Raw genomic sequence first — 115,343 nt, 5'->3', positions numbered from 1 at the left:
CTCCTTTACTCTCTTATACATATCCCTTGAAGACTCTCTTTTTCTTTCTATCACACTAAACCACGCACCACTTCTTCTAATAATAAATTCAACCATTCATCCAATTTGTTTTAAAACACTCTAATACACTCAGCTTTCTTTCCATAGTACTATCTCGACATTATACTCATTCTTTAGAAAAGAAAAAGCACTTCTCATTGCTTCATCTACTACAATAAGGCTAGAATAAATTAATCCTCTTTGAGCATCGTCATATCCAATGAAATGTAATACTTCTTTTGTATATAACATGAAATCTTCTAATTCTAATTGCACACCAAAGTCCCAATTTTCATGTGCATACCATACAATAATCTTCTTAGACAATAAACTAGTTAATTCACGTTCAAATTCTTTTATTTCATTGATAACTTGTTCAGCATTTAATTCACTCATAACTTTGATAGGATTCGGTGTTTCATCAATTAAAAAGTTTACTAATGAAGCAATTTTCTTCCCGCTAATAATCTCAAATTCTTTTATAGACGGACATAACATTAAAAACTTTTCTCTAGTAGCCTTTTCCTCTACCTTTTCTCTTAACATTGCAATTTTCTTTAGACGTTCATTCACATTTATCACCTCATACATTCAGTAAATTAACATAATAAAGCCTATCATCCGTTTGAAAATACATAACCGATCCGCGGCTATAATAATTAACAAATTGAATCGGCTCTCCAAAATGTTCATAGTATTTTTTCTGAATGTCACTTAATTTATTTTTTCGAAAAAAATTCATTTATGCTCTACAACCCTCTTTCTACTATACAACCTTGTTATTAAAGATAGATTTCTTCTTTCCAACTACTGGATTTAGATTGAACTACTATTAGATTTTCACTTTCCCATTTTAAGGTACCCAAAAATCTTGCATACACCATTTCATTTCCTACTTCTTCCACCAATAGTTGATCTCGAATCTTTAATCCCTTTTCATCGTACACTTCACATCGTAGTTGGAAACCTTTAACACGATGAATTCCTTTTAATATCGCTATCCTCTTACGGCTTGGGCTTTTCTTAGGTGTCTTCCCAACTAAAAATATTCCTTCATAGTTTTGCTTCACAATTTCATCTAAAGATTCCTCTATATACCCTTTAACAACAGATGATGAAAGAGTAGAGTTTTCTTCAAGTCCAGGGACAACATATTGGCGTACTAATTTGCAAAACTCTTTGTATTTCTCTTCAACTGAATTTAATGCTAAAAAGTCCATAAAATCATATGGAACATATATACGAATTTCACCCAAAGCTCTATTTACTTCATATGAAATATCAGTGTTTTCGTTAGCTAAACAAAAGACAGTTACTTTTTCAATCTCTCTTAATCCCATCTCAAACTCGCTAACTTTCTTTGAGAAAATTAGCTCAAAAATTCTAATTTCATGTACAAGCAAATAATGTTTTTTAGGACGTTTTTTTTTCCAATCGTAAAACTTTACTTCAAGCAATATAATTCACTCCTTTAAATTTATCACCATGGCATCAGGGACCTATGATACCTTTTATTAATTTATTAAACTGTACTCCTTTTTCATTCTACCTTATCTATATTTTTAATATGCTTACTCACAACGCACGCGGTGACATAACAGCCATAAATACATCACTTCTCTCACCTGGTGCTATATACACTCCTTCTGCATCTAAATATTCAATGGAAAAGGCTGCTAGCTCATACGCCATTTCTTGATCGCATTCAAAAAGTGGATTTATAAAAACCTCACTTCCTGTAATCTTTTGTAAATCTTTCAAACAGTTAGACTTACTTCTTGCATAATCAGCCACATTCTCATTAACCCAAGACCACATCCAACTGTTACTCTTTTCAGACCAAGAACCTATAAAAACAACACTAAATTCAAGTAATACTTGACCATTTTTTTTAAACTGTAATATACATTGATCTTGATCATACCAATACTCATCAAAGTTATAGATATTATAATCCGAAATGAATTTTTGCTGTTTACTTTCTAATTTGTCATAACACATAACAAGATAATTCTCGAATTGTTCATCCGTCATTGCCAATTATCACACGCTCCCTTCATTCAAGATCTCCACTACAAACAATATATCTTATATCTTACTCTCTCAAAACCTATATAAAGTGAAACTTTAATTAGCCCTTACCAATCGGGCTTTTACCAATAGCCCCCCGCCCACATATCATATACGTTTCTATCACTAAGATATCTTAATATATACAAAGAAAGAAGAACTTATATAAGCCCTTCTTTCCGTAAATAGTTTCTTTACTCCGTCTAATTTATTTTATCACGATAAATAAATTCAACATTACACAAATGCACCCCAACCATCTGTATATCCACCAAACTCTTCACCCAGTTTATTCAATTCCTTTTGCATCTCTACAATATCCTCATAAATTAAGAACATTTCTTTAGAACAAGTACATGTCCAATCTTCAAATTCTTCATTATAATCTAATTCACAATTTAAGCCCAGCTCTTGTAGTCTGCCAATTATTTTTTCTCCATTACCTTGATCAGGAATTGCAATAAAGAAATCTACTATATGTTTTTTATTAAAATCTATACCTTGTTTATATAACATATTTAATACTTGTCCATCTTCATCTTTTGGGAATTTCATTATTTCTCTCCTTTTTCTACAGCATATAATAAACCTTCATTTGGAACAAAAAATATTCCATTACTTAAAGTCCTCTTTACCCGTTATTTTTAAGTTTTTTCCATTCTGTATACCTAATATCAATCACTTCTTTTAATTTAAAGTAATTTTCCCAAGTATCTTGCACTTGATATAATGTATCACACTCTAAAAATACATCATCATAATCATCTAAATATAAACCTTTTTCAAAATCAAAATAATCTATTGCAAATTGATTCCCTTCATCATTTAACATGTCATCGCTTAAAACCCCATCCCAGAACATATAAACTTGAGTTCCAGTCATTTTTCTAAGCTTAAATTTATTAATTTCCTCTTCAGTCTCTTCTAAGAATTCATCACTAAATAAATTATTATCAATAATCCAACCTAAGAACATTCCAGTATGTACAAATGCTTGCTCCATCGGTAGTTCTTGTGGGAAATCTCCTTCATAATGATATTTAGCTTTATCGTAAATTATCGTTTGGAACAAAATTCTCACTCCTATTTCACATAATATAATTGAACTCAAATAAATTAAATTAATAAAAAGCGTCTCTCTAGCATTTTATAATAATACTTCTTTTTCATAATCGAAATAATGGTTCTTAATCATTTAATTTATAAAAATAAATAATTCTTTGATACACTCTTTAAAAAGGTAAGTTGACTAAACTCTGTGGGGGTTTTGCTATTAAAGGCTAAGTCTATCGCTACTGCTCAAGGTTACAGTGCACCATCATCACTCGCAGGCACTAAAATTCGATATGGACTTTCCAGCATTATAAAACCTGTAAATAAAAACCCCTATAAGTTACATTCGAAGTTTATGTCTAATCATAAAAACGTCGAATGTTTCCTTCTAGGGGCTACTAATATTTATAATTAATAGAAAATCTAGAGTTTAATGTTTTTCCAGCCAGAAAAACCAGATATAAACAATTAACCCCACTATACTCACGAAAATGAATAACTAACCTTGTTTATCCTAGATTCATATTAGAAAGAAAGTTTTCAAATAACTCCAATTCAAATTTATCCCTCGTCTTTAAATACTCTTTCTTTTTCTCAATGATTTGTTCTAACATCTCTTCTTTATTTAATAACAAGGCTAATCCAATAGCATTTTTTGCTCGAGCCTCATCATCATCTCTTACACATAAATCAAATACATTTTCCACATCTACATACTTATCAATATATGGAATGAAGTATTCCTTAACTTCTTTTAAAATATCCATAGTAACAGGTAAAATATCTTCTTCCTTTTCAACACGCCACCTTTTTTGCTCCCTATGGACTAAATTCCCTAACTCAACCCCAATCGTATAGGTTTCCTTTTTCTCTTTAATTGTTAAACCTTCATCCCATTGATTTTTCATATTTTCTAATTCGTCAAACCGAATTCCCACATCCACCGTCACATGAAAATCTTCTGGGTGATTGATAAAGGCTAAATGTATACTGATTTTTCCTTTATCAAATTTTTTCACCAGGTCTTGTTGTGTAGTTCTAGTCTTATAACCGTTTTCTTTTAATGCTTCACCTAGACCTTGCAATAACTTTAATTTTAGTTCTTTTTTATTCATAATAACTATCCTCCTTACTTAGGGGTGACAACAACGGTTCGTATTTTACGAACTTGGTCTTTCAATCTACGAGGGGCATTCTTCCCTATAATCTTTCCTCCCTGTTTCCTCATTAGCTTATCCTTTTTTAACTGCATCGCAGTTCCTCTAGCATTACCAGCTTTAACTTCTACCGCCAGTAATTTGCCACGAGGTGTTCTAACTAAATGATCAACCCTTCTAATACCTTTAGAAGTACGAACACTAACTTGACTTCCTAATACATCATATCCCTTTTTCTTTAATGCCGATTTTGCAAGTTCCTCAGCCCTTGCTCCTGCTCTTTTATTAGCTGCTAATGTAGCTCTTTTTTTCGCTTTTCTTGCTGCTTGTTTTGCTGCTTGTTTTGCTGCATAACGTGCTATATGAGGGGCAGCCATCCTTGCACCCGCTATTACAAGTGGAGCAACAGGTATATTACCATCTGGATCTATCAACATTACTGGATTATTATCACCATACGTATACCCATTCATGGTAATTGGGTCATCTTCATCACCCGGATCAGGATCCACCGATAAGAACACACCATGCTCCGGATTATAATAACGCGCAATCAGATAGTACATCCCAATTTCTTTATCATACATGTATCCCGCATATCCAAATGGATTGTCTGCGGCGATACCTTTTACGTCGCTCTTTAGTACGTTACCCCACGAATCATATTCATACGTTGCTACAACTTCTCTATTTTGATCTGTCATCGCAACGACATCACCACGAGGGTTGTAATGGTAGTATAACGTTTGTCCTTTTGATTTCATCGCTAGACGCGCGCCACTTGTTGAGTATACATATTGACGAAGTACAGTTCCACTTCCATCTGTTTCATACAATGGATTGATACTATCTCCATCATAGAAGTAACGTGTTACTTGACCATTGACATTCTTTTCAATACGACGATTATCCTCATCATATTTATACGTTGCGAATGCATTGCTTTCACCTTGTTTTGTAATCGCTACAATTTGGTCATTTTCATTCCATGTATACTTGTACTTTCCATCAGACGTACGATTGCCATTCGCATCATACGTTAACGATTCGTTTCCGAATTTTACAAGCTGATTTCCTTCATTGAATGTTGCCGCTATAGATTTTGTTTCTTTTCCATTCTCTACAACTTTCACACTTGTACGGTTTCCAAATCCATCATATGTGTATGATTTAGTTGTTCCGTTTGGTAGTGCTTCATTTAATAATTGGTTAATCGGGTCATATACAAAGTTTGTTTCTGTTACTTTTCCGCCCGCACCTTCATGTTTAATCTTCGTATTGAAGTTTAAAGATAAATACATTTAACAATTGATAAAATAAGACAAGGGCTTTTTTGGAATCATCGGTTAAACTTGCAATTTAGTTGAAGAAGGCACAAACTGATGATGCGGAAAAACGTAGTATATAGAAGACTATGTAAGGAGTTTTTCATATGATTGATAACAGAATTTCGAAAGATTATGACCATGAAATAGATGATTCTTTAAAAGAAATTACAGATACAACCATCTTACTTAATTTTCAAAAAGCGATTGTAAGTTTATATCCTCATCTAATACCAATTCATGCTTTTGCCTATGACGCATGGGATGATATTGTAATGCCATTGTTTTATGAAATGGTATATAAAACCTTTGCTTTTAAATACGGGATAGATATTAACTTTAAAGAAACTCATACCTATATGTTTTCGCTTAATAGTTATAAAGGGATACATCACATCGAGTGTGTTCCAAAGTGCACGACATTTAAGATTTATATTAACGAAGAATGGATTGAAATGGATAATAAAAGTTTGAAAGAAAATGTATTTGTATTTAAGTCATTTGGGGATGGATTGCATTTTCTAACTGGTGGAATTGAAATTGCAGATGCTTATCGTGTAGGATTTGACCTTGTTGAGGTTGATATTGTTTCTACCATAACAGGTCTTCCATCTAAAACAAGTATTTTTATTGATAAAGAGCATGTAGACTTTGTGTTTGTTGCAGAAACATATGATACAAATATCCAAAATTAAAAATTTCATGTAAGAAAGTAGGAAGAATATCTTCATTACTACTAGTACCAAATAGTTATTTGAACACGCTCCGCTATTATATATACAAACTTCCTACTACATTTCATATGAGAAAAAGTTATTACGATAAACAAAGAAAAGGTCTCCTAAAATATCTTTTAGGGGACCTTTTCTTCATTACACTTGCATCGCTTTCTCTCTCAATGCTCTTCTTAACAATTTACCCGTCGTATTCTTCGGTAATTCTATTAAAAACTCAATGCTTTTCGGCACTTTATATTTCGCTAAATGTAACGTACAGTAATGCATTAGTTCTTCTTCTGTTACGTTTGCTTGCTTCAAAACGACGTACGCTCGCACAGCTTCTCCTAAGTTTTCATCAGGAACACCGATTACAACAACTTCAGCTACTGATTGGTGCGTATATAATACTTCTTCTACTTCACGAGGATATACGTTATAACCGCCAACTAGGACGATATCTTTTTTACGATCAACGATATAGAAGTAACCTTCTTCATCCATTTTCGCTAAGTCACCTGTATATAGCCAGCCGTCTTTCAATGTCGCAGCTGTATCTTCTGGTGCATTATAGTATCCTTTCATAACGTTAGGTCCGCGAACGATTAATTCGCCGACTGCGCCGACAGGTACTTCTTCCCCAAGTTCATTTACAATTTTATTTTCTACATGCCAAATATTTGTGCCAATTGATCCTGGTTTACGAGGACGATCTAGCGGGTTGAAACAAGTAACTGGTGATGCTTCTGATAAACCGTATCCTTCTGAAACAATAACGTTAAAACGTTTTTCAAAGTTTTGCAGAAGAGCAACAGGCATCGATGCACCACCGGAAATACAAAGGCGAAGCGTCTTCACATCTTCTGCGCTTGCTTCTTCAAATAAATATAAATAATTGTACATCGTCGGTACGCCAGCAAAGATCGTTGGTTCGTACGTACGACAAATACGGAATACTTCTTTCGGACTAAATTTCGGTAACATTAAAATCGTTGCTCCGTTCACAATCGGTGCATTTACCGCAACTGTTAAACAGAATACATGGAACATTGGCAGTGCCGCAACGACGCGATCGTCAGCAGTAAATTGTAAATAAGACGCAACATCATTCGCATTACTATATAAATTTTTATGTGTGAGCATAGCGCCTTTCGGTTTTCCAGTTGTACCTGAAGTGTATAGGATAACCGCTACATCCTCTTCATCTAGTTCAGGGCCTTCGTATTGTAAATCTCCAGCCCCCACAAAACTAGTAAACGTTTTCATTTTTTCGGTTTCTGTATGGTTAAAATCTGATGAGGTTTCGCATATGATGATGTTTTCTAATGAAGGAAGTCTTGTTGTAAGAGATTGTATAACAGGTAGAAGGACGTCGAGTACGATGATTGTTTTTACATCTCCATTTTGTAAAATGTAATGCATTTCGTCTGCTGTATAAATTGGATTAACTGGAATAACAGTTGCTCCGGCTTTCATTGTTCCGTATAAACCGACCAAAAAATGTGGTGAGTTCCCAACAACTAATGCGACATTGTCCCCTTTTCCAATGCCCATTTCTGCTAAATTGCTAGAAAACCTTGTGACCATTTTGTTTAATTGGTCATATGAGACCGACTGATCCATAAATATATAAGCCGGTTTTTCCCCCTTCTTTTTTGCCGTTTCAGCCAAAGATTGAACGAGATTCACAAAAACCCCACCTTTATAAAATTTAGAATATTTAAAAATTCTAAATTAATTATATTAAAAGAAAATTAAAGTGGCAAGTGATATTCTATTAACTGCATATAGACAGATCACCTTCTCTTAGTTTAATTTAGAAAAATAAGGGGATTTTATTTACAAGTAATTTATAACACTAGACCAAAAATCATTTTAGGATAATATGCACTCATCTTTTTTCTAAGATTTTCAAGTTCCTCTTTATTTAAGCTCGTATACTCCCCATACAAATTCAAAACGTCCGCTCCATTTTCATGAAAATACACGGTAACATATAATGCCGGTAACCCTTTGTTGTTTTCATCTATTGATAAGACGACATCTGGCGTTTTATTAACAGTGCTGAATGTTTCATTTCTTTTCCACTTCTTATTTTGAAACATGTCTTGTATATCATGTATCTTTCGTTTGTTATCTGTATGCGTAAAATATATAACATTATCCTCCGCTGGTTTTCCGATAGACAAAATTGTACGACTTGAGGGCGATCCACTGTTACACGCTGTCATTCCGATGACAAAGCTGAGTAATAATACAACGTACATTACCCTTTTCATATCAATCCGCCTCCTTTTGAATATATATATTCCTTTATAAGAGGCAGATGTCCTGTGATTTTATGGTGAATGAAATTATATCCGCGATTTTTCGAATATATCGACTTACCGAAAAAACGCGACAATCTACGCAAAAAAAGAGGCTGCCCGTTATGGCAGCCTCCCTCATTTTTAGAAGAATAAATGTAAGAAATCTTCAGTTGTAATGTTACCGAAGTAGCGTGCGATATCTACGCCTTCTAAAGCTGCAGTGAATGTATCTTTATCGAACTGAACGCCTGTTAGACGCTCTTCGATATCATGAACATCTAGTGAACCGAAGAAGTCGCCGTAAATTTTGCATTCTGTTACTGTTCCTTTTTTCACTTCCAGACGAACGTCAACTTGTCCAACTGGGAAGCGGTGTGAATGTTGTAAGTTGAACTTCGGTGATTTTCCGTAGTTCCAGTCCCAATTGCGGTAGCGCTCTTCAGAAAGTTTATGGATTTCTTTCCAATCCTCTTCTGTTAATTCATACGTTGGGATTTCTGTTTCTCCTTCGAAAATTGTTTCTAGAAGAAGTTGTCTAAACTCTTCTGTCGTCATTTCTTCGTTTAGGAACTCTGTAATGTTCGCAACGCGGCTACGGATTGATTTAATTCCTTTTGATTGGATCTTATCCATTTTTACTTTCAGTGCTGATACGACGTGATCGATTTCAGAGTCAAATAGTAACGTACCGTGACTGAACATACGACCTTTCGTTGAGAACTGCGCGTTACCTGAAATTTTTCTTCCTTCAGCTAAAATGTCGTTACGACCACTTAGTTCTGCATTTACACCTAATTTACCAAGCGCTTTCGTTACAGGCTCTGTGAATTTTTTGAAGTTGCTGAAACTATCTCCATCATCTTTCGTGATAAAGCTGAAGTTTAAGTTTCCTAAATCATGATATACTGCGCCTCCGCCTGATAGACGACGAACGACATGAATACCTTTTTCTTTTACGTAATCTGCATTAATTTCTTCTACTGTGTTTTGGTTTTTACCAATGATAATCGAAGGTTCGTTAATGTAGAACAGTAAATATGTTTCGTTAATATCTAAATTTTTCACACAATATTCTTCAATCGCTAAATTTATTCTAGGATCTGTAATTCCTTTATTATCAATAAATAACATCGTATCACCTCATGAGTTCCATACGTAGCCACTATGCGCTAGCGTAATATGGCCACTGAAAATTTGTTTTGCTTCTGTTACTAAATTAGATGGGTTTCCTGTATGCGGTAAGTGCGTTAATAAAAGTTCTTTTACATTCGCATCTTTTGCAATACTTGCTACTTCTGTACTATTCATATGCCCTGCTTTTGCAGCCTCTTGATGTGCATACATATTACACTCACAAATGAAAAGATCAGCATCTTTCGTGAATGGAATGAATTCAGGAATATAACTTGAATCAGCGCTGTATACTACAGCACCATCTCCAGCTGTAATACGCATCGCAAAGCATGTAACAGGATGAACAGTTTTTAAGAACGAAATCGAGAACGGTCCAACTTGAAGTCTTTCTTCTGGATTGTACGCGATTCCTTTCGTATGTGGTTCATGTGTTAAAGAATGGAATCCATTCTCGTCAAACGTATGACCGTATATTGGTAATTCCGGTAGTTGCCTTGTTGTTGCACTCGTAATTAATCTCGCATATTGCAATACCCCAATGTCCGCAACATGATCGTGATGATAGTGTGACAGTACAACTGCATCTATATGAGATGGTGTTATATATTTTTGAAGCTGTGCTAGTACACCACTACCACAGTCTACAAGTAAACGAAAACCATCGTGTTCAAACAAATACCCCGACGTTGCTTCTCCCGCTTCTGGAAATCCGCCCCAAAAGCCGACAACAGTCATTTTCATATGTATCCATCCTTTCTAAAACCGAGTAGGAATGCATGTTTCACTTACATTCTACATTGTTAACTATAATCCATTTCCTAAACTTTTTCATTAATTTTCAATTTTGTTATAAAACAGTTGTTGACTTTTATTTTTTGTAATAATACAATAATAGTAAGAAATGGAAATGGAGGGATTGACATGATCGATCAACCAATGGAGTTTTTCAGAAATTTACCGACGAAAACTTGTGCGCACTGTGGGAAAGAAATTGATGAGCAACACGAAGCATACCATAACAAATGTGATGACTGCGTTCACGAAGAATAGTAGTTTATGAACATAAAAAAACCTAGCAGACATAGTCTACTAGGCTAATAACATCGTATCCTTCTTCATCGTTGAACCTTTCACCAAGAGCTCCAGTTCAAACTCATACAATTCTTTTTGTCGATAATTTTTCGTATGGATTTTATCCATCATCAGGTCGACAACTTTTCGGGCCATCTCATCGATTGGCTGTTCAATTGTCGTAATACCTGGCTCTGTAATCTGTGATAATATTTGATTATCAAAACCGATAACAGCGAGATCATCTGGAATGCTCCAGTTATGGTGCTTCGCCTCTGAGATAATTCCAGCTGCTACCTCATCGCCTCCTGCCAAAATCGCGGTAGGATTTTTTTTGTCCTTTAATACTTCATGGAATATTCGTTTTCCATCCTCCCAAGAGAAAGCGTTTTCAAGAAAATCAATCGCTTCTACTTGGCGGCTCTTCTCAGTTATTGCACGTAAAAAGCCCATTTTTCGCTGCTGGCTAACTAATTTGGTTTCGTTACCACGGCAAAAAATAAGATTGCGATATCCTTGATCTAACACATGCTTCGCAGCTATATATGCTCCTTGCGCATGATCAAACTTCACTGTTGGAATATTTGCTTCCTCAATATATTCATTACATAACACGATTGGACCGTGCTGTAAGTATGGCTCTACATCTTCCCACGGATTTTCTAGTGAACATAGAATAATCCCATCTACTTGTTTCGTAGATAATAATTGTAAATACTCCATCTCTTTTTCAGGTAAATATCTTGTTTGACAAATAATCAGTTTATATTTATGTTCAGAAGCTGCAATCTCGATTGCTTCAATAAATCTACTGAAAAAAGGATTTGTAATCCTTGGAACTAGCACCGCAATTGTTTCCGTTTTTTGTTTACGAAGCCTTCTCGCCGCAGAATTAGGAACAAAGCCTAAATGCTTCATTGCTAATTGAACCCTTTTTTTCTTCTCATCTGAAACATATGGATGATTATTAATCACCCTAGAAACCGTTGTCCTTGATAACCCCGCTAATTTCGCCACGTCCTCTATAGTCGACACGAAATTCTCCCCCTTTGCATGAAAACGTTTTCTTAAATTGATTATATAGTATATTATTGGAAACTGCAATATCGGTTGTTATGATTTTACTATATTAATATTATACATAGGTAAAAGTCTGTTAATGGAGGGGCAATATACTGCTTTTAGACATTTACGGTAGGTACATTCCTTTTCTTAATACCATATATCCTTTATTCAATATAAAAGCCCATCAATACATCGTCTCCATATGATCCATCTTCATACTTTATTTGCTTTCGTTGTCTCCCTTCTTCTACAAAACCCATACGTTTGTACACTTTAATTGCCCGATCATTAACAGAAACTACACCTAAGCAAATTTTCTCTAAACCTTTCTGCCCTTTAGCCCAACTAATAAGAAATTCAATTAATTTCGTGCCGATGCCTTGATTACAATACGCCTCTTTAATCCCCATTCCCATTGTGCCTGCGTGTTGTAACCGTTCTAGTTCATATCGGTTGAAAAGTAAAAAGCCAACTACCTTCCTATCTACTTCATACACGATATAGAGATTACCTTTCTCATTGCTTTTCCGTATCTTTTCTCTTTCTGCATTACTATCATTCGGTAACTTCTTTGGGGATACTATGAAAAATTTTGTAGTAGTTTCCGATAATATAATTTCTTTTCTAATATTCATAATTGCTTCTGCATCAGTCTCTTTTACTAACCGTATCATTGAATCACCTCGTACTTTTTCTTTTTAAAAATAATATTAAAACTATAAAACGTCCAATATGCAATATTACATATTGAGAATCTTTTTACTCTTGATACAATATTCATAAATCAAAATAAAAGGAATATATGGAATGAACCCTATCTTAACAGATGCAAAACAACTATTACATAAAGAAGAAAAAATTTTATCTACTTTAAAATGTTCACTTACTGGCTATATGATTACGCATAAAGTCCCGTATCCTGGCATGTTACTTGCTACTAATCAAAGACTTCTCTTTTTTAGCCAATATAAAAACACATTCATTGCCGAATTTGATTATGAAAAAATTCTATCCATAGAAACGAAGAGAAGAATCTTTGACAAAAAAATAATATTTTACTATGAAGATGAATATATAACGCTTGGATACATTACAAGTTCGAATGTTGAAGCGTTCATAGACTTACTACAAAGAAACAGCAAGACTAGCACAGGCTTATAATCAGCGGGGATCCCCTCGCTGATTCATTATTTTAACTCCTCCCACTTCGTCCAAACTTCTCTCCCGTTTATACGGTACATACTATCCTCTCTATCCATAAACCTATGTACAATAAATTCACGTCTAATTGTACAAAAATCATCATGATATTGTTTTATAAATGTATTAATTTCTTTTTCTGTATATTGATTTTCAGCATTTAACTTGCTAATTAAATGCTCTAACAATACTAATTTTTTCTTCTTTTGACCTGGAATCGATTTTAAACGATTCTCTTTATCAAAAAAGTTACGAATGGTCGTATCACGGAATTTCATCTCACTTTCAGTCATTTTTTATCCTCCATCGGTTTTTATACAATAAAATTTATCGTTTATCTTTACTATCCTTCTTCATTCTTTCACTTACAACATCCATAAAGTAATATCCACTAATTAGCACATAGTAAAATAAAAGTATCCCTAGTATATCTTTCATACTCGTATATTCTTTTTTCTGAAACAAGATAGGTGAAAGAGAGAAAACGAGAAAGAAGATTAATGGATATAAGATAAAATAGTAAGTAGGATTGCCTTTCATCATATCAACTCCTCTACCCTATGTTTCTCTGTAAATTGTTGTAATTCCTTTTCTTTCGTTTCTATAGCTTTTAGAAAGATTTATAGATGAACCAAGGAAAAGATGCCCTCTATTAAAATAAAAAAGCACCAAAAAGGTGCTTTTTTTACGCTTCAACCGATTGATTTTCAGCAACATTTTTAAATTGTCGTTTGTGCATCAAAGTTAAGGAGGCGATTGTTCCAAGTGATAATACAACGATAAAGATCATGAGCATTCCTATGTTTTGCCACATGAAGTTAAAGTCTCCGCTTGATACGACTGCTTTCAATCCTGATACAGAGTATGTCATCGGTAACCAAGCATTAAATGGTTGTAAAAACTTCGGAATTAACTCTAACGGGAATGTTCCAGCACTTGTTGTAAGCTGAATAATTAATGTGATGATGGCGATGAAACGCCCTGCATCACCGAATGCTGTTACTAAACATTGAATTAATGCAATAAACGCTAAACTTGTAACGATGCTAAAGAGTATGAAGTACGGAATACTTTGTACTTCTACACCTAATCCGAACAGTAATATAACATCTGCTACTATCGCTTGAATAATACCGACTGATAGTAACACGCCGAACTTACTAATAAACCAACTAAATCCTGATTTTGGAACGCCAACTGTATCACGTAATGGATATACGATTGATAATAGTAATGCCCCAACGAATAAACCGAGTGATAAGAAATACGGTGTAAATCCAGTTCCGTAGTTAGGAACTTCCGCCATTTTCTCCGTCTTCACCTTTACAGGACTTGCAAACATATCATACGTTTTATCTGTCCCTTTTACTTCCCCAGTTTTCTCTGCCCCTTCCCCAAGTTTCTCAGCAAGTTCACCTGAACCATCGTTTACTTTCACTAGTCCATCAGTTACTTTTCCTGAGCCGTCTGCTAGTTTATTTACACCGTCGATTAGCTGGGTTGAGCCAGTTGACATTTGGTTTAGACCACCATTTAGAGTACCTAAGCCAGTTGTTACTTGGCTTGAACCGTCTGTTAATTGCGTTATTCCTCCTGACATTTGATTTGCTCCTGCGGATAATGTACCTAAACCACCTGTTACTTTGCTTGAGCCGTCCGCTAATTGAGTTACTCCATCAATTAATTGATCTGACCCCTTATTTAATTTATTTACACCTACTTTGGCATTATTTAATCCTTCACCAAATCCGTGAAACTTACTTACAAATTGGTTTTGCGCATTCATTAATTTCGTAATACCATCCGTTAAAGTATTAATCCCACCTGAATTCGGTAGTTTGTTTTGCATTTCACTTGCCTTTTGATTTATTTCACCTTTTAGTTGATTTACTTCTTCGTTTAGTGTCTTTGTTCCACCCGATACTACAGCAACTTTTTGTTGAACTGTCGCTGTACTTTTTGCCGCATTTGTTATATACGGTTGTAACTGCTCTTGATATTCTTTTGGTAAACTCTCAATTTGCTTTTGTAAATTAGCTACATCTTGCGCTGCATTTTTGGCATCTCCTGCTGTTGATTGAGTAAATCCATTTAACTGATTTACGTTTTTTTCAGCTCCGTCTATTTTCTCATTTACTTTATTTAATATTGTAGGAACTTTCGCCTGCATTTCTTCTAAACCTGCAGCGGAACTTTTCACTTTACTATCTAATTCTTGCAAACCCTTTTCAATTTTTTGAGAAACCCCCTCTAATTGACTTTGTCCTCCAACAAGCTGTTCCATACCAGCTGCTAATTCATTCGTTCCTGTTTTTAATTCACCTGATTTATTTACTAACGTATTCAAACCCGCTGTTACTTTCTGAGATCCATCTTGCAATTTCCCTATACCCGTCTGCATCTCACCTGTTTTGCTATTTAACGTATTTAAACCATTTGTTACTTTGCCTGATCCATCTACTAATTTATTAGATCCATCTGCTAATTTCTGAGCTCCATCCTTCATCTCTCCAGACTTCCCTTGAAGTGTATGAAGGCCATCCGTCACTTTACTGGAACCATCATGCAGCTCACTTGATCCGTCGTGTAGTTTATTTGCTCCTTCCGCCCCATCTGCTAATCCTTTTGAGACGTCTTGAATAGAATCAAACATTTTCTCTGCATATGTTTTCGTTAACGTACTTGATACTTCACCTTTAATTTTTTCAATGGCTGTTCCGCCAATTTGTGAAGATAAGAAGTTTAAGCTTTCGTTTGGAATGTATTCTAAATTTAATGGTTTTGGATCATCTTTTAATAACGTTGTAGCGTTACTTGAGAAGTCATCTGGAATGCGTACTAACATGTAATACTTTCTACCTTCCATTCCTTTTTCCGCTTCTTTTTCACTTACAAATTCCCATTTGAAACTTGTATTATCTTTTAAGTTATCAACGAGCCCTTTTCCGACCTCAATTGGTTTCCCATCAAATACTGCACCTTTATCTAAATTGACTACCGCAACTGGTAAATCATCTAACTGTTTATACGGATCCCAAAAGGCCCATAAAAACATACCTGCATATAAAATTGGCACGAATAAAACCGCGATAATTGGAATTAATATTTTTTTACTTTTTATAATTTCAGTAAACTCTTTACGAAGTAACTGATTCCATTTCATCATTTCTCCCCCTTTTCTAAATGACCACATTGTTCATTTGGTCATTTTCACTCAAACAAAAAGGCTATACTTGTTCATACATATGCCTTATCCCCGAATTTATTACTATGCAACTTTTTCTCATTATAATTATAATTTTTCTATAACTCCTCCTCAAATTAAATATATGACCTCATTATTAATTTGGTCATTTTTTTATAAAATTAAAAGGATCATCTTAGTTTGACAATCCTTTTAGTAAATAAAGTTCAAATAACTCTGCAATTTTTTCTTTTTCTAGCGGTTCATGATTTTTTTCCCAATCAAAAATAAGCGATACATATAGACGAAGCATAATAAATGCTGTAATTTCTGGATCACATTTGCTAATTTCACCTTTTTCAATCGCAATCTTTAAATATGATTGAATAACAGAAACAATTTCCACATCAACTTGTTGCATGACTTCTTGTACTTCTTTCGTTCCCATATCGCGCTCTTCTTGAATTAATTTAATCATGAGCTGATGTTCTTTTCTAAATTCCAAGATGCTATATAATGCTCTATGTACATTTTCAAAAAATGAAACATCTGAACGAATTGCACTTTCTGCAACTTGCTTCATTTCTGTAATTAAATTAGAAATAATTTCACCAAATAGCTCTTCTTTATTTTTGAAAAAAGTATAAATCGTTCCTTTTCCTACATTCGCTAACTTCGCTACTTGATCCATCGTTGTTGCTTTATAACCGAACGCTGAAAAAGACTTTGTTGCAGCTTCAATAATAGAACGTTTTCGATCTATCGCCACATCTCCACCTCCAAAAATGACCAATTGGATAATATAGTCAATCAGTACACCTTTGATATTACCACACGCTTACATTCTAGACAAGTTCTCTTTTTTATTATTTCCAGTATAAAAAAATTCCAGTCAGTGTATATCATACTGTCCATAGTTTATCAGAAGAAAAGAGAAAAGGAAAAGGTGTTCTTAAGATATATGATTAAACCTTACTTCACAACAACAAAATTCCTCTTTTTCAAATAATCAAATAAAAAAACAAGAAAATCTTTACAATTAATAGTAATATAGAAAATAGACAAGTTTATCAAAATAGTGGAGGCTTTTTCAGTCATGATGCGTGCGCTTCGTTTAAATATAAAGCAAGCTTTTTGTAATCGTGTTTCTTTAATTATTATGTTTAGTGGACTAGCTCTTATTTTTATTTACCATTATTATTATGTAATTCGTTACATTGGGGATGGAACGGATGCGTTTGTAACAACAGCTTTTAAATGGATTGGATTTCGCGACAATGAAATGGATGTTTATTTATTATTAATGCCCGTTATTGCTAGTTTCCCCTTTAGTACAAGTTACAATTCGGATAAATCAGATGGTTTTAAACCGTTTGTAAGTAAAGGGATTTCTTTGTTCCCTTATTCAGTAACGAAATATATCGTTACATTCTTTTGTGGCGGACTTCTTTATACATTTCCATTCATCTTATCGTTATTATTTTGCAAATTAACCATTCCAGACGGAGAACCGACGGCTGGTTCAGGCATTATAAATGATAATGGGATGTTTGCAAACTTATATTACGAATCTCCCCTCACTTACATTACTGTATATATCGGAATTAATTTTTTATTTGCAGGTTTAATGGCCCTTTTAGGACTTGCAGCATCTGCGTGGTCACAAAAGGACTATATGGCGATTCTCTTCCCATTTGCAGTTGCCTCCATTCCATACGTCCTGCTAAATACGATATTCCCTACAATAGGCGGAGCGCCTTTTCATTTATATGACCCAAAACAACCGTTGCATGGCATGTCGCCGTATATTTTAACGATGCAATGCACTTTTTTCCTTCTCGTTAGTTTATTCATGTACATACAAGGAGTAAAGCGTGATAGAAAAAAATATAGAAGAAGGTTGCAAAGAAGAGAGCGGTGTAGAAAGGCTTTTCAAGTATAATAAAACCCTAATTTCCTTACTATATTGGAAATTAGGGTTTTATTTACTATTCATTTACGGTGTACCAGCCAATCCCCATAAAATAACAACCGCTACAAAATAAATTGCTTTAATCGCCACTACTAAACATAATGAAGCAATTGCATATTTACTTAATTCTCTTCTTGCACCTATTAAAGTGAAAATAACCGCCAAACTAAATGTTATATAAGAAGTTGCTGTATGTATTAAGTTATACGTAATGTCTAAATTACTTGTAAGTCCTGTTATATCAGCTACAAACTGAAGCATGACGATCGTACTAAAAAAAATTGCAAACTGATTCATTAATTTTCCATTTATTCGTGCTTGCATCGCTGCCCTCCTAACGACTGAATATTCAATTAATTTTATCATCAGATTACAAAAAAAGGAATCATCTCTTTATACTATTGATGCAGAAACAAAAAAGAACGCTCAGTCACCTAAGCGTTCCTTTCTTTAAGAAGCTTTCTTCAAATCAATTTGAGCAAGTACTGGGTCATGATCGCTTACACGTCCGTGCTCTTTCATTATGTTTGAGTTTAAGTGCACTGGATCTACAATTGTGTGCGGTGCGATGTTGTTTGTTACTAAAATATGATCTAACACTTGTGCATTTCCTTCGTGAATGTACGTGTAACGATTCTCTTTCGGCACCGTGTTTAACATATTCTTTAAGTTTGTTCCTTCTAGTGCTTTTAGTGGTTTAGCAAACTCAAAATCGTTCATATCTCCTAACACAACAACTGGTGCATTTGTGTTCTTTTTCTGAATTCCTTGTACAAATTGATTTACTTCTTGTGCTAACTGAATTCGTTTGTCTTCACTTTTTAATACGAGCGGTTGCACTTTTCCAAATGGCGTTGCATCCCCTATTTTTGAGTTTAAGTGATTTGCAACGACAACAACGTTTTGTCCTTGGAACGTAAATTCTGCCGCTAACGGTTTACGTGTACTTTCAAATAATGAACTTTCGTCTCCAATGCGAACCACATTTTTATCAAGTAACTTCGGTACTGCTGCTAATTTCACGCGTGATGGGTTGTAGAAGAAACCGACGCGAATATTCGCTCCTGGTGCTCCTCCGTCTAGATTATTGTTTGGAGCGATTTCTACATACTCATACTTCGGTCCACGAATTTCTAGAACTGCATCAATGATACGTTTTGCGCTCAATGACGCATCTGTTGTACCGTCATTAATTGATCCGTTATTATCTTGCATTTCCTCTACACCGATAATATCTGGCATTTTTAAATTGTATTTAATAGAATACGCTAACGCTTTTACCTTTTCATCTGTTGTTTCTTTTTTATTCGCCGAGAAGTTTTCAATGTTATATGTAGCAACTGTTAACTTATCAAGACGAGGCTGAATATTTGCCCCTACTTGCTTAAATCCACCATCCACTACAGCTGGCAATTCTGTTATTGGCGAAATACGGAAAGAACCGTAATCATATCCTACTACCCCTGTTATATCTCCAGTGAAAGTATCTCCTACTTTTGCTACATAATCGCGAGGCACTTTTACAGAAAGACGCTCTGGGTTTAATTGATTTTCATCTAATAGAGGTGTGCCATATTGTGTTACTATTTTATCTCCACCATTTTTTACTGTTACATATAAATTTCCGTTTTTCTGAGGTGCAATAATTTTTGGTGTTGGCATCGTAACACGCATACCTTCTATACTTTCATAGAAGTCGATTGCATCTTCATTTGGATCAAATAAACCAAATGCATCATTATCAATAATCTGATCCGGGATTTTCACACCGTTTTCCCCAAGTACAATCGGTGCTGGTAAAGATTGATCTTTTGCGATTACAACAACGCGACTCGCCTTAATTTCTGTCGTCGTTAAGTCTGTTTCAAATCGCTCTGCATATCCTGGTCCAACATATTCTTCTACTACTCCATCAACTTGAATAAGATCTCCTACTGCTACATTCGCATCTTTTTTGTATACGTACATACCTTCTGAAGTAGCTGGATCATTATCTAGCTGATTGTCTTCTATATAAAAGCCGTTTTTATCAAGCGCTGTGACAACGCCTTCCACATTGTATACTTTCTTTCCGTTGTAAGGAGACATATGTGATTTTCCTTGAATGTCATGAATACGAACCTGTTCATTATTTACGATAATAAACGAAAACGTCGAAATTGCTGAAGAAGTAAGCCCTTCTTTTTCTGCGATTGCTTTCACTACACTATTTTCATTCACTACAATTTGTCCATTATAACGAACGCTTTTATTAGTAGGATTAGAGCCATCTAACGTATAGTAGATTGTTGCCCCTTCTGTATTCGTCGTTAATGTTACCGCTGTTCCTTTAGCAACTTCTCCACCGTTCGGTGAAGCTACTACATCGCTAACACGGTTTTGGCCTTCACCTTGAAACTTATAAGCTGTTACTGATTTTAAACCTGGGTTACTAAAATATAATTCAAGAGTCCCAGTCAAACTAACTTTCTTCCCGATATTTTCAGGATGATCTTTTACATTCACTGCCGTTCTCACATCACCTTTTGGCAACTGAACAGGCATGATTTTGTCTGGATTCGTTTCGTTTGGCGAATCTGCAATTGCTACGTTTGTATCATCAAACTTAGCTGGATCCTTCGTATATTTAGAAGAACTTTGCGTATATCCAACAATGTACCCTTCCACTATCCCCTTCGTTTTCCCTTGCTGCTTAAATACTTGAATTGCTTTTTCTACTGACATAGAAGCAGTTTCTTCTGCTTGCGCTAAAGTTCCAGTAAATGAAAGCAATAGCAAGAATGATAAAAAGACACTTAACAATTTCTTCACAGCCATTTTCCTCTCCATATTTCATATTTTCTCAGCATTTCTATCATAACAAATGATTCGTTATATAGAACTATTTTTCGACAAATTTTACAAAAGATTTATTTAATTTACAAGCTTTCAACCTATAATACAAAATAATAATTTTACACCTTCTACAAATGCACTCTATAATGTTAGAGAGAGAAAACAGAAAATATCGACATTTGATTGGCATGTAAAATGGATTCATTTGAATAGGAGTGATTGGATGGAAGTGCAAACAGAAACATACCGCGCAGCTATGAATGGAACATTAGAACGTCATTTTTCAGATATGATTGCTGTTATACCAACTAGAATTACAATTGAGCAGTTAAAACAGCGGCTAGAGACTATCGCTACTAAAGTTGATGAGTTAAAAATTGTTTATAGTGATGAGACAAGCCTTATTTTTGAGTTACATATGGATGAAGCAATCATACCGTATGAACTGCATATTGATGAGGCGAATGACCCAGAAGAATACAAAATGTACAATAGACAAGATTCTACAATCGTAGATCGTAATTTTGAAGATGCGGCTTTCGGCACTGAAATTTTCACTCGTACGCTATTTGTAGGCGATGTACTGGACTGCTTTTTCCAGCAGTTACAGTTTTTATGGAATCTCGCCCCAGATTTGTTATTTGTAATCGATTCAAGTGCAGCAATGAAAGTGATATCTAGAAGCTATATTGAATATCACGTTGAAAATGAATTATTACCTGACATTCCTGACTTGTACGTTATTCATTCTGTTTATGAAGACGATAAAGATGATGAGCCTACGCAATATTGGTTTCATACACACGGTCTTTTAAGAGCAGGCGTAACTGAAATAGAGTTAATTATTCCAAATCGCATTTCTTCCTACTACGGCATTAGCGATCTCTTTCAAACATTTGCTAATAATGCGGTTGAAAATGGACAAGTCCCTATGAATGAGCCTATCGTTATCGCGCATAGTCAGCAAGGTTCTATACATACAGTCGCTGTTCCGTGGGAAAAAGGATTATCTTATATAGGGCATAAAACGAGGATGGACCAATTATCTTCAATCGAGGATGAAGAAGTGAAACTACAACCAATAGATGCACAAAATACATTCTTAGGCGGAATGGATGCCCGAGATGAATACCATCAATCTCCATCCGTTCTCTTATTCAAATTTAATACTTCAGAAGAATATATTGAAAGTTTTTTCAAAGAACACGAGGAAGCTACAGGGCTCATGTTCTATAAAACAAATAGTGAAACCAATCGTATGGCTTACAATGCGAAAAATACTTTCGGGTATTTCAGCAACATTTTTCACATTGAACAATCAAATGAAGATTTTCGTTTCCTTGCTAAGTTTGGTGTCTCCTACGAAGAAGGAAAAAGTGAACATATGTGGTTTGAAATGCAAAACATTACGGAAGATTTCATTCAAGGAATACTCATTAATGAACCATATTTTATAGAAGATATGAGTGAAGGAAATAGTTATCATTTAGATTTTGATAACTTAACAGAGTGGGTTATTTATGCAGGAGATGCCGTTATAAAGCCAAATAACTTATATATGTTTATTGGCGAATAAGTATTTTATACAATAAACGAAACGCCTTCAATATAATTGAAGGCGTTTCGTTTATTGTGCGATTAATTCAGCATCTATTACTTTCTCCAAATGAGATAATACACGCTTTGCAGCTTCCTCACCTTGATTAATACAATCTGGAAGTCCAGCACCAGCATAGGAGCTACCTGCCAAGTATATACCAGGCAACTCTTTCTGCATAAATGTTGTGAGCTTTTTCATTCGCTCATTATGGCCTACTGTATATTGAGGCATCGCTTCTTTCCAGCGGCTTACGATTGTAAATTCTGGATCCTCTGTAATATCCATCGTTTTTCTTAAATCTTCTAGTACGAGCTGAACGAGTTCTTCTTCAGTTTGTTCTACAACCGCTTCATCACCAGCACGTCCAACGTAACAGCGAAGGAGTGTTTTTCCTTCTGGCGTTGTATGTGGCCATTTTTTATGCGTCCACGTACATGCTGTAATTGTGTAATCGCTATTTCGTGATACGACAAATCCTGTACCATTAATATCGCGCCGGATTGCTGACTTTTGGAAAGCAAGTGCCACATTCGCAACGGATGTGGCCGGAATATTACGGAAGAAACGAAACTGCTTGTACTGAGCAAACATGGACGGCAATACTTTATGCGAAGTTGCCACTACGATGGCGTCCGCTTCTATTTCTTTTCCATTACTAAGAGTAATTGTATAACCATCACCCTGTTTTGCAACTTTTTCAATGCGAGTTCCCTTTATTATCGTACCTTCATGCATCTTTACTTCGAGAGATTCTACGATAGATTCTAAACCTGTTTTCACTGTTTGGAAGATTCCTTTTTTCGGTTTAGCTTTCTCTTCTTTCGGAGCGAGCGTACGCATACCGAGTGAAATACTGCGATGTTTCTGCTCAATCTGATACATTTGCGGGAATGTTGACATTAAGCTCATTTCATCAATATCCCCTGCATAAATACCCGATAGTAACGGTTCTATTAAGTTTTCAACCACTTCGTTTCCGAGGCGATGTCTGAAAAATTGTCCGAGTGATTGGTCAGATACTGGCTTTGACCTCGGCATTAATAGATCAAAACCAGCTCTTAGTTTACCAATTGGGGAGAACAGCCCGGAAAATAGAAACGGCGTAATTTGCGTTGGAATTCCCATCATTGATCCGCTCGGCATTTTATGTAACCGATTGTTTACGAGGATAAATGATTGACCGGCTTGATTATTTACAAGTTCATCGCCAAGACCTAATTCTTTCACTAATCTAGCTGCACTTTCTTTTCGTGCTAAGAAAGAATCCGGTCCGCGTTCAATTGTAAATCCATCTTTTCGAACGGTTTGAATTTTTCCGCCAAGTTTACCCGATGCTTCTATAAGTAATGTATCAATCGGCAAGTTTTTTTCATGAATATTTTTTTGTAAGTTATACATTGCTGTTAATCCCGTTATGCCTCCGCCGACGATCACAACTTTTTTCCTCAAGCAGGCTCCCCCTTTCTTCTTACAGTACAGATTCTTTTTTCTTTAATACAACATCTGTTAAACAATCAATAAATGCGTCCGATGCATTTGGCATTTCTGGACGATAATATTTCGCACCAATTTCATCCGTTACAACTTTACACTCAAAGTCGTTGTCATATAAAACTTCTAAATGTTCAGCAACAAATCCAACTGGTGCATATACGAATGAAGTATAACCGTGCCTTTCATTTAGTTCTCTCGTTAAATCTTGTACATCTGGACCAATCCAAGGATCTGGTGTGTTTCCTGCACTTTGCCAGCCTACTGCATAGTTTGCTACTTCAGCTCCGCGCGCGATATAATCAGCTGTTTCATTTAATTGATCTGGATATGGATCGCCCATTGCAATAATTTTCTCTGGTAAGCTATGTGCAGATACGATTAATACTGCTTTTTCACGCTCTGCATCTGACATACCGTTATATATACCTTTCACTGCATCAACCCAGTACTGGATGAATTTCGGCTCTTTATACCAGCTATCGATGCCGTGAATTGTTAAGTTCCCAAGTTTCTCAGCTTCTTCTTGTGCTCGTCCAACGTATGATTTCACGCTAAACGTAGAATAGTGAGGTGCAAGAACAAGTGCGATTGCATCTTGTATTCCGTCGTTATGCATATCTTTCACCGCATCTTCAATAAACGGTTCAATATGTTTTAAACCAAGATACATATGGTACTCTACTTCATCTTGCACTTCATTTAAACGCTTCTCTAACTTCTTAGCTTGCTCTAATGTAATAGTAGCTAAAGGAGAAATACCACCAATTGCACGGTAACGCTCTGTTAAATCTTCCAGCATTTCAGGACTTGGCTTTCTTCCTCTGCGAATATGTGTATAGTAACGTTCAATATCTTCTTCTTTATATGGCGTTCCATATGCCATTACAAGCAAACCAATTTTCTTTTTCATACAGCAATTCTCCTTTACTTCGCTAACTGCCCTTTAGAGTATTCATGAATAAATGTAGTTAAACGTTTTAATGTATCTGGATTTACTTCTGGGAATACACCGTGTCCTAAGTTAAAGATATAACCAGGCTCTTTCATCCCTTGATCTAAAATACCTTTTACATGTTCTTCAATAACAGACCATGGCGCAAGTAAGAATGAAGGGTCCATATTTCCTTGTACCGCCTTATGAACGCCGCGTGCACGTGCTTCTTCAATTGGTAAACGCCAGTCTAAGCCGACTACATCAAGCGGTAAATCGTGCCACTCATTCACTAAGTGTGCAGCTCCTACGCCGTGCATAATCATCGGTACACCCATAGGGCGAACTTCTGCAAAAATACGCTCCATTGCTGGTTTAATAAATACGCGGTAATCTGCTACATTTACTGTTCCAACCCAAGAATCGAAAATTTGAACTGCTTTTGCTCCTGCGTTAATTTGCGCTTTTAAATATGTAATAACCATATCTGCTAGCTTATCCATTAAAGCAAACCAAGCTTTTGGCTCTGCATACATGAACGCTTTCGTATTATGGTAGTTACGAGATGGACCGCCTTCAATCATATAGCTCGCTAATGTAAATGGAGCTCCTGAAAAACCGATTAACGGTACGTCTAACATTTCTGTCGTTAATAAACGAATTGTATCTAGTATGTACGGTACATCATCTTCTGGATTGATTTCCCCTAGTTTTTCTACGTCTTGTAAAGAACGGATTGGGTTATCGATAACTGGGCCAATACCTGATTTAATTTCTACATCCACACCAATTGCAGGTAGTGGTGACATAATATCTTTATAAAGAATTGCTGCGTCTACGTTATATTGATCAACCGGCAATTTTGTAACGTAAGCACATAACTCTGGATTGTGTGTAATTTCAAATAAAGAATACTTTTCTTTAATCTTTCTATATTCCGGCTGTGAACGGCCTGCTTGACGCATATACCATGCTGGTACATAATCGGTACGTTCCCCCCTACATGCTTTTAAAAATGTCTCATTTATAGTTCTTACCAAGACCCTTGCTCCCTTCCTTACCAATGCTTCGAATACGTTCGATATTTATCTTTTTTTACTATACAGCTTGTAAAAACAAAATGCATAATATTATGTACGTTGTTCATTAAATTGACACAAACATTCGTAAAAACGCTTACTATTTTCACAACATTCTTATTATAACACAGAGAAAAACTATGGTTTAGCTACTTTTGACTTTTCTCCTTCGCGATTCGTTTGTGAATTATATGGTACAACGTAAAAGCTCGGTTTTGAAAATATGTTAACGAACTTTTCCTCATATTCTCCAGCACCATTTACAGTGCTAACATGCGTATGAATTCCGTTCTCCACTCTATAGATTCGGTACATAATTCTGTTATCTGGAAGTGGCGTCCAACTTAATTTTGCTTTAAATAAACCGAAAGGGCTAAATGATAGTTTCATTTTTACATCTTCAATTTTGCGCAGCCGAATCGGAGCACCGATTGTTTCCACACCTTCAGGCTTCATAAACTTCTCTTTATGTTCTACATTAGCCTTCGTTAAAATTTTCTTAAACAATTTTGTCGCAGATGCACTTTCTCCTTGCAACTGATGTTCCTTATCCGTACGGTCATAACCAATCCAAACAGCGCCTACTAAGTTCGGTGTATAGCCGACGAACCACATATCTCTTGCTCCCTTATCGTCATTTGGCAATGAAGTTGTACCCGTTTTTCCAGCTAGCGCACCGTTATATACACCTGCTCTCGCTGTCCCCTCCTTCACAACTCCTTCTAACATTTTCGTCATATACCATGCCGTCTGTTTCGAAAAAATTTTCGTCTCTACTTTCGGTGATTCCCCAATGACTGCACCGTGTCTATTTAATACTTTATCAATAACGTGCGGCTCGATAATATTTCCATTTGCTAAAAATGAACGATACATTTTTACAAGATCAAATGTTGAAACGCCATTTTTCAATCCGCCAAGCGCTGTACTTAAACCAGCATCTGCAATATGGACATTTCCTTTTTCTAAATATTGCTTTCCTTCTTCTACCCCTAACTCATTTAATAAAGAAACTGCCGGTACGTTTGCCGACTCTAAAATCGCATCATACATCGTCATTTCTTTTGAATACTCATGATTATAATTTCGAGGTTCATACCCTTCAAAAGAATTTCTTTCATTCGTTAATAAAGAATACGGATTATACTTTTTCGTTTCTAGTGCTGGTGCATAAACGATAAGTGGTTTTAAAACAGATCCGGGCTGCCTTTTGGCAAAAACACGATTAAATCCTCTCGGGACGTACTTTCTTCCCCCAATCGCCGCTTTAATCCCTCCCGTATGATTATCCATTAATAAAAATGCACCTTGTGCCCCTTCTTCTTTCCCAGGAAAATTCCTTGCATCTTGAAACTGGTTATACGCTACCTTTTGAATTTTTTCATCCATAGGTACGACAAACGTATATCCTCCGCGAAGTACTTCTTGATGAGACAATCCGTATAAACGAGCTGCTTCATCTATGACCATATCAATATACGGCATATATGCGAGCTCATTTTCGTCTAAGTTTTTATATAAAGCAATCGTCTTTCCTTGATAACGTACGCTATCTTCGGCAGTCAAATAGCCTTGTTTATGCATAAGTGACAATACTAGATCGCGGCGTTCCTTACTCTTCTCTGCAGAATAGTACGGTGAATATCCGTTTGGTGACTTCGGAAGGCCTGCAAGCATTGCCCCTTCCTCTACTGTTAAATCCTCAACATTTTTATTAAAATACAGCTTTGCTGCTGCTTGAATACCGTAAGCCCCATGACCAAAATAAATATGATTCATATACATTTCAAGAATTTGTTGCTTCGTATATTTTTGCTCTAATTGAAGAGAAATTGCGACTTCCTTCAATTTGCGCGTAAATGTTTTTTCACGAGTTAAAAAGACATTTTTAGCGAGTTGCTGCGTAATGGTACTACCGCCCTCTAGCTTTTCTCCAGCTAACGTATCTTTATAAAGAGCACGGAATATAGACGGATAATCAATTCCTTGATGCTCATAAAAACGAGAATCTTCCACCGCAACAAACGCCTGCTGCACATACTTCGGAATTTGCTCGATCGGTACGAGCTCCCTATTTTCTACGTATAATTTCGTAATTTCTTTCCCTTTCTGGTCAACGATACGTGATGAAGAGTGGAAAACGAGCTGCTTTTCATCCATCATATAGCCACCAGCTAACACGATAAGTTTATAGAGTACAATCGCTACTATAAACGTTGCGACGCCACCTAATAAAGTCCACTTTACTTTCTTCATACATCGGCCTTCTTTCCAAATGATGGTACATTTATTATTTGAAAAAGAAGTATCTTTATGTATATAATCTTCGAAGTTTTTTAAGAGAGTTGATATAATAGAAACAAACTATTAAGGGGGCATTAAAATGAAGGCTATTATTTCATACGAAACACCTCTAGAACAAGCACATTTCACTGCAAAAAATGATGAGAAAAATATGTTTTATAAAGAAAATACAGAAGAATCTGTAGAAGGCTCACTTCAGTATGACGTACTAGATGCTGTCGGTGAATTTAAAGGACAACCTGGCTATATCGTTTGTAACAATATTTCTGTAACAGACGAAGGTCGCCCAGTATTTGAAAACCGTTTTAAAAACCGTGCAGGCCTTATTGAAAACGAACCAGGATTCCAAGCGATCCGTGTTCTACGCCCATTAAGTAACGATACATATGTCATCTTAACGATGTGGGAAACGGAGCAAAACTTTAAAGACTGGACAGAATCACGTTCATTCGAAAACGCTCATAAAAAACGTCCTGCACAAGCAGAAGGACAAGCACAGGCACAGGCGCATCCACATGCCGAACAGCAAAAGAGTATTTTCTCTCGTCCGTCGTTCGTGACTACTTTTGATGTGTTAGTTTAATTAAAAAGTAATACAACACTATCAGTACGTGAAATTATATTAACGATTTTTCGAATATATCTATCATATCTTTGAATATATCAACGATTTTTTCAATTTATCTATCACATCTTGAAATATATCAACGATTTTTTCAATTTATCTATCACATCTTGAAATATATCAACGATTCGACTAAAGGTATCCATTTAATAAGAAAAAGGAAACACCACTACACATCGGTGTTTCCTTTTTCTTTGTACCAATTATATATACGAAGCGAATCTTTTTTTCTCATATGCTTTACTTCATAACCGCGCCCGGCTACCGCTACAAGAGTTGTACATAATTCATCTTTTCTTTGAAAATACGATTGATTATAACCTACTGCTTGAACATGTCTTCTTCGCATTATTCCTGTATATTTCGAAAAATTACGATATACAACCGTTAGTTGATTTTCTCTTAATTCATAACCACCACTTTTATATCTAGCATACGCAAGTAACGAAAACACGATAAATAACGGTAAAATAACAAACAACGCAATATATTGTTTAAAATATATACTCACGCTGGCAATTAGAACTGTGAGTATGATACTTATTAACCAGCCCATAATGAAATAACGACGCAACGCTGTTTTTGGTAAGTGAACGATCTCCGCTTCGATTTCATAAGGTAACTCTAAATATGTGAGCAGGTGCTGTACATCTTTTTTCTTCATAAATGGATGCAACATTACTTCGTTACTTGCTGCTCCAATACTTTGAATTGCTTCCACTTCAACAGCACAATAGCCAAACGGCTGGCGAAGCATACCTTCTTTTACAGTAATCGCTTGAATGCGGTGCAATTTTAAGACAAACTCTTTCTTTTCAAATAATCCTTGAACGATACGAATCTCTTCCCCTTTTCGCCCAATTTTAAAGTTTGCATATTTCAACACATATCCAGCCGTGGAAATAATCCATGAAATTGCCATTAAAATTAATGCAATTACAATTAGTTTATAAACACCGTTTCCCATCACATACGCTTCTACTTTACTTGTGAATCCTTCAGGAAGAACAAAATCAAACTTTGTGTAAAGAAGTACTAGTCCAGAGAACACTAGTCCGAACCGACCAGATGTAATCGCTGCGGCTAAAACCTCTTTCGCTGTTAACTGATAAACCGTCTTGCTTTCTTCCTCTTCTATTTCTTCTTTTACAGTAGTTTCTTTCTTATGTAATACAGAGATTAAATGTTTTGCCTCGTCTTCTTTAATACCAGCCAACATCACTTCTGGTTCATTACCACCACCGGCTACTTCTATATTTAACTTCATGAGTCCGAGCATTTGATAAATGAAGTTAGAAGACGTACTAATATTTTGTACACGCTCTTTATTTAAATAGCTTTCCTTCTTTACAAAAACACCGTGCTTTACATGTAACATATTATTCTCAATCCAGTACACTTTAAAATACCATTTAATTGCTGAAAAAATAGCCATGATGAATAAAACAACCAGAAGGAAAAGATAAAATAAATACCAAGGTTCCACTTGTTCATCAGGTTTAAATAAAACAAGAATAATAAGTGGCAACAAACTCGCAACCCTAATACCTAACAATATCGTGATCGGATGTTGCCTCTTATACATCCTCATCACTCACTTTCGCAAGTTCTCCAATTTGTCTTTTCAGCTGTTCTGCTTCTTCTTTCGTTAAACCTGGGATACTATGAGAAGTTGCGGCTGTTGAAATGTGTAATTCTGCTAAATTATACTTTCTCATAATCGGCCCTTGCTCAATCGTTACGTGCTGCACACGGATCATCGGAATAAGTACGCGTTCTACAACAAACATTCCCTTTTGAATCTCAATCTCTTCTTCATTTAATCTGTAACTATAATAGCGCTGACGTAAATTTGGAAACACAAAATAATCAAGTGGAATAAATGTAATGGCTCCTGTTACTAATAGTCCAAACAACCACCCCCACCAGTTAAAGTTAATCATGAAAAAGAAATATGCAATTACGACTGTTAGTATAACTGCCGCCCCAATTAAAGCGTGAATCCTCCACACTTTCAGCATATTAGAATGAATCTCCCTTTCTAACGGCTGCATCTCATCACTCCAATTCTATGAATTTATTACTTATATATTATCAAAAAATAAGGTTTTATATACATTTTTGTAAATTTATAGTCAAATAAATATAAGTGAATCAAAAGCATGTTAAAAAACATATATTATAAATATGAATTATATTAGACCAAATAAACCCTGCATGATTCATGCAAGGTTTATCGTTTTATACACAATATATTTCATCATTGTTGAGATATACTAGCATCGCTTTCAATTCGATTTTCTTTTTGACTCAGTTTTTTATCTTTAGATTTTTTTAATGTTAAAGTCATGCCAATAAAAATAAAAAGAATTCCTGTTATTTGCATTAAAGTTGGACGGAATCCAGTAAGTACAGTATCTAATAATATTGCCACTGCCGGATCTAAAAAAACTAATATTGAGATTGTTTTTGTAGATAAATGGCGTAAACTATCAAAAAACAGATAATACACTATCCCAGTGTGAATAAAACCAGTAGCTATAATATATGTCCAATTACTTTGAGTGAGGCCACTAAAAGCATCTAAATCTATAAATGGTATTAAAAGAAATATCCCCAAGAATGTTTGTAAAAATGTCATTGCATACGCACTCATTTTGTTAATCCCTTTACCAAATAAAGTTGTAAATGCATAAAAGAGAGCTGCAAGAAATCCCCATATCATACCTGAAGACATTAATGAGCCTACAGAGAAGCTTCCATCGATACCAGCAATTAATAAAGCTCCCACAAAACACACAATTATTGAAATGATAGATATTAATGTTAATTTTTCTTTAAAGACGATACTTCCAATTAACAGTACAATTACTGGTGCAAGATGATAAACTGAGATAGCAATTGTAACTGACATATTTTCAAAGGCTTTAAATAAGAAAACCCAATTAAATACTAAGAAAAAGCCACATATTAAAACTTGAATAACTTCTTTTCGTTCCCATTTATCTTGTTTATATTGCCCTGTAAGCAACCAGCATACACTTAAAAATATTGTCGCAAAAATACACCTTACAAACACTAATTCAAACGAAGGCAAGTTTGTTTGAACAGAAAAAAATCCAACTGATCCAAAGATAACCATTGATGCTATCATCTTTAAGGCCGGTACCGTTTTCTCTTGCTTAAAACTTTTTTGAAACAAATTAATCCCCCTCCAATAAAAAAATCTGTTTATAGTGAGAAAAACACCAGCCTAAAAAAGGACAGGTGCTTTTCCTCAAAAACACTCAACTACAAGTTTTTCCCAGCAGTCCAACCACCATCAATTACAAAATTAGAACCAGTAATAAAGCGGGCCTGATCAGAAATCAAGTACTCAATACATGAAACAATATCCTGCGGCAATCCCCAAGTATCTAAAGATTGATTACTTTTTATCATAGACATCAATGCTTTATTACTAAAGTATTCTTCTGTAAGTTCAGTTCTAATAACACCGGGAGAAATGCTATTTACCCTTATATTTTGCTTCCCAAATTCCATAGCCATCTGTTTAGTCAATCCGATTAAGGCATGCTTTGATGCCACATAAGCAGCTCGCTCTGGTTCAGCCATTAATCCAGAAACCGATGCTATATTCACAATACAACCTTTTATTTTCGATTCACACCATCGCTTCGCTACTTCCCTAGAAAGTATAAATGGGGCTACTAAATTTACATCAATTACTTTTTTAAACATGTCATCGGATAAATTTAAAACAGGTGTTATCTCTCGAATACCAGCAGCATTTATTAATATATCAGGAGAAAGCTTTTCTAAATCTAATTGAGTAAAAAGATTACGAATCGCTTCACTATTACTTAAATCAATTTGCACTACTTTCAAAGGCATATCTGTTTTCATATAATCTATTAAGTTATTATTATTAATATCAAGAGCTATTACATGAAAGGATTTTTCTAAAAAGTATTTTATACAAGCATGACCTATACCGCTATTGGCTCCAGAAATCATAATTATTTTATTCTCTCTCATTTTGTCTCCTTATAAGAAAATGTTACTAATAAAATATCACGAAAAGCTTCAGTACTACATTCTGTTCCAAGTGGCGTTACGGCATGGAAAACCTTTTGTCCAAATACTAAAGTTTCTAAAGGCTCCTTCAAACTTATAAACTGATTAATTTCCCTTGGAGAATTAGCTATTAAATTATCTCCGCCAATAGCTGTATTACTTAAATTCATAAGGTGTAAAAACACTACTGGTTCATCATCTTTATGTAACCAAATAGGTGAACTAAAAGATGGTCTTTCTTTAGTAGCTTTATATCTTACTTGATGTAAACCTATAATTAAATCTTTACTTGTATCTATTATATTTGTTTTAAATGCAAATTCAGTATCGAAACGCACGATATTTTGAATTAAAGGATTATATAAAAAACTATCATTTATGCTATGGAACTGTCTAACTTTACCGCCATCATCATAGTTATATTCTTTAGATTGGAAGTAATCATTACTATTATCTAAAATATAATCTGGTGAATCAACATACTTTATATACCTTGAATAAGATCTAGCACGGCATTCACCGTACGCATCATCTTCCAAATTATAATAATCTAACTGTGCTTGTGTTAATAAACGATGATTCTCTTCCTCTTGTAAAAAGATTTCATTTGAGATTTCAAGGAATCCCTTAGATTCAAATTCATGTACCTTTTCTTCTATGCTAAAGCCACTCATTTTACTAAGAACAAACGTCATTATAAAAACCTCCACACTATTGTATTTTTCTTTCTCACCCTATGTTAGAAATGCAATAAGTAACCGAGATTCTTGCTTAATAAAATTAAAAATTATGATATTCAATTAATACACCAAATGAAATATATGTAATCCATTAAAACTATTTCTTAAGCAATATTATATATCCTCTTGGTTATTTTTTCTAATTATCTGAAGATTTTTCAACATTAGTCTTAATATTCAAAATTAAAGAAATGTATTTTTCAGAAAGAGAAAACTGCGAGTATTGCAATTATTTATGTATATAACTTTTTTTAAAATTATATTTTAAATATAACTAGTTTTTTATAATTTTTTTGATATAATTACATACGGGAAACGGGAAGAATTTTGTCTTCCCAAGTGTTTTTATTTGCATCTAGTTCTTTTGCTAGATGCCTTTTTTTATGTTAAAAAAGGTATCCTCAAATACTTTGAGGATACCTTTTCACTTTTATTATCTCTGCTGTTTTCTACCTAATACGAGTAATCCAAAACTCATCATTACAAGAAGTGCTCCCATATATGGTTCCACAGGCATTTTCTGCCCTGTCTTTGGTAATTCTTTTTCCGGTTTTTCTGGACCCGGTGTTCCAGGTTTTTCTGGACCTGGTGTTCCAGGTTTTTCTGGATTCGGTGTTCCAGGTTTCTCTGGATCTGGTGTTCCAGGTTTCTCTGGATCTGGTGTTCCAGGCTTTTCTGGATCTGGTGTTTCTGGAACTGGTGGTGCTAAATGATTCAATTTGTTTAATACTTCTAATTGAACTGCATTTATCATTCCATTTGTAATTTCAAATGGAATTGGATTAGTTAATTTTTCATATCCTTTTGGTGCTTCTACTTCTACTAGTGTGTAGTTACCTACAGATAAATCTGCGATTTTTGCCTTTCCATCTTTATCTGTTGTTACTTTCACTACTACTTTTCCCGCTTCATCATGAACTTCAAACACAGCTCCTGATAAGACTTCCTTGCTTTCAGCAGCCATTTTTGTAATCTCCACTGAACCTTTGTCTAACTGTTCATTCTCTACTTTCAATGATAAGACTTTCGTCATACCTTTTTTAATTTCGAATGATACTGGTTCCGTTAACTTCTTATAACCTGGTAAGCTCTTCGTCTCTACTAATTTATATTTTCCTACTGATAGATCTGAAACGTTTGCTTTTCCTTCTTCATCTGTCGTTATTTCAGTTACTATTTTGCCTTGCTCATCTTGTACTTCGAAGACTACGGCTTCTAATGCTTTTTGGCTATCTTTATCTACTTTTGTTACTTCTACATTTCCCTTGTCTAACATTTCATTTTCTACTGTTAAAGCAAGAGATTTTGTCATACCCTTTTCAATTTGGAAAGTAATTGGATCTACTAATTTTTTATATCCTTTTGGTGCTTTTACTTCTACTAACTTGTATGTGCCAACTGATAAATTAGTGACTTGTGCTTGTCCTTTTTTATCTGTCGTTATTTTAGCGACTACTTGTCCTGCTGCATCTTGAATCTCAAATACTGCATCAGCTAAAGCATCTTTATTTTCTTTATCTACTTTTGTAATTTCTACATTTCCTACATCCACTAATTCATTTTCTACAGTCAATTGTAATGCTGTAACTCTACCTTTTTCAATTTCGAATGAAACTGGCTTTTCTAGTGGTTTGTATCCTACCGGTGTTTCTACTTCTACTAACTCATACTTTCCAATAGATAAATCTGAAACTGTTGCTGTTCCTTCTTTATCTGTCGTTACTTTCGCAACTACTTTTCCTTTTGAGTCACGTACTTCAAATACAACATTTTCTAATGGTGCTTTACTGTCTTTATCTATTTTTGTGATTTCTACATTCCCCGTATCTACCATTTCATTTTCTACAGTGAACGTTAAAGATTTTGTCATACCTTTTGTAATTTCAAATGGTACAGGCTTTTCTAATTTTTTGTAGCCTGGTAAACTATCTACTTCTACTAGCTTGTACTTTCCTACTGATAAATCTGAAACTGTTGCTTTTCCAGCTTTATCTGTCGTTACTTTCGTTACTACCTTGCCTTTGTCGTCTTGAACTTCAAAGACTACCCCTGCTAACGGTGCCTTATTATCTTTATCTATTTTTGTAATTTCTACATTTCCCGTATCTACCATTTCATTTTCTATTTTTAATGATAGAACTTCTGTCATTCCTTTTTTGATTTCAAACGATACTGGTTCTGTTAATTGTTTGTAACCTGGTAAGCTTTCTTTCTCTACTAATTTGTACTTTCCTACAGATAAGTCTGAGATTTTTGCTTTACCATTTTTATCTGTTTTTACTTCCGTTACTACTTTGCCTTTTTCATCTTGCACTTCGAAGACTACATCTTCTAATACTTTTTTACTATCTTTATCTACTTTTGTAATTTCTACTGAACCTTTATCTACTAGTTCATTCTCTACTTTTAATGATAAGACTTCTGTCATACCCTTTTTAATTTCCAATGATACTGGCTCTGTTAGCTTTTTGTAGCCTGGTAAGCTTTCTACTTCTACTAGTTTGTAATTTCCTACAGATAGATTTGAAATTTTCGCTTTTCCTTCTTTATCTGTTGTTACTTTCGTTACTACTTTGCCTTTTTCATCTTGCACTTCGAATGTTACGCCTTCTAATAACGCGCCACTTTCTTTGTCCACTTTTGTAATTTCTACTGAGCCTTTATCTAACTGTTCATTCTCTACTTTTAATGATAAGACTTCTATCATACCTTTTTTGATTTCGAATGATACTGGCTTCGCTAGTTTTTTATATCCTGGTAAGCTTTCTACTTCTACTAGCTTATATTTTCCTACTGATAAATCTGAAATTGTTGCTTTTCCATCTTTATCTGTTTTTACTTTCGTTACTACTTTGCCTTTTTCATCTTGCACTTCGAATGTTACGCCTTCTAATAACGCGCCACTTTCTTTGTCTACTTTTGTAATCTCTACTGAACCTTTATCTAACAGTTCGTTCTCTACTTTCAATGATAAAACTTTCGTCATACCTTTTTTGATTTCGAATAATACTGGTTCTGTTAATTTTTTGTAACCTGGTAAGCTTTCTTTTTCTACTAATTTATACTTTCCTACTGATAAATCTGAAATTGTTGCTTTTCCTTCTTTATCTGTCGTTACTTCTGTTACTACTTTGCCTTTGTCGTCTTGAACTTCGAAGACTACGCCTTCTAATAATTTTTGACTATCTTTATCTACCTTTGTAATTTCTACATTTCCCTTGTCTAATATTTCGTTTTCTACTGTTAAAGCAAGAGATTTTGTCATGCCTTTTTCAATTTGGAAAATAATCGAATCTACTAATTGTTTATATCCTTTTGGTGCTTTTACTTCTACTAACTTGTATGTGCCGACTGATAAATTAGTAACTTGTGCTTGTCCTTTTTTATCTGTCGTTATTTTAGCGACTACTTGTCCTGCTTCATCTTGAATTTCAAAGACTGCATCAGCTAAAACATCTTTATTTTCTTTATCTACTTTTGTAATTTCTACATTTCCTGTATCTACTAATTCATTTTCTACTGTTAGCTTTAATGCTGTTACTCTACCCTTTTCAATGTCGAATGAAATTGGCTTTTCTAGTGGTTTGTATCCTGCCGGTGTTTCTACTTCCACCAACTCATACTTCCCAATAGGTAAATCTGAAACGTTTGCTTTTCCTTCTTTATCCGTCGTTACTTTCGTAACTACTTTTCCTTTTGAATCACGTACTTCAAATACAACATTTTCTAATGGAGCTTTACTATCTTTATCTATTTTTGTTATCTCTACATTCCCTGTATCCACCATTTCATTTTCTACTTTTAATGATAGAACCTCGGTCATGCCTTTTTTGATTTCAAATGATACTGGTTTTTCTAGCTTTTTATAACCAGGTAAACTTTCTACCTCTACTAATTCATACTTTCCTACAGGTAAATCTGAAACATTTGCTTTTCCATCTTTATCTGTCGTTACTTTTGTAACTTCATTACCCTTTTCATCTTGGACGATGAATGTTACTCCCGCTAACGGTGCTTTATTATCTTTATCTATCTTTGTTATCTCTACATTTCCCGTATCTACCATTTCATTTTCTATTTTTAATGATAGAACTTCAGTCATGCCTTTTTTGATTTCAAATAATACTGGATCTGTTAGTTTCTTATAGCCTGGTAAACTTTCTTTCTCTACTAATTTGTACTTTCCTACTGATAGATCTGAGATTTTTGCTTTACCATCTTTATCTGTTTTTACTTCCTTTACTACTGTTCCAGCTTCATCTTGCACTTCAAAGACTACGCCTTTTAATGCTTTTTTGTTGTCTTTATCTACTTTTGTAATTTCTACTGAACCTTTATCTAACTGTTCATTTTCTACTTTCAATGATAGGACTGTTGTCATACCTTTTGTAATTTCGAATGATACTGGTTCTGTTAGCTTTTTGTAGCCAGGTAAACTTTTCGTCTCTACTAATTTGTACTTTCCTACTGATAAATCTGAGATTTTTGCTTTACCATCTTTATCTGTTTTTACTTCTGTTACTACTTTTCCTTGCTCATCTTGCACTTCGAAGACTACGCCTTCTAATACTTTTTGACTATCTTTATCTATTTTTGTAATTTCTACTGAGCCTTTGTCTAACTGCTCATTTTCTACTTTTATTGATAAAGCTTTTGTCATACCTTTTGTAATTTCAAATAGTACTGGTTCTGCTAGATTTTTGTAACCTGGTAAGCTTTTCGTCTCTACTAATTTGTACTTTCCTACTGATAGATCTGAAACGTTTGCTTTTCCATCTTTATCTGTTACTACTTTTCTTACTACGCCATCTTTCTCATCTTGGACTTCAAATTCGACACCGGCTAATACTGCCCCGTTTTCTTTGTCCACTTTTGTAATTTCTATATTCCCTTTGTCTACCATTGCATTTTCCACTTGTATTGGGAATATGCCGTCCCCTGTTACATTTACTTCCAACTCTGTTTCTTTTAATTGGTAGCCTTCAGGTGCTTTTGTTTCTTTTAAAATATATTTTCCTGGTGCTAACGGTTTAGAGATTGCCTTACCATCTTTATCTGTAACAATATGTTCGACTACTACACCGTCTTTTACTATATCAAACTCTGCATTTTCCAATGGTTTTTCACCATTTTCCGAATCAATTTTCTTTACTTCAATTTGACCCTTTTGCATAGTATTTTTAATTTCAATTGTTTTTGTTTCTCCAGCTTGAAGTGTAACCTCTACTGGGCTTGTTAATTTTTGATATCCTTCTGGTGCTACTGTTTCATAAACTTTATACGTCCCAGGAGCTAAAGTTTGAGGTACTGAAAAACCTTTTTCGTCCGTTTTTAGTTTTGCAACAACTTCATTTGCACTATTTCGAACTTCAAATTCGGCACCTTTTAACCCTTTATTCGGATTCTCAGAATCTGTTTTATGAATCAGTACTGTACCATCTTTTGGAGCTTCAGGCGGCGTAATAGTTACTTCTTTTGATGTTAATGTTTTATCATCAAAATGCAATTCCGCTTTATTAGGAATCTTCTTATCTACGTAAGAAGATAAGTCTGCATTATTTTTTATTTTCGCCTTGATACTGAGATTGATTATCTGGTCTTCATATGACTTATAGTCAAAACTCTCACCAAACGTAAATGTTACTTCACTTCTTTGTTTATCTATATTTAACGTTCCTTTAGAAGTAATATCTTGGCCATTTTGATCATACACTTTTGCCTCTAATACTTCTAAAACATCTTCTAAATCATCACTAATTACCATAGATGTGTATTTAGGAGGATCGTTCGGTATATGTGTACCAACTTGGTATTGAATAACTTGATCCATTTGTGTTAACTGCTCATTCTCTACAAGCTTGCCATTCTCATCAACTATATTTTTTTCAATGCTAGGTGGATTATTGTCACCTGAACCGGATCCTCCTCCACCACTTACAAATACTTGTCCTACTTTTTCTTCAGTTTTAATATTTTTACCTTCTAATTTCACAGTATTTTTATGAGGCTTTGCAGCAGGATTTGTAACCTTTGTTTTATATCTTAAAATATAACCTTTTGAACTGTCTGGAAACTCAATTGTAAATCCAGTCTTCGTTGCATTTATTTTAATGTTAGATAAATCTGCTGGCTTAATATTTGTTGGTGCATAACCATCTTCAAATACAGCCTCTTCTAATACTACGCTGTCTGTAATTAACTCATGCCCAGGTCCTAATGTATCTGTTAATTTAAGATCTTGCATTTCTGTTCCAGTTGCATTTACGTATACAAGCCAATCAGCAATTGAAGGATCTTCTTGATTATAAGAACCCCATTTCAATAAATTTTCCGTATTGGGCTGTGGCTTCGGTCTCTCTGTCGTATTATTTACACTTACTTCTTTATTGACGATTTGACCATCAACGTTAAATTCTAATGGAATTTCTTTAACACCATCATATGCTTCTAGACCAAAGTAGAATTCTACGAATAAAGAGCCTTTAATGTTATTCTTTCCTTCTACGTAATCACCCATAGTACACGTTAATAGACCCTTTTTCATCTCACATGTACCAACTGTTTTTCCTTCAGCATCTTTTAAAGGAAAACTCATATTCATAAGGTCTTTTCGAAACTCTTTTGGCATATCAATTGTGAATTGATCTCCACTTTTTATTTTTTCTTTAGCTGACCACTTCACTTCTACTTTCATACCATCTGAGGCTTGATACGGTTCAGATGTCGTGCCATCAGTACGGGAAATATTAATTTCGTCCACTGGACTTTTCATCACAGCAGCTTGAATAACTGGAGCCCACACATTCAGCACTGAAAATAATACTAGAAAAACTAATGAAACCATTGAAATATGCCTTTTAGTACTTTTCATTTGCATAGTTCCCTCCTATTTTTTTATATTTATATAACAAAAAAAGACCGTCCGGTTGCATCAAAAATGTGCAACCAGACGATCTTAGTAACCAATATGTATTACCGTAGACTCTAAGCTTTGCGGCCTATCCTTTCGAATAGTGTGCTAAAAATATCTTTTATTCTTTTTTTGTTTCATTTTCCTCTTAAACCAAATATTACTATACCATCTGGACGGTTATAATTCAATACTCTATAAAATTGTTCTATTTTTCTAATAAAAAAAACAATTCACCACTACATTAAATAAGTAATGGTGAATTGTTTTCGTATTATATAGTTCGTATATTCTATTTATATGAATTATCAATAAGAGCTTGAATCACTTTTTCTCTTAACTCGGGGCTTAGTCTGCCAACCCCTAAATATTCCGAATACCATAATCCATCTGCTGCTAATCTAATAATTGTTGCACAAACTGAATCTATCTCATCGTTTTCTATATTCTTTTGCAGTTGCTGAAATGATTGTTGTAATGGCTCAAGTAATTCAGGTTTTAACATGAATGCTGCCATCATACTACTAGACAACTCTTCTGTTCTTCTCTCATTACTTAATCTTTCCTCTACAAAAGAGCGAACCCATCTCCCTTTCCTCTCTGAGTCTTCCGCTACTTTATTGTAAATAGCGCCCTCATAATCCTCTATCCCTCTGACTATCATACCTTCTATTAAAGCTTCTTTATTTGCAAAGTGATACAATAATCCACCTTTACTTACACCCGCCTCTTTTGCCACTGCTTCTAAGGTTAATTTAGCAACCCCTTTACATTGCACAATTTGAGAAGCGGCCGCCAAAATCTTTTGCCGCGTTATGCTGATACTCATTCCTTTTTAAAACCCCATTTCTACTAAATTTATATAAATACGAATCTTATTTTTAATATTGTTGATTACTACTAAGTATTTTCTTTATACAACAAAAGCTTCATTACCTTTGAATTTTTAGTTACTTATTCTATTAAAAATTTCCATATCATTCAATATGATAACATTAAATACACAAAGTCGACTATACATCTATACTTTTGTATTCATTCCTAATATATCCATCAATAAAATTTACCGATGTAGTCCTTCTTATTACTTTATAAGACGGCAGTAATTCTTTCAGCATTAAATAAAAAATGTTATTACTCCCATCGAATCGAGTAATAACATTTTACTTAACAAATTCGCGGCCAACTAGCATCCTTCACATCTTCACTAGTCGGTTTTCTAACTGATCCAATAAAGTGAAACTTTATATCCGCAACATGGACAGGTGTATTTCATTTTGTCACTCCATTATTAACTTGTTTTCCCATATATTCCGACTCACAAAGAATGTAACAGCACAAATCATAGTTATCCCTATGAAAAATGTATTAGAATCTTCATATGTAGTTGGAATGCCTACCGTTACGAAAACAATACTAAAAGCTAAAAATAGATATAATAATAAAGATATAATATAGCTTAGTTTAAATCGTAAAATGATACCTCTAAACAATAGCTCACCAAGTAGACAGCCACCTAAAATAATAGGTACTCCGAAATACAATGTAAGGACTCCCATTTGCGCAGTAGATTGAATTATCTTTCCAATTATGTTCGGCGAAACCAGCTCACTATCGTTTCCCATCCTATCATATAAATCAAGTGCTGTTGCTGAAATAAAGAAACTTAATATAGAAAATGAATACGGTATTAAAAATTTGCTCACTCTCATTCACCTCGCTTTTTTCTTTACATATATTATTCATTATTTCCTATCATTTTTACATAAAAAAATAACCCTCTATGATAAAACATAGAGGGAAGCATTTCTATATAAAAATCTATACCTTATCCTGAAGTGAATCCCGAAAATAGGACAAATATCAAAACACCTAAACCATCTGCTATCTGCTCCCTACATTCTTTAGGGTAGATAGTTTATATGTTTTATTAGAAAGTAGTGCTCTCTTTTTTATAATATTCTTTTGAAATCTCTTCATAAAATGCTGCCGATGTCGAGTAGAAATAAGGTACTAACCATAAGAAACCGATTCCTATAGTAAGAATACTTAATATGAACCAGCCTAAGAAACTTAAGCATAGTAAAAAGTAATCCATTTTATGTCCATTCATCATATGACGACTCTCAGTAATCGCTTGATTCGCTGTATATTCTGGATGATCATTCAAAATAAAATATGTCATAGAATAAGAAAATGATTTAATAATACCTGGAATAATAAGAAGTAATGTCCATAGAGTCAAGTATACATACATTAGTAAATATGTTAAAAACGACTTCATCAACTTACTTCCATCGCTAAACCATCTAAATATATGACCAATGCGAGCATCAGTCCTACGAATTGCATTTAAAACAAGATAATAGGCACCTATTGTTAATGGACCAATAACAAGCATTACAATAATACTTACTGTGAGTGAATCACTTGCTTCTTCCCAACCCCAAAATATCGAAAAAATACCTGTGGTTAGCATTTCAACAGCTCCAATAAGGATTCCAATTAATAAAGTTGCCCCTACCGCTAATCCCCATCTTCCTTTTAATGCATCAAGTGCTTCTCTTTTCAACTGACTTATCATATATAACCTCCTAATACTATTTATATTTTAGTATACCATTTATATCAAAAATTCCACAGATTCCTCTAAAATAGAAGAATATTACCTTTTTTCATACATATTAATACATGTGTGCTGTAGTTGTACTGCTCTATCACTTAGACCACTCATTTCCTTATAACAAAAAAAGCCTGCCCTTCATAATAGGCAAGCTTTCTCAAATTATTCCTCCCTCATTCTCTTCTTATACCAATCCTGCATTCTCTCCGCGTCTTCTACTCTCGTATGCTCTATTTTATAACTAGATGATGCACTAGAAAACTTATACGTACATAAATCCGCGCGGCGCTGGAAATATGATTGTGTCTTCTCCATTGATTGGACGTGTCTTCTTCTAATAAGTCCTGTGTATTTTCCGACGCTACGATAGACAAGTGTAATTTGTTCTCCGTTAACACTGTAACCATTTGTTTTAAATGTTGCGTATCCAAGTGTAAAGATAAGGATTGCGAGCGGAATTAATGCCCACATGATAAAGTGCTTTTCAGAGTATATACTTATTCCAAGAAGCGGGATTGCTAGCATTGCGAAGAAGATAAAACTATCAATGAGATAGCGGCGCAATGCTGCTTTTGGTAATGCAATAATGTTTGCATTCAGTTCGTATGGTAATTGTAAATGGGCGAGTAACTGTTGCACTCGATTTTTTCGAATGATAGGATGCAGTGTAACTTTTTCTTCTTTTCCCTCACTTTGAATGACTTCTACTTGCACAGCACAATAACCGAATGGTTGGCGTAAAATACTTTCTTTTATCGTAATACCTTGAATACGATGCAATTTTAGTACGAGCTCTTTTTTCTCAAGTAATCCTTGTGAAATGCGAACTTCGTCATTTCTTCGATTCACTGTGAAATCGCCATGTTTTAACGCGTAACCGATTGTAGATATAATCCAAGAAAGAACGAGTAAAATGGCTACCATGAAAATCCAGCCATATATATCATGTTCCATTACATACGACTTTACGCCATTCTCTATCCATTTCGGAATGTACTCATCTACTTGGTGATAAACGAAAAAGATTAAAGAGAATAATAGTCCAAATTGACCAGATGTAACAGATGCTAATAAAATCTCTTTCCAAGTTAATTTATATTCTGTCGTTTGTTTTTCCTCTGTAACAATTGCTTTTTCTACTACATTTTCTGTTGCTTCGTCTAACGTTCCTTCTGCTTTCACTTCTGGAGTTGGCTCATTTAGCAAAGCAATAAGCTCCGCCGCTTCTTCTGCCGTAATACCAGCTAAGCTAACTTCTGCTTCATCGCCCCCACCAGCTGTTTCAATCTGAATTTTTTTCAAACCGAGCATTTGATATAGTACGTTAGAACTTGTATTAATCGTTTGAACACGTTCTTTATTTAAGTAGCTCTCCTTTTTCACGAAGAGACCTTTTTTCACATGTAATACGTTATTTTCAACCCAATATGTTGTGTAATACCATTTTTCAAATGCTGAAAAAACGGTGAGTAAACCAAATGCTGCGGGAATTAAATACCAAAACGGGAATTTTCCGTTTAAGCTAAACATGAAAATAATGAGTGGTATAAAATCTGTTATTTTCAATTCTAATAACATCGTGATTGGATGCTGCCTCTTATACATCCTCATCACTCACTTTCGCTAATTCTGCGATTTTCGTTTTCAACATTTCTGCTTCATACATCGTTAAGCCTGGAATGCTGTGAGAAGTTGCTGCTGTTGAAATGTGTAATTCTGCTAATCCGTATTTTCTCATAATTGGTCCTTGTTCAATCGTAACGTGCTGCACACGAATCATCGGTACTAATACGCGCTTTACGACGAAAAGACCATGCTGAATTTCAAGTTCTTCTTCATTTAGTTGGTAGCTGTAATAACGTTGACGTAGTTTCGGGAATAAGAAGTACGAAAATGGCGCGAACACAACTGTTAGCCCAATCATCACATACAAAATCCACGCCCACCAATCAAACTTTATCATGAGGAAAAGGTAAGCTAAAATGACGAGTATACCGATCCCTTCTTCAATTACAGCACGAATTTTCCACACTTTGACCATGTCAGGGTTAATTTCATTTTTCAATGGATCCATGTAACCACTCCAAATCTAGTAATCTAATATACGAATACTCTTAATCTATATTTTACATAACTTTACAGAAAATTAAAATTTAATCTTCTTTCCTCTCTGGAATAAAATATCCGAACCAAAGTAGCCAAATAAAACCGATTAACTTCATCCAACTTCCATCTGCTTGAAAAGCCTCTATCATGCCTGGAATTTTATAAACTCCAATGAATCCAAGAAAACCGAGCCACCAGTTTTTTTGCATTTTCATTTTTACTCCTCCTTCATGACGCTTTTCACATTTCGAATCCAAATTTCTTTATATTTTAACTGAAATCCCATGAGCATATAATTGCTCATATTATCGATCACAAGCGCTAGCGTATGAGCGTTTTCTTCCGTTGCATGTTGTGACACAACGCCCAGTCTCGCGCCTTGCTTCAATAAATCGTGGAAACCATGTAAGAAATCCTCTTGTATTTCAAATAATCGTTTCTGATACTTTTCATTTCGCGATGCAGTTACGATAAATTCATTGATAACGCGTAGTATTCCTTCTTGCCCTTCATACTCAGAGAGCATATGTAAACCATCTGCGATTAGCTTTTCTGCAAAATTTTCTTTCGTATACTGCTCTTTATCGAAGTAATTTGCAAAATGATAATCAGAAAAAATCTCTTCAAATAAAAAATCGACTAACGCTTCTTTAGAAGAAAAATGATAATAAATAGCCGGTTTTGAAATACCTACCTCTTTCGCAATCATGGAAAGGCTCATCTTCTCAATGCCGTGCTCTGCCATGAGTTTAAATGATGCCTCGACAATGTTTTGCGATGTTTGTAAATTCTTTGTCATACTGTACCTCACTTATTTTTACTTACCGGTCGGTAAATAAATTATAAAATGAAACTGAATAATTTGCAAGTTAATAAGAGTTTACACAGGAAGTTCTTGATAAAGTGAAACTTTAATCAGCCTTCATAAACAGCGGGATAAAGGCGGCGATGAGGCTGGTCACGATAATAAAAGCGGATTTCCATCCATTATTGTGCTCTTTATCATATTGATTGTAGTCGGAGTTGGCTATAGCGAAATTAACTTCTAAAAAAAGCATCCTAAATCACACATTTAGGATGCTTTTTTTTACTTTCTATTTAGCAATCGCATACGATAACAATTCATTGTCACTTCTCCAAGTCTTTGCAGCAATTGATAGTTCGCATATGCGCCTACCGGGGCACCGATTACTGGTACGAGCTGAAGCATTTTCGCTAAATCGATATAGTCTCGGTATTCTGTTTGGAACTTTTCCCAGTCCATATGATTTTCTTTTTCTGTATCCCACGTTTCAATTGCTTTCCATATTTCTTTTCTGTGATTGTCACTTGAAAAGGCGAGTTGGAAAACGTGAAGAATAAAAAGACGCTCTTCTTGTTTACTTGTATCAAATCCATACAACGTTGCTGCATCGAATAAAAATTTAATTTTAATCGTAAGTAAAAGCGGAAAGTCAGCAAGACCGAGTAAAATACCACCAGCCCCCGTCCCTGCTCCTTCTGCCGCAGCTATTTTTTTGTACTCATCCATTTTTTTACGCACTTCGTCATCACGTCTTTGCAGTGACCATGTCGTCTCTTTTAGCTTCGGCTTTATAAAGTTTGATCCGGCGCTGATCGTTTGCACCATCATCCGAATCGTTTCTGTTAAGACTTTTTGCACTTTCGCCGGAATAAGCTGTTGTACTTTCGTCTGCACTTTCTTTGAGAACCGTGTCATCATAGAAGAATCTTTCATGAATGTAGCTTTCCACTGCTCCAGTTCTTTTATAACCTTTTCTTCATATGTAATCATAGGTTCATTCCCTTCAATTTAAACGTTCAATGCGCTTCGCACCGTATTGGTAAACGAAACCGATACTAAATAATATGCTTACGACAAGTAAAATTCCTGTCATCATGAAATCTTTCGTTGCTAGTGCAAATATAACTGTAAAGATTACGCTCCCGATGATTAGAATCACATTTAATAAAGTAAGAAAATCTTTCTTCTTTTCATCTACCTTTACTGGATACAAATCAAGCCAAATTTTCATGCGGTGATGTTTCCATAAAGTTAATAGCTGATAGCCAATTAAGTATAGGAAAATAAAACTTACGATAAATCGCCCGTATAAAAATGGAATGAAGTAAAGAATAACTCCTCCAAGAGCGAGCAGACGCACATATAATCCAAAATAGTTACCTGATCTTAAAAACGTTCTCGTATATAAGTATAAATATGTGCGCTTTTCGCCGATTATCGACAGAATGAAATCCAGCCATTTTCGGCGAGATACTCTTTCTTTTAATGCTGGTACATCAACGAACATATTTGCAATTCGGTACAGCAGCATCATTTTCTTACCTTCTTCAGAAATTAAATACTCCCAGTTTAGCGGCTTTCCTTTTACCATTTGATGCATGATAGCAAGATATAACACCATGAGCAGAACGATTCCGCCAATAACAAGAACTGAAGTACGTTCTACAAGGAAATATACAAATAAACCGTTTAAGATAAAACGAATAAACCAATCAACTCTTTGTATATTTTGATCTGTTAAAAATGATTTTTCCCACGCGACGAATAAATTCCACGCTTTTACAATGACAAATGCGAGGACAATCCATATGTAGCCAGCACCGGTTTGCTTCATTTGTTGGAAGTATAACGGAGCAAGCGCAGCTGCTACGATTGCGATTATGTATAACTGAATCATAAATGTAAAAAGAAATGCCTTGGTGAAGTAAGGTTTTAACTTTTCTTCAACTGGCAGTAAGTAAACGAGATCCGCTTCTTTTAATAACGTTTGAATGGATCCAGCTGTTAACACGAGTCCAATTAATACTGCCATTACGAGCGCAGTTGGAAAGGAAGATGTTAACGTTTGTAACCATTGCTGGTAATAATACGCTCCCGCACCGATGATGAACACGAAAATAAATTTCAAATGATCATTAAATACGTATTTACTATATGTACGAACTTCTTTTAGAAAGTGACGAAATCGTTCTTTCCATAACGCTGTGCTATTCATAATCTTCTTCCTTTGTTAGCGCGATGTAAATATCATCTAACGTTGCACCTGGCATATTAAACTGTGATTGCAGTTCAGCTAATGTTCCCTTCGCTCTTACTTCACCTTGATGCAGAATAATGAACGAATCACAATAACGCTCTGCCGTCGCTAAAATATGTGTGCTCATTAAAATACCGGCTCCACTCTTTTTCATTTGATCCATCATTTGAAGAAGAGATTGAATTGCTAACGGATCTAATCCAACGAAAGGTTCGTCTACTATGTAAAGAGATGGCTCAACTAAAAACGCGCTCATAATCATTACTTTTTGTTTCATCCCTTTTGAGAAATGAGATGGAAACCATTTTAAACGATTTTTCATTCGAAATTCATGTAATAGTTGTCCTACACGTTCTTCATATTGTTTTTCATCGACGCCGTACGCCATCGCTGTTAATTTCAAATGCTCTTCTAACGTTAATTCATCATATAATACCGGCGTTTCTGGAATGAATGAAAAGCTAGAACGGTACGCTGTCATATCATCACGAATTGTTTTCCCATTAATTGTGACAGTTCCTTTTTTCGGTTCCATTAAACCGATAATATGTTTAATCGTCGTACTTTTACCAGCTCCATTTAAACCGATTAAGCCGACAAGTTCGCCTTTATTAACAGAGAACGAAACGTCTTTTAATACAGGTCGTTTCGTATATCCTCCTGTAACATTTTCTACACGCAATAACTCGCTCATACGACACCACTTTCTTCATTAGTATTCATTCTATATTCATCTTACCAAAAATTATGCTGTACTACATAGTATCCATGTACTCAAAAAAAAAATTTAAATTTATTAGCATATATTTTCCCGAAAGCGGACATCATAATTATTGAAGAAGGAACACATTGAAAAAGCAACCACCAATTGATGAGTACAACAACATAGTGAAGTCATCATGAAATGGGGTGTCCATGTTGGACAATGAAATTTACACATAACCAGATTATTTGTTTCATTTTCGAAACGGGGTGTCTCCGAAAGAGCATATACTGTTTTAAAAAATAAACAATTTCCTTTTATGAAAGATTTCAATTCATTTCACTTGAAAATGGGGTGTCTACGGCAGAAACTTTAGCCGATTTACCGTGCATTTCTTAAATAAATGAGGTGTCTGCGAAACGTAAATTACGATAATGCTTTTTCAATCCCTCTTCAGAAAACAGGAAGCTGAGTCAGCTTCCTGTTTTTCGTGTTTGTTCTCTTATGTAATTATGGTAAAATACGGCTAAGGATATTTGAAAGGATGAGATCAATGAATCATACAGCAGACAATTGTATTTTTTGTAAAATCATTGACGGGCAAATCCCTTGCTCAAAAGTATACGAAGATGAACATGTGCTTGCATTTTTAGATATTAGTCAAGTAACAAAAGGACATACTCTTGTTATTCCGAAAGTTCACAAACAAGACATTTTTGCGTTAACGCCAGAAATCGCATCACACATTTTTTCTGTCGTTCCAAAAATCGCAAATGCGATTAAAGCAGAGTTTAATCCAGTTGGCTTTAACCTACTTAACAATAACGGTGAAAAAGCTGGACAAACTGTGTTCCACTTCCACCTTCATTTAATTCCACGCTACGGTGAAAAAGATGGTTTCGGTGCTGTTTGGAAATCACACCAAAATGAATACACTATGGAAAATTTACAAAACATCGCAAGTACAATTGCAAATAGTGTGAAATAATGACACTATAAGAAGGCGTAATACATAACAAGCCACTTCCCTGAAGTCATCAAATTCCGCATGGCTTGTTTCTTCACTTAAAATGCTCAGGGATGATTGTTTGTGCATAGCACATATAAGAAAGATATGCATATTGTTTTACATCATGAATACGAACAAAAAATAAGGAGGTCTCCTTTTATGTCAAAAGCTAAATCCTTTATTACAGGTGTTATTTGCGGGGGAGCAGTTGCTGGACTAGCCGTTCTTTTCTCAACTCCTTCTTCTGGTAAAGACATGCGCGGCAAGTTAAAAGAAAAAGGAAATGATATTAAAAAGACTTTAGCTGATATTACAGCTGATACGAAATTATTAAAGCGTCAAATTGTTGAAACTGCTTCAGAAGGTAAAGAAGTGTTTCAAGAACTAAAAGATGACATGCAAGACACGCTTTCTAACTGGAAACAAGATATTTCTCAAAACAAGCGCCATATTGAGAAAGAAATTTTGGACATCCAAAAGTCAATTGAGAAACTACAAGAAGCTGTTCCAGAAAAAGCGTAAACAAATTCCTGCTTAGTTTTTTGCATATAACAAATATTTTTTATATAAATTGACCTTGACACGGCATATCGTATAGATATGCCGTGTTTTTATGCATTTACAATATATGTTATCAATTAACATGTAAGGACAACGCATGTATTCACGACTCATAAAACGCTTCCATAGTTATGCATGATTTGTATAGAATGTCATTTTGTTAAAAAATTTTCACAATTCTCACAAAAAGACTTTATTAATTTTTATTTTACTGGCATAATAGATAGTAATGAAAAAAGAATGTTAAAGTGGGTGAGTACATGAAAAGTGGAGAAAAAGATTACTCGGTAAAAGAAGCGATGATTTTCAGCCAACGCATTGCTCAATTATCGAAAGCGTTATGGAAATGTGTAGAGAAAGATTGGCAGCAGTGGATTAAACCTTACGATTTAAATATTAATGAACATCATATTTTAACAATCGCTTATCATTTAAAAGGGGCTTCTATTTCTGAGATTGCTAAGTTTGGAGTTATGCACGTATCAACGGCGTTTAACTTCTCTAAAAAGCTTGAAGAACGCGGCTATCTTGTATTCTCAAAAAAGGAAGATGATAAACGAAATACGTACATTGAAATTACAGACAAAGGGGAAGAATTACTACTTCGCTTAATGGAGGAGTATGATCCTGAAAATAATTCAGTGTTTAATGGGGCTCTTGCACTTCGTAATTTTTATGGGAAGTTCCCAGAAAATATCGAACTGATTGCAATCCTGCGTAATATTTACGGACAAGACTTCATCGATATTTTTGAGAAATCATTAGAAGATATTGAAGAGAACTTTACAGAATCCGATCAAAAGTTAGTTAAGAAATAATCTATTTATTTTTTCGCAATCATGCTTAAGAATTCATTCATAAGCGGCTTAAATAAACCTTGTTTTGCTAGCGCTTCCGCAGTTTCGTTTACTTCGAGCTGATGTGGAAGCGCTTTTTCAAATTGATCTAACAGCGCATCGAACAAAAGAAGCCCTTCTGCTTTCTCCACTACATATTGCTCGTTCAGTTTTTCACAAAGATTTAGTATACGTTCAATATCTTTTTTACGAGCTTTTTTCTTTATGATCAAAGAATAAAATGGACACTTCTCTTCATCAATCATTTTAAATAGTAGGTCTACGTAGTATTCAGCTTGTTCTAATCTTCTAACAACGTCCATTTTCTCCCTCACTTTCTAACACAAAGTCTTCTATTTCTGAATTTTGTAACACGAACAAAATATCGTGTGATACAATATATGTATATGTATTTTAGCCAAAAGGAGGTCTCGCCTCATGACACTTATAACAGTTGTTTTTGTCGCATTCGCACTTCTTGTTATATTTTACACGAATTTCATGACACATACACTGTGTGAACGAAAACAAATAGCTGCGAGCCGCCAGCCCGGTGTCTTTCGGGTTATTAATGTATGTATAACAATTTTATTAATTTCTAGTTATATAGAAATTATATTTCATGGAAAGTGAGGAAGGAAAGCCCCTTCCTCACTTTTTTCCTCTATAAGCAAATTATACCTACAATAACCAATAAAATAAACAGTACAAGTAATAAAATAAGTTGAGAATTCATCCCCATCCCCTCCTCTATTCTGTATATGCGGCATACGCCCAATATGGCACACTTTCAAAATCTGACACGTACTGGTTAATTTTTCTTTATCAATATGAAAACGCGTCGAAATATGATATATTAAATTTTGTACATATTGCTTATACTATAGAACAAAACATTCATCAAAACTTTATCCTCAGCCACGGTAAGCCCTGTTAAGCGCGCTTTACCAATACAAAAAAGCAAAAGTATCAGTGAGACTTAATCGGGCTCTTATGAATTTAAAATTCATCGGTGTAGGATAAATTAAAAATACATAATAGTAGGAGTGTTTATCGAATGAAGAAAGCTATGCTTGCCTTAGCCGCAACAAGTGTAATCGCATTATCAGCATGTGGAACATCATCATCAGACAAAATCGTTACATCTAAAGCTGGTGACATTACAAAAGAAGAATTCTACGATCAAATGAAGACACAAGCTGGTAAACAAGTACTAAACAACATGGTTATGGAAAAAGTTCTTATTAAAAACTACAAAGTTGAAGACAAAGATGTAGACAAAAAGTTCGATGAAATGAAAAAACAATACGGTGATCAATTCGATACACTAATGAAACAACAAGGTATTAAAGAAGAAACTATCAAAAATAGTGTGCGTGCTCAATTAGCTCAAGAAAAAGCGGTTGAACAATCGATTACTGATAAAGATGTAAAAGCAAAATTCGAGGATTATAAAAAAGAAATTAAAGCAAGTCATATCCTTGTAAAAGATGAAGAAACTGCTAAAAAAGTGAAAGATGAACTTGCTCAAGGTAAATCTTTCGAAGAATTAGCAAAGCAATACTCTGAAGATACAGGTTCAAAAGAAAAAGGTGGCGACTTAGGATTCTTCGGACCAGGGAAAATGGTAAAAGAATTTGAAGAAGCAGCTCAAAAGTTGAAAAAAGATGAAGTAAGCGAACCTGTAAAAACACAATTCGGTTACCATATTATTAAAGTAACTGATAATCACGCAGATGCAACTTTCGATAAATCAAAAGCTGATATTAAAAAATCACTAGCTCAAGAAAAAACGCAAGATGCTCAATTTATGAATGACTTAATGATGAAAGAAATCAAAAAAGCTGACGTAAAAGTTGACGATAAAGATTTAAAAGATCTTTTCAAAGAGCAAAAAGCTGACGATAAAAAAGAAGAAAAGAAATAATGAAGTAAAAAGCTTGGGCTTCGGCCCGAGCTTTTTTTATATCCTCTTCTCCCGATAGTTATATCCAGATTCGGTAAATGAAATTATATCGGCGATTTTTCAAATATATCGACTTACCGACAAAAAACGACAACAAGTGTGATTCCCTCTTAAAAACACAAAAAAACCTTGATCCACGCTACACGGAACCAAGGTTTATCTTATTATCATTGATTAAATTCAAAAACTATGTTAAATTAGTACAGAAACACGTTTTAAAAAATATAAAGAACGTATTTATCCGTATCTTAATTGTACAACAAAATTTTTCTTCAGTCAACCTCTATTTTTCACTTTTAAAGGAGTGCTTACGTATGAACAAAAAACTTGATCTAGAGCAAAAACGATTGGATACCGTAATCGAAACTATTACGCAGCAAATTGATAAGCTGGAAAACGAAACTGGCAGACGCCGGGCAGAAGTAATCAACATCCGTAAACACTTCTGGGATGACGTTAAAGTGAATACAGATACTTTTGATGATTACCTTGAAACAGTTATCGACTTAAGACAACAAGCTCAATCACTAGCTGTTACACAAATCACCCATAAACACACCTTTAATCGACTTGCCGCGCTGCGACGTATGCAAAAAGCACCTTACTTCGGACGCATCGATTTCACTGAAGAAGGCGAACCTTCCACAGAACAAATCTATATCGGTGTTTCTACCCTTACTGATGCAAGCGGAGAAAACTTTCTTATTTATGACTGGCGCGCCCCAATTTCAAGTGTTTATTACGACTACCCACCAGGACCAGCTGAGTACAACACACCAGGCGGCGTAATTCGCGGTAATGTGGAGAAAAAATTACAATACATTATTCAAAATGGCGAGATTGATTCCATGTTCGATACGAGCCTTACAATTGGCGATGAAATCTTGCAACAAGCACTCGGAAAAGGTACGAACAAACATATGCAAAGTATCGTCGCTACGATTCAGCGTGAGCAAAATGAAATTATCCGTCACGATGAAGGCCGACTCCTTATCGTTCAAGGAGCTGCTGGTAGTGGTAAAACATCTGCTGCCCTTCAGCGAATCGCCTACTTACTATATAAATATCGCGAATGGCTAAAAGCGGATCAAATTATTCTCTTCTCCCCTAACTCTATGTTCAATAGCTACGTATCTAACGTACTACCTGAACTCGGTGAAGAAAATATGCAGCAAGTAACATTCCAAGAATATTTAAACCATAGACTAAGTAAGTCATTTGATGTTGAAGACCCTTATGAGCAATTGGAATATATGTTAACTGAAACGAATAGCCCTACCTATAAAACGAGAAATGCGAGCATCCGATTTAAAGCATCCACTCAATTTTTCGAGATGATTAGAGCGTACAGACAATCTCTTGAATCTTCAGGCATGCTATTTAGAGGAATGAAATTTAGAGGAAAACTGATCGTCTCTGCAAAAGAGATTACAGAGCAATTTTATAATACTGACTCCTCCCTCCGCTTCCATAGTCGAATTGAAAAGTTAACGGATTGGCTAAATAAACAAATAGATGCACTCGAAAAAGCAGAACTGAAAAAGCCTTGGGTAGAAGAAGAAATTGAATTACTTAGTAAAGATGAATACCAAAAGGCTTATAAATATTTACAGAAAAAAGGCGAGTTTGACGACAACTCTTTTAATGACTATGAGAAAGAAACGAAAGTCCTGGGACGTATGATTGTCCGTAAAAAATTGAAGCCACTTCGTAAAGGCGTTCAAACACTGCGCTTCATCAATTTCACAGGAATCTATAAACAACTCTTCACAGACGCATCGTGGGTTACTGGAGAAAAACCGAAAGAATGGGATGACATTTGCTCTTTAACGGTAAACATGCTTGATGAAGGAAAGCTATATTACGAGGATGCGACTCCATTTTTACTTTTAAAAGAATTAATCGAAGGCTTCCAAACGAATAGATCGATTAAACACGTACTCGTAGACGAAGCGCAAGATTATTCGCCGTTCCAGTTCGAGTTTTTAAAACGTCTCTTCCCTGCCGCAAAAATGACGGTACTCGGAGACTTTAATCAAGCGATATTTGCCCATGCAAGTGAAGCAGTGAATTTCAATACACTTACTAGCTTATACGGACCGGATGAAACGAACGGTATTAACTTAACTCGTAGCTATCGCTCAACAAAACCGATTATTGAATTTACACGTGCTCTCGTACCGGAAGGCAAGAACATTCACGCCTTTGAACGTGACGGCGAGAAACCTACAGTGACGAAAGTAGCGAATGAGAGCGAACTGCACGAACATATTACTGCCAAAGTTGCTGAACTACAAAAAGAGCAACACAATACAATCGCAATTATATGTAAATCCGCAGCTGAAAGCGCCGCTGCATACGAAGCACTTAATCATATCGATAATATTAAACTCGTGAAGAGTAACTCAGCCGAGTATGAGCAAGGCATTGTCGTAATCCCTGCTTACTTAGCGAAAGGTATCGAATTTGACGCTGTTATCATTTACAATGCTTCTAAAGATGTGTACAGCGATGAGAGCGTTCGTAGATTGTTCTACACTGCTTGCACACGCGCGATGCATGAGTTGCACCTTTATAGCGTTGGTGAGGTTAGTCCTTTTGTGCTTGGGGCTGATTCGTATAGTTTTGAGCTAATAACTAAAACACCTTGATGATTATCAAGGTGTTTTTCTCATTCTAAAAGGAATATCTTTACGTCGATATACACTTAACACAATTCCCATTATAAATGCATGAAACAGAGTTGGTATCAATCCGTAGCTAATAAATGGTAATGATATAGAAACACGTGGTAATATCCCGAGGGTCATGCCAACATTACAAATAAAATGGATTACAAAAAGAGTCACTCCGCCAACGAGAAGCAATTTACCATAACCATCATTTATTTTATAAGCTATGTTCATTATTCTTACTGCAAAAAGAGAAAGAATCACGACAAGAACTAGCGCAAGTACATATCCATAATAGTAAGTCAAACTTGCAAATACAAAATCAGTATGGGCAGCACGGATAGACTTTATATTTTCATATGTACCAAACCAACCTGCTGAAGACATCGCCTCTTTTAAACGTAAATACCATAGCTCATGCTCTGGATTTAACATTCCTAAAATTCTGGCCATACGGTATTCTTTTACAGCAGACCAGGAAAGTAGATCCCTAATAATCAATGGTACAATAGGTAAAATCGTAATGAGCCATGCCGTTTTCTTTCCTAACTTACTCCACCAAAGCATAACAAATACCATCGTGATATAGATGAACAGTGGTAAAAGAGTTGATGTAGTTAGAAATAAATATAAAGAAAATAAATACAACATGAGAAGATGTATAAACTTTAATCTACTGTTATTGAAAAAAGAAGCCCAGCCTAGAAAAAAGAATGGTATTGTCATTAAACAATCAATTATGACGGAACCAATTTTTAGTAATGGTTCTCCATTCAAAGAAGCAGTCGGAAAACATTTTATCATTAACAAGATAAGTACACCAATTGTATAAAACAGCCACCCAAGTCTCTCTAACTTCCGATAATCAAATAGCATCATCCCAATCGCTGTTGTAACACCGAGAATTACAAATATCACCTTATTCATTAATAAGTCAGCATGTCCAAGCGCTATAACTGGCAAAAAACCTAGCCCCATCGCAGCCACTAATAAACCAATTAAGAACCAATCAACCTTTGGCTTATGTAGTTTATTAAGTTCCTGGCCAAGCTTAATTGGACTTCCCATTTGTTCAACAGCCTTATCTTCAGCAACTTCCTCACTTAAGCCTTTCTCTATCCACATATTCTTCGTCTGTTTCAAGTGAAAATCTAGTTCCGTTGCTACTAAGTCCTTCGCTTCTTTTGATTTAATATGATTCGTAACTTCTTTTAAAAAACGCTCCCCTTTTTGATTCAATTTTTTCTCACTCCTGTACTAATCCTTTTAATATAAATCGTGCCTTCGTAGCATTCTTCTCTGCCTTTCGCAGCATCTTGTTTCCTTTATCATTTAATTGATAATATTTAGCTCCTGCGTGATCCCAGCTAGATTGGATAAAGCGATTCTGTTCTAAACGATGTAATAAAGTGTATAGAGACCCTTCATTGCCTTCAAATTTTCGTATCCCTCTCCCTCTTAGCAACTGCATCAATTCATAACCTGTTTTTTCATTCATAAGAAGTTGTAACACTGCTAAAAGGATATCTTCCTCCTTTTCGGACGATTGCTTAATTTTTTCGCGCACCTGCTTCTGGTGTTGATCAGAAAAACTCAAATGTTTAAACGTTGTGTTCTCCATTGATTTTCGCAAGCCTTTTAATCGATCTTCCATTTGATTATTCCTCCAATCCTTCCTTCAAAAGCTCCTTCGCTTTTTTCAGTCTCGTTTTTATCGTGTTTTCCTTTACTTCTATTACTGTAGCAATCTCTTTAATTGATAATTCCTCATAATAAAATAGATAAATCACTTCTCGATATTTTATCGGTAAACTCATTACTGCAGAAGCCAGTTCACGATCCTCCGCATTTTGAATGACAGTTTGTTCCACACTTTCTTTTTGACTCTCCATATACGTAAAGTCATCCTCTGTCATGATAACTTTTTTGTTATACCAACTTTTTAAATAGTCCTTACATTGATTGATTGCAATTCTCCATAACCATGTTTTCAAATTCGAATTCCCTTTATATGTATGAAGAGATTTATAGCATTTCACGAATATATCTTGCGTTAAATCCTCCGCAACCTCTTTATTATTCACATACGAATACACAAGCTGCAGGACTTCTTGTCCATACTTGTTCATTATTTCGTCGATAAGGTCCTCCTTATCTTCTATTTCAAACGCTTCTATCGTTAATTCATCCACATCATTTCCTCCTTCCCATATATTAGACGACGCACTGTATGGAAAAGTTTTATAAATACATAAAAAAATACGGATGGTAATGTCCATACCGTTTTTTTATGTATATTTATTTGCTTCTTGTCCCTTGATACTTATGCTCTGCTTAAAGATAGGGATTTTTATCCATATGTCTTGTTCCCTATTTTAAAACATAATACAATGGAAATGTAACTTAATAAGCTATAACTAGTAGGTGTGGTAATCATCTCTTCCATTTTGAAAAAAGGGGGGAGGTGATAAAATGATCGCGATGTTTGTAATTAAATTAGTGTATGGTATCCTAACCGGAGCTGGCGTTGTCATCGGTAGAAGATACGTCGGTCCGTGGCTAATTTCTGTATACAAAAAAGCGAGAACCACCCTGCTTCGTGGAAAAGGTAAGGGCGGTTCTCGGCTAAAACGTTAATGTAATTGTCTTATAACCGCACCTACTACCACCACAATAGCAAGTTAGGTTACAAAGGCAGAAGTTTCTCAGGCTTCTGTCTTTTTTATTTTATGCAAAATTCACACTAAATACTCTATCATCATTGTAACACATTTTATTTATTTTTAGTCAAGAGAAAAAATCACCTAAAGGGCTCCCCTTCAGGTAGTTCTCTATTTTACGCTAACGCAGCTGCCTGTTCTTGTTGTTCTAGACTTTTTCTAGTTCAGCTGTGCCGCTCTCATCATTTATAGCACCAATAAAAGACGGATTATGTACCCGTTTCATAACAGGATGAATAAACAACGAACAACACCTATTACGAATATAAAAAATCCTCTCACTATATAGCACCTATGTTTTCAGCAATACTCTATTACCATCAAACTAAATTTGTATAATTTAAACTACAGAATAGCAAGCTAATTTTCAAATATCTTCTTGCGCATTATCCTGAATTTATTATCTATTTGTATCATGCTTATAAATAAAAGATATCCTACCGACGCACCGAGCATATTTATAGCAATCCGCCACACATCAAAAACATCAGACAAAGTTAGTAAATGTAATATCTCCCAAACAAGAAAGGTCATAACATACCACTTACGAGCTTTCTTATAGTTAGTCACTTTATTAATCAGCACTGGAACGAAAAATCCGAATGGAACTACTAATATTATATGTTGTAAAACGCTTAACCAATAAGTTGAGTTTCCCCAAGGACCTGGATGTGCAATAAAATCTTTAACTTGCCAAAGTGTTATTCCAAAAAGTTGTAATAACGTTTCTAAATCAGATATATGTAAAAATTGCTGCCAAAATTCAATGGGATGATAGACAGTCCCACCACCTGTCAAACTGCGAACAGAGTCAAATGTAGAAGTTGAAATAAACGTTCCTAAAAAGACAATAAAACAAATGATTATATAAGGAATACATAAAATTTTTGATAATACCTTTAATGGCCTAGGAACTTCGTATACCGATTTATTAATCTCTACGCCAATAAATTTTGATTCTCCAAAACTTTGAATTGCTTTATAAATCGCTTCTTTTTCATTCATACCTTGTTCCATATATTCTTCTTTCAAGCTGTTCAAGTGATCATACATTTCTAGAAATAACTCATCCTGTTCAATATCACTAAGTTCTGAATAGGCTAAAATAGACTTAATATACCCATCAAATTCACTCATAAATAACTCCTTTCTGACAAGCTTGAATTAATGCTGTTACACTCTCCCAAGAGTTCACTTTCTTCTGCAATTCTTTTTTCCCTTTATCTGTAATAGTATAGAATTTCCTTTTCATCCCATTCTCAGATTCATTCCAATAAGATTCAAGAAACTCCTTTTTCTCTAATCGCTTTAAAGCAGGATACAAAGTTCCCTGTCCCATACTATACAAATCTTCACTTGCATCCTTTAAACTTTGAGCTATTTCGTAGCCGTATGTATCACGTTTTGCAATGATAGAAAGTAATAAAATATCTATACTTCCCTTCAAGATTTCTTTGTCCAACAATACCACCACCTTATATACATAGTATAACAACATATGTCGTTATACAACATAGTTAGAAAAATAACCCATAAAAAAACCACCTAAAGGCTCCCCTTCAGGTGGTTCTCTATTTTATGCTAACGCAGCTGCCTGTTCTTGTTGATCTACAGGAATTACAGCGTCTGTTAATGCTTTTTCTAGTTCAGCTGTATATTTCATTTGTTCTTCTTTGCTCCAGCCTAGTTTCGCAGCCATGTAGTTGATTACTGCTTCTTTCCACTCATATACCCAGTGGATGTTGAAGAATACAGCGCCTCTGCGGCGTACGAAGAAGTCAACTGGTTTTGCTGTCATTTCGTAATCCATTGCGTATACAAGTGGGATTAGAACGTCAAGCGGCATGTTGTATTCTTTCGCTTCGTCTTTATGTTTTTTCGCTAAGCCAAATAGTACATCAACGTTAGAACCATAGAATTTTGCGAATTCTTCTGCTTGTGCTTTCGTTAAACCAGATTTCGTACCTTCGTCTGCTTTTTTCGCAACGAATGCCGGGAATCCGTGTGAACCATCTACATGTCCACCAGAGATCGGCATATGTTTCGTATCACTCTTCGGATATGCACTATGACCTTCTTTTTGTAGTAAGTTCGTTACGTAATCTACTACCATTTCAGCCATTTTGCGGTATCCTGTTAATTTACCACCTGCGATTGTAATTAAACCAGATTCAGAAGTCCAAATTTCATCTTTACGAGAAATTTCAGATGCATTCTTACCTTCTTCATAAATTAACGGACGTACACCAGCCCAGCTTGATTCAATGTCTTTCTCTGTAATTTTCACGCTTGGGAACATGTAGTTAATTGCATTAATGATGTATGTGCGATCTTCTGTTGTCATTTGTGGTACAGCTGCGTCTTTATCATAGAACGTATCTGTTGTACCTACGTATGTTTTTCCTCCGCGAGGAATCGCGAACACCATACGTTTATCTGGTGTATCGAAGTAAATTGCTTGCCCGAGTGGGAAACGTTTTTGATCAATTACTAAGTGAACACCTTTTGATAACTGAAGTACTTTTCCTTTTTTCGAGTTATCTTTTTCACGAAGTGTATCTACCCAAGGACCAGCTGCGTTTACAATTTTCTTACCGTAAACTTCATATACTTCACCGTCTAGTAAATCGATTACACGTACACCGCATACTTTTCCATCTTTATATAAGAAACTGTCTACTTTTGCGTAGTTAACAGCTTTCGCACCATGCTCAATTGCTTCTTTCATTACTTCAATTGTAAGACGCGCATCGTCTGTACGATATTCTACGTAGTAACCGCCGCCTTTTAATCCTTCTTTTTTTACAAGAGGCTCTTTGTTTAGCGTTTCTTCACGGTTAAACATCTTTCTGCGCTCGCTTCGTTTTACACCTGCTAAGAAGTCGTATACACGAAGACCAATTGATGTACTAAATGATCCGAACGTACCGCCTGTATGGAACGGAAGTAACATCCACTCTGGTGTTGTTACATGGGGACCGTTCTCATATACGATCGCACGCTCTTTACCCACCTCTGCTACCATTTTCACTTCAAGTTGTTTTAAATAACGTAGACCACCGTGTACAAGCTTCGTTGAACGACTTGATGTACCTGCTGCAAAGTCCTGCATTTCAAACACAATTGTTGATAACCCGCGTGTTGCTCCATCTAATGCAATACCAGAACCAGTAATACCTCCACCAATTACGATCACATCTAACTCTTGTTTATTTACTCCGTTTAATACGTCTTTACGTTGTTTACTTGAAAATTTCATGGTAATTCCTCCCTTTGATAACGAAAAAAGAGACCACAAACTCCGCTATAGATTTCGCCTCTATAGCGCGTTGTGGTCTCTCCAAATCTCCTACCGAATTATTAACTTGTCACCATTATAACACTGTTTATGATTATTTGAAAGCTTTTGTTGCTTCAATTGCTTTTTTCCATCCAGCATATAGCTCTTCGCTTGTTTCCGCTTCCATCGTTGGTTCAAAGCGTTTGTCCATATGCCACTGTGATTTAATTTCATCTTGGTTTTTCCAATATCCAACCGCAAGACCAGCTAAGTATGCTGCACCTAGAGCCGTTGTTTCGTTAATCACTGGACGCTCTACAGGAACATCTAAAATATCACTTTGGAACTTCATTAAGAAGTTATTTTTAACTGCTCCGCCATCAACGCGTAATGTTTTCAGTTCAATACCTGAATCTGCTTCCATTGCGCATAATACATCTTTCGTTTGGTAAGCTAAAGATTCTAGCGTTGCACGAATGAAGTGCTCTTTCGTCGTACCGCGTGTTACACCAAACATAGCGCCGCGTACTTCACTATCCCAATAAGGTGTTCCTAGTCCAACGAATGCTGGTACAACGTATACACCATCAGTTGATTCAACGCGACTCGCATACACTTCACTCTCACTTGCATCTTTAAACATGCGCATTCCGTCACGTAACCACTGAATTGCAGAACCTGCTACGAAAATACTTCCTTCTAATGCGTAGTTTACTTTACCATCTATTCCCCATGCAATTGTTGTTAATAGACCGTGCTCAGAAGCTACTGCTTTTTCACCTGTGTTCATTAACATGAAGCAACCAGTTCCGTAAGTATTTTTCGCCATACCTTCACCGAAACAAGCTTGTCCAAATAATGCTGCTTGTTGGTCACCAGCTACACCTGCAATCGGTACATTTTGGCCGAAGAAGTGGTAATCAATTGTTTCTCCGTAAATTTCAGATGATGGACGTACTTCTGGAAGCATACTCTTTGGTACTGTTAACATTTCTAGAAGCTCATCATCCCACTGTAAGTCGTGAATATTAAACATTAACGTACGTGATGCGTTTGAATAATCTGTTACGTGTGCTTTACCACCAGATAGTTTCCATACAAGCCACGAATCAATTGTTCCGAATAATAGATCACCGTTTTCTGCTTTCTCTCTTGCACCTTCAACGTTATCTAAAATCCATTTTACTTTCGTACCAGAGAAGTATGCATCAATTAAAAGACCTGTTTTTTCGCGAACCATTTCGCTATAACCTTTTTCTTTTAACTCATCACAAATTTCAGCTGTTTGGCGAGATTGCCATACAATTGCGTTGTAAATTGGTTTACTAGTTGTTTTATCCCAGACAACCGTTGTTTCACGTTGGTTCGTAATACCGATACCTGCGATTTGTTCTGGTTTTACATCTGCTTCGCTTAAGCAAGTTGCGATAACTGCTAAAATAGATCCCCAAATTTCTTGTGCATTATGCTCTACCCAGCCCGGCTTTGGAAAATGTTGTGTAAACTCTTTTTGAGCTGAATGAACAATTTCACCTTTTTTATTGAAAAGAATTGCGCGTGAGCTTGTTGTTCCTTGGTCTAATGAAAGAATATATTTTTTCATATCGGTTTCCCCCTTATGCTACTTTTCTACTATTTGTATTGCTTCCGCTTTTTTTACTTGTCATATAAGAGATTGCTAGTACAATCACAGTTGCGATAATCACATAAATAAGTGCTGAATTTTGCTTTCCTTCAAATACAACTTGATGGAATAAACCTGCAAGTGATCCACCTAAAATTGGACCTACTACTGGAATCCATGCATACTTCCAGTTTGAACCGCCTTTTCCTGCAATCGGAAGGAAGAAGTGTGCGATACGCGGACCTAAATCACGTGCTGGGTTAATTGCGTATCCTGTTGTCCCACCTAATGATAAACCAATACTTACAATTAAGAAACCTACGATAAATGGATTTAATCCATCTGCAAATTTATTTGCACCAATTGCTAATATACCAAATACTAAAACGAATGTTCCAATCATTTCACTTAAAAGGTTTGCAAATGTGTTCGGAATTGCTGGACCTGTTGCAAATACACCTAACTTTGTTCCTGGATCTTCTGTTTCTTTCCAGTGTGGTAAGTAATGTAAATATACGATAACTGCCCCGATAATTGCCCCAATCATTTGTGCTACGATATAACCTGGTACGTCACTCCATGGGAACGCTCCCTTAAATGCTAGTCCTATCGTTAAAGCTGGATTCAAATGTGCCCCACTAATTGATCCAACCGCATACGCTGCAACCGCTACTGCTAAGCCCCAGCCCATTGTAATAACAATCCAACCTGAATCTTTCGCAAACGATTTCTTTAAACTTACACCAGCACAAACGCCGCCACCAAGTACGATTAACAACGCAGTCCCTATTAACTCTCCTAAAAATGCTGACATAGTATCCCTCCACAATCAATTTAAACGCTTCCAAATGTGATAGAGGTAAAATGAATGGCCATTCGTTTTTGTCAAAAGAAAAAGACCCACAGCTTTGCACGCTTCTATATAAATTTATATAGAAACAATGAAATGTGGATCTCTTCTTTTCTCCGTCACGTTTATTAACTTGTCTATAATGTTAACCTCTTATGAAAGCGGTGTCAACAGAATTTTTTCACATTTTCGTCACTTTTTTTGGTAATGTTTCCATAGTTCGCGTTTTGACGTCGTAATCGCTGTCGCACCAGCGTTTAAAGCTCTTTCCACATCTTCTACAGTACGAATAAAACCACCTGCTAAAATCGGTACACCAGTACGCTCTTTCACTTCAGCGATAATATCCGTCATTGCTCCTGGAAGCACCTCAATATAATCCGGTTTCGTCTTATCTAAAAGATTGCAGCTCTTCTCCATCGCACTCGAATCGATTAAAAAGATGCGTTGTATTGCCACAACACCTTTTTGCTTCGCCTTCATAATAACGCTCGCCTTTGTCGAAAGTAACCCGTACGGTCTAAACTCCTGACATAAATATTCCGTCGCATGCCCATCACTCTGCAAGCCATGAATTAAATCCACATGTAAAAACACCTTTTTACAATATTGCTTCGCAAGTGATATAACACTCTTCAATTGGCCGACATGAATATCTAAAATAACGATATATTCATACGAACTATGTAATAGCTTTTCCAAATCTTTAATTTGCCTCACTGCCGGCAAAATCTTCTGTTCATGAAATTCCATTCTCTATATCCCCTTCTTTAGTCATCCTATCCTTTATAGTACACAATTTAAGTGAAAAGAACAGCTAGTGTAGGGGATTTCTTTCAAATCTTTCCTCTATTTATATATTTTCTTCAACTTATCAGAACCTATACCACCTATAATCATGAATACAAGGGGCAAAAGATTCATTACATATGGCGCATCTGCTACAATTGCAATACTTGCTCCAGCAAACTTATTTAGCATCCATACAACGATTTTTGCAATAAACAAAAATACTCCTATCATAAATAGACTATCAAAAAACACCTTCCATTTTGGATACGCCAATTGCTTACTATCTTTAATTATTTTCTGCGTCAATTCTTCATCACTCCTTAGCAGTTCATCAATCGTAATATCGAACAAATCACTTAAATGAATAATAATTTCAATGCTCGGATAGTTCTTTCCCGTCTCCCATTTCGAAACAGATTGCCTACTTACATGAATTTTTTCAGCCAAATCATTTTGCGACCAATTTCTTTTTTCCCTTTCTTCTTTTAAACGCTCACTAAAAATCATACTGTGTTTATCACCTCTCTATGCCCATTATGTTCAAATAAATGATGAAGAGTAAAGCTAGTTATCGTTGCATCGCCTGTGCAACTTATGCGTTACAGCTTATAATAGTGCTATTTTATATGTATCTTCCCTATACTATGCTCCAATAATAATTTCCCGAACAATAATACAAAGAACGGATACTAATAAAGACTAGATTAGGCATAAAAAATACGCCATCCCTTCTTATCAGTCTCCAGAAAGAATAACGCAAATTTTCATTTTTACTCATCATTTTTCGGACTATATGAAAACCCCGGATATTTCACAACAGGCCTCTTCTCCTTACGCAGGGAATCCATTACTTGCGGGCCAACATGTATATTACTCTCCACTATTTCTTTAGGAGTCAGTGCCATCCATTGATTTAACGATACATCTTCAAAACGATTACTTCTGAACATCTCTAAAAACCACAATGTTTCGGTACCTGTATTTTGAATATAATGCCCCGTCGCAAACGGTACATATCCGACATCGCCAGCTCTATAATCAAATGTACGAGCGGTACCATTTCCAAGAAACACAGTCATTCTCGCTTCCCCTGTCAAATAATATTGCCATTCATCATTATTCGGGTGCCAATGAAGTTCTCTCATTCCACCAGGCTCAACCTCAACGAGCGCTGCTGCGATTGTTTTGGAAATAGGGAAATTTGTAGAATCTACAATTCGAACGCTACCACCAGGCGTCTTAATCGGCTTTTGTTTTAACAATTCATGTTTAAATGTTAAAGGAACTTCTCCTTTCGGCGATTGAATTTCCTGACTTTCAAGCGAACCTGGCACCTCTCCTTGATAAATATAAACTTGATCTGAAGGGATAGAACGAAAAGCACTCTCAGGCACTCCGAAATTAGCCGACAACACTTCTTTTGGCGTATGCGCAAACCAATCGGAAATAGCTAAAGTAGATAAATCAGAAAAATGCCCATCATCGAAAACGAGTAGAAATTCACAATGTTCCAATCCTTGAATGGAATGCGGAATACCAGGCGGAAAATACCAAAGATCACCTGGTCCAACATCAGCAATAAAATTCCGTCCATTTTGATCAACAGCCGTTATGCGCGCCCGTCCTAAAAGCATATACGCCCATTCTGCCTCTTTATGCCAATGTAGTTCTCGTACTCCACCGGCCGTTAAACTCATATTTACTCCCGCAATCGTCGTCGAAACCGGTAGTTCCCGAGCAGTAATCTCCCGAGACCACCCGCCTTGTTTCAAAATCATAGAAGTGTCCGAGAATGAAAACTTCAAGTTAGGAACTAACCCTGCATCCGTTATAGGCGGAACAAGCATATTCGGATTTTGAATATCCCGCATAACATTACGAGGTCCAGAATCAATCGCACCTGCTCCGTCGCTGCGGATTGGTTGTGGCACATTCCCTCCCGCTTCATTAACAGTACGTTTCTTCATGATTACACTCCTTTTTCATCCGGTTATGAAGTAAAAAGCCTCCATCATAGTGTATGAATAGGGCTTTGGATGGTTACAGTTACATCATCTGCCTATCATTATCGTTTTGTTCATTTCTCAGCTTATAATAGTATGAACAGCGCCTGGAAAGATAATGAAGAAATTAAATTAAAACTATTAAAAAAACCTGTAAAATTTAGTGCAAACAAGTTAATATACTTAATTAGTAAATTTCCCTCGAATAATTTATTAAAATCTAACATCCGTATACTTCTTACATATTTATAATATTTCCACATGTACTGTTTTACAAATAATCACATATTCGATCAAAGGGATTTATGTAGTCTTTAAAAGGAAATTTACTAAACGAAAAGAAAATTTTAACAACAATGAAAAGAAGCTAACAATAAATTGTTAACTTCTCAACCGAAAGTAAAATACTATCTTTCCTTATCTTCTAATATCTAGGTTGTGATTGAATATTTGTAAGATGAACATCAAACATATCAATGATTTCAAGAAATCTATCAGCTTCACGGAAAACATGGTCTGCTAATAAGGGATGAATGATACTCTTTATTTTACATTGCTCAATTAAATCACGTGCTGTTTTCTTAAAATCCCGAAGAGATGCAACCGACACACGATTTTGATCTAAAAATTGATCTAAAAGAGGGGCTGTTTGGGATTGTGGTTTCATAGATTCTAAGTCAATTGCTTGATACATCAATTCATCAAAATCATTGCTAAAATTCCGCGCTGTATCTACAAGCTTTCTTTCCGATGGATCAAGAAGATGGCCAATAAATTTAGCATGGTCTGCCATAATCCGTAAAAAGAAAACATTTTCTTTAATAATAGCATCAGGAAGCGCATCTAATTTACCTTCATTTAATTGTATTAAACGTTTTCTAAAATAATCAGCTTCCCTACTTGTATGGTCAACTAAAAGTGGAAAGTTATTTTGTCCTGGCAATTTACATGTGAGAATTAATCCTAAAATTTTTCTTTTAAATCCCCAAATATTAGTTGCGGCTTGTTGTACTTCTGCATTAAATCTTTTTATTTGCTCAGGATCTGTTTCATTTGTATAGGAATGCGCTATTTGTTCAATATGTTCAAACAATCGATAAAATTGATTCGCCTCTTCGATTAGTTGAGTATCCTCGCACCTAAATCCTAAACGAAGAAAAAAAGAATGCTCCTTCATGATTCTAGACCAAAAACGAATTTCATTTAATGAACGCTCAACAAACATTACAGATGTAACACCTGTATCCGGATGTAATGAAGTTTCATCCCTATGCATTGTTAATCCCCCCCAGTAAAATCCCCACTAGTTCCATTCTTATGAGTAAAAAAATATATAAATACCATCAATAAAAGTTTATGATGACTCTCTTATACATGTAAAATTAAACTAATATAACCTTAGCTTGATGAACATATACTGCTCCCGCAGAAGAAAAAAAGCTACCACCGAGATGTAAAATCCTACTAGGTGGTAACCTTTCAAAATTTCTATTAAAGCAATACCGAATCTTTATCACTTTCCTGATTACGTTTCTCACGCTCTTCTTCTAAACGCTTCATATATACTTCGCCTTCTTTTTCAATAAACTCATTATCCATATCTTGCTCTTTTTTCGAAGTATATAAAACCATGTAGCCACTTAGTACAATCCCGACAATTACAAGATACACCCACCATGGTAAAGTTTCCAAATCACTTCATTCCTTTCCTTAGACAAGCCTTATTAGTTTCACTCTATGAGGAAAGAAGTGGATTTATACCTAAAATTTTATTGTGGATGCTTCGCGAAAAATGCTTGTACATATTCCATAAACTCAATTGGTTCCTGACGAAACGGTGCGTGGTATCCTTTTTCAATAATATGAAACGTACTATTTGCAAATAGCCCATGATACAGTTCACCATTTTTCCAAGAAACGCTCTTATCGTGTCGTCCCCATATAATTAAAGTCGGCACCTTAATCTTATCGGCTTCCATCGCGATGCGGCGCTCTCTCATTTTCGTAAGCTGATCATAATGCTCTTTATCATCACGACTATTTTTCACTTCATTTTTATTATACTTCGTAATCTCGGTTACAGTTTGTAAGTCCGTCGATAGCGGTGGTACTTCATAACTTTCTTTTTGCTGGAAAGACTCTATCCCTGTAGCATCCGCCAAGATGAGATGCGTTACTGCATCCGGATATAAATACGCTAAATTGAGGGACATCTCTCCGCCCATCGAATGGCCAAGCACCGCAAACTGATCGTATCCGAGCTTCTTCATTAACTTATAATATAAATTCACTTGCGCAGGAAACGAATACTGAAAATCAACTGGCTTAGAAGAACGCCCAAACCCTAAAATATCAACCGCAATAATCGTATGGTCTCGCGCTAGTTCCGGATAAATATCACTAAACCCATCAGAAGAACCACCAAACCCATGCAACATGAGTAACGGCGGTTTTCCCTCACCAATTTGCTTAAAATAAATCGTCTGCCCATCAATTTGCGCCATACTCTCTTTCGTATTCAGCTTCATCATAACAGTATCTTTCACTTCTTCAACCTTCGCAATCGGCTTATCAACGAAGTTACATACGATAAGCAAAACAAGCACAATACCGCTAATCAAATAAAACTTAAACCGTTTCAAAGTTCCCGTCTCCTTCCTCTTGTTGTTATTTAAAGTTTTTACATTTTTTAGTTATTTTATGTTCTCTTTTTAATTGTAACTAAAACAGTTACAATTATACTAAAAAAATATAACTCATTTCTGTTACTAATGGTTATTCTGTAACCATTATAGTTACGTATTTAAAGTAAGTCAATTCTTTTCTCTACATGACCTGAAAATAGAAAAAGGGACTTCATGTTGAAGTCCCTTTCTTTGTTATTATAGTTGGCTTACTCCGCCGTCGCCTCTATTATCTGCTGGTGCTCCTCCTGTGTCTCCAATGTTAACGTAGTCTGGTCTTGCTGGTGCCCCTCCTGTGTCTCCTATATTAACGTAGTCTGGTCTTGCTGGTGCTCCTCCTGTGTCTCCTATATTTACAGCTTGATTTGTAAAAGAACTATTGAACCCAATTGATAATACCCCTACTAATGCAGTCCCAACAATAGCCAAACGAAATTTCTTCATTATTTTAACGCTCCCTTTTCCAATATATTTTTTTGAGCCTTATTATTCATATAAAAATATTTACTTGCCTTAACATGATCATCAAATTCATAAAATTTCAGTGCTAAAATTTCAGTGTATTCTTGAATACAATCCCATAATCTTTCTCTCTCAAAATAAGAAAGTCCTTCTAAAATTACATCTTCAATAATTGATACTGAAGATTTTCCATTGAGTTCTTTCAAAATTTTAAACCGATGTTGAAATTCTTTTTCTCCTAAATCAACACAAATATTTAAACCTTTTTCAACAATTGGATTCGCTAAATTATATTGTCCTAATTTGTAATGTTCATGTGCTTCTACAAACAAGGCTTTAAAGTGTTCTGGGTAATTTTTGGTCACCTCAGATATATGACGAATCGCTAATTCTGAAAGATTTTGACTAGCATAAAGCCAAGCTAAATTATGCCGAACCATTAGCATATATTTTTTTTGATCTGCTTTTTGCAATACTTCCATAGCAGAATTAAAGTTCTCTTCCGCTAATTCATAGTGATCTATGTCTACACAACATAGTCCAAAAGCATTTTCACATAATCCTACTTTTATTTCATAGCCTGGATATTGTAAAAATGCTGTTTTTGCCCTATTCAAGTAATCTATTGCATGAACTTGGTCATATTTTTGATAATAGAAATTCCCCATCCGATAATTAAACTCCGCATGTTCTATCGGATCTGCAATATATTTCAATAACTTCTCAGCGTGCTCATACTGTTCTTTCGCTTCGTTATAATTTGAAATTAATGTGCAATGAAACCCTTTAAAAAAGTGATAGTAATAAGCTAGAACACCTTCTGTTGGAATTTCGAAAGATTCCACTTTATCAAAACTATCTTCTCTAACTGAAATCCAATCAACTAATGCATCATATCTAAAATTCAACAACGCATGATAAAGCAATACATCCTGATCCACGTCCAAACCACTAATCTTACTTTCAATCTCCTCTTTCATTTCCGTAGCTTTCTCTATATTTTGCTGCAACATTACACGATACCAATCATCTAAAGAATGTTTCATTTGCTCCCGCGTTACTACATCTGCTCCCATACACTCGCATCCCCTTTTCTCCAAAATTACAAAATTAGGATTTTTATACAATTATCAAAATTGTATATTACCACTCCTTTTCTATGTATTGAAAAATAATTATCAGAAAATTAAATATTTTAATTGATTATACCAAACTTTTCCTTTTTAATAACTTGAGAAACAATTGTCAGAAAATTTAACAGGACAAATAAAAAGCAAGCAGTTCCAGCACTCCGCTAAAACTACTTGCTCTCCTACTTATTATCTCTATTTTTACTCTTTAATAAATTCCTTCGTACTTCTCACTGTATCAATTGGACGAACTAATTTTTCAATTTCTTCACGTTTTGGCTCTAGGAATGGAGGTAAAGATAATTTTTCGCCAAGCGTTTCGTATGGCTCATCTCCCATAAACCCTGGGCCATCTGTTGCAAATTCAAATAAAATTTGTGGTGCAACTCTTGCATATAATGATTCGAAGAAGTGACGGTTTACATATCCAGATGAAGGAAGTCCTACGCTACTGATTCTCTCAATCCATTCTTCTAATACAGCGCGATCTTCTACGCGGAATGCCGCATGGTGCACTGTACCAAAACCTTGTTGTGCTTCAGGAAGAACTGTATTATGTTCTACAATAACAGATGCACCGTTTCCGCCTTTGTTCACTTCAAATAAATAGAATTCCCCTTCTTGCGCAACCTCTTTAAATAATAGAACTTTTTCTAACACTTCTTTGAAGAAGCTAAAGTTTGCAATACGGATAAATACAGGTCCTAAACCAGTGATTGCATATTCTAATGGTACTGGCCCGTTTTGCCACGGTGTACCTGATTCGATTCCTTTATCAAGTTCATCTGAGATTAATTGATATTGTTGGTCATCAAAGTCAACGAAAGAAAGAGTTTTCTTACCAAATTGCTCTTTAATTCCTGTATGTTCTACTTCAAGACGGTCAAAGCGTTTCACCCAATACTCTAATGCTGCATCAGTCGGAACACGGAATGAAGTTTTTGAAATTTCATTTGTACCGTGTACTCCTTTCGGAACACCTGGGAAGTCAAAGAATGTCATATCTGTTCCTGCACTCCCTTTATCATCTGCAAAGAATAAATGATACGTTTGAATGTCATCTTGGTTTACTGTTTTTTTAACTAAACGCATTCCTAAAACGTGAGTGAAAAACTCATAGTTTTTTTCTGCACTACTTGTAATCGCTGTAACGTGGTGAATTCCTTTTAATTGGTTCATTTTATATTCCTCCAATGGTTTTAAATTTTATATTTTCTCTTCAATAGGTGCTAAATTCGCTTCAATCTCTGCACGCTGATCTTCTAAGAACGGTGGTAAATCAAGTTTTTCTCCTAAATGTTCCACATCTCCATCAACTGTAAATCCTGGTCCATCTGTCGCAATTTCAAAAAGGATTCCGTTTGATTCACGGAAATATAAGCTTTTAAAGTAGAAACGGTCGATGATTCCTGAAGAATGGAAGCCTCTTTGTTTCACCTGTTCTTCCCAATAAGCAAGCTCTGCATCGTTTTTCACGCGAATTGCTAAATGGTGAATGCTACCGCGGCCCGGTTTTTCAGTAGGACCATCTAAATATTTCACAACGATTTCTCCAAAAGCCTCTCCTTTAATGGATTGAAAAATTGCTTCCTCTTCGCTACGGCTAACCGCTGTATAACCGAACATCTCTGTAAGTGTACTCGACATTTTATCAAGTCTACGAACTGTCATTTCCACAGAACCCATTCCTTGAATTTGATGCTTTGCAGGAACTTCTGATTTCTCCCAAGTTTCCCAGTGCTCTACTTTTTCTCCGTTTGAAACGAGTAGTACTAAGCGAAGACCTTCAGCATCCTCAAATTGTAAAGCAGGACGATTTGCATATGTTGTCATTTCACTATGTTTCACATCAAAATTCTCAAATCGTTCTTTCCAGTAATGTAAGCTTTCCTCTGAAGGAACGAGTAATCCAATTCGAGTAATCGCATTCGTACCGCGATATGTTCTTCCTACTAATGGAATTTCAAAAAATGATAATTCCGTACCTGGACTTCCTGTTTTATCTCCATAAAATAAGTGGTACATTGACGGATCATCTTGATTTACTGTCATTTTCACACGACGTAAGCCAAGCACGTTTTTATAAAAGTGATTATTTTCATTTGCATTTTTCGTAACCATTGAAATGTGATGATGCCCTTTAATTTTATACATTGGTTATTCCTCCGTTTCGTTTTACTAGTCAAGTGATAACTAAAAAAATAATATTTCCCACAACTAATATGGTTTTTAGCTTTTCAATTTATTCTTAATTATGTTTTTGTAAATTCATCTTAGTTTTTACTGTATAAGTTACTTTGTTTTTTAATCGAAAACAACTGAGTGTATGTTTTTCATATGACTCAATCGCTTTCGTTACTATCACTTTACACCTCAAGTGATTGAAAAGCAAGAGAAAAATCTCGAATTCGAGATTTTTTTGTTAAATAACATATAGGGTGTAAAATCTGATTATTTACGTAATTGACATTCTATTAAAACGCTCATTTACAGAAGAACATTATTCAAGTGAAGCCCTCTATAATTCAATTACAACTCCTTGAAAGTTTATGATACTATCCTGATCACACTTTTTATATTTAATGTTTTAAGGAAAAAAGCTATACTATAAGCGAAACTAAAAATCAGAAAGGAAATACCAGAACATGGAAAATTATATGCTATTTATCCTTACAGCACTCCTTATTATAATGATGCCTGGTCCCGGTTTTGCTTTAGTTACAAAAAACACTATCTCTCATGGTAGAAATGGTGGGATAAAGACCGTCTTAGGAACGGTATCTGGAATGATGATTCATACAATAATGGCTACACTAGGACTCTCTGCTATCTTAATGAAATTTGCTATGCTATTTACATTAATAAAATATGCTGGGGCATTTTATTTAATTTATTTAGCTGTAAAGTCAATTAAAAGTGCCTTTTCTAAAAAAGAAGATATGTCAGGTTCAGTGGAAATAAACTCTAAGGATATTGGAACGGTTAAAAGTTTTAGACAAGGATTTACCACGGCAATCTTAAACCCAAAAACGGCTGTATTTTTCCTTAGTTTTCTACCCCAATTTATTGTGAGTAATCAAAGTCATTTCTTCCAATTTCTTTTGTTGGGATTCACATTTACGACTTTGACAGCAATATGGTATTTACTTTATATCTCTCTAATACGTCAATTAAGAACTTTTTTAAGAAAAGAAAAGGTGAACCGTACAATAGAGGGTATTACTGGCACAGTATTATTAGTATTTGGAGTTAGGCTATTTTTCCAAAAATAAATATGTAATAGAGAGAGTTTAAAACTTTCTGTTTTTCCAATAAATGAATCAATATAAAAAGTATGGCTTTCAAACAGTAAAAAAGTGAACAAACGGGTGTGTTTGTGGAATAAGCTTCAATAAAATAACCAAACTTTTTATAAAGAAGTGAATCGATTATATTAAAATTGATATAAAGGCGTTATCCTTTCCTATGATTTCTCAGAAAGAATAACGCCTTTCTCTTTTTAGAGGATATTTTGTCTAGTTAGCTTGATAGCGATGTGGTTCTATCCCTTATAAAGTGAAACTTTAATCAGTGGGGGTTTTGTTCATCCCCCACTGATTATTAGTTGAACCAATCGGGCTTTTACGGACAGTTGATCCCCCACCTAACTTCTTTGCTTCCGCTGAATTTTGAGGTGGGGGTCTTACTGCCCGTTAATGCGGGATAAATGTTACAAAAACATTTATAATATCTCTAACTTGCACAATGCTTCCCGTTAATATAATACGCTGATTCTGTGAAAACCGTAAATACAACCTCTACTTCTGGAAGTCCAAAATCCATTACATATGTAGTAATGGCCTTGGCAAATCGATCACGAATTTCCTGTCCACGCTCGAACCATTTCACTTCAATAAGAGGAAACGCTTCTATTTCTTCTCCATTGAATATAAACGTAGAACTTGGTAGTTCCAACGTAAAATTATCCGTACCACACTCACAAATCTCTGCGAGCTCTTCTACTAATGGCTTGCTTATGTGTTTTAATTGTTCAGTAGTAATTCCACGAAACACAATATGCGGCATGTAAATCCCTCCTTTAGATAGTTTTATATTTGCCCACATCATAGCACAATTCTCCCACCTTTTAACAAAAATAGATGCTAAACAAGTTTCAACTCTTATTTTTAGGCCTGTTATACAGGCTGAAGCGATTCTAAGTATCTGCCATATTAAAGTTGATATGCTCCCATTCTAGTGGTGAGATATGTTTTAATCGTTCTTCGTTAATCCCATGCGTACTTCTTAACTATTTCATTTAATTTTTAATAAAGAAAACAGCCTCACTAAGCTTTTAGAACTTAATGAGGCCACTTTATTCACACTTTTAATTATGGAACGTCGGTTTATAGAACGAACGATTATCAAGTGCGAAGACACGCTCTGTGTATTCGCCTGGTTTTGTGCGTCCTAATGCGCGGTCCATCATGTTCATTTTTGCATCTAAGTTGTCGATGTAGTGCAGAATTTCTGCTTCTTTTACTAACGGTGGTTTTGGGCTACCCCATTCTGCTTTTCCGTGGTGAGAAAGGACGATGTGTTGAAGAATTAATACTTCTTCTGCATCGATGTTCAGCTCATCTGCTGCTTTACCAATTTCGTTCACCATGATAGAAATGTGGCCTAGTAAATTTCCTTCTAACGTATACGTTGTAGAAATTGGACCAGATAGTTCAATTACTTTACCAAGGTCATGTAAAATAACGCCTGCATATAGTAAGTCTTTATCTAATGATGGGTATAGATTTGAAATAGCTTTCGCTAAATCTAGCATTGATACAACGTGATAAGCTAGTCCAGATACGAACTCATGATGATTCTTTGTCGCTGCTGGATATTCTAAAAATTCATTTTGATGCTTATTTAATAAATGTCTTGTTAGACGCTGAATGTTCGGGTTTCTCATTTCAAATATGTATTGCGTAATTTTCTCAACCATATCTTCTTTTTTCACTGGTGCTTTTTCTACGAAATCCGAGATATCTGTTACTTCATTTTCATTCGCAACACGGATTTGTTTCACACGTAATTGAATACGTCCTTTGTAGTTTAAAATATCACCAGCTACTTTAACGATTGTTTCTGCTACATATTGTTTCTCAACTTCTGGTGATACGTCCCATAGCTTCGCTTCAATATCTCCACTTGGATCTTGTAAGATTACTGTTAAAAATGGCTTTCCATTACTTGCTAGACCTTTTGTCGCTGTTTTAATTAACAAGAAAACATCGACTTGTTCACCAACTTCATATTCTGCAATTTTCTTTTTCATTCGAATTCCTCCACCAAATCAGTTACTTTTAGTATAGCATATTACAACTCATTTTCTTTACGCTTATGTGTTAATTTTATAATCTGTTTTTCTGTAAAATACGCGAGTAAATGCGCATGACATGTAAAGAAGATGACTTGTCTATCTTTTGCGATTTCCTTTATTAGTTCAATCGTTCGATCCGTCCTTACCGCATCAAAGTGCACGAAACTATCATCAATAATAAATGGGTAATCATGTTCAAATGTTTTCGCAAGTGCAAATCTCAGCGATAAATATAACTGCTCCGCTGTCGCTTGGCTTAGTTCATGACTGTAAAAACGTATACCGTCGTTACGTTCAACAACGAACGGCTCCGCCTCTGACGGTGAAAAGATTTTACTATAGCGTCCGCCCGTTAAATAGACGAAATACTCTTCTGATTTTTGTAAAATACGAGGCAGATGCACTTCATGATAATATTGCTTCGTTTTCGTTAATACTGTCTTTGCGGCCGCATAAGCAGCCCACTTCTTCACTTGTTCACGTACTTGCGCTTTTTTCATTTCCCACTCATGCATTAAATCGCCGTACGTACTACCTTCTTCTAAATTCGCAATTTCCATACGATGTTTCGCGATGCGCTCTGTCAATTCTTTCTCTTGCGCCAGACAGTTTTGTACGACTGTAATTTCTCTCTTTAATTTCTCTTCATAACCGTCAGCTTCGTAATGTTCAGCTAATGATAAACTCTTTAAACGCTGTTCTAACAGATCAATTTGCGGTAATAAACGCACTACTTGTTTCTCAGCATCTTCACGTTTTTCCGCCAGTTTACCCGCTTCTAAAAACATCTCTTCATCTGTAGTCTCTGCAATATTCCATAATGCATTTCGTTCTACTAACAGTTGTTTCAATTGTTCTTGCATAAACTCATATTCTTCTTGCCATTCCGCCAGTTTTTCTTTTAACTGCTTACAAGTTTGGCGCTTCTCTTTCTCATTTTGCATACGACTTTGTGCCCCGTGTAGCTTACTATACTCCGCACTACCGATAACAGCTTCTAGTTTCTGTTCAAAATGCGAAATCATTTCATATAATGAAGATTTTCGCGTGCCTTCTTTTTCTAACTCCCGATATAATTGCTGCATTTTTTCAATACGCTCAAACGCTGGCAATATGTGTGCATACGTATAAAATTCTGGGAACATATAGCGCGTTTTATATGCATCTACTTGTTCTCCCGCCTGGAACGTTTCTCTCTCCCATTCCTCATACGATGAAACGACTTTATCATAAGCTCGCTCCATTTGCTGCAATTTATAAGACTCACGCTCAAATAGCTTCCGAATCTCTTCATCTTTTTCTAACTGATAGCGCACAGACAGCGCTTCTTCACTTTGTCTCCCGCCAGCACTTTGCTGAAGAGTAAGAAGCTCTTCTTGTAATCCACTTGACGGATCTTTATATAAAACAAGGGCAAGAACAATCCCTACAAAAACAATAACACTAATAAATAAGAGCGGGCGGTTATCAATAAATAAACTCGTGAATAAAACAAGCGTGTTAATAAGAAGTAACAGAAGACAAACTCTTTGCCACTGCTTTTTCTTTTGCATAGCTGCTCCTGCTTTTTCCTCATACTTGCGCTTCATTCTCTCTGCGCCCATACCGATAAACGCCGCATCTTGGAACGATTTCTCTTTCTCAACTAACGTATCTCGCTCTTCATCAACTAACATTTGTTTCTGAATCTGTCTTATATTTTCTTCTTGTTCTTCTAATTGCTCTTGCGCTACTTTAAAACGATCATCAAGCTGTGCTTTTTGCGTTTCTAATTCACGCGCTTTTTGTACGGTTTGCGTAATTAATTCTTTCGTTGCCAAACTCATGTCAAACGCAAGAACCGCTTCCTTTTCAAAAGTAGCACCAATTTGCTGTTCTAGTTCTGCAATTTCTTTTTTTATATTCGCAATACTTCCTGTCATATCACGCATTTCTTGGCGTGCATTTTCGTAAGACATATGTTGCATACGAAGTTCTTCTACATAACTTTCTTTTTGTAAAAACTCTTCATCTATTTGAATCGAGGCAATTTCCGATTGCACTGTCTCGATTTTCTTATGGAGCGAATCAACTTGTAACTGAAGCGGCTCCATCTTCGCCTTAATCGCTTCATAGCGCGCCATTCCGTTTACAGGAAACTGCCCGCTCTCATTTTCTAACACTTTCTCATGCGCACGCTTTTCAATAACGAGGGGCTCAAGCGCTGCTAATATTTCATAATCTTGCTTTCGTTTTTCTGCACTCTCTTTCTCCATACGAACAGAAGCAAGTTTCTCTTCACTTTCTTTTAATTGCTCGACTTGTTTTTCATACGTGCCAATTTTCCCTTGCCACTCTTTCATCTTCTCTTCAAGTTTCTTCATCTCTTGCAGTGACACGTTAATTTCCGGTTTACGCCCACTCGGTTTAAAGCGTTGATCCATTTCTTTTTCTAGCTTTTTATCTAACTGTAATAGCGCATCGCTTCCGACTGCACTTGCCGAAAATAAATAATTGCCAATATCCGCTTCGCCGAGCTGATGAATATTTTGAAGACCATGCATATCAAATGAAAAGATCGATTCAAATAAACTTTCATTCATCCCGCTTAATATATCGTTTAAAATTTCCTCGCCGCCCGTTTTCCCGTCTTCAAAATAAACGGTCACCTCGCCAGATGCCATCTTTGGCAATCGTTCAATTTTCAAACGACCGTACTTCTCTGTTTGTACAGTCATCGCTCCGCCATACTTCCCACCTTCTTTCGGCTCATAACGGCGCTGTCCTCTCGTCGGAAAACCGAACAAAATACTTTTCATAAACGAGCGAATTGTCGATTTCCCCGCTTCATTTTCACCGTATAACACCGTCAGTAAGGAAAGATCCATTTCCACATTTTCTAATTTTCCGTACCCATAAATATGGAGTTTTTCAATTCTCATTTTTTATCCCTCTCTTGCTGGAATAATTGCTCTAAAATAATATTTTCTGCTTCCTTTTGAATCTCTTTCTTCTCTTCTTCTGTAAAAGATTCAATACTATTACGCGCTACAGGAGACGTCCAAATGGTGCGCAACACGCCGTCCATATTGGTGAAAGCTTCTAACTCTTTTAGCACACTACCGACGAAATGATTTTCTTCTTTCAAACGCTCGATTTCCGCAAAAGAAACCGTCTCATTTTTCCACTTCATCACATATACGAAATCTTTTCGCTCTTCGCCAGATGCTAAAATGTGAAAAATCTCTTCCACACGCTTTTCGTCACGCAAATAAGGAGAAAGTGGGCCCTGCCCTATGAATACGACAGTTAAAAGCGTCCCTTCCTCTTCTCTTCGGCAATCATTCATCGCAGTTGACATGCTCGTCATAAGTTCATCAACAGTTTCAAGTCCATCAATACAAACCTCGATCTCATCCCATACAACATCTGCCGTATGGAAAAATGAACAGTGCGTTCCTTGTTTCGTAAGTTCAATAAGGTACGCACCCTTCTCACCTGTTTCCTTACGATGACGACCTTGTATGTTCCCTGGATAAATAATGTATGGCTCTTCTGATAAAATTTCACGTTTATGTATATGGCCAAGAGCCCAATAATCAAACTGTTTTTCTTTCAACTCACGAATTTGAAACGGTGCATAGCGATTATGCTCTGCATCTCCTTCCACACTTCCGTGAAGCATGCCAATATGAAAAGGCGCATCACTCATTTTCGTATACTGCGCTGTCATATTATCCGTTACCGCTTGCTGCAAATAACTAAACCCATAAATAGAAGCTAATAGCTCACCATTTTTATAAAATGATTTCTCTTCTACGTAAGGCTCCGTAAACACATGAACATTTTCCGGAAACTCAATCGCTGCCCAGCTTCCTCCTAAATGATCATGGTTACCGTGAATAATAAAAACAGGGATATCGTACTGCGAAAGTCTCTTCATTTGCTCACGCACAAACACTTGCGCCCTCAAACTTCTCGTCTCCGCATCATACAAATCCCCAGCTAGTAATACGAAATCAACGCGCTCTTGAATCGCTTTATCAACAATACGCTCAAATGATTCAAACGTACTTTGCTTCATTCTCTCCCAAACAGACTGCGCAACATTCATCTCCATTCCTTTAAACGGACTATCCAAATGCAAATCAGCCGCATGTATAAACTTTACTTGTTTCACAAATAACGATCCTTTCTATCTTTCAAAAGTTTCATTTTATTAAAATTAACATCGCTGAAAACTAATCATCATCGAGAATGAAAATATTCTCGATGATTAAAGTTTCATTCTATTTTACCACGCAATGTCATATATTTCTTTGCATATTGTAGCGTTTTATGTCAAAATAATTATAAGATTCTGATTTTAATTATTGGAGGGAATTTTCATGGGAGTATACGTTCTAACAGTCTTTGAAAAAGATGGTTCAAAAGCATTAGACGAATCATTCGAGGCGGTAACTGAAAAAGAAGCAAAAGCAAAAGGTGAATCTATTTTACAAGAAAAAGGATTGTATGAAAAAACACATCGCTGTACATCTACTGCAGGTAAGCTCGTTTTATTCCAGCGCTAAAAAAAAGAAGCGTCATCCGCTTCTTTTTCACTCTACTATATCTTCGTCACACCACGTAAACACCACATCTAGAATGCGATTACCAATACGTACGCTTTTATTCCATTTACCTGTTTGGATCTGATGTTGCAATTCAGCTTTCATCTTTTCCGTCCAGTCGTGAATCGTTTCACTACCGTCGTACGGATATACGCCTGGAAACTCTTCCTGCAGTAGATGCAAGCTCTCTGCATCAAAATGAAAATGGAAGAAGTAGTTTGCTGTAAGCGATGGTTCTTGCAATCGTAAAAAATGATCATCAATTTGCTTTCTATTTCTATAGAAAGTAAAGATATTCACTTTACCGCTAGTAATTTGGTCAATTTGAATTTCGTGCTTCTCTATAATCACGTCTTGTCCACCTCGTTGTATACTATCTTTAGTATATATGTCTTTTGCAACAAAGTTAACCATTTTCGCGCGAAATTCATTTCCTTCATTATATTACCTGTACCTCCATATGCAATCAGAACAAATAAAAACAAAGTTGAAGGGGAGCGATCACATGTATTTCGGAAGCAAAGGTTGGTATGTAAAAGAACTTAAAAAATTAGGTATCCGTACTTATGAAGGTAAAAAACTAGAATCGTATCGTACGCATGTGTTATCTAGTTTACTTGAGAGAATGAAGAAGGCTTCGGCTTAATAGAAAAACACCTCCCGAATTCGCATACTAAGTATGCAAATTCAATGGAGGTGTTTTTATCAGTTTTCATAAAAGATTTTTTGCTTCCGCTGGAACGGATACGTTTTAATCTCAACTGTATCTAAATTTTCATTGAATAAATGAATGGCTATAATTTGTCTACAATCGTAAGTATGGTAATAATATGTTCCAGACTCCATACACATTGCACTTGTATAGATAGTATTATCTAATATACCGTCTTCTGTTATTACTGCCCCCTTAGGAACCTCACAATTTGATAAGATATGAAAAATAGCCGATATCCCCTCTTCTTCGTTCTCTATACCTTGAATGTTTTGTTTGCCATATGCTGCCCGCACGAATCTTGATGGCGGGGTGAAATCTCCAGGAAGTCCCATCGATCCGGAACCTTGGCCAAAAGCACTTAATGGTACGTCTCCCCACTCAGTTGGCGCAAATGGCTGCGATTTAAGTCCAATATATTGTCTTAAATTTTGTAAATGCCAATTAAACTCCGGGCTATTAGTCATCACTCCTATTGGATTGTCATACATTTTTATTCCATCAGTTGTCGGCTCAAGTACAATACACTCTCCCCATTTATCTGCTAAAATCCAATGTAGTGGCGGAGTAATCCCTAAAACTGGTAATGGTACATCTATAAGGGAAATGTTATCAACAGATTTTTTTAACTCTTCAACAGAATTAAACTGCGTCAAGCTCCAAGCCACAAAATCAAATGGTGCTAAATTCGTTTTATGGTCATCTATGCTGTTACTATAAGTAGCGAATCCCGGGAAATAGAGAGTGGCACATGTCATACCAGCTTCATTTACTCCGTCCGCCATAATGACCCTTCCTTCATGACTAATTCCCATTCCGACAACAGCCTTTTTCGCTCGGATCGTTTCACCAGTTATATTTTTCCACTGATAACGCCGAGGAATGATTATTACTTCCTGATTCATATCTAATGTGAAATCCATTGTTCTCGCAAAAAGATGCTGGAAATTTTTTGTTTGTAACGTCAAACTAGTACACATGAAGAAATCCCCCCATTTTATAGTTATATACACATTTTATAAAATTCTGATAAATACGCAAATTAAAAAACCTATTTATCACTAACAAAATAACCACCTAAACCAAAAATGCTATAATAAACCCAATCAAACTAAGGGGGCAAATTACTTTGCTTGGAACATGCATTCAATTTCATAAGTTTGGCAATCCAAAAGACGTATTACAAGTTGAATATAAAAATATAGAACCACTGAAAGATAATGAAGTTTTCGTTCGTATGCTAGTTAGACCGATTAATCCATCTGACTTAATTCCAATAACGGGAGCGTACGCTCATAGAATTCCTTTACCTAACATACCTGGTTATGAAGGTGTTGGTATTGTAGAAGATGTAGGTGCGGGCGTTACGAGAGACCTTATCGGTAAACGTGTTTTACCGTTACGCGGAGAAGGTACTTGGCAGGAGTATGTGAAGACGTCAGCTGATTTTGTAGTCCCTATCCCTGATTCCATCGATGATTTTACAGCGGCACAAATGTATATTAACCCTCTTACGGCGTGGGTTACTTGTACAGAAACGTTAAACTTACAGAGTAATGACGTTTTATTAGTGAATGCTTGTGGATCCGCTATTGGACATCTATTTGCGCAGTTATCACAAATTTTAAACTTCCAATTCATTGCTGTTACAAGAAATAATAAGCATACAGAAGAATTACTACGCCTTGGTGCTGCATATATAATTGATACTTCCACTGCTTCGCTTTATGAAACAGTTATGACATTAACAAACGGCAGAGGTGCAGATGCTGCGATTGATTCTATCGGGGGGCCGGCTGGAAATGAATTAGCTTTCTCCTTACGTCCAAACGGGCACTTTTTAACGATCGGTCTTCTATCAGGAATACAAGTGAACTGGGCAGAAATTGTCACGAAAGCCAAAGTACACGCGAACATATTTCATTTACGACATTGGAATAAAGAGGTGTCACCATATAAATGGCAAGAAACGTTTCATCACTTAATTCGTTTAGTAGAAAATAAGCAATTACGTTTTATGACGGTACATTCTACGTATGACTTAGCGGATGTGAAAGCGGCAGTTGATGTTGTGCAATCTGCTGAGAAAACGAAAGGGTAACTAACTGTTACGATTTATTTAACCAATTATAACGAAAGTTAATTAAATATATCAGTAAGCCCTGCTAGTCAAGTGATTGGCTAGTAGTGAGGGTTAACTGCGGGCAATCCCTAAAGCTGATTGAACTACAACGTGGCTAGAAATAGTGAGCGTGAATGTCGCGAAAGCAGAAAAAATCAATCAGATCGTGCAAGGTTAAATCCTAAACACTAGAACAATGGGTCTTCCGCCTCGAATCATCTAAGTCAAAAGCGATAAGATGAACGTTCAACGACTATCTCGTATAACTGACGAGAGTACATCACAAGCCTATGGTGGTGGAAAAATCCTCTATCTCTAAGTAGATAAACATATAGTCTGCGCTCATGTGAAAACATGAGAAGTTCATAAGAGAACTGGCTAAGGAATTGCGCCCTTAGTTGAACAAGATAAATTTTATTGAATCTATCAAACTTTATTGATTTTATCGAACGTACGTGCTATGTTTGGTTCGATGAGGTGAGAATAATAATGAAATTTTCACGAGTTAGTCAAGTATCAGAATTAACAGGTTTGCATCCGAGTAGTCTTACGAGAATGCTGGTGGAACACGCTACGATTCAGAAGAACAAATCTTTCATTAAAGGAGTTACATTCTGATGATATTGGCGAAGAAAGTCAGACTAATTCCAACGCCTGAACAAGAAAAAGTGCTTAGAAACCATGCTGGAGCTGCAAGATTCGCTTATAACTATTGTAAAAGAATGAGTGATAGATACTATAAGCTATTTGGAAAATCTGTTTCACAGTTAGCTTTACAGAAACGATTTACAAATATCAAGAAGCAAAAGAGATATGAGTGGTTAAAAGACATTAATGCACAAGTGCCCAAACAGGCTTCAAAAGATTTTGATACGGCGAGAAAACATTCGTTCAAAAAGTACAAAAATGGTTATCACACTTCTTATAAATCCAAAAAAGATTTAATCCAAGGATTTTATGCCAATTATGAAAGACTGGTTATAGGAAAGAAAGTAGTTCATATTCAGTCTATTGGAGAAGTGAAAACAAGCCAACAACTACCAAGGAATAAAAAACCATCCAATCCAAGAGTTACATTTGATGGTCGTCACTGGTGGATTAGTGTGGGGTTCCAAGAAGACTTTGAATTACAAGAACTAACGAATGAGTCGATTGGTGTGGATGTTGGTTTAAAAGAGCTTTTTGTAGCTTCTAATGGTATGAAAGAACGAAATATAAACAAAGATGCCAAGGTTAAAAAACTTTTGAAAAGGAAAAAGTCAGCACAAAGAGATATGTCTAGGAGATTTAAAAAAGGTGCAAAAATTCAATCTGCCGGATATGAAAAAGCGAAAGCTGAGCACCTGCGATTATCTAGGAAAATTACGAATATCCGAACTAACCATATCCATCAAGCAACAGCTAAATTGGTGAAAACCAAACCAATGAGGATTGTTGTGGAAGACTTATCTATCTCAAACCTGTTAAAAAACAAAAAACTATCGAAATCATTTTCATTTCAAAAATTAAACTTCTTCTTTCAATGTTTATCATACAAGTGCGAGAAGTATGGCATTGCGTATGTAAAAGCTGATAAATGGTTCGCTTCAAGCAAGATTTGTTCATGTTGCGGCGTAAAATACGACCATTCAGTTCAACCAGAAGGACAGTGGAGTTTAAAAATACGTGAGTGGTGTTGTGTTTCATGCAATAGCTATCACGATAGGGATGTAAATGCTGCGATAAATTTATCAAGATGGGTAAAATAAATGCTTGATAATAGGAGGTAACGATACTGCCTCGTGTGGAGTGTTATACCCCTCGTCCCTTTGGGGCTGCGAGAACACGATGAAGCACTAACTTGTGTAAATTTGATTGAATTGTATAGATTTAGTTAAGTTTATCGTATCGGAAAGTGTTTTTGACGAGTTATTAAATAGACTAGATAGTACGTTTAGCAGTCTATAATTGTAATTTTTTGGTACAATTATATTGAAAGGTGAAAGGAGCTTCTAACATGTGGCTAATTTCGGAAATTTGGCCTGTTATACTAGTCGGGGGGATTGTAGTATTTGTAATAAAAAGACTGGAACATAAATATAAGCATGGCAAATTGGGTAAGAAAAAATCAAAAGAGGCTCAACTGTTATTAGATAGTTTCATACCTATAGGAATGCTTTTTGGCTGTATAATCGGTTTGATTTTCGGCATGTTTTTCCCAGATTTCTCACTGCTTTCCATTAGTTTAGGATCCGGAATAGGCTATTTATTTGGTTTTTTTGCCTATGAAATTTATAGCAAGACAGGAAACAATTTTTGTTAATCCAAAAGGAATAAGCGGGACAGTACATAGTAATCATATAAAATATGTAACTGTCCTTTATTTTTGCATCAATGTTATCAATTTTTCTTCCACATCCTATACGCCTTTTTTATTGATTTTTCTCCCCTCTTTCTTTCGCATATTCGCTTTTTTGTTTTTCTCGGCTCTATACCCAAAGTAAAGTATCGCACATGTAGTAATAGAACCTACAATGTATCCTAAAAAGCCTCCTAACCAAAACATAATATAAATTGCCCCCAATCCATTATAAATTTTATGTAACAGACATCTGTAAAACGTTCTCGGTACCTCCGTTTTTTATTACAGATTGGAAAATCCCCTTAACCATTCCATCTATGAACACTCTGTCTTCTCTATTTTGATTATTATCTATAAAGTTATTTATACCACTAATTCTTCCATTATCTCAAATAACAATTTTATTATAAAATTCGCACTTACGTTACATATATGTAGCATTACTGTTTCTTTTTCATTTAGCCCTTAAAACTGTTCTATAATTTGAACGAGTTCGCTCTTTTGTACGAAATACCATTTATGCTACTGGCACTTCTATTTTTCTAAGAAATACAATCCCATTCTTTTTACTTTTACAACTTAAAAACAAAAAACCCCCTCAAAGCATGAACTTCAAGGGGTGAGCCTGTTTTTTATTTACTTATATACGTACAGCTGTACCACTGACAGCTACCATTAACATTCCATCACGAACAACCTCGTAATCTACGTCAATACCAACGATAGCGTTCGCACCTTTTTGTTTTGCAAGTTCTTTCATTTCGCCCATTGCGATATCACGAGCTTCTTTAAGCTTACTTTCATAAGAACCAGCACGACCACCGACAACATCACGAACAGAAGCGAATAAATCGCGGACAATGTTTGCACCCATAATAGCTTCACCATTTACAATATCAATATACTCAATAATCTCTTTACCTTGAATTCCAGAAGTTGTTGTTACAATCATGACTGACACTCTCCTAATAAGTTGTAGTTTTGATAAGCTTTCTTATGACTTTATTATGACATGGAAAAAGTATCTAATCTATTGAATTACCTTACAGGAATGTGACAGTTTTGTAATAATAAAACGCGCATTATGTTCCATTTTAATAAAGCGCTTTAATATTGGGATACATAAACGATTCTCTATTTTCTTTCCAATCTTTTTCTACTTCTTTAAAAGTTGGTCGTCCTAATTCTTTATTATTTTTATGTTTACTAAACCACTTTTTCACATACTGGTCTCCATTTTTATTTTGAACTGTACAAAGGAAGCTATTACTGCTATCCTTTAATATTTTTACAATCACGAAAAGGCACCTCTTCCCTTTTAAATAACATGATAGAACTTGATCTTTTACTATAAGCCCTTCCTCTCTTATAGTCATACGACTCCTCGGCCGCGCCAAAGTTGTAAGATCAAAAAAACGATATTCACTATGTTTATATTTTGCATAATTGATATGTGAAGTAAATATTATTTAAAGAAATCAGAGTTATAAGCATTATGCTTATCAAATATTTTATAAATTTCTAACTTATCATCTAATGTTGCATCTACTAAAATTAATATATTTCCATCGTAAATATATTCTTCATACTTTTTAGCATATTCTTCTGGAATTCCTAATCCTATAAATGCTCCTATTAAACTTCCAGCTCCTCCGCCAATACCAGCTCCACCAATAGCTGCTGCGATTGGTCCTGCTGCTACAATTGGACCCATTCCAGAAATGGCAAGTATACCAAGGCCAGTTAATAAACCACCTAGTCCCCCTGCTACTCCTCCTGCTACAAGCCCTGTCGCTGAAAAGATATCTGCTTTATGTGCAGTTTCATTCTTAACTTTTTCACCCGATTTTTCTTCCAGGTGTTCAATTTCCTTTTGATCCTTCGCAATAGCTGAAATGTTATCTGCTGGGTATCCTTTATCATTTAATTCATTAATAACGAGTGCCGCATCATCAATTGTTCTAAAAACACCTACTATTTTTCTATATACATTCATAACTATTAACCTCCTAAAGTTTTATATAATGTATCTTTATTTTTCTTCATTTCTGTATACACTAACCTTCTTATTAACATAACCATTTACGAAAAATGCGAATAGTAAAAGCACTACAAGTGAACTACTTAACAAGTAAATTAAATCAAATGTAATATCAATCATCATTTCATTCATGTATACCAGGCTCCTTTTTATTTAAAGTAAAAGTATATTTTGATAGACTAATCTACTAAACATAGACATCTTACAATTCATCTTCAGTCAATCTCTTTATAGTATATGTATACCCTTCCTAACTCTTTCTAAACGTAAAAAACTTTAATTATATTTTTCTTATTTATACGTTTAACATCTTCTAAAACGGGTATGTTTATATTGTTATGCTCACTATATGGAAAGGAATATTACGATGAACGCCATTCACTCTACTACTATTTCTTATAATGAAACACCTACAATAACTCAGATTCATCATTTTTATGCTTTAATGACAACATTTCAAGCTAATTTGTTTATAAGTAAACATGGAACAATGACATCAATCAAAAATTTAAGCACTCTAGTATCCTTTTTCCTTACTGTAAAAAAGAAAGATCTTGTATTATTTATTTTTGAAGGAATAGATGCAAAAAAAGCTTTAAGAACACTCTTTCCTTCTTAGAATGTTTGTTATCCTCTATTCCCCCGTTTACTACCTTTCATATATGTTTTTATATTTCAAAATGATTTCCTCTATGAAAAAAGAACCCCCTAATACAGTAGGGGGATTTCTAGTTTGGCCTTATGAAAACTGATATAATATATATTACGTTTTTTATTCTTTAAAATAGAAAACTTTTAATAATCTTGAAGGTAGGAATTTTTGATGAAATCGAAAGCAAAATTTAGTATTCGTTACAAAATTATGGCTGGTTATTTAGTTATCATTTTGTTCTTGCTTATTTCTTTCATTATGTTAAACAATGGGATTTCCAGTTTACAAAAATCTCGTAATTTTATTATTGATCACGATTTTAAAGTTCTTAATTTAACGAATCAAGTGGAGAAAGATTTACTAACAATTGAAAATAAAGCAAAAGGATTTATCACTTCTAATGATGCAAATTACGTTCAATCCCTTAACGCTGCAGAAAAGGATTACGAAAAACATTATCAAGATCTTTTTTCTTTATTAGAGGATAACCCCTCTCAGCAAGAAAAATTAAAACAGATTAACGAAAACATTACTAGTTGGATTAATAAAGAGATTCACCCACTCATTACAAATAATAATAGTAATAATGTACAAACAATCGACACGACTCAAATTCAGTCATTACAGTCGCAGCTAACTAACTTCCGTAGCACTGAGGAGCAACTAACGAAAAAAAGAGCTGCACAATTAGATATTGAAAATAATAAATTAGAGATTTGGTTATACAGTTTATTGTTCTTACTTTCTTGTATTTCCATTATCGTTTCACTCTATATTTCGAATTCCATTACAAAAACGATTAAAAATGTAATTCAAGCTATTAAATCCATTTCTTCCAAAGAAAAAATTACGGAAAGAATTCATGTAAATACACATGATGAAATAAAAGATCTTGCTCATACAACAAATCACCTACTAGACGAAATATCGAAAAGAGAGTGGTTACAAACTGAGCTTGCAGAATTAATTTTAATGTATCAAGGTGTATCTTCTATTGAGATGTTAGGTAAAAAAATTCTGAGTGGAATTATACAAAAAACGCAAACTTCTTGCGGTGCATTTTATGTTCGTGAAGAAATTGAAGACACTGTCTACTATGTGAAGAAAGCTTCTTTCGCCGGTCAAGGTCCTGATGTTGGAAAACAGTCTATTAAAATGGGTGAAGGTTTCATTGGACAGTCTGCTTTAGAAAAGAAAAGTTTTATTCTCAGGGACATACCTGAAGAATTCCGTTACGTTACTACTGGATTATTAGAAATACGCCCTAAAAACCTACTAGTCATCCCTATCTTATTTGAGGATGAAGTAATTGCAGTAATGGAGTTAGTAAGTGTAACTGAGATTTCAGACTTGCATCAAGATTTAATTCAACAAACTGTTGATAATCTAGGTTTGACAATCCATAGTATTATGGGACGTATGCGAATTCAAACTCTTTTACATGAATCACAAGCAATGACAGAAGAGCTGCAAGTTCAATCAGAAGAATTACAAACGCAAGCTGAAGAACTACAAATGCAAGCCGAAGAATTACGAACAACGAATGAACAATTAGAGTCTAGAACGGAAGAAGCTGAGCAGAAGACAGCTGACTTACAAATTACTAAATTAGAATTAGAAGAAAAAGCAAGCGAGTTGTTACGCAGCTCAAAATACAAATCAGAGTTCCTAGCAAATATGTCACATGAATTACGCACACCATTAAATAGTATTTTACTATTATCTGAAATGTTAAGAGAAAATCATGATAATCATTTATCGGATGATGAAATTGAACTAGCAACTGTCATTCATTCATCAGGGAAAGACTTACTTACTTTAATTAATGACATACTAGATTTATCTAAAGTAGAAGCAGGCAAACTAGACATCATTTTTGAAGCAACGAACATAAGTGACATGGCAGCCAATATGCATCAAAACTTTTTACATATAGCTGCACAAAAAAATGTCGAATTTACTATTGAAGACAGTGATACGATTCCAGATTTGTTTTATACAGATGCAAAACGGATTGAACAAATTATTAAAAACTTACTATCCAATGCATTTAAATTCACAGAAAAAGGATCCGTCTCTTTACATTTCAATCCGATAGAAACAACCAATTTGAGTCATGATATGCAATCTATAAGTAAAGAGTGGATTACAATTTCAGTAAAAGATACTGGTATTGGTATCGCTAAAGAACAGCATCAACTTATTTTCGAAGCCTTTCAACAGGCAGATGGAGCAACAATTCGGAAATATGGTGGTACAGGCTTAGGGTTATCTATTTGTAAAGAGTTTGCTAGATTATTAGGTGGTTGGATTACGTTAGAGAGTAATTTAGGAGAAGGTAGTACTTTCACGGTATATATTCCTAACCTTCCAAATGGATTACATGATATACAGTTATCCAATTTAGAAGTCGCAGCAACGGTAGATGACGTTATTCCTGCTGAAGTTGTCGAGGAAACGATAGTTACTCCCGAAACAAATAACGTCTTCCAAAAGAAAACCATTTTAATTGTCGATGATGATCATCGAAATATATTTGCATTACAAAACGCATTAGAAAAACAACATGCTACCATTATTACTGCACAAAACGGCATAGAGTGTTTAGAAATACTAAAAAGCAATACAAATATTGACCTTATTTTAATGGATATTATGATGCCTAATATGGACGGTTATGAAACGATGGAAAATATCCGAATGAACTTAGGGTTACATGAAATACCTATTATCGCATTAACTGCTAAAGCAATGCCAAATGATAAGGAAAAATGTTTATCTGCTGGCGCTTCAGATTATATAAGTAAACCATTAAACCTACATCAACTCTATTCGGTAATGAGTGTATGGTTAATAAAATAAGTGAGGTTTAGTTGGAGTGGAAAATAAGTATTATAATTTTGATCCATCAGTAGATACGGATGAGCGCACGAACTTAGAAATTGAATTACTATTGGAAGCGGTATTTAAACTATCAGGATTTGATTTTCGCCAATATGCTCGCACATCTATTTATAGAAGGATTTGTAATCGAATGCAGCTCTCTAATATCCCAACCATTTCAAAATTAATTGAAAAAGTAATTCACGAGGAAGGGGTTTTAGAACAGTTATTAAATGATTTCTCGATTAATGTAACTGAGATGTTCCGTAACCCTGCCTTTTTTAAAGCGCTAAGAGAGCATGTTATTCCTGAATTGAAAAAGCAACCTGAAATTAGAATTTGGCATGCTGGATGCGCAACTGGTGAAGAAGTATTATCGATGTCCATCTTACTTCACGAAGAAGGATTAAGTGAAAAGTCGGTTATTTACGCAACAGATATGAATACAAATGTGTTAGAAAAAGCAAAACAAGGCATCCTCCCGTTAAATAAAATGCAAACTTACACGAAAAACTATTTACAAGCTGGCGGTACACAAGCATTTTCTAACTATTATTCAACAGATAATCGTTTTGCTTATTTTAACCCTTCACTGTTACAAAACATTATTTTTGCACAGCATAATTTAGTAACCGATCAATCTTTTAACGAGTTTCATATTATACTTTGTCGTAACGTTTTAATTTACTTTACAAGTAAACTTCAAAATCAAGTGCAGCAACTATTTTATGAAAGCTTAAGTCACAATGGATTTCTATGTTTAGGAAATAAAGAAACTCTTCGTTTTTCAAATATAATGACGCATTATACCCAATTTAATCCTAGTGAACAAATTTATCAAAAAATACAATAAAGTGAAACTTTAATCAGTGGGGGTATCCCCCACTGATTATTAGTTGAACCAATCGGGCATTTACGGGCAGTTGATCTCCCACCTACCTTCTTTGCTTCAGACTAATTTTTTGGTAGGAGTCTTACTGCCCGTTAATGCGGGATAAAAAGCGTATGAAATCCTCTGTTTGGATTTCATACGCTTTTTATTTTGCATTCGTTTGTATCATAATTAGGCACATATCATCTGATTGTGCTTTCTTCTGTTCTCCCTTATAAAACCCTTCTATCTCGCCTTCTAAATCTCCCCATTTTCTTTCTGTAAAAGTACGTAATTTCTCTTCAGCCTCAAATTCATCATTTGCAATTGCTTCAAGAACACCATCTGTAAACAATACGATTTGAGCGTTCTTCTCAAAAGGTATAACTGTCTTTTCAACTTTTATTTCATCAAAAAATCCTACCGCACAACTCCCGCGATTTAGTTCAACCATATTTGTTTCATCAACTAAAACGTATCCAGAAGGATGCCCTGCATTTACATATTCAATCGTTCTCTTTTCTGTATCTACTACTAAATATATCGCTGTAAAATAATATGGAATATCGTCATTCTCATTATGTAAAAGAGTCATATATTTATTTAAGTCTTTAATGACAAGTTCTGGATCGACTAAAGATTTAATCGTTTCACGTAATACAGACGAAATAAACATACAAACTAATGAAGCAGATATACCATGTCCCATCACATCTAATAATATAATACCGTAGCGGTTTCCATCGATTTTATACCAATAATACATATCTCCAGCTAATTTAAATGAAGGTAAGTAACTTGCTTCAATTTCTATATAATCTTCTCTTAATGGGCTACTTAATAAGTTTCTTTGTACTTGCGTAGCTAAATCTAGTTCATTCCGAAGATTTTCTTCTTGTTCTTTATGCCAATTTAATTCCGATTTCAAGCGTAACGCTACACGCATACGTGCTAATAGTTCAACTTTATTTATAGGTTTCGTAATATAATCCATTGCCCCCATATCAAGAGCTTCGGCCAACTTATTTGCATCCTCTAAAGCTGTAACAAAAATAATAGGAATATCTTTAAACTTCTCCTCTTTTTGTAATCGCCTACAAACTTCAAGTCCATCAATTTCAGGCATCATAATATCTAATAGTATTAAGTCAATTTCATTATGCCTGGAAGAATCTTTTCCAAACTGTATGTATTCGAAGAGCTCTTGTGCAGAATTGAGCGATACAAGATCATGATATCCGGCTTGTTTTAAAATTTTCTCAATTACAAATATGTTAACCGGATTATCATCAACAATTAAAATGGACACAAGTTATTTCCCCTTTTCTTATTTAAAATGTAAATCTAATATCATTTTCTATTTTTCTAGTATTACATACTCAGTTACAAAATGAAAATTTCGTACTCAAACATATTTATACAACAAAAGAACAAACCCCTAGAAATAGGAATTTGTTCTTTCACTGTATAAATTTCTACTTTTAATTTAACACCATTGCTTTATCATTTAAAAGACGATCTAATTCTTCCATATGATTTGTTTCATCTGCAATCATATCTTCTAGTTTTACAACTAACTCTGTCATATTTAATTTCGCTGCCTGTTCTTTTCTCGTTTCATAACGCTTAATTGTTTCATATTCTGATTTTCTAGCGGATTCTAACATTTCTCTAACATCTTCTACTTGTTTCACTGGTAAAGGGATCGTAGTAGGTGTACCACCTAACGTCTTAATTTTCTCCGCTAAATATAGGGCATGTCCTTGTTCATCACTAATTTCAGATTCAAAGAAAGGTTTCAATACTTGTCTATATATACCAGAAACTGTAGCTGCATTATGGTTATACATAATAATTGCTGAGTATTCTCCTGCTAAATCTTCATTCAATCCTTCGATTAGTTCTTTCACATCGTGTGACATTTTTATATCTCCTCCTATACTTAATAAGTACCCCTTTCCTCATGTTTTAAACATAATTATTTAAAATTTTTATGTATCTAAAAATGCAGCTTGCTTCAATTTACTTATCGCTTGTCTTTTAATACGAGAAACGTGCATTTGCGAAATACCTAACCGTTCTCCTGTATCTTTTTGATTTAAATTTTCTCCAAATATATAATGAATAACACTCTTTTCCGTATCATTTAATACGTTAAAAATATCCTCTAAAACGAGACGTCTTTCTGTCTGTTCATATCCTTGCTCTACTTCACCTACAGATTCAATTCTCGCTACCGAACTTCCATCAGATGAATTTTCAACTACATCATCTAAGGAAGATACTCGATAATTATTTTTCGCATCCATAATCTCTAGAACTTCCTCTTCCGATAGTCCTAAATGATTTGCAATTTCTATTATCTTCGGTGAACGTTGCAGGTGATCTGTTAACTCCTCTATCGCAAGTTTAATTTTCCCGCCTAAATCTTTAATTCGCCTTGGAACATGAATACCCCAAGTTTTATCACGTAAATACTTCTTTATTTCGCCTACTATTGTAGGTATTGCAAACGGCTCAAAAGCATTCCCTATCGAATAATCATACCTTCTTATTGCGCCTAAGAGCCCTAACATCCCTACTTGTATAATATCCTCATGCATCGGCCCACCTTTTGAATAGCGATATGCAATGGAATATACGAGATTTTTATAATGATCAACTAACCTTTCCTGCGCTTCATTACATTGGTTTTGTTGGAAGTCTGCAATTAGCTTAATAACGTCTTCTTTAGTAAGAGTTGTAGGTTGAGATTGGATTTCCATCATTCTCCACCTGCTCTCTTTGTATATATTTTGTCATTAAAACTGTCATGCCCTCATCATGCATGATTTGTATATCATCCATTAACGTATTGATTAAATATAAACCTAAACCATTTTCCGGCAAATGTTCTACTGGTTTATTAATATCATACGGACCGACTTTACTTTTTAAGCTACTGGAATCAAAGCTAACTCCATTATCCGCAGCCATAATTTCTAATCGATCTTCATATAGACCAAAGACAATTGTAATTTCTCCAACGTCTTCTTTATATGCATGTTGTACAATGTTTGTACATGCTTCACTAATAGCAATTTTCATATCTTCTATATCGTCATAAGCAAAGCCCATTCGATTCGCAACACCAGCCATTGTTAAACGAATAATAGCCACATATTCTGCTTTTGCAGGAATTTTCATTTCTATCTTTTCAAATCTCTCCATCATCCCTAGTCACCTTCTTTCTACTTTTTCAAAATCGGAATTCAAATTTAATATTTCTGTTAGCCCTGTAATATCAAATAATCTTTTTAGCCTTTTAGATACACCAATAAACTCTAGCTTCCCATCATTTTTCTTAACTGCTTTTAATAAAGCTATAAAAACTCCTAAGCCTGTACTATCCATATAATCTACGTTATGAAAATCTACTACAATATGAACCTCTTTTTCATTTGCAATAGGCATAATCTTATTTTTTAAATCTGATGCCGTATATGCATCAATCTCACCATTAAGTTGTACCGTATAACCTACATCATTTTGCAAAATATTTATTTCCAAATTCATCATTTCCGCCCCCTCATCTCAAACTTTTACTATTTAATTACCCATAAAAATTAGTTTTAAACATATTTTTTTATTTTCATTATAAATAAATTTTCTACACCTTTCTCAGCTTAACACTAAAAAAAATACTACCGAATGTTTAAACCTTATAAATTTGTGTATGTATAATGTATAAACATTATTTTTAGGGGGATCTATCTATGGAAGAGCACAACTTTAAAAAGGGAGATTTCGTTCAATTTTCTTATCGACACGATCATGCTACAAAGTTAGTTGGTTCCATTATTAATATACTAACGAATACAATTGTAGTTGATATAGGTAATAACGAGGACTTATCTCATATAGAACCAAGGCAGGTCGTAAGGATAAATAATTGTAAAAGAGTAACGATGGTTTAATATGTAATATAAAGTGTAATCTCAATCAGTGGGGCCATCCTCACTGATTGTTTATTGAATAAACATGATGATTGCGAGCAACCTTCATACAGATTACATTAAAAAAGCATCCAAATTATTTTAATTGGATGCTTTTTTATGTATATTTATCAGTTCATTAACCCTATCACTATATATAACAAACTTAAAATTACTATTCATTATCATACTTACGCTTTCCGTAGCATTCTAGAGAAGAATGTGACGATTAAAATAAAGACGATTGCGCCTAATAAAGCTGGAAGAATAAAGATGCCTCCCCATTCAGGACCCCAGTGACCAAATAATGCACTACCAACCCAAGATCCGATTAATCCAGCAATTACATTACCAACTATACCTAAAGGAAAGTCTTTCCCTGTAATCATTCCAGCTAACGCACCAATAAGTCCACCTACAATACATGTAATAATAAGTCCCACAATTAAACCTCCTATATTATTTTTATATTGGATTCATCAAGCTTTGGTATGTAACCAAAGCTTGATGAAAATGTATTATTCTTTATTATCCAACTCATCGCTTATCTTTTGTTTCACTTTTCCGACTTTTTCTTTTATAGTTCCCTTCGTCTTCTCCCACTTCCCTTCAGTTTTCAACTCTCTATCTTCTGTAACTTCACCAATTCCTTCTTTTATTTGTCCTTTTTTCTTTTCAACTTTACCCGTAATTTGTTCTTTTAGCCCGCTCTCACTCATATTTCCCATCTCCTTTTCGTAATAGATTTATAGATTTAAAGGATACAAATTTAAATAGAATACATGCATCTTCTTTCTTGTAACCATTCACCGACTCTTTCTAAATCCTTAACGAATAACAAGATTTTCCCTTCATCCAGCTTTTCTTCATAAAAGTTCGCTTCTTCCTCATTAAGCCCTAACTCCTGCATCTTATTTCTTAACTGATCTCCCGTTTTTTGAAAGACGTTAATAATGCTTGTCCCAAGTCCTTCCTCTTTTATTCCAATCGTGTTCACGTCTGCATTATCTGCGATTCTATCTGTCCTCTCTTTCTCATGTGTTAACACGTAAATATCTTTTTGTTCTATTCCTTTCTTCACTAGATCATTTGCCGCATTCATGACCTCTTTCTCCGTAATAAATTCATATACAAAAGGTTTACTATACTTCGTTTCCATCTTTAACATCCTCCTTTAAAATGAATTATTTGTTATATTATATGTAGTACACCTATTTTCGAAATGTTAAACATAAAATTCAAAAAAAGTTATGTGAATTTTAATTTTAATAGAAAATGAACAACATCATTTACCACTTTAAAACATCTTCTCCTTACAATAACCTCCTAAATTAACAGAAAATTGTTATAATTGAACGTAAGGAGGGATAATATGAAAAAAATCATATCTATATGCGCTCTAACCGCTCTATCTTTCACTTTAATAGGTTGTACAAGTACCTCGGTTACAGATAAAGCTTCACAAGTTAAGCAAGAACATACACAAAATACCTTTCAATTAAACTCCGCAAATATTACCGACATTGAAATACTGAAAACAACAAATCATACTACGTCCAAATCTCAAACAGATAACGCAGAAATGATAAAATCTATCGTTTCAGCAGTTCAAAATGGAACACCTAAAACTATCACTTTAGATCAAAAAAAGAAACAATCTGTGCATTCTACTATAACCGTTACATATAAAGATGACGAAAAAGAAGAGTTTCTTGTTTGGGTTGATAATAAGGAACAAATTACAATTGCCAAAGATGAGAAGAAAGATAAGGTAGAAAGTGTGATAGTGAATATTAAAGATACTAAAATGATGAAGGATTTCTTTTAAAATTCTAGTTAACATTAAAAAAAGAGTAGGATTACATCCTACTCTTTTGTTTAATCATACCCAATAAATAGACTTTTATAAGATCTATTTAAGGTCTAATTTTGCTAAATCATGTTGTAAAACATTATTTCCTTCTTGTGGGTTAAATACGATTGCACTAAGACCAAAAACATTCGTAACAACATCTCTATCTTTCGGACGAATGATTCTTACTTCATAAGCAAACAGTGCTGGAGGAAGAGCTGCTGAACGAAAAGTAACATATTGATTAGGTGGCAATGTTTGTGTTGAAGGGTCTATTAATGGTAACAATACCGGAGAACCAGATGACCAATCAAACATTTCAACAGTTACTCTACGAGTATCATCTGGATCAACATTCATAGCATCCACAGTAAGAAATAACGTAGCGGAATGTCTACGTAATATACCCGTTGATAAAGTTTCATTATGATGTTCACAGCATTTTTTTGGAGGGTGACCATAGCCATAACTCATACCAATTCCCCCCTTTCATTTACAATTAAGGACAAGTATTCCTTATAATATATAATGTTAGTATTCTTTTAGTGCAAGGTATAAAAGCGGATTTTCATCTGTATTTTTGGATATTTTTTTCATTTATTCGCTTTTAAAGAATAAAGTGAAACTTTAATCAGCCCTCACCAATCGGGGTCTTACTACCCAGCAAATAGCGAGATAAATCTATTTTGAAAAGGACCTGCTCCATTCATTCGTAAAAGCATAAAGTAAATGGAATCCGTTAAAACACATGAGTGACCCCTTGGTTTTCCCTTCCTATTAAAAGGAGGAACTGTTATGGGCTTTGGTGGTAGTTGTGGTGGCTGTGGCTTCGCTGGAGGATTTGCTTTATTAGTTGTATTGTTCATTTTATTAATCATCGTTGGAGCTGCTTGCTTCTGCTAAAAAACTATCGGAAAAGACACTTTTATATGAGTGTCTTTTCTTCATAAAAAATACGCAATGTGCAGTTTAAGTGTAAGATGTAGTATTACATCCCTCTCCAAAATGAACTTCGATACTATAAATTTCGTTTAGGTGCAATCTTAAAATTTTAGTTTAATAGCAATATGGTGAAACTCTATTCCATATAATATTGCTATTGCAGAAAAGTAAAACAAACTGGACAACCTAGATTTCAAACTGTAAGATTAGATGTTGGTGAAATTGGGCAGCAAAGCATATATAGAAAATAGGTGTTAATTTTGAAAATCAATAAAAAATTCGAACCAATAATTTTTAATATCTTTATGATTTTAGGTATATCTAGTATTATCTCTTTCGTCATGGTTTCAATGAATGTTGGATATACAGCTTTATTTCTCAAATCATGGATGAAAACATGGGGAATTGCTTTCGTACTTGCATTTTTAGCTTCTAAATTATTACCCTTTGTAGTTAAAAAGATAATGAAAATCTTCACTTTTGTTGAGAATCATGCTTAAGAATAAAGTGATGTACTACTCCAGTTCATTCCAATTAAAAGAGTTTATTATCACAAATACTTAACCTAGTAAAATGTTTCAAATCGAAGGAAGACACCTTACAGGTTGTCTTTTCTTTATAAGTAAAAAAAGCCCACCTATTTCCGTAGGCGGGCTTTATCTTTATTACACAATATGAAAGTATACTCTCTTTTTCTCTGAAATTTTATGTAATTTTACATATTCATGAACATACATGTCTTGATGGACTTTATCTATATACTCATGGCAGTAATCCATTGAAAATGTATCTTCTTGAAAGCAAAACTCTCTTTTAGAAAAAAAAGACACCCTAAAGTTCATTCCTCCGACTTGAACCTCTTTAATTTTAATAATATGTATTGGACTCTTATCTAAAAAATAATCTAATGTATTCCAATAAGAGAAAGATAATGATAAAATAAAAGTGCAACAAGATGTTGCTTAGTTTTTAAATTTTATGGGAATAACACAAAAGCTAGGTTTGGTCGCCAAGTTTTTTCATTCCTATCGGTCATGAAATACCCCGGTTGGTCGCTGGGGTATTTCTTTTTTATTAACGTATATATAGGTCTATTATGGACAAAATAAAATATAATCTTAGTAGAAGATAGAACACTGACATCTTTGCCGCTTCTAAATCACTTTGGTCTTGTGCGAAGAAAGTATGGTCAGTACTTTCAGCTCAGTGTTCGATCTACTTTAGTTTTTGAGTTGAGTGTTGCTAATCATAGCAGCACTTTTTTACATTCCAATTTGTTCTTTGATGAATTGAATTATATGTTTTACAAACTGGCTTTGCGTGAAGAAGTAATGAATATTTCTCAGTACTGTCGTCCACGATGCTAGATTACTTACGAAAGACTGGGATTCTGTCTTTTTGGTCGCCTTTTTTTTACGTTTTTTCATTCCTGTCCCTCCCTTCATAAGGGAAGGGCAAAGATGGCACATTTTATATTTTAAAGAGTTATATAGAAGAGGACAAGCTATTCATTAGCAAAATAAAGAAAAGACACCCTAAGGTGCCTTCCTCCGACTTGAACCACTTTAATTTTAATAATATGTATTAGACTCCTATCCAACTATTATTTTACTATGTTAAGTTATTTTTTTTTATTGAGAAATACAATAATTTATTTATGTTGGTCGTCTGTATGGTCCATGCAGCGATTAACAAGAGGACAATAGCAGTGATGACACCTAAAAGTCATTGCTTGAGCCGATGGCTAGAAACATAAGCATTACTGTGTATTTATGAAATCTCATTATAAGCAACCTCCTAGTGGAACTACACATTGGTAGAAAAATATATATACTTCTACTTGATAAGTTCTTATTTTAATCATATATAAAAGGAAATGAAACCGGCTATAACAATCAATGGAAGGATTACTGCGAGTTTATTTTTTAGAGGGACACGCTTGTCTGGGACGCCGGGGATGGATAACAAAAGCTAGTAAAACAATTACCCCAATAATACCTAAAAGTGTATGAATGATGATCATCCTCCTAAGTAATATTATTATTAAAATTATATCACATTCAAATGTTTATAAAGTAAATATTTTACAATATAACCCAGATGTTGCATTTTTAAATTCAAAAAATCCCCTCAAAGCATCAGCTTTAAGAGACCCCATCCTATCATCTTCTCTCTTCATACAATCGATTTGCTTTATACGAGCAAACGAAATACATACATGTCACAACGGGGATAAATGTCAAAAAAAGTCCTCTCATTAATGCAAATGGCGTTTCAAATAACAATGACCATAGAAATGATACACCTTGCTTATCCCATAATCCTGGCGTCAAGTATAGTTCTTTCGGATTTACAAAGGCTCCTAAATTCATTGTATTACTATACATAAATAAAAATAATATCGGCAAATAACAGATCGCTAATTCTAAAAATGTTTTAGATAGACGCTTATACTTCCCTGCTCGTGACATTGGATCTGAAAAAATGTCATCTTCACTTTCTTCATCTACCTTTTTAAAATATTGCGTACCTGACCACCTATTACCAGCTATATGCTCCCAGCCACTATCTTCAAATAATGTGCAGTAATTAATAAAATCACTTTTTCTACTAAATACTCTATGGTCTATTTTAATCGTCGCATCTTCCGGTTCTGTATATCTAAATGTATAACCAAATGTATTGCTTTCTAGTTGATAGCCTTTCCAAGCCATCTCCTCTAACCATTTTTCCTCTTTCTCAAAGTCTAAAAAGAATTTCAATCTCCACATCATCGTTTCCCCCTAACTATACGTGTAATAAACTTTTTGTAACCGCAATAATGTGCTGCATTCTCATAAAGTCTAAGTGTAATACTTCTTTCCCTCGTTCCGTAATGACATACACTTTTCTTCGTTTATCTTCACTTTTTACCGATTCTATTAACCCTTGTTTTAATAAATTTTCAACCGCACCATACAATGTACCCGCTGCGATTTTTACTTGATGATTACTCAGTTCCTCCACCTTTTGCATAATTAAATATCCATGAGCTGGCTCTAATAAAGCTAAAAGAACGTAATACGTTGTTTCCGTTAATGGTAAATTTTTATCTCTATTCATAAAGACCTCCAATGTAACGATAACTATATAGCCAAACTATATAGTTGAACTGTATAGTTAAATTTTATACAGTCAGACTGTATATGTCAAATGTAGGAATAACTTTATAACCCAAAACAAAAACGCTACCTTTTTAAAAGATAGCGTTTTTGTTTTACCCTTGCTTATTCTTCGCCTTCATTTGCTCTTCATAAACAAACTTCGCGGTCATAAAGTCGTTAGAAAAATCTTTCAATGCATTCTTCATTACATTTAATTCTTCTTGTGATTTAATTTCAATACTGTTTAAGAAATCAAATGCTTTTGATTGTTCCTCCGCAACAAAGTTTTGTGTCATATAGTCATCTTGGAAGTCTTGCTTCGCCTTTTCTTTTACTTTATTCATTGCATCTGTTTTGTTTATGCTTTTCATAGGGTTTTCGAATGCTCCAGTAGGTTGTTCCGGTTTTGGCTCTTCTTTCTTTTCCGGCTGTTGCGCTGGTGCTGGTTGTTGTGGTTCTTGCTTTGGTTGTTCTTGTTGAACCGGCTGCTGCGCTACTTGTTGCTCTTTTTTCGCTAACTCATCTTTTAACTTCTTCACTTGCTCATCAAGAGATTTTTTTTCAGTTTCTAACACACTCATATCACTTTTCAACTTTTGCGTCTCTTCAAAATGTTCATCTACTAATTTATTATATTCTTTCTCAGAGTACATTTTTTCACTGGTTGATGTCGTTTTCTCTTTCGTAACAACTACATTAATAATTATAAATAAGGCTACAATTCCTATTAACGCAGCGAAAATCTTCTTTTTATTCATGATTAATCCTCCAAAATGTAAAATTTCAAAAATTATCATAACAGACCAATTCGTTTTCACCTGTCATATTTTGTCGAATCAATATAATAAAAAAAAAGCATCTGAAACAGATGCTTTTTTCTCATTCTTAATACGTAAACGTAATCGTCACTAAAGAATACCCTTCTTTCGCATTGTAAGGCTCCGCTTTATAAGAAACTCGATTTGCCCCTTGCGGATAATAGATTTCGCCAATTGCCTTTTTCACATCTTGCAGTGCACCATTCATTGATTGCTTGTACAGCACTTCAATTTTCTCTGGTTTTGCACTATAACGCTGCTGCATTTTATTTTTTAATTCGGTATAGTTGTTTACGATATATTCATTTCCTAAATAGTTTAACTTTGTATCTTTTAATATTTGCTGATATGCAGGCGTTTTCGTACTACCTGCCGCAATTTTGTTTGTCAGTGTACTATAATAATTTGTTGTAGCTTGCGGATAGTCTCCGCGGTTCCACTCATGATTTCTTGCGATTTGTTCATCTGATAAATTGAAATACGAATACGTTACGCGGCCCTGTTCATCTGGAACCGGATCATCGAATGTTGTATCCAGGTGATACCATTTGTTTTCGATTTTCACTAAATTCCAAGCATGAGGTTGTCCGTCCCCAGTTCCTGTCACGAAATGATTTTCAATTCCTGCTTCTTTTAATAATTGATAAGTTAATAGTGCGTAACCTTGGCAAACCGCAGAACGATTTACAAGTGCTTCATATGCTGTGTAAGCTTTATAAGACGTATCATAAGAAACATGTTTTACTACGTAATCATGAATCGCCTTCACTTTTTCGTGATCATCCATTCCAACTTGAGTAATAGAAGAAACGATTGCTTTCGCTTGTTTCATGACATATTCCGTCTGTTCTTTCGTTTCACGATATGTAATCTTAAGCGTAAATGTATAATTTCCAGGTGATCCAGAAAGTCCATATGAAACATTCGATCTATTATTATTTGTATACTCATTTTTACTTGCAACTTCTTTATATGCGTTAAAAAGTGTATTCATCACTTCGTTTGTATTATTGTTTTTCGTTTTATATGGAAGTGTAATATTTGTCTCGTATGTATTAATACGCTTTTGTACTTCCCCTTTAAACGCTGTTAATAATGCCGCATCTCCTGTGTCTTTCACATCAGCATTTTTATACTTCAAAGTTTTATATAAAAACTGCGCATACTGTTCACGTGTTACTGTGCCATACGGTTCAAAATTCCCGTTCCCTGTGCCATCTGCGATTCCATTTGACTGCACCGCACTAATTGCGTTTTCTGCCCAAAATGGATTTGGAACATCCTTAAAGGTATGTTTTTGTTTTGCCGCAAGATGGAAAGCATTTGTAAGAATTTGTGCCATTTCCGCACGACTCACAGAAGCTTTCGGTCTAAACTGGCCGTTTTCATCACCTTTAAAAACTCCTAAATTCGTTAAAGTTAATACCTCTTCTGGGAACATTGTAGAACTTTGATTAATATCACCGTAAGGATTTTTAAACGTAGATCCATCCTTTAATACGTAACGAGTTCCATCATTACTAAACGAACCGCCTTGTTTATTCGGTACTAACACTCGATAAATTAAAGCCGCAACTTGCTCCCTTGTCGCAACATCTCCAAAACCAAATATCCCATTTCCATAACCGGAAATAATATTTTTACTCGCTAAATCTTTAATCGCAGGATATGACCAATGTGATGTCGGCACATCAGAAAAAACACCCACTTCAGCAGCTTTTACATCGCTACCATTTGTATATAACAACGCACCACCAATAAGTGATAATGATGTAATTGATTTTAATAGTTTTGTATACATAATGTCTTCTCCCAATACACTCTCTATTTTTGTTGGTTTATGTCGAAAAATCTAAAAATATGACAAAATATATTATACAATTAAAAGTTTTTGATGGATATATTGAATTTTAAAATATGCAAAAATTCATATTGTTATAAGGATTCATAGTAATATTATGTTATTTTACTTGCGAATATATAAATAAAAAAACGCTCATTTGAGCGTTTCATCTATATACCTAATAATTACTTTTTCTTCACTTAGAACTCTTCTTCGGTAATAATCCTTTGATATAACAACTCTTTATACTTCAATATTTCATCAGCCCGATGGCCCTCCATGCGTATATTGTATAACACTTGTTGTATTAACCTTTGATTGGTCTGTTGAAACATTTCATCCATTTAGAAATAGTTCTATTAAATTTTTCACCACTAGCCATAAAAATATCTTATAATCTTTATATAATAAATTATTGTATTAGGAGTAGATAAAATGCCAGTTACACTCGAACTTATTCTTTTCATTCTTATAGCAATTAGTGCTGTTGGCTATTTAATAAAAGAATTTCAAAAAACTAGGAAACGAACACTTGGAATTTCACTAGAATTTTTAATTCTTTTCTGGTCAATATGGAGAATATCAACTATCATAATCTAATTTATAAAACATGAATTCCTTTGAATAAAACTCAATATTATGTCCATAATGTTGATAGGCTGTATGCCAGAATCCATTTAGTCTTCTCTGTATCTCCTTGTATTAAGCAGTTAGCCTTTGCTAGCTGCTTAATACAAGGAAATATTTTTTATTTAAATTAACTATTTTGTTCACTTTTTTGATACATTTACGAAACATTCATATGTTACGTTATATAAGTCCTTTTTTAAATCATATTCATTCTAGAAAAAAGTCCTAGTCCCCCTAGGGCTTTTTTCATTCAAATAAAGAGTTTTATTGTTTCTCAATAACCGCAACTATTTAATGTGGTAAAATAATAATTGGATTGGCATCCAATACCATATTACGATGGATCAAATCGCAAGAAGGCACCTTAGGGTGTCTTTTTTATAGAAAATCAGTTTAAAAACTAAAAATAAAAGAACCTCAATAAATGAGGTTCAAAAAATCTACTATTTTAAATTACCTTCGTAAAAAGCAACTCCATTTTGAACATGTTTTAAATACCACGTAATCGTCCCGCCACAAACATTTTCATTAAAACTATTAGCATATACTCCATTTGAGTAATAAAGAGTTCTTTTGAACTTACCGTTAGAATACTCATAAGGAATTGAGCATGTTGCTTGTTTCGGAGAGCTCACAGCTTTTTGCGTATCAGCTGAAGCTGCCCCAATTCCTCCTGTTAATGCAATACCTGTTGCCAATAGCCCTACTACTAATTTCTTGAACATAATAAATCCCCCTTTAATAGTTTTTATAACTTACAACTTAAATGTATCACTTTTGTAATTTATGTAAATATCTTGAATATGTAGAAATATTTATTTAATTATTGGTAATATTAGGATTTTATTTTATCAAATGGAAAATAGAGGGGTTAGGAAGGTTTGTAAAAATCCATACTAAATAAACTAAATATCAAGATATACCATTAATGGGCTGATCCAAAATTTTTTCTGATTGGAAAACTATAGTCTCATATATCAATTGCGAGGATACCTTAAGGTATCTTTTTTGTACATATAAAAGTCTCAGCATCTTATTCCTTTAAAACAATAATTGCAACTATATTAATTTTACATTACATTAAGGTTAGGGAATATTCTTATATTAATAAAGTGAAAGTGCTAAATAGTAGGTGGAAGAATGGAATTTAACGATTTGGGTATTACCATTAAAGAACTTAGAATCAAAAAAAATATATCACAATCCGAATTATGTCATGGAATATGTTCACAAAGTCAAATTAGCAAGATTGAAAAAGGTATGATTTATCCATCTAGTATATTGCTATATCAATTATCAGAAAGACTTGGTATTGATCCAAATAATATATTTGCACTAACTCAAAATAAAAGATTAAAATATGTAGAAAATGTAAAATACGTAATAAAAGATTGCTTAAAGCAAAAACAATATAAAGAACTTTATGAAATAGTGAAAAAAGAGAAAAACTTAAATAATTTTCAAACAAAAGAAGAGAAACAATTTCTAATATGGCATGAAGCAATTGCTATATTTATAGTGGATAAATCATTAAAAAATGCTTTAGATTTTTTAAATAATGCATTAAAACTGACTTTAACTAATTCTGATTTTTTATCAGAAAGAGAAATAGATATTATGCAAACAATGGCTATATTTTATGCGGAAAATAAAGAATATGAAAAAAGTATTAATATATTAAAAAGATGTTTAAGTAATTTTAATAAGTTAGATTTTCCTAGAGATAAAGAAATTAAGTTGAAAATCATGTTAAATTTAGCAAAATCTTTGGACTTCACATATCAACATGAAGAGGCAATAAAATACATTGATAAGGGCATCAAATTAGCAATTAATCTAAATACGTTATACCTATTAGGTGAACTCTTCTATTTAAAAGGTCAGTTTTTATTAAAAATTAAACAACATAATGTAGAAGATGTTATTTATAACTGGAAAAAAGCATTATTTATATTTGAACTAACAGAAAAAGAATATTATACAAAAATGCTACCAGATGAACTTATTGAATTACAAAATAAAAAACACTCATAATTTCGTAAAAACTACTTACAAATCCCACAGAAAAAATCCCTATAGCTTTTAAACTTAGAACGATAATATTAAAATAATTTAAGTCGGCAGAATGCTCCTTTTGGTATCTTTTCTTTATTTTTACAAGTACCTACTCAATTAATTCTTAAAAACATAATAGGAAACATTGTTTTATTTATCCTATTTTCATTCATGCTATATATAAAATTCGTTAATAAACCCACCTCAAATACTAGTTCCTTTTATAAGTCGTTTTTTTGATGTAGCTGATATTATTCTCAATACAATAGAATTAATTATTGGAACATATTTAGCAATATATATCAAAAAACAATAATAAGAAGATCCCTTCCACCTTAAGGTAGAAGGGATCTTCTTATTTCTATTTCAAACTACTCGCAATCTCCGTAAAGATAACCCCAAGTGCGTCAACAAGCGTTTTTTCACCAACTACCGCTCCTCTACCGAACGATCTTTCACCGATAGATTGTATGCCTTGAAGTGCTGCTTGCTACATTTCAGCGAACTCTTTCACTGTTAGCTCACGTTTTTCGCCTGCTGCATTTACGGGCAGCCCGTTAATACGGAATAAATGTTAAATCAACTCCTATTTAACATTTCAATTCAGATATACGACAGTAAAGAATACATCATCACGGTGTCAGCAAGCAAAAGTGTATTCTGCATTCCTGAAAACAGTAGATGGCAGATTATGACCTACTGAATCTGCTAAGAAAGAATATACAAGAACATCCTTAACATCCTCTTTATTTCCACTAATGATGACATCAAGAAAATCTTCTATTTGGAATTCTGGAGTAAATAACACAATCTTAGTTGTTCTGTTTGGTTCTAAAGAAACAAAAGTACGAGAGATTTCAACTAATTCATTTTGAGTTGGGAAAAAAGTGTTTCGACTTCTCTTAACAGTTACCGTCACATTACTAGTATGGCAACGCGAATCATTGTTTAGCATAATGTTGAGAGCAGTTGGAATAATCCCATTTTCAGAGACTGGAACTCGGAACACTCCAGTAGATTTATGGGCCATATAATCACATCCTTTCAAAATAAAATATATTTACAATATATTAGATGCAAAAAACGTTCATTTTGATATGGACAAATTACATGATTAATATATCTATAATAACCCTCGGTATTACTAAGCCAATGTTTTAAAAGATTAACAAATATCGCGAGAACCAATCGAATGTATATTAAAAGTAAAAAGAATAAGTTGTCTAAAAGACCCCCTATTTTGAGCCAATAATGAGACATTATGTTAATCTTATATGTATAGCTGCACAAAATTGAGAAACTTAAGGAGACAGATAAATTTTATGAGAAAATTATCTATATTACTTACTTTCATTCTAGTATTAGTCAGTGTTACGGCTGCTTGCACACAAGATAAAACAGATAGTGCCGTTGAAAATGGTCCAATAGAAGAACCAACCGCAAAAAATGAAAATGAAGAATTAATAAATTTTGAAGAAAAAGAAGAGATGAGCCGCTTGGAACAAGGCATTTTATTAGTTGGCGAGAGTGTTAAGGGAGGCTATTACTTGGCCGCTGTTCAAAGTGCATATTTAAATGCTAGCAACGATTCCGTCATTGTTAATGTCTCTGTAACAAATGTACGAGGTCAAACGATTGGACTATCAGAATTAAAATATAACTTAAAAGATGAAAAAGACGGAAAGATCTATAAAGGAAAGGTGCTTGATCAAAACCCTTCTGATATACAAGTTAAACCAAATGAAACGGTAGAATTGAAAATAGCTTTTGAAGCACCAGGTGCCTTAGATGAATATATGTTTTATATTGAAAGCTCTTTAGACCCTCTACAAACATACTGGAAAATTGATAAGCTACAATCACAAACAAACTAAGTCTAAAATACAATTTGATTGAAGAAATCTCTCAAATAAGCAAAAAGTACCGGAAAATTTGATATAGATACAAATGAATAATATATAAAAGTCCCTCCGCCCTAAGGCAGAGGGACTTTCTAATTCCTATTTCAAACTACCCGCAATCTCCGTAAAGATAACCCCAAGTGCAAGTGCACCTGCATCTGGATATCCTAAGCTTCTTTCGTATACTCTGCTCCTTTTTCAAAGGTAATTTTCACTATATTTAAAATATCTGAACACATAAATTCATTTACTTTTTACGAAAATAAAATTGTATTTTTTAGAATTTTAATGTTAATCAATTTGAAACTTTATGAGTTAATTAAATGTGATATTTAAAGAAGGAATTTGTGATGAAGTACTCACATGATGGAATTAATATAAAAAAACTCTAACTAATTCGTCATGGCGATTTAGTTAGAGTTTTTTTGTTTGAAATATTCACGAGTATCTACCCTTATCTTTTCAGGTAAAGCAATGTCAAGTTCTTTATCTAACCATGCAAGAGTCTTTTTGCGAAGAAACTCACGCATGTGTTCTTCTGCTTCAAGCATTACTAAGTTAATTGTACAAGAAGAATTGCTAGGTTCACAAGAATTACAAGCCTCATCCCGATATAGTACACCATTCTGTACAATATTTTTACATTGAAAAATAGGTTTTGGGCCTTCGACGGCTTCTATTACATCCCAAAAAGAAATATCTTCTGGAGACTTAGCTAACCTATATCCTCCCTTTACACCTGGGACAGAATTCACAATATCAGCTTTAGATAATTTACCGAAAACTTTTGAAAGAAATGTTTCAGAAAGTCCTTGAAACTCTGCCAAATCTTTTATTCCAACACTTTCCTTGGAAGGAGTATTAATTAAATAAACTAGGCAATGCAAGGCATATTCAACCCCAACACTATATTGCATATACAAATCACCTGCTTTTTATTTTAAGGGTTATCAAATTGTATCTTAGGACCATTTAGAATTTTAGTCAAATAAAAAAAGCTCTTTTAGAATAGTATGTATTTCATTTGACAAAAATAATTTCAGAGTTTATATTAAAGACCAAGTTAATCGTCGATTAACTTGGTCTTTAATATAAACGTAAAAACTTTTAAAAAGGGGAAATACAAATGAACAAAACACTTATCATAAACGCACATCCGAAAGTGGATGATCCATCATCAGTCAGCATTAAGGTTCTTAACCACTTTTTAGTATCTTATAAAGAATTAATTCCTAATAATGAAACGATTGAACAGATTAATTTATACGATGATGTAGTACCAATGATAGATAAAACTGTTTTAAGCGCATGGGAAAAGCAAGGAAATAGACAAAAGTTAACTGATGAAGAACAAAAAGTAACAGAGCGTATGTCCGAGATTTTACAACAATTTAAAAGTGCAAATACGTATGTTATCGTATTACCTTTGCACAACTTTAATATTCCATCAAAGTTAAAAGATTACATGGACAATATCATGATTGCACGTGAAACATTTAAATATACTGAAACTGGATCAGTCGGATTACTTAAAGATGGAAGAAGAATGCTTGTTATACAAGCAAGTGGAGGAATTTATACAAATGATGATTGGTATACAGAAGTGGAATACTCTCATAAATATTTAAAAGCAATGTTTAATTTCCTAGGTATTGAAGATTATCAAATCGTTCGTGCACAAGGAACAGCAGTACTAGATTCAAATGAAGTATTACAAAATGCGTATAAAGAAGTTGAAGAGGCGGCTTCTAGATTGGCTAACAAATAAATTTTTTCACTGGAAGAATGATGGTTATAATTAAAGATCCCCTCCACCTTAAGGCAGAGGGGATTTTCTCATTCCTATTTCAAACTACCCGCAATCTCCATAAAGATAACTCCAAGTGCATGTGCACCTGCATCTGGATAGCCTAAGCTTCTTTCACCAACTGTACCGGCGCGGCCCATGCGAGCTACGATTTCTTTCGTATACTCCGCTCCTTTAACTGCTGCTTCTGCTCCTTTTTCAAAAGCAGTTTTCATGTCTTCTTCGTTTGAAGCGCTATCTAACCAAGAATCTACACATGGAGCAAGCGCGTCAACAAGTGTTTTGTCACCAACTACCGCTCCTCTACCAAATGATCTTTCTCCGATAGATTGTATACCTTGAAGTGCTGCTTGCAACATTTCAGCGAATTCTTTCACTGTTAGCTCACGTTTTTCTCCTGCTGCTTTGCTAGCTGCGCGGAATGCACCACCCCAAATTGGACCAGATGCGCCGCCACAATGTTCCATAATAATCATTGAACAACCGTCAAGGAATGACCCAATCGTTACGTTCTCTTGATCTACAATAGAATGCCACTCACGTTTTAATTGCTTAAATCCTTTTGCCACACTCATTCCGAAATCGCCGTCACCTGCGTGTGTATCTAACTCACAGAACGGTACTTCGTTTTTAATAATAACGTCGCTCATTTTATCAACGAGATAAATCATGTTGTTTAATGTAATAACATTATCCTTAATAACAGCGTGCTCTTCCGCCGTTTCTATTTCAAAGGAAACTTCCTTCTCTTCTGTCTCTTCAAGCACATTCACGTACTCTACACTTTCAACTGGCCCATCTACTTTAAACGCTGGTGTATTACACTCTTTTGATAGTAATGTTTTTAACTCATCATCTAACTTCATCACTGTTAAAGACATGCCAGCCATATCGATACTTGTCATATAGTTACCGACGAATACTCTATTGATTTTAATGTTTCTAGCAGCTAATTCTCTCGTCACTGCGTTGTTAAATAAGTAAAGTTCTTGCAGTGGTGTTCCGCCAAAACCGTTAACTAGAAGTGCGATTTCCTCGCCATCTTTTACTCCTAAATCTTTTACAAGATCATTTGTCATACGGTTAGCTAGTTCATCTGCTGACAGCATTTTTTCACGCTTAATTCCTGGTTCGCCGTGAATACCTACGCCGTATTCCATTTCATCTTCCGCAAGTGTGAAAGTAGGTGATCCGCTCGCTGGAACTGTACAAGAAGTTAACGCTAAACCGATTGTGCGCACGTTAGCCGCTGCTTTTTCCGCTACAGCTTTCACCGCTCCTAAATCCATACCTTCTTCCGCTGCTGCGCCGGCAATTTTATGAACTAAAATAACTCCCGCAACGCCGCGGCGTCCTACTGTATATAGGCTATCTTCTACCGCAATATCATCATCCACTTTTACGTAGTCGACTTCAATTCCATCTTCCGTCGCTAAATGAGCCCCGTTTTTGAAATTCATAATATCGCCGCTGTAATTTTTAATAATTAATAACGTTCCTTTTTTACTAGCTGTCTCTTTAATCGCTTGATACACCTGAATTTGTGAAGGTGACGCAAACACATCTCCGCACACCGCCGCATCTAACATTCCTTTTCCGACTAATCCTGCATGTGCCGGCTCATGGCCACTACCGCCGCCACTAATTAACGTTACTTTGTTTTCGTTCATTTCTTTCTTCTTAATAACTTTATATTTTTTCAAAAGTTCAAGCTCTGGGTGAGCCATAACCATTCCGTTACACATTTCCATTACTAATGTTTCTGGTTTGTTTATAATCTTTTTCATTGTGATTATCCCTCAATTCCTTTAATATATTGTGATATATTTGAAATCTTCTTCTTACTACTCATGTTAAAATGAAAGCGTTTTACAGTAAACGGACAAAATGGACAATCTGTCTAAAGACACCGCTCTCATTTATAGATAGGATTTTTATATTAATAACATTCTAGGGATGATTCAGATGACCTCTTCTATAATTTCTAAAAAGATAATCGCGAACTCATTGAAATATTTAATGGAAACAGAGTCGTTTCATAAAATATCAGTGAGCGATATTATGTTACACTGTCAAATGCGTAGGCAAACTTTTTATTATCATTTTAAAGATAAATTTGAACTATTAAGCTGGATTTATAGAGAAGAAACGAAAGAAAACATTATCGACTTTCTCGATTATGAAACATGGGAAAACATTTTCGATTTATTATTTGATTACTTTTACGAAAATCAAAAATTTTACCGAAATGCTTTTAAAGTCATTGAACAAAACTCGTTTAATCACTATTTATTTGAGCATACGAAAAACTTATATATAAAGATTATTGATGAATTATCTGCGAACTGTGGATTCAGCCTTTCTGACGAGACAAAAAATACGATTGCCTCCTTTTATAGTCACGGCTTCGTTGGAACGATAAAAGATTGGATTGAAAGCAAGTGCGAAGTAAATCCATCCATTATGTCTTCTCTCATGAAAAATATGATAAACAATCAATTACTACTATTACTTGAGCAATCAGCAAAGTAATTAAAGGGTGGCAAAAGCAATGAAAAAGATTATGAATGATGTACAAAATATTGTTCAAGATATGATGCATGGCTTTTATTTTGAACATAACGACAAAGTAAATTACGACGAAACAAATAACATCATTTATGTAAAAGATATTGAAAAACTGAAGCAAAACGTTGCTATAATAAGCGGCGGTGGTAGCGGGCATGAACCCGCTGATATTGGCTATGTAGGAAAAGGAATGCTTACGGCAGCAGTAAACGGAAGCATCTTCACTCCGCCTACAGTGGAACAAATTGTGGCGGCAACTCGCCTCAT

The 115,343-nt window shown here is 34.8% G+C and carries 120 protein-coding genes, 2 pseudogenes and 1 riboswitch (1 of these 123 cut by a window edge); of the genes and pseudogenes, 33 read left to right on the top strand and 89 right to left on the bottom strand.

The window, feature by feature from the left end; translation table 11 throughout:
* Positions 1-129: 129 nt before the first annotated feature.
* The 8 genes and pseudogenes from NZ044_RS05840 to NZ044_RS05810 all read right to left on the bottom strand — a co-directional run.
* Entirely contained in the window at positions 130-612 is a 483-nt protein-coding gene (locus NZ044_RS05840) for a hypothetical protein (RefSeq protein ID WP_001005736.1), read from the bottom strand.
* 209 nt (positions 613-821) lie between these two features.
* Entirely contained in the window at positions 822-1,496 is a 675-nt protein-coding gene (locus tag NZ044_RS05835) for a hypothetical protein (protein ID WP_000895167.1), read from the bottom strand.
* Between the two features lie 118 nt (positions 1,497-1,614).
* On the bottom strand, positions 1,615-2,079 hold the full coding sequence (locus NZ044_RS05830; RefSeq protein WP_017762900.1) for a DUF6882 domain-containing protein: 465 nt from the start codon (positions 2,077-2,079) through the stop codon (positions 1,615-1,617).
* A gap of 267 nt (positions 2,080-2,346) precedes the next feature.
* Positions 2,347-2,664: a ribonuclease E inhibitor RraB gene (locus NZ044_RS05825; protein ID WP_000671650.1), complete on the bottom strand. Its 318-nt coding sequence runs from the start codon at positions 2,662-2,664 to the stop codon at positions 2,347-2,349.
* A gap of 76 nt (positions 2,665-2,740) precedes the next feature.
* Entirely contained in the window at positions 2,741-3,181 is a 441-nt protein-coding gene (locus NZ044_RS05820; RefSeq protein WP_000487868.1) for a DUF7832 domain-containing protein, read from the bottom strand.
* 490 nt (positions 3,182-3,671) lie between these two features.
* Entirely contained in the window at positions 3,672-4,277 is a 606-nt protein-coding gene (locus NZ044_RS05815) for a DUF4304 domain-containing protein (protein WP_098506803.1), read from the bottom strand.
* Positions 4,278-4,291: 14 nt separating this feature from the next.
* On the bottom strand, positions 4,292-4,753 hold the full coding sequence (locus tag NZ044_RS30815) for a nuclease-related domain-containing protein (protein ID WP_426847238.1): 462 nt from the start codon (positions 4,751-4,753) through the stop codon (positions 4,292-4,294).
* Positions 4,727-5,596: pseudogene (locus NZ044_RS05810) on the bottom strand (RHS repeat domain-containing protein); the annotation flags it as partial. The gene NZ044_RS30815 and the pseudogene NZ044_RS05810, both read right to left, overlap by 27 nt.
* 155 nt (positions 5,597-5,751) lie before the next feature.
* On the opposite strand from NZ044_RS05810, the gene NZ044_RS05805 reads away from it, so the two are divergent.
* On the top strand, positions 5,752-6,339 hold the full coding sequence (locus tag NZ044_RS05805) for a hypothetical protein (RefSeq protein ID WP_000566763.1): 588 nt from the start codon (positions 5,752-5,754) through the stop codon (positions 6,337-6,339).
* Positions 6,340-6,516: 177 nt separating this feature from the next.
* Here NZ044_RS05805 and NZ044_RS05800 read toward each other — a convergent pair whose 3' ends face one another.
* The 4 genes from NZ044_RS05800 to NZ044_RS05785 all read right to left on the bottom strand — a co-directional run bounded on the left by NZ044_RS05800 (position 6,517) and on the right by NZ044_RS05785 (position 10,544).
* A complete protein-coding gene (locus NZ044_RS05800; RefSeq protein ID WP_001055198.1) occupies positions 6,517-8,049 on the bottom strand; it encodes a fatty acid--CoA ligase family protein in 1,533 nt (510 codons plus the stop codon).
* A 161-nt stretch (positions 8,050-8,210) separates the two neighbouring features.
* Positions 8,211-8,639: a hypothetical protein gene (locus NZ044_RS05795; protein ID WP_017762896.1), complete on the bottom strand. Its 429-nt coding sequence runs from the start codon at positions 8,637-8,639 to the stop codon at positions 8,211-8,213.
* Between the two features lie 171 nt (positions 8,640-8,810).
* Complete coding sequence (locus NZ044_RS05790; RefSeq protein ID WP_000897261.1) at positions 8,811-9,800, bottom strand: lipoate--protein ligase; 990 nt, start codon at positions 9,798-9,800, stop codon at positions 8,811-8,813.
* Between the two features lie 9 nt (positions 9,801-9,809).
* Positions 9,810-10,544, bottom strand: coding sequence for an MBL fold metallo-hydrolase (locus tag NZ044_RS05785; RefSeq protein WP_097891048.1), 735 nt, complete (start codon positions 10,542-10,544; stop codon positions 9,810-9,812).
* A 180-nt stretch (positions 10,545-10,724) separates the two neighbouring features.
* Between NZ044_RS05785 and yhfH the strand changes: the two genes are divergently transcribed.
* A complete protein-coding gene (gene yhfH / locus NZ044_RS05780) occupies positions 10,725-10,853 on the top strand; it encodes a protein YhfH (protein ID WP_000567010.1) in 129 nt (42 codons plus the stop codon).
* A gap of 39 nt (positions 10,854-10,892) precedes the next feature.
* Here the strand turns inward: yhfH and NZ044_RS05775 are convergent, their stop codons facing one another.
* Both NZ044_RS05775 and NZ044_RS05770 read right to left on the bottom strand, forming a co-directional pair.
* Positions 10,893-11,909, bottom strand: a complete 1,017-nt coding sequence (locus NZ044_RS05775) for a LacI family DNA-binding transcriptional regulator (RefSeq protein WP_000103710.1) — start codon at positions 11,907-11,909, stop codon at positions 10,893-10,895.
* A gap of 194 nt (positions 11,910-12,103) precedes the next feature.
* Complete coding sequence (locus NZ044_RS05770) at positions 12,104-12,613, bottom strand: GNAT family N-acetyltransferase (RefSeq protein WP_000620472.1); 510 nt, start codon at positions 12,611-12,613, stop codon at positions 12,104-12,106.
* A 133-nt stretch (positions 12,614-12,746) separates the two neighbouring features.
* Here NZ044_RS05770 and NZ044_RS05765 point away from each other — a divergent pair, with 133 nt between their 5' ends.
* Positions 12,747-13,100, top strand: a complete 354-nt coding sequence (locus NZ044_RS05765; RefSeq protein ID WP_001068229.1) for a PH domain-containing protein — start codon at positions 12,747-12,749, stop codon at positions 13,098-13,100.
* Between the two features lie 26 nt (positions 13,101-13,126).
* Here the strand turns inward: NZ044_RS05765 and NZ044_RS05760 are convergent, their stop codons facing one another.
* The 4 genes from NZ044_RS05760 to NZ044_RS05745 form a co-directional block, all read right to left on the bottom strand.
* On the bottom strand, positions 13,127-13,432 hold the full coding sequence (locus NZ044_RS05760; protein ID WP_000140302.1) for a DUF2087 domain-containing protein: 306 nt from the start codon (positions 13,430-13,432) through the stop codon (positions 13,127-13,129).
* Positions 13,433-13,466: 34 nt separating this feature from the next.
* Positions 13,467-13,682: a hypothetical protein gene (locus NZ044_RS05755; RefSeq protein WP_002083046.1), complete on the bottom strand. Its 216-nt coding sequence runs from the start codon at positions 13,680-13,682 to the stop codon at positions 13,467-13,469.
* A gap of 142 nt (positions 13,683-13,824) precedes the next feature.
* Entirely contained in the window at positions 13,825-16,302 is a 2,478-nt protein-coding gene (locus NZ044_RS05750; protein WP_000871856.1) for a YhgE/Pip domain-containing protein, read from the bottom strand.
* Between the two features lie 217 nt (positions 16,303-16,519).
* Entirely contained in the window at positions 16,520-17,092 is a 573-nt protein-coding gene (locus NZ044_RS05745; RefSeq protein ID WP_000963381.1) for a TetR/AcrR family transcriptional regulator, read from the bottom strand.
* Positions 17,093-17,419: 327 nt separating this feature from the next.
* Here NZ044_RS05745 and NZ044_RS05740 point away from each other — a divergent pair, with 327 nt between their 5' ends.
* Positions 17,420-18,265 carry a hypothetical protein gene (locus NZ044_RS05740; protein WP_000984163.1) on the top strand — a complete coding sequence of 282 codons (846 nt, stop codon included), beginning with the start codon at positions 17,420-17,422 and terminating at the stop codon, positions 18,263-18,265.
* Positions 18,266-18,319: 54 nt separating this feature from the next.
* Here the strand turns inward: NZ044_RS05740 and NZ044_RS05735 are convergent, their stop codons facing one another.
* Positions 18,320-18,619, bottom strand: a complete 300-nt coding sequence (locus tag NZ044_RS05735) for a hypothetical protein (RefSeq protein WP_001148894.1) — start codon at positions 18,617-18,619, stop codon at positions 18,320-18,322.
* A gap of 126 nt (positions 18,620-18,745) precedes the next feature.
* The gene (locus tag NZ044_RS05730) at positions 18,746-21,112 is read right to left on the bottom strand and encodes a DUF6359 domain-containing protein (RefSeq protein WP_016097880.1); all 2,367 of its coding nucleotides are present in this window, start codon (positions 21,110-21,112) and stop codon (positions 18,746-18,748) included.
* Between the two features lie 241 nt (positions 21,113-21,353).
* Between NZ044_RS05730 and NZ044_RS05725 the strand changes: the two genes are divergently transcribed.
* The gene (locus NZ044_RS05725; RefSeq protein ID WP_118961633.1) at positions 21,354-22,706 is read left to right on the top strand and encodes a DUF4026 domain-containing protein; all 1,353 of its coding nucleotides are present in this window, start codon (positions 21,354-21,356) and stop codon (positions 22,704-22,706) included.
* Between the two features lie 51 nt (positions 22,707-22,757).
* Here the strand turns inward: NZ044_RS05725 and hemY are convergent, their stop codons facing one another.
* From hemY to NZ044_RS05705, 4 genes are all read right to left on the bottom strand, one after another.
* The gene (hemY, locus tag NZ044_RS05720) at positions 22,758-24,179 is read right to left on the bottom strand and encodes a protoporphyrinogen oxidase (protein ID WP_001228109.1); all 1,422 of its coding nucleotides are present in this window, start codon (positions 24,177-24,179) and stop codon (positions 22,758-22,760) included.
* Positions 24,180-24,198: 19 nt separating this feature from the next.
* On the bottom strand, positions 24,199-25,134 hold the full coding sequence (gene hemH, locus NZ044_RS05715) for a ferrochelatase (protein ID WP_000726782.1): 936 nt from the start codon (positions 25,132-25,134) through the stop codon (positions 24,199-24,201).
* A 14-nt stretch (positions 25,135-25,148) separates the two neighbouring features.
* Positions 25,149-26,195 (bottom strand): uroporphyrinogen decarboxylase, encoded by a 1,047-nt coding sequence (hemE, locus tag NZ044_RS05710; RefSeq protein ID WP_000252608.1) that lies wholly within the window; start codon positions 26,193-26,195, stop codon positions 25,149-25,151.
* 177 nt (positions 26,196-26,372) lie between these two features.
* Positions 26,373-28,490: a transglycosylase domain-containing protein gene (locus tag NZ044_RS05705; protein WP_042597272.1), complete on the bottom strand. Its 2,118-nt coding sequence runs from the start codon at positions 28,488-28,490 to the stop codon at positions 26,373-26,375.
* A 127-nt stretch (positions 28,491-28,617) separates the two neighbouring features.
* On the opposite strand from NZ044_RS05705, the gene hmoB reads away from it, so the two are divergent.
* Positions 28,618-29,121, top strand: a complete 504-nt coding sequence (hmoB, locus tag NZ044_RS05700) for a heme-degrading monooxygenase HmoB (protein ID WP_079245157.1) — start codon at positions 28,618-28,620, stop codon at positions 29,119-29,121.
* Between the two features lie 211 nt (positions 29,122-29,332).
* On the opposite strand, the gene NZ044_RS05695 is transcribed toward hmoB, so the two are convergent.
* From NZ044_RS05695 to NZ044_RS05635, 13 genes are all read right to left on the bottom strand, one after another.
* On the bottom strand, positions 29,333-30,748 hold the full coding sequence (locus tag NZ044_RS05695) for a PH domain-containing protein (RefSeq protein ID WP_000278153.1): 1,416 nt from the start codon (positions 30,746-30,748) through the stop codon (positions 29,333-29,335).
* A complete protein-coding gene (locus NZ044_RS05690) occupies positions 30,741-31,217 on the bottom strand; it encodes a PH domain-containing protein (protein WP_001182720.1) in 477 nt (158 codons plus the stop codon). Before NZ044_RS05690 ends, NZ044_RS05695 begins: the two co-directional genes overlap by 8 nt.
* A gap of 206 nt (positions 31,218-31,423) precedes the next feature.
* On the bottom strand, positions 31,424-32,365 hold the full coding sequence (locus NZ044_RS05685) for a DMT family transporter (RefSeq protein WP_052658746.1): 942 nt from the start codon (positions 32,363-32,365) through the stop codon (positions 31,424-31,426).
* An 89-nt stretch (positions 32,366-32,454) separates the two neighbouring features.
* Complete coding sequence (locus NZ044_RS05680) at positions 32,455-33,201, bottom strand: SDR family NAD(P)-dependent oxidoreductase (protein WP_001208945.1); 747 nt, start codon at positions 33,199-33,201, stop codon at positions 32,455-32,457.
* Complete coding sequence (locus tag NZ044_RS05675; protein WP_000144818.1) at positions 33,198-33,935, bottom strand: 2OG-Fe dioxygenase family protein; 738 nt, start codon at positions 33,933-33,935, stop codon at positions 33,198-33,200. The genes NZ044_RS05680 and NZ044_RS05675 overlap by 4 nt, the downstream gene beginning before the upstream one ends.
* A gap of 478 nt (positions 33,936-34,413) precedes the next feature.
* The gene (locus tag NZ044_RS05670; RefSeq protein ID WP_340949613.1) at positions 34,414-40,857 is read right to left on the bottom strand and encodes a SpaA isopeptide-forming pilin-related protein; all 6,444 of its coding nucleotides are present in this window, start codon (positions 40,855-40,857) and stop codon (positions 34,414-34,416) included.
* Positions 40,858-40,917: 60 nt separating this feature from the next.
* Positions 40,918-41,010, bottom strand: a riboswitch (cyclic di-GMP riboswitch).
* A gap of 172 nt (positions 41,011-41,182) precedes the next feature.
* On the bottom strand, positions 41,183-41,719 hold the full coding sequence (locus tag NZ044_RS05665) for a TetR/AcrR family transcriptional regulator (protein WP_000028014.1): 537 nt from the start codon (positions 41,717-41,719) through the stop codon (positions 41,183-41,185).
* Between the two features lie 451 nt (positions 41,720-42,170).
* Positions 42,171-42,596 (bottom strand): hypothetical protein, encoded by a 426-nt coding sequence (locus NZ044_RS05660; protein WP_002083032.1) that lies wholly within the window; start codon positions 42,594-42,596, stop codon positions 42,171-42,173.
* 224 nt (positions 42,597-42,820) lie between these two features.
* Positions 42,821-43,474, bottom strand: coding sequence for a DUF975 family protein (locus tag NZ044_RS05655; protein WP_000625404.1), 654 nt, complete (start codon positions 43,472-43,474; stop codon positions 42,821-42,823).
* A 201-nt stretch (positions 43,475-43,675) separates the two neighbouring features.
* On the bottom strand, positions 43,676-45,118 hold the full coding sequence (locus tag NZ044_RS05650) for a PH domain-containing protein (protein ID WP_000278212.1): 1,443 nt from the start codon (positions 45,116-45,118) through the stop codon (positions 43,676-43,678).
* Positions 45,111-45,587, bottom strand: coding sequence for a PH domain-containing protein (locus tag NZ044_RS05645; protein ID WP_000371368.1), 477 nt, complete (start codon positions 45,585-45,587; stop codon positions 45,111-45,113). The genes NZ044_RS05650 and NZ044_RS05645 overlap by 8 nt, the downstream gene beginning before the upstream one ends.
* Positions 45,588-45,666: 79 nt before the next feature.
* Positions 45,667-45,834 carry a hypothetical protein gene (locus NZ044_RS05640; RefSeq protein WP_000783816.1) on the bottom strand — a complete coding sequence of 56 codons (168 nt, stop codon included), beginning with the start codon at positions 45,832-45,834 and terminating at the stop codon, positions 45,667-45,669.
* 2 nt (positions 45,835-45,836) lie between these two features.
* Positions 45,837-46,418 (bottom strand): TetR/AcrR family transcriptional regulator, encoded by a 582-nt coding sequence (locus tag NZ044_RS05635; RefSeq protein ID WP_000164836.1) that lies wholly within the window; start codon positions 46,416-46,418, stop codon positions 45,837-45,839.
* Between the two features lie 115 nt (positions 46,419-46,533).
* On the opposite strand from NZ044_RS05635, the gene NZ044_RS05630 reads away from it, so the two are divergent.
* On the top strand, positions 46,534-46,668 hold the full coding sequence (locus NZ044_RS05630; RefSeq protein WP_102981857.1) for a YjcZ family sporulation protein: 135 nt from the start codon (positions 46,534-46,536) through the stop codon (positions 46,666-46,668).
* Positions 46,669-46,706: 38 nt separating this feature from the next.
* On the opposite strand, the gene ecsC is transcribed toward NZ044_RS05630, so the two are convergent.
* From ecsC to ecsA, 3 genes are read right to left on the bottom strand one after another with little or no spacing between them, the layout of a single operon-like run.
* The gene (ecsC, locus tag NZ044_RS05625) at positions 46,707-47,414 is read right to left on the bottom strand and encodes an ecs operon protein EcsC (RefSeq protein ID WP_000634144.1); all 708 of its coding nucleotides are present in this window, start codon (positions 47,412-47,414) and stop codon (positions 46,707-46,709) included.
* 13 nt (positions 47,415-47,427) lie between these two features.
* Positions 47,428-48,639, bottom strand: coding sequence for an ABC transporter permease EcsB (gene ecsB / locus NZ044_RS05620; RefSeq protein WP_001089123.1), 1,212 nt, complete (start codon positions 48,637-48,639; stop codon positions 47,428-47,430).
* The gene (ecsA, locus tag NZ044_RS05615) at positions 48,632-49,375 is read right to left on the bottom strand and encodes an ABC transporter ATP-binding protein EcsA (protein WP_001292597.1); all 744 of its coding nucleotides are present in this window, start codon (positions 49,373-49,375) and stop codon (positions 48,632-48,634) included. The genes ecsB and ecsA overlap by 8 nt, the downstream gene beginning before the upstream one ends.
* Before the next feature lie 562 nt (positions 49,376-49,937).
* Here ecsA and NZ044_RS05610 point away from each other — a divergent pair.
* From NZ044_RS05610 to NZ044_RS05600, 3 genes are all read left to right on the top strand, one after another.
* Positions 49,938-50,372, top strand: coding sequence for an HIT family protein (locus NZ044_RS05610; RefSeq protein WP_001016835.1), 435 nt, complete (start codon positions 49,938-49,940; stop codon positions 50,370-50,372).
* A gap of 180 nt (positions 50,373-50,552) precedes the next feature.
* Positions 50,553-50,915, top strand: coding sequence for a YtxH domain-containing protein (locus NZ044_RS05605; RefSeq protein ID WP_000030302.1), 363 nt, complete (start codon positions 50,553-50,555; stop codon positions 50,913-50,915).
* A gap of 299 nt (positions 50,916-51,214) precedes the next feature.
* Positions 51,215-51,772, top strand: coding sequence for an HTH-type transcriptional regulator Hpr (locus NZ044_RS05600; protein ID WP_000834924.1), 558 nt, complete (start codon positions 51,215-51,217; stop codon positions 51,770-51,772).
* A 5-nt stretch (positions 51,773-51,777) separates the two neighbouring features.
* Here NZ044_RS05600 and NZ044_RS05595 read toward each other — a convergent pair whose 3' ends face one another.
* On the bottom strand, positions 51,778-52,113 hold the full coding sequence (locus NZ044_RS05595; protein ID WP_000383656.1) for a DUF1878 family protein: 336 nt from the start codon (positions 52,111-52,113) through the stop codon (positions 51,778-51,780).
* A 115-nt stretch (positions 52,114-52,228) separates the two neighbouring features.
* Here NZ044_RS05595 and NZ044_RS05590 point away from each other — a divergent pair, with 115 nt between their 5' ends.
* From NZ044_RS05590 to helD, 3 genes are all read left to right on the top strand, one after another.
* Positions 52,229-52,423 carry a hypothetical protein gene (locus NZ044_RS05590; RefSeq protein WP_000172690.1) on the top strand — a complete coding sequence of 65 codons (195 nt, stop codon included), beginning with the start codon at positions 52,229-52,231 and terminating at the stop codon, positions 52,421-52,423.
* A 424-nt stretch (positions 52,424-52,847) separates the two neighbouring features.
* Positions 52,848-53,717, top strand: coding sequence for a peptidylprolyl isomerase PrsA (gene prsA, locus NZ044_RS05580; protein WP_000710062.1), 870 nt, complete (start codon positions 52,848-52,850; stop codon positions 53,715-53,717).
* A gap of 353 nt (positions 53,718-54,070) precedes the next feature.
* Positions 54,071-56,407 carry an RNA polymerase recycling motor HelD gene (gene helD / locus NZ044_RS05575; protein ID WP_098505992.1) on the top strand — a complete coding sequence of 779 codons (2,337 nt, stop codon included), beginning with the start codon at positions 54,071-54,073 and terminating at the stop codon, positions 56,405-56,407.
* A 6-nt stretch (positions 56,408-56,413) separates the two neighbouring features.
* On the opposite strand, the gene NZ044_RS05570 is transcribed toward helD, so the two are convergent.
* Genes NZ044_RS05570 through NZ044_RS05560 form a run of 3 tightly spaced genes read right to left on the bottom strand, consistent with a single transcriptional unit; the run spans position 56,414 to position 58,620 of the window.
* Positions 56,414-57,667, bottom strand: coding sequence for an FtsW/RodA/SpoVE family cell cycle protein (locus tag NZ044_RS05570; protein ID WP_098505989.1), 1,254 nt, complete (start codon positions 57,665-57,667; stop codon positions 56,414-56,416).
* A 7-nt stretch (positions 57,668-57,674) separates the two neighbouring features.
* Positions 57,675-58,082, bottom strand: coding sequence for a PadR family transcriptional regulator (locus NZ044_RS05565; RefSeq protein ID WP_118961627.1), 408 nt, complete (start codon positions 58,080-58,082; stop codon positions 57,675-57,677).
* 4 nt (positions 58,083-58,086) lie between these two features.
* Positions 58,087-58,620: a sigma-70 family RNA polymerase sigma factor gene (locus NZ044_RS05560; protein ID WP_000343999.1), complete on the bottom strand. Its 534-nt coding sequence runs from the start codon at positions 58,618-58,620 to the stop codon at positions 58,087-58,089.
* Between the two features lie 280 nt (positions 58,621-58,900).
* Here NZ044_RS05560 and NZ044_RS05555 point away from each other — a divergent pair, with 280 nt between their 5' ends.
* The gene (locus tag NZ044_RS05555; protein WP_000561154.1) at positions 58,901-59,065 is read left to right on the top strand and encodes a hypothetical protein; all 165 of its coding nucleotides are present in this window, start codon (positions 58,901-58,903) and stop codon (positions 59,063-59,065) included.
* Between the two features lie 443 nt (positions 59,066-59,508).
* Here the strand turns inward: NZ044_RS05555 and NZ044_RS05550 are convergent, their stop codons facing one another.
* The 15 genes from NZ044_RS05550 to NZ044_RS05480 form a co-directional block, all read right to left on the bottom strand.
* Positions 59,509-60,285, bottom strand: coding sequence for a VanZ family protein (locus NZ044_RS05550; RefSeq protein ID WP_063675073.1), 777 nt, complete (start codon positions 60,283-60,285; stop codon positions 59,509-59,511).
* Positions 60,278-60,610 (bottom strand): PadR family transcriptional regulator, encoded by a 333-nt coding sequence (locus NZ044_RS05545; RefSeq protein WP_000356630.1) that lies wholly within the window; start codon positions 60,608-60,610, stop codon positions 60,278-60,280. The genes NZ044_RS05550 and NZ044_RS05545 overlap by 8 nt, the downstream gene beginning before the upstream one ends.
* 114 nt (positions 60,611-60,724) lie before the next feature.
* On the bottom strand, positions 60,725-62,407 hold the full coding sequence (gene glpD, locus NZ044_RS05540; protein ID WP_000672828.1) for an aerobic glycerol-3-phosphate dehydrogenase: 1,683 nt from the start codon (positions 62,405-62,407) through the stop codon (positions 60,725-60,727).
* Between the two features lie 133 nt (positions 62,408-62,540).
* On the bottom strand, positions 62,541-64,031 hold the full coding sequence (gene glpK / locus NZ044_RS05535; protein ID WP_000760013.1) for a glycerol kinase GlpK: 1,491 nt from the start codon (positions 64,029-64,031) through the stop codon (positions 62,541-62,543).
* A 13-nt stretch (positions 64,032-64,044) separates the two neighbouring features.
* Positions 64,045-64,866, bottom strand: coding sequence for a glycerol uptake facilitator protein GlpF (glpF, locus tag NZ044_RS05530; protein WP_001272200.1), 822 nt, complete (start codon positions 64,864-64,866; stop codon positions 64,045-64,047).
* A gap of 228 nt (positions 64,867-65,094) precedes the next feature.
* Positions 65,095-65,655, bottom strand: a complete 561-nt coding sequence (gene glpP, locus NZ044_RS05525; RefSeq protein WP_000394286.1) for a glycerol uptake operon antiterminator GlpP — start codon at positions 65,653-65,655, stop codon at positions 65,095-65,097.
* Between the two features lie 96 nt (positions 65,656-65,751).
* Positions 65,752-66,201, bottom strand: coding sequence for a helix-turn-helix domain-containing protein (locus NZ044_RS05520; protein WP_079245152.1), 450 nt, complete (start codon positions 66,199-66,201; stop codon positions 65,752-65,754).
* Between the two features lie 263 nt (positions 66,202-66,464).
* A complete protein-coding gene (locus NZ044_RS05515) occupies positions 66,465-67,661 on the bottom strand; it encodes an oxalate decarboxylase family bicupin (protein ID WP_000747514.1) in 1,197 nt (398 codons plus the stop codon).
* Positions 67,662-68,121: 460 nt separating this feature from the next.
* Positions 68,122-68,973, bottom strand: a complete 852-nt coding sequence (locus tag NZ044_RS05510) for a DUF2935 domain-containing protein (RefSeq protein ID WP_000554478.1) — start codon at positions 68,971-68,973, stop codon at positions 68,122-68,124.
* Between the two features lie 215 nt (positions 68,974-69,188).
* Positions 69,189-69,389, bottom strand: coding sequence for a sporulation YhaL family protein (locus NZ044_RS05505; RefSeq protein WP_000449225.1), 201 nt, complete (start codon positions 69,387-69,389; stop codon positions 69,189-69,191).
* Positions 69,390-69,466: 77 nt separating this feature from the next.
* Positions 69,467-70,339, bottom strand: coding sequence for an alpha/beta fold hydrolase (locus NZ044_RS05500; RefSeq protein ID WP_000819465.1), 873 nt, complete (start codon positions 70,337-70,339; stop codon positions 69,467-69,469).
* Positions 70,340-70,579: 240 nt separating this feature from the next.
* Positions 70,580-70,825 (bottom strand): Phr family secreted Rap phosphatase inhibitor, encoded by a 246-nt coding sequence (locus tag NZ044_RS05495; RefSeq protein WP_000714518.1) that lies wholly within the window; start codon positions 70,823-70,825, stop codon positions 70,580-70,582.
* A complete protein-coding gene (locus NZ044_RS05490; protein ID WP_118961626.1) occupies positions 70,825-71,919 on the bottom strand; it encodes a response regulator aspartate phosphatase in 1,095 nt (364 codons plus the stop codon). The genes NZ044_RS05495 and NZ044_RS05490 overlap by 1 nt, the downstream gene beginning before the upstream one ends.
* A gap of 255 nt (positions 71,920-72,174) precedes the next feature.
* Positions 72,175-73,152 (bottom strand): ring-cleaving dioxygenase, encoded by a 978-nt coding sequence (locus tag NZ044_RS05485; RefSeq protein ID WP_001072581.1) that lies wholly within the window; start codon positions 73,150-73,152, stop codon positions 72,175-72,177.
* A 27-nt stretch (positions 73,153-73,179) separates the two neighbouring features.
* Positions 73,180-74,127, bottom strand: a complete 948-nt coding sequence (locus NZ044_RS05480; protein ID WP_118961625.1) for a ring-cleaving dioxygenase — start codon at positions 74,125-74,127, stop codon at positions 73,180-73,182.
* 491 nt (positions 74,128-74,618) lie between these two features.
* Between NZ044_RS05480 and NZ044_RS05475 the strand changes: the two genes are divergently transcribed.
* Entirely contained in the window at positions 74,619-75,245 is a 627-nt protein-coding gene (locus tag NZ044_RS05475) for a LysE family translocator (RefSeq protein WP_000433006.1), read from the top strand.
* Positions 75,246-75,705: 460 nt separating this feature from the next.
* On the opposite strand, the gene NZ044_RS05470 is transcribed toward NZ044_RS05475, so the two are convergent.
* The 4 genes from NZ044_RS05470 to NZ044_RS05455 form a co-directional block, all read right to left on the bottom strand.
* Positions 75,706-76,038: a DUF1904 family protein gene (locus NZ044_RS05470; RefSeq protein WP_023521344.1), complete on the bottom strand. Its 333-nt coding sequence runs from the start codon at positions 76,036-76,038 to the stop codon at positions 75,706-75,708.
* Between the two features lie 301 nt (positions 76,039-76,339).
* Complete coding sequence (gene yhaM / locus NZ044_RS05465; protein WP_000726650.1) at positions 76,340-77,284, bottom strand: 3'-5' exoribonuclease YhaM; 945 nt, start codon at positions 77,282-77,284, stop codon at positions 76,340-76,342.
* Between the two features lie 41 nt (positions 77,285-77,325).
* Positions 77,326-80,250 carry an ATP-binding protein gene (locus NZ044_RS05460; protein WP_229145138.1) on the bottom strand — a complete coding sequence of 975 codons (2,925 nt, stop codon included), beginning with the start codon at positions 80,248-80,250 and terminating at the stop codon, positions 77,326-77,328.
* Positions 80,247-81,488 (bottom strand): metallophosphoesterase family protein, encoded by a 1,242-nt coding sequence (locus NZ044_RS05455; protein ID WP_000815702.1) that lies wholly within the window; start codon positions 81,486-81,488, stop codon positions 80,247-80,249. Before NZ044_RS05455 ends, NZ044_RS05460 begins: the two co-directional genes overlap by 4 nt.
* Positions 81,489-81,696: 208 nt before the next feature.
* On the opposite strand from NZ044_RS05455, the gene NZ044_RS05450 reads away from it, so the two are divergent.
* Complete coding sequence (locus tag NZ044_RS05450) at positions 81,697-81,882, top strand: YhzD family protein (RefSeq protein ID WP_098836798.1); 186 nt, start codon at positions 81,697-81,699, stop codon at positions 81,880-81,882.
* 27 nt (positions 81,883-81,909) lie between these two features.
* On the opposite strand, the gene NZ044_RS05445 is transcribed toward NZ044_RS05450, so the two are convergent.
* Positions 81,910-82,272, bottom strand: coding sequence for a hypothetical protein (locus NZ044_RS05445; RefSeq protein ID WP_044783539.1), 363 nt, complete (start codon positions 82,270-82,272; stop codon positions 81,910-81,912).
* A gap of 154 nt (positions 82,273-82,426) precedes the next feature.
* Here NZ044_RS05445 and NZ044_RS05440 point away from each other — a divergent pair, with 154 nt between their 5' ends.
* The gene (locus tag NZ044_RS05440; RefSeq protein ID WP_000273536.1) at positions 82,427-82,567 is read left to right on the top strand and encodes a YflJ family protein; all 141 of its coding nucleotides are present in this window, start codon (positions 82,427-82,429) and stop codon (positions 82,565-82,567) included.
* A gap of 59 nt (positions 82,568-82,626) precedes the next feature.
* On the opposite strand, the gene NZ044_RS05435 is transcribed toward NZ044_RS05440, so the two are convergent.
* Positions 82,627-83,613, bottom strand: coding sequence for a choloylglycine hydrolase family protein (locus NZ044_RS05435; RefSeq protein ID WP_118961623.1), 987 nt, complete (start codon positions 83,611-83,613; stop codon positions 82,627-82,629).
* Between the two features lie 149 nt (positions 83,614-83,762).
* On the opposite strand from NZ044_RS05435, the gene NZ044_RS05430 reads away from it, so the two are divergent.
* The 4 genes from NZ044_RS05430 (at position 83,763) to NZ044_RS05415 (ending at position 87,057) form a co-directional block, all read left to right on the top strand.
* Positions 83,763-84,734 carry a zinc-dependent alcohol dehydrogenase family protein gene (locus NZ044_RS05430; RefSeq protein ID WP_118961622.1) on the top strand — a complete coding sequence of 324 codons (972 nt, stop codon included), beginning with the start codon at positions 83,763-83,765 and terminating at the stop codon, positions 84,732-84,734.
* Positions 84,735-85,244: 510 nt separating this feature from the next.
* Positions 85,245-85,373: a hypothetical protein gene (locus NZ044_RS05425; protein ID WP_000672787.1), complete on the top strand. Its 129-nt coding sequence runs from the start codon at positions 85,245-85,247 to the stop codon at positions 85,371-85,373.
* Complete coding sequence (locus NZ044_RS05420) at positions 85,373-86,503, top strand: RNA-guided endonuclease InsQ/TnpB family protein (protein ID WP_118961621.1); 1,131 nt, start codon at positions 85,373-85,375, stop codon at positions 86,501-86,503. The genes NZ044_RS05425 and NZ044_RS05420 overlap by 1 nt, the downstream gene beginning before the upstream one ends.
* A 248-nt stretch (positions 86,504-86,751) precedes the next feature.
* Positions 86,752-87,057 carry a hypothetical protein gene (locus NZ044_RS05415; protein WP_000266264.1) on the top strand — a complete coding sequence of 102 codons (306 nt, stop codon included), beginning with the start codon at positions 86,752-86,754 and terminating at the stop codon, positions 87,055-87,057.
* 96 nt (positions 87,058-87,153) lie between these two features.
* Here the strand turns inward: NZ044_RS05415 and NZ044_RS05410 are convergent, their stop codons facing one another.
* From NZ044_RS05410 to NZ044_RS05390, 5 genes are all read right to left on the bottom strand, one after another.
* Positions 87,154-87,300 (bottom strand): hypothetical protein, encoded by a 147-nt coding sequence (locus NZ044_RS05410; protein ID WP_000498641.1) that lies wholly within the window; start codon positions 87,298-87,300, stop codon positions 87,154-87,156.
* Between the two features lie 436 nt (positions 87,301-87,736).
* A complete protein-coding gene (locus NZ044_RS05405; RefSeq protein WP_000637513.1) occupies positions 87,737-88,048 on the bottom strand; it encodes a YbjQ family protein in 312 nt (103 codons plus the stop codon).
* 142 nt (positions 88,049-88,190) lie between these two features.
* Positions 88,191-88,394 carry a DUF4028 family protein gene (locus NZ044_RS05400; protein ID WP_118961630.1) on the bottom strand — a complete coding sequence of 68 codons (204 nt, stop codon included), beginning with the start codon at positions 88,392-88,394 and terminating at the stop codon, positions 88,191-88,193.
* A gap of 167 nt (positions 88,395-88,561) precedes the next feature.
* Complete coding sequence (locus NZ044_RS05395) at positions 88,562-89,092, bottom strand: general stress protein (protein WP_118961620.1); 531 nt, start codon at positions 89,090-89,092, stop codon at positions 88,562-88,564.
* 36 nt (positions 89,093-89,128) lie between these two features.
* Positions 89,129-89,269, bottom strand: coding sequence for a hypothetical protein (locus NZ044_RS05390; RefSeq protein WP_001004568.1), 141 nt, complete (start codon positions 89,267-89,269; stop codon positions 89,129-89,131).
* A 235-nt stretch (positions 89,270-89,504) separates the two neighbouring features.
* Between NZ044_RS05390 and NZ044_RS05385 the strand changes: the two genes are divergently transcribed.
* From NZ044_RS05385 to NZ044_RS05375, 3 genes are all read left to right on the top strand, one after another.
* Positions 89,505-89,756, top strand: coding sequence for a hypothetical protein (locus tag NZ044_RS05385; RefSeq protein WP_000991351.1), 252 nt, complete (start codon positions 89,505-89,507; stop codon positions 89,754-89,756).
* A gap of 204 nt (positions 89,757-89,960) precedes the next feature.
* Positions 89,961-92,651 carry a response regulator gene (locus NZ044_RS05380; RefSeq protein ID WP_000836706.1) on the top strand — a complete coding sequence of 897 codons (2,691 nt, stop codon included), beginning with the start codon at positions 89,961-89,963 and terminating at the stop codon, positions 92,649-92,651.
* 16 nt (positions 92,652-92,667) lie between these two features.
* A complete protein-coding gene (locus tag NZ044_RS05375; RefSeq protein WP_118961619.1) occupies positions 92,668-93,525 on the top strand; it encodes a CheR family methyltransferase in 858 nt (285 codons plus the stop codon).
* A 184-nt stretch (positions 93,526-93,709) separates the two neighbouring features.
* Here the strand turns inward: NZ044_RS05375 and NZ044_RS05370 are convergent, their stop codons facing one another.
* From NZ044_RS05370 to rsbV, 5 genes are all read right to left on the bottom strand, one after another.
* The gene (locus tag NZ044_RS05370; protein WP_229145139.1) at positions 93,710-94,852 is read right to left on the bottom strand and encodes a SpoIIE family protein phosphatase; all 1,143 of its coding nucleotides are present in this window, start codon (positions 94,850-94,852) and stop codon (positions 93,710-93,712) included.
* Between the two features lie 172 nt (positions 94,853-95,024).
* The gene (locus tag NZ044_RS05365; RefSeq protein WP_000017751.1) at positions 95,025-95,465 is read right to left on the bottom strand and encodes a ferritin-like domain-containing protein; all 441 of its coding nucleotides are present in this window, start codon (positions 95,463-95,465) and stop codon (positions 95,025-95,027) included.
* A gap of 69 nt (positions 95,466-95,534) precedes the next feature.
* Positions 95,535-96,311, bottom strand: a complete 777-nt coding sequence (gene sigB, locus NZ044_RS05360; RefSeq protein WP_016078003.1) for an RNA polymerase sigma factor SigB — start codon at positions 96,309-96,311, stop codon at positions 95,535-95,537.
* The gene (rsbW, locus tag NZ044_RS05355) at positions 96,274-96,756 is read right to left on the bottom strand and encodes an anti-sigma B factor RsbW (RefSeq protein ID WP_098505971.1); all 483 of its coding nucleotides are present in this window, start codon (positions 96,754-96,756) and stop codon (positions 96,274-96,276) included. Before rsbW ends, sigB begins: the two co-directional genes overlap by 38 nt.
* A 6-nt stretch (positions 96,757-96,762) precedes the next feature.
* The gene (gene rsbV, locus NZ044_RS05350; RefSeq protein WP_016097861.1) at positions 96,763-97,101 is read right to left on the bottom strand and encodes an anti sigma b factor antagonist RsbV; all 339 of its coding nucleotides are present in this window, start codon (positions 97,099-97,101) and stop codon (positions 96,763-96,765) included.
* Positions 97,102-97,298: 197 nt separating this feature from the next.
* Here rsbV and NZ044_RS05345 point away from each other — a divergent pair, with 197 nt between their 5' ends.
* Positions 97,299-97,499, top strand: a complete 201-nt coding sequence (locus tag NZ044_RS05345) for a hypothetical protein (RefSeq protein WP_000390996.1) — start codon at positions 97,299-97,301, stop codon at positions 97,497-97,499.
* Between the two features lie 209 nt (positions 97,500-97,708).
* Here the strand turns inward: NZ044_RS05345 and NZ044_RS05340 are convergent, their stop codons facing one another.
* From NZ044_RS05340 to NZ044_RS05330, 3 genes are all read right to left on the bottom strand, one after another.
* Complete coding sequence (locus tag NZ044_RS05340; protein WP_000522902.1) at positions 97,709-97,960, bottom strand: GlsB/YeaQ/YmgE family stress response membrane protein; 252 nt, start codon at positions 97,958-97,960, stop codon at positions 97,709-97,711.
* 75 nt (positions 97,961-98,035) lie between these two features.
* A complete protein-coding gene (locus tag NZ044_RS05335) occupies positions 98,036-98,236 on the bottom strand; it encodes a CsbD family protein (RefSeq protein WP_000004260.1) in 201 nt (66 codons plus the stop codon).
* Between the two features lie 50 nt (positions 98,237-98,286).
* The gene (locus NZ044_RS05330) at positions 98,287-98,676 is read right to left on the bottom strand and encodes a general stress protein (protein ID WP_053565103.1); all 390 of its coding nucleotides are present in this window, start codon (positions 98,674-98,676) and stop codon (positions 98,287-98,289) included.
* 213 nt (positions 98,677-98,889) lie between these two features.
* On the opposite strand from NZ044_RS05330, the gene NZ044_RS05325 reads away from it, so the two are divergent.
* Complete coding sequence (locus NZ044_RS05325; RefSeq protein ID WP_098505969.1) at positions 98,890-99,345, top strand: hypothetical protein; 456 nt, start codon at positions 98,890-98,892, stop codon at positions 99,343-99,345.
* An 84-nt stretch (positions 99,346-99,429) separates the two neighbouring features.
* Here the strand turns inward: NZ044_RS05325 and NZ044_RS05320 are convergent, their stop codons facing one another.
* Positions 99,430-99,843, bottom strand: coding sequence for a hypothetical protein (locus NZ044_RS05320; protein WP_016097858.1), 414 nt, complete (start codon positions 99,841-99,843; stop codon positions 99,430-99,432).
* A 321-nt stretch (positions 99,844-100,164) separates the two neighbouring features.
* Between NZ044_RS05320 and NZ044_RS05315 the strand changes: the two genes are divergently transcribed.
* Positions 100,165-100,272: a YjcZ family sporulation protein gene (locus NZ044_RS05315; RefSeq protein WP_000505670.1), complete on the top strand. Its 108-nt coding sequence runs from the start codon at positions 100,165-100,167 to the stop codon at positions 100,270-100,272.
* 299 nt (positions 100,273-100,571) lie between these two features.
* Positions 100,572-100,811: a DUF2798 domain-containing protein gene (locus tag NZ044_RS05310; protein WP_000700211.1), complete on the top strand. Its 240-nt coding sequence runs from the start codon at positions 100,572-100,574 to the stop codon at positions 100,809-100,811.
* A 762-nt stretch (positions 100,812-101,573) separates the two neighbouring features.
* Here NZ044_RS05310 and NZ044_RS05305 read toward each other — a convergent pair.
* The 6 genes from NZ044_RS05305 to NZ044_RS05280 form a co-directional block, all read right to left on the bottom strand.
* The gene (locus NZ044_RS05305; RefSeq protein WP_000746319.1) at positions 101,574-101,738 is read right to left on the bottom strand and encodes a hypothetical protein; all 165 of its coding nucleotides are present in this window, start codon (positions 101,736-101,738) and stop codon (positions 101,574-101,576) included.
* Positions 101,739-102,473: 735 nt separating this feature from the next.
* The gene (locus NZ044_RS05300) at positions 102,474-103,085 is read right to left on the bottom strand and encodes a DUF2812 domain-containing protein (protein ID WP_002162900.1); all 612 of its coding nucleotides are present in this window, start codon (positions 103,083-103,085) and stop codon (positions 102,474-102,476) included.
* A 13-nt stretch (positions 103,086-103,098) separates the two neighbouring features.
* Entirely contained in the window at positions 103,099-103,413 is a 315-nt protein-coding gene (locus NZ044_RS05295; protein WP_001078063.1) for a PadR family transcriptional regulator, read from the bottom strand.
* A gap of 154 nt (positions 103,414-103,567) precedes the next feature.
* The gene (locus NZ044_RS05290) at positions 103,568-104,212 is read right to left on the bottom strand and encodes a hypothetical protein (protein ID WP_063675046.1); all 645 of its coding nucleotides are present in this window, start codon (positions 104,210-104,212) and stop codon (positions 103,568-103,570) included.
* Between the two features lie 127 nt (positions 104,213-104,339).
* Entirely contained in the window at positions 104,340-106,073 is a 1,734-nt protein-coding gene (locus NZ044_RS05285; RefSeq protein WP_098505966.1) for an S-layer homology domain-containing protein, read from the bottom strand.
* 1,115 nt (positions 106,074-107,188) lie between these two features.
* On the bottom strand, positions 107,189-107,470 hold the full coding sequence (locus NZ044_RS05280) for an LCI fold-containing protein (RefSeq protein ID WP_000473837.1): 282 nt from the start codon (positions 107,468-107,470) through the stop codon (positions 107,189-107,191).
* A 415-nt stretch (positions 107,471-107,885) separates the two neighbouring features.
* Here NZ044_RS05280 and NZ044_RS05275 point away from each other — a divergent pair, with 415 nt between their 5' ends.
* Positions 107,886-108,779 carry a helix-turn-helix domain-containing protein gene (locus NZ044_RS05275; protein WP_000395471.1) on the top strand — a complete coding sequence of 298 codons (894 nt, stop codon included), beginning with the start codon at positions 107,886-107,888 and terminating at the stop codon, positions 108,777-108,779.
* A 661-nt stretch (positions 108,780-109,440) separates the two neighbouring features.
* Here the strand turns inward: NZ044_RS05275 and NZ044_RS05270 are convergent.
* On the bottom strand, positions 109,441-109,830 hold the full coding sequence (locus NZ044_RS05270) for a hypothetical protein (protein ID WP_000940659.1): 390 nt from the start codon (positions 109,828-109,830) through the stop codon (positions 109,441-109,443).
* 292 nt (positions 109,831-110,122) lie between these two features.
* Between NZ044_RS05270 and NZ044_RS05265 the strand changes: the two genes are divergently transcribed.
* Entirely contained in the window at positions 110,123-110,674 is a 552-nt protein-coding gene (locus NZ044_RS05265; RefSeq protein ID WP_098505963.1) for a hypothetical protein, read from the top strand.
* A gap of 126 nt (positions 110,675-110,800) precedes the next feature.
* Here NZ044_RS05265 and NZ044_RS30810 read toward each other — a convergent pair.
* A pseudogene (locus NZ044_RS30810) lies at positions 110,801-110,887 on the bottom strand (DAK2 domain-containing protein); the annotation flags it as partial.
* Between the two features lie 224 nt (positions 110,888-111,111).
* Complete coding sequence (locus NZ044_RS05255) at positions 111,112-111,618, bottom strand: RrF2 family transcriptional regulator (RefSeq protein WP_001200339.1); 507 nt, start codon at positions 111,616-111,618, stop codon at positions 111,112-111,114.
* Between the two features lie 209 nt (positions 111,619-111,827).
* Here NZ044_RS05255 and NZ044_RS05250 point away from each other — a divergent pair, with 209 nt between their 5' ends.
* Positions 111,828-112,469 carry an FMN-dependent NADH-azoreductase gene (locus NZ044_RS05250; RefSeq protein ID WP_340949600.1) on the top strand — a complete coding sequence of 214 codons (642 nt, stop codon included), beginning with the start codon at positions 111,828-111,830 and terminating at the stop codon, positions 112,467-112,469.
* A gap of 74 nt (positions 112,470-112,543) precedes the next feature.
* On the opposite strand, the gene dhaK is transcribed toward NZ044_RS05250, so the two are convergent.
* Positions 112,544-114,295, bottom strand: a complete 1,752-nt coding sequence (dhaK, locus tag NZ044_RS05245; protein ID WP_000720762.1) for a dihydroxyacetone kinase subunit DhaK — start codon at positions 114,293-114,295, stop codon at positions 112,544-112,546.
* A 178-nt stretch (positions 114,296-114,473) separates the two neighbouring features.
* Between dhaK and dhaS the strand changes: the two genes are divergently transcribed.
* Positions 114,474-115,040: a dihydroxyacetone kinase transcriptional activator DhaS gene (gene dhaS, locus NZ044_RS05240; RefSeq protein ID WP_340949599.1), complete on the top strand. Its 567-nt coding sequence runs from the start codon at positions 114,474-114,476 to the stop codon at positions 115,038-115,040.
* A gap of 19 nt (positions 115,041-115,059) precedes the next feature.
* Positions 115,060-115,343, top strand: the 5' portion of a protein-coding gene (dhaQ, locus tag NZ044_RS05235; RefSeq protein WP_017762868.1) for a DhaKLM operon coactivator DhaQ. It continues 715 nt past the right edge of the window; the window shows 284 of its 999 coding nt (coding positions 1-284); it begins with the start codon at positions 115,060-115,062; its stop codon lies beyond the right edge, outside the window.

This window comes from Bacillus sp. FSL K6-1338, from assembly GCF_038006965.1.
GTDB lineage: Bacteria > Bacillota > Bacilli > Bacillales > Bacillaceae_G > Bacillus_A > Bacillus_A thuringiensis_S.
Note: the sequence above shows the minus strand (reverse complement) of the source record. Positions and strands in the feature narration are given on the sequence as shown.

What these genes read in the sequence shown, in the direction of transcription:
- NZ044_RS05825 (WP_000671650.1), bottom strand. Translation starts at nt 2,664, where the DNA reads ATGAAATTCCCAAAAGATGAAGATGGACAAGTATTAAATATGTTATAT.
- NZ044_RS05815 (WP_098506803.1), bottom strand. Translation starts at nt 4,277, where the DNA reads ATGAATAAAAAAGAACTAAAATTAAAGTTATTGCAAGGTCTAGGTGAA.
- NZ044_RS05805 (WP_000566763.1), top strand. Translation starts at nt 5,752, where the DNA reads ATGATTGATAACAGAATTTCGAAAGATTATGACCATGAAATAGATGAT.
- NZ044_RS05795 (WP_017762896.1), bottom strand. Translation starts at nt 8,639, where the DNA reads ATGAAAAGGGTAATGTACGTTGTATTATTACTCAGCTTTGTCATCGGA.
- NZ044_RS05790 (WP_000897261.1), bottom strand. Translation starts at nt 9,800, where the DNA reads ATGTTATTTATTGATAATAAAGGAATTACAGATCCTAGAATAAATTTA.
- NZ044_RS05785 (WP_097891048.1), bottom strand. Translation starts at nt 10,544, where the DNA reads ATGAAAATGACTGTTGTCGGCTTTTGGGGCGGATTTCCAGAAGCGGGA.
- yhfH (WP_000567010.1), top strand. Translation starts at nt 10,725, where the DNA reads ATGATCGATCAACCAATGGAGTTTTTCAGAAATTTACCGACGAAAACT.
- NZ044_RS05770 (WP_000620472.1), bottom strand. Translation starts at nt 12,613, where the DNA reads ATGATACGGTTAGTAAAAGAGACTGATGCAGAAGCAATTATGAATATT.
- NZ044_RS05765 (WP_001068229.1), top strand. Translation starts at nt 12,747, where the DNA reads ATGAACCCTATCTTAACAGATGCAAAACAACTATTACATAAAGAAGAA.
- NZ044_RS05760 (WP_000140302.1), bottom strand. Translation starts at nt 13,432, where the DNA reads ATGACTGAAAGTGAGATGAAATTCCGTGATACGACCATTCGTAACTTT.
- NZ044_RS05755 (WP_002083046.1), bottom strand. Translation starts at nt 13,682, where the DNA reads ATGATGAAAGGCAATCCTACTTACTATTTTATCTTATATCCATTAATC.
- NZ044_RS05750 (WP_000871856.1), bottom strand. Translation starts at nt 16,302, where the DNA reads ATGAAATGGAATCAGTTACTTCGTAAAGAGTTTACTGAAATTATAAAA.
- NZ044_RS05740 (WP_000984163.1), top strand. Translation starts at nt 17,420, where the DNA reads ATGATGCGTGCGCTTCGTTTAAATATAAAGCAAGCTTTTTGTAATCGT.
- NZ044_RS05735 (WP_001148894.1), bottom strand. Translation starts at nt 18,619, where the DNA reads ATGCAAGCACGAATAAATGGAAAATTAATGAATCAGTTTGCAATTTTT.
- NZ044_RS05730 (WP_016097880.1), bottom strand. Translation starts at nt 21,112, where the DNA reads ATGGCTGTGAAGAAATTGTTAAGTGTCTTTTTATCATTCTTGCTATTG.
- NZ044_RS05725 (WP_118961633.1), top strand. Translation starts at nt 21,354, where the DNA reads ATGGAAGTGCAAACAGAAACATACCGCGCAGCTATGAATGGAACATTA.
- hemH (WP_000726782.1), bottom strand. Translation starts at nt 25,134, where the DNA reads ATGAAAAAGAAAATTGGTTTGCTTGTAATGGCATATGGAACGCCATAT.
- NZ044_RS05705 (WP_042597272.1), bottom strand. Translation starts at nt 28,490, where the DNA reads ATGAAGAAAGTAAAGTGGACTTTATTAGGTGGCGTCGCAACGTTTATA.
- hmoB (WP_079245157.1), top strand. Translation starts at nt 28,618, where the DNA reads ATGAAGGCTATTATTTCATACGAAACACCTCTAGAACAAGCACATTTC.
- NZ044_RS05695 (WP_000278153.1), bottom strand. Translation starts at nt 30,748, where the DNA reads ATGTATAAGAGGCAACATCCGATCACGATATTGTTAGGTATTAGGGTT.
- NZ044_RS05690 (WP_001182720.1), bottom strand. Translation starts at nt 31,217, where the DNA reads ATGCAGCCGTTAGAAAGGGAGATTCATTCTAATATGCTGAAAGTGTGG.
- NZ044_RS05680 (WP_001208945.1), bottom strand. Translation starts at nt 33,201, where the DNA reads ATGAGAGAGAATAAAATAATTATGATTTCTGGAGCCAATAGCGGTATA.
- NZ044_RS05675 (WP_000144818.1), bottom strand. Translation starts at nt 33,935, where the DNA reads ATGACGTTTGTTCTTAGTAAAATGAGTGGCTTTAGCATAGAAGAAAAG.
- NZ044_RS05670 (WP_340949613.1), bottom strand. Translation starts at nt 40,857, where the DNA reads ATGCAAATGAAAAGTACTAAAAGGCATATTTCAATGGTTTCATTAGTT.
- NZ044_RS05665 (WP_000028014.1), bottom strand. Translation starts at nt 41,719, where the DNA reads ATGAGTATCAGCATAACGCGGCAAAAGATTTTGGCGGCCGCTTCTCAA.
- NZ044_RS05655 (WP_000625404.1), bottom strand. Translation starts at nt 43,474, where the DNA reads ATGATAAGTCAGTTGAAAAGAGAAGCACTTGATGCATTAAAAGGAAGA.
- NZ044_RS05650 (WP_000278212.1), bottom strand. Translation starts at nt 45,118, where the DNA reads ATGTATAAGAGGCAGCATCCAATCACGATGTTATTAGAATTGAAAATA.
- NZ044_RS05645 (WP_000371368.1), bottom strand. Translation starts at nt 45,587, where the DNA reads ATGGATCCATTGAAAAATGAAATTAACCCTGACATGGTCAAAGTGTGG.
- NZ044_RS05640 (WP_000783816.1), bottom strand. Translation starts at nt 45,834, where the DNA reads ATGAAAATGCAAAAAAACTGGTGGCTCGGTTTTCTTGGATTCATTGGA.
- NZ044_RS05635 (WP_000164836.1), bottom strand. Translation starts at nt 46,418, where the DNA reads ATGACAAAGAATTTACAAACATCGCAAAACATTGTCGAGGCATCATTT.
- ecsC (WP_000634144.1), bottom strand. Translation starts at nt 47,414, where the DNA reads ATGATTACATATGAAGAAAAGGTTATAAAAGAACTGGAGCAGTGGAAA.
- ecsB (WP_001089123.1), bottom strand. Translation starts at nt 48,639, where the DNA reads ATGAATAGCACAGCGTTATGGAAAGAACGATTTCGTCACTTTCTAAAA.
- ecsA (WP_001292597.1), bottom strand. Translation starts at nt 49,375, where the DNA reads ATGAGCGAGTTATTGCGTGTAGAAAATGTTACAGGAGGATATACGAAA.
- NZ044_RS05610 (WP_001016835.1), top strand. Translation starts at nt 49,938, where the DNA reads ATGAATCATACAGCAGACAATTGTATTTTTTGTAAAATCATTGACGGG.
- NZ044_RS05605 (WP_000030302.1), top strand. Translation starts at nt 50,553, where the DNA reads ATGTCAAAAGCTAAATCCTTTATTACAGGTGTTATTTGCGGGGGAGCA.
- NZ044_RS05600 (WP_000834924.1), top strand. Translation starts at nt 51,215, where the DNA reads ATGAAAAGTGGAGAAAAAGATTACTCGGTAAAAGAAGCGATGATTTTC.
- NZ044_RS05595 (WP_000383656.1), bottom strand. Translation starts at nt 52,113, where the DNA reads ATGGACGTTGTTAGAAGATTAGAACAAGCTGAATACTACGTAGACCTA.
- NZ044_RS05590 (WP_000172690.1), top strand. Translation starts at nt 52,229, where the DNA reads ATGACACTTATAACAGTTGTTTTTGTCGCATTCGCACTTCTTGTTATA.
- prsA (WP_000710062.1), top strand. Translation starts at nt 52,848, where the DNA reads ATGAAGAAAGCTATGCTTGCCTTAGCCGCAACAAGTGTAATCGCATTA.
- helD (WP_098505992.1), top strand. Translation starts at nt 54,071, where the DNA reads ATGAACAAAAAACTTGATCTAGAGCAAAAACGATTGGATACCGTAATC.
- NZ044_RS05565 (WP_118961627.1), bottom strand. Translation starts at nt 58,082, where the DNA reads ATGGAAGATCGATTAAAAGGCTTGCGAAAATCAATGGAGAACACAACG.
- NZ044_RS05555 (WP_000561154.1), top strand. Translation starts at nt 58,901, where the DNA reads ATGATCGCGATGTTTGTAATTAAATTAGTGTATGGTATCCTAACCGGA.
- NZ044_RS05550 (WP_063675073.1), bottom strand. Translation starts at nt 60,285, where the DNA reads ATGAGTGAATTTGATGGGTATATTAAGTCTATTTTAGCCTATTCAGAA.
- glpD (WP_000672828.1), bottom strand. Translation starts at nt 62,407, where the DNA reads ATGAAATTTTCAAGTAAACAACGTAAAGACGTATTAAACGGAGTAAAT.
- glpK (WP_000760013.1), bottom strand. Translation starts at nt 64,031, where the DNA reads ATGAAAAAATATATTCTTTCATTAGACCAAGGAACAACAAGCTCACGC.
- glpF (WP_001272200.1), bottom strand. Translation starts at nt 64,866, where the DNA reads ATGTCAGCATTTTTAGGAGAGTTAATAGGGACTGCGTTGTTAATCGTA.
- glpP (WP_000394286.1), bottom strand. Translation starts at nt 65,655, where the DNA reads ATGGAATTTCATGAACAGAAGATTTTGCCGGCAGTGAGGCAAATTAAA.
- NZ044_RS05520 (WP_079245152.1), bottom strand. Translation starts at nt 66,201, where the DNA reads ATGATTTTTAGTGAGCGTTTAAAAGAAGAAAGGGAAAAAAGAAATTGG.
- NZ044_RS05515 (WP_000747514.1), bottom strand. Translation starts at nt 67,661, where the DNA reads ATGAAGAAACGTACTGTTAATGAAGCGGGAGGGAATGTGCCACAACCA.
- NZ044_RS05510 (WP_000554478.1), bottom strand. Translation starts at nt 68,973, where the DNA reads ATGCATAGGGATGAAACTTCATTACATCCGGATACAGGTGTTACATCT.
- NZ044_RS05495 (WP_000714518.1), bottom strand. Translation starts at nt 70,825, where the DNA reads ATGAAGAAATTTCGTTTGGCTATTGTTGGGACTGCATTAGTAGGGGTA.
- NZ044_RS05490 (WP_118961626.1), bottom strand. Translation starts at nt 71,919, where the DNA reads ATGGGAGCAGATGTAGTAACGCGGGAGCAAATGAAACATTCTTTAGAT.
- NZ044_RS05485 (WP_001072581.1), bottom strand. Translation starts at nt 73,152, where the DNA reads ATGAACCAATTAAAAGGAATTCACCACGTTACAGCGATTACAAGTAGT.
- NZ044_RS05480 (WP_118961625.1), bottom strand. Translation starts at nt 74,127, where the DNA reads ATGTATAAAATTAAAGGGCATCATCACATTTCAATGGTTACGAAAAAT.
- NZ044_RS05475 (WP_000433006.1), top strand. Translation starts at nt 74,619, where the DNA reads ATGGAAAATTATATGCTATTTATCCTTACAGCACTCCTTATTATAATG.
- NZ044_RS05470 (WP_023521344.1), bottom strand. Translation starts at nt 76,038, where the DNA reads ATGCCGCATATTGTGTTTCGTGGAATTACTACTGAACAATTAAAACAC.
- yhaM (WP_000726650.1), bottom strand. Translation starts at nt 77,284, where the DNA reads ATGAAAAAGAAAATTGCAGAATATGAAGTTGGTGAACAAGTCGATGTT.
- NZ044_RS05460 (WP_229145138.1), bottom strand. Translation starts at nt 80,250, where the DNA reads ATGAGAATTGAAAAACTCCATATTTATGGGTACGGAAAATTAGAAAAT.
- NZ044_RS05450 (WP_098836798.1), top strand. Translation starts at nt 81,697, where the DNA reads ATGGGAGTATACGTTCTAACAGTCTTTGAAAAAGATGGTTCAAAAGCA.
- NZ044_RS05440 (WP_000273536.1), top strand. Translation starts at nt 82,427, where the DNA reads ATGTATTTCGGAAGCAAAGGTTGGTATGTAAAAGAACTTAAAAAATTA.
- NZ044_RS05435 (WP_118961623.1), bottom strand. Translation starts at nt 83,613, where the DNA reads ATGTGTACTAGTTTGACGTTACAAACAAAAAATTTCCAGCATCTTTTT.
- NZ044_RS05425 (WP_000672787.1), top strand. Translation starts at nt 85,245, where the DNA reads ATGAAATTTTCACGAGTTAGTCAAGTATCAGAATTAACAGGTTTGCAT.
- NZ044_RS05420 (WP_118961621.1), top strand. Translation starts at nt 85,373, where the DNA reads ATGATATTGGCGAAGAAAGTCAGACTAATTCCAACGCCTGAACAAGAA.
- NZ044_RS05415 (WP_000266264.1), top strand. Translation starts at nt 86,752, where the DNA reads ATGTGGCTAATTTCGGAAATTTGGCCTGTTATACTAGTCGGGGGGATT.
- NZ044_RS05410 (WP_000498641.1), bottom strand. Translation starts at nt 87,300, where the DNA reads ATGTTTTGGTTAGGAGGCTTTTTAGGATACATTGTAGGTTCTATTACT.
- NZ044_RS05405 (WP_000637513.1), bottom strand. Translation starts at nt 88,048, where the DNA reads ATGATTGTAACAACAACTTCTGGAATTCAAGGTAAAGAGATTATTGAG.
- NZ044_RS05395 (WP_118961620.1), bottom strand. Translation starts at nt 89,092, where the DNA reads ATGAATGTATATAGAAAAATAGTAGGTGTTTTTAGAACAATTGATGAT.
- NZ044_RS05390 (WP_001004568.1), bottom strand. Translation starts at nt 89,269, where the DNA reads ATGAATGAAATGATGATTGATATTACATTTGATTTAATTTACTTGTTA.
- NZ044_RS05385 (WP_000991351.1), top strand. Translation starts at nt 89,505, where the DNA reads ATGAACGCCATTCACTCTACTACTATTTCTTATAATGAAACACCTACA.
- NZ044_RS05380 (WP_000836706.1), top strand. Translation starts at nt 89,961, where the DNA reads ATGAAATCGAAAGCAAAATTTAGTATTCGTTACAAAATTATGGCTGGT.
- NZ044_RS05365 (WP_000017751.1), bottom strand. Translation starts at nt 95,465, where the DNA reads ATGTCACACGATGTGAAAGAACTAATCGAAGGATTGAATGAAGATTTA.
- sigB (WP_016078003.1), bottom strand. Translation starts at nt 96,311, where the DNA reads ATGATGGAAATCCAATCTCAACCTACAACTCTTACTAAAGAAGACGTT.
- rsbW (WP_098505971.1), bottom strand. Translation starts at nt 96,756, where the DNA reads ATGATGGAGAGATTTGAAAAGATAGAAATGAAAATTCCTGCAAAAGCA.
- rsbV (WP_016097861.1), bottom strand. Translation starts at nt 97,101, where the DNA reads ATGATGAATTTGGAAATAAATATTTTGCAAAATGATGTAGGTTATACG.
- NZ044_RS05345 (WP_000390996.1), top strand. Translation starts at nt 97,299, where the DNA reads ATGGAAGAGCACAACTTTAAAAAGGGAGATTTCGTTCAATTTTCTTAT.
- NZ044_RS05335 (WP_000004260.1), bottom strand. Translation starts at nt 98,236, where the DNA reads ATGAGTGAGAGCGGGCTAAAAGAACAAATTACGGGTAAAGTTGAAAAG.
- NZ044_RS05330 (WP_053565103.1), bottom strand. Translation starts at nt 98,676, where the DNA reads ATGGAAACGAAGTATAGTAAACCTTTTGTATATGAATTTATTACGGAG.
- NZ044_RS05325 (WP_098505969.1), top strand. Translation starts at nt 98,890, where the DNA reads ATGAAAAAAATCATATCTATATGCGCTCTAACCGCTCTATCTTTCACT.
- NZ044_RS05320 (WP_016097858.1), bottom strand. Translation starts at nt 99,843, where the DNA reads ATGAGTTATGGCTATGGTCACCCTCCAAAAAAATGCTGTGAACATCAT.
- NZ044_RS05315 (WP_000505670.1), top strand. Translation starts at nt 100,165, where the DNA reads ATGGGCTTTGGTGGTAGTTGTGGTGGCTGTGGCTTCGCTGGAGGATTT.
- NZ044_RS05305 (WP_000746319.1), bottom strand. Translation starts at nt 101,738, where the DNA reads ATGAAAAAACGTAAAAAAAAGGCGACCAAAAAGACAGAATCCCAGTCT.
- NZ044_RS05300 (WP_002162900.1), bottom strand. Translation starts at nt 103,085, where the DNA reads ATGATGTGGAGATTGAAATTCTTTTTAGACTTTGAGAAAGAGGAAAAA.
- NZ044_RS05295 (WP_001078063.1), bottom strand. Translation starts at nt 103,413, where the DNA reads ATGAATAGAGATAAAAATTTACCATTAACGGAAACAACGTATTACGTT.
- NZ044_RS05290 (WP_063675046.1), bottom strand. Translation starts at nt 104,212, where the DNA reads ATGAATAAAAAGAAGATTTTCGCTGCGTTAATAGGAATTGTAGCCTTA.
- NZ044_RS05285 (WP_098505966.1), bottom strand. Translation starts at nt 106,073, where the DNA reads ATGTATACAAAACTATTAAAATCAATTACATCATTATCACTTATTGGT.
- NZ044_RS05280 (WP_000473837.1), bottom strand. Translation starts at nt 107,470, where the DNA reads ATGTTCAAGAAATTAGTAGTAGGGCTATTGGCAACAGGTATTGCATTA.
- NZ044_RS05275 (WP_000395471.1), top strand. Translation starts at nt 107,886, where the DNA reads ATGGAATTTAACGATTTGGGTATTACCATTAAAGAACTTAGAATCAAA.
- NZ044_RS05270 (WP_000940659.1), bottom strand. Translation starts at nt 109,830, where the DNA reads ATGGCCCATAAATCTACTGGAGTGTTCCGAGTTCCAGTCTCTGAAAAT.
- NZ044_RS05265 (WP_098505963.1), top strand. Translation starts at nt 110,123, where the DNA reads ATGAGAAAATTATCTATATTACTTACTTTCATTCTAGTATTAGTCAGT.
- NZ044_RS05255 (WP_001200339.1), bottom strand. Translation starts at nt 111,618, where the DNA reads ATGCAATATAGTGTTGGGGTTGAATATGCCTTGCATTGCCTAGTTTAT.
- NZ044_RS05250 (WP_340949600.1), top strand. Translation starts at nt 111,828, where the DNA reads ATGAACAAAACACTTATCATAAACGCACATCCGAAAGTGGATGATCCA.
- dhaK (WP_000720762.1), bottom strand. Translation starts at nt 114,295, where the DNA reads ATGAAAAAGATTATAAACAAACCAGAAACATTAGTAATGGAAATGTGT.
- dhaS (WP_340949599.1), top strand. Translation starts at nt 114,474, where the DNA reads ATGACCTCTTCTATAATTTCTAAAAAGATAATCGCGAACTCATTGAAA.